At 71.7% G+C, this 113,947-nt stretch carries 106 protein-coding genes and 2 pseudogenes (1 of these 108 cut by a window edge); 56 read left to right on the top strand and 52 right to left on the bottom strand.

The genetic code is table 11. From position 1 onward, the window contains the following. Positions 1-252: 252 nt before the first annotated feature. Positions 253-1,467 (bottom strand): MFS transporter, encoded by a 1,215-nt coding sequence (locus QSK31_RS36325; RefSeq protein ID WP_285689221.1) that lies wholly within the window; start codon positions 1,465-1,467, stop codon positions 253-255. Positions 1,468-1,779: 312 nt separating this feature from the next. Between QSK31_RS36325 and QSK31_RS36330 the strand changes: the two genes are divergently transcribed. From QSK31_RS36330 to QSK31_RS36345, 4 genes are all read left to right on the top strand, one after another. Next, the gene (locus QSK31_RS36330) at positions 1,780-2,454 is read left to right on the top strand and encodes a response regulator transcription factor (RefSeq protein WP_285689222.1); all 675 of its coding nucleotides are present in this window, start codon (positions 1,780-1,782) and stop codon (positions 2,452-2,454) included. After that, a complete protein-coding gene (locus QSK31_RS36335) occupies positions 2,451-3,719 on the top strand; it encodes a sensor histidine kinase (RefSeq protein ID WP_285689223.1) in 1,269 nt (422 codons plus the stop codon). The genes QSK31_RS36330 and QSK31_RS36335 overlap by 4 nt, the downstream gene beginning before the upstream one ends. A gap of 43 nt (positions 3,720-3,762) precedes the next feature. After that, positions 3,763-4,038, top strand: a complete 276-nt coding sequence (locus QSK31_RS36340; protein ID WP_285689224.1) for a YggT family protein — start codon at positions 3,763-3,765, stop codon at positions 4,036-4,038. A 1,227-nt stretch (positions 4,039-5,265) separates the two neighbouring features. Further along, positions 5,266-7,482: a serine/threonine-protein kinase gene (locus QSK31_RS36345; protein WP_285689225.1), complete on the top strand. Its 2,217-nt coding sequence runs from the start codon at positions 5,266-5,268 to the stop codon at positions 7,480-7,482. Here the strand turns inward: QSK31_RS36345 and QSK31_RS36350 are convergent. Both QSK31_RS36350 and QSK31_RS36355 read right to left on the bottom strand, forming a co-directional pair. Next, positions 7,466-8,062, bottom strand: a complete 597-nt coding sequence (locus QSK31_RS36350; protein ID WP_285689226.1) for an NAD(P)H-binding protein — start codon at positions 8,060-8,062, stop codon at positions 7,466-7,468. The genes QSK31_RS36345 and QSK31_RS36350 overlap by 17 nt on opposite strands. Continuing rightward, positions 8,062-8,871, bottom strand: a complete 810-nt coding sequence (locus tag QSK31_RS36355; RefSeq protein WP_285689227.1) for an inositol monophosphatase family protein — start codon at positions 8,869-8,871, stop codon at positions 8,062-8,064. Before QSK31_RS36355 ends, QSK31_RS36350 begins: the two co-directional genes overlap by 1 nt. A gap of 73 nt (positions 8,872-8,944) precedes the next feature. On the opposite strand from QSK31_RS36355, the gene QSK31_RS36360 reads away from it, so the two are divergent. After that, on the top strand, positions 8,945-9,919 hold the full coding sequence (locus tag QSK31_RS36360) for a LysR family transcriptional regulator (protein WP_285689228.1): 975 nt from the start codon (positions 8,945-8,947) through the stop codon (positions 9,917-9,919). Here QSK31_RS36360 and QSK31_RS36365 read toward each other — a convergent pair. Next, positions 9,892-11,049, bottom strand: a complete 1,158-nt coding sequence (locus tag QSK31_RS36365) for a 4-hydroxybenzoate 3-monooxygenase (RefSeq protein WP_285689229.1) — start codon at positions 11,047-11,049, stop codon at positions 9,892-9,894. The genes QSK31_RS36360 and QSK31_RS36365 overlap by 28 nt on opposite strands. A 43-nt stretch (positions 11,050-11,092) precedes the next feature. Further along, a complete protein-coding gene (locus QSK31_RS36370; protein ID WP_285689230.1) occupies positions 11,093-11,851 on the bottom strand; it encodes an IclR family transcriptional regulator in 759 nt (252 codons plus the stop codon). A 70-nt stretch (positions 11,852-11,921) separates the two neighbouring features. On the opposite strand from QSK31_RS36370, the gene pcaH reads away from it, so the two are divergent. From pcaH to QSK31_RS36400, 6 genes are read left to right on the top strand one after another with little or no spacing between them, the layout of a single operon-like run. Then, entirely contained in the window at positions 11,922-12,662 is a 741-nt protein-coding gene (pcaH, locus tag QSK31_RS36375; RefSeq protein WP_285689231.1) for a protocatechuate 3,4-dioxygenase subunit beta, read from the top strand. Then, positions 12,659-13,189 carry a protocatechuate 3,4-dioxygenase subunit alpha gene (gene pcaG / locus QSK31_RS36380; protein ID WP_285689232.1) on the top strand — a complete coding sequence of 177 codons (531 nt, stop codon included), beginning with the start codon at positions 12,659-12,661 and terminating at the stop codon, positions 13,187-13,189. Before pcaH ends, pcaG begins: the two co-directional genes overlap by 4 nt. After that, positions 13,186-14,367: a lyase family protein gene (locus tag QSK31_RS36385; protein ID WP_285689233.1), complete on the top strand. Its 1,182-nt coding sequence runs from the start codon at positions 13,186-13,188 to the stop codon at positions 14,365-14,367. Before pcaG ends, QSK31_RS36385 begins: the two co-directional genes overlap by 4 nt. After that, on the top strand, positions 14,364-15,623 hold the full coding sequence (gene pcaDC / locus QSK31_RS36390; protein ID WP_285689235.1) for a bifunctional 3-oxoadipate enol-lactonase/4-carboxymuconolactone decarboxylase PcaDC: 1,260 nt from the start codon (positions 14,364-14,366) through the stop codon (positions 15,621-15,623). Before QSK31_RS36385 ends, pcaDC begins: the two co-directional genes overlap by 4 nt. Next, entirely contained in the window at positions 15,620-16,285 is a 666-nt protein-coding gene (locus QSK31_RS36395) for a 3-oxoacid CoA-transferase subunit A (RefSeq protein ID WP_285689236.1), read from the top strand. Before pcaDC ends, QSK31_RS36395 begins: the two co-directional genes overlap by 4 nt. Continuing rightward, on the top strand, positions 16,282-16,932 hold the full coding sequence (locus tag QSK31_RS36400) for a 3-oxoacid CoA-transferase subunit B (protein ID WP_285689237.1): 651 nt from the start codon (positions 16,282-16,284) through the stop codon (positions 16,930-16,932). The genes QSK31_RS36395 and QSK31_RS36400 overlap by 4 nt, the downstream gene beginning before the upstream one ends. Positions 16,933-16,947: 15 nt before the next feature. On the opposite strand, the gene QSK31_RS36405 is transcribed toward QSK31_RS36400, so the two are convergent. After that, on the bottom strand, positions 16,948-17,439 hold the full coding sequence (locus QSK31_RS36405) for an RNA polymerase sigma factor (protein WP_285689238.1): 492 nt from the start codon (positions 17,437-17,439) through the stop codon (positions 16,948-16,950). Positions 17,440-17,734: 295 nt separating this feature from the next. Here QSK31_RS36405 and QSK31_RS36410 point away from each other — a divergent pair, with 295 nt between their 5' ends. Further along, positions 17,735-18,154 (top strand): hypothetical protein, encoded by a 420-nt coding sequence (locus QSK31_RS36410; RefSeq protein ID WP_285689239.1) that lies wholly within the window; start codon positions 17,735-17,737, stop codon positions 18,152-18,154. Here the strand turns inward: QSK31_RS36410 and QSK31_RS36415 are convergent. Genes QSK31_RS36415 through QSK31_RS36425 form a run of 3 tightly spaced genes read right to left on the bottom strand, consistent with a single transcriptional unit; the run spans position 18,151 to position 21,617 of the window. Next, positions 18,151-19,413 carry a CHAT domain-containing protein gene (locus tag QSK31_RS36415; protein WP_285689240.1) on the bottom strand — a complete coding sequence of 421 codons (1,263 nt, stop codon included), beginning with the start codon at positions 19,411-19,413 and terminating at the stop codon, positions 18,151-18,153. The genes QSK31_RS36410 and QSK31_RS36415 overlap by 4 nt on opposite strands. Then, complete coding sequence (locus QSK31_RS36420; protein ID WP_285689241.1) at positions 19,410-20,930, bottom strand: hypothetical protein; 1,521 nt, start codon at positions 20,928-20,930, stop codon at positions 19,410-19,412. The genes QSK31_RS36415 and QSK31_RS36420 overlap by 4 nt, the downstream gene beginning before the upstream one ends. 51 nt (positions 20,931-20,981) lie before the next feature. Next, a complete protein-coding gene (locus tag QSK31_RS36425) occupies positions 20,982-21,617 on the bottom strand; it encodes an ATP-binding cassette domain-containing protein (RefSeq protein WP_285689242.1) in 636 nt (211 codons plus the stop codon). Between the two features lie 49 nt (positions 21,618-21,666). On the opposite strand from QSK31_RS36425, the gene QSK31_RS36430 reads away from it, so the two are divergent. The 3 genes from QSK31_RS36430 (at position 21,667) to lepB (ending at position 24,113) form a co-directional block, all read left to right on the top strand. Continuing rightward, positions 21,667-22,590, top strand: coding sequence for a diacylglycerol/lipid kinase family protein (locus QSK31_RS36430; protein ID WP_285689243.1), 924 nt, complete (start codon positions 21,667-21,669; stop codon positions 22,588-22,590). Between the two features lie 219 nt (positions 22,591-22,809). After that, positions 22,810-23,154 carry a PadR family transcriptional regulator gene (locus QSK31_RS36435; RefSeq protein ID WP_285689244.1) on the top strand — a complete coding sequence of 115 codons (345 nt, stop codon included), beginning with the start codon at positions 22,810-22,812 and terminating at the stop codon, positions 23,152-23,154. Positions 23,155-23,405: 251 nt separating this feature from the next. Continuing rightward, on the top strand, positions 23,406-24,113 hold the full coding sequence (gene lepB / locus QSK31_RS36440) for a signal peptidase I (protein ID WP_285689245.1): 708 nt from the start codon (positions 23,406-23,408) through the stop codon (positions 24,111-24,113). Between the two features lie 154 nt (positions 24,114-24,267). Here the strand turns inward: lepB and QSK31_RS36445 are convergent, their stop codons facing one another. From QSK31_RS36445 to QSK31_RS36485, 9 genes are all read right to left on the bottom strand, one after another. Continuing rightward, complete coding sequence (locus QSK31_RS36445; protein WP_285689246.1) at positions 24,268-24,729, bottom strand: SRPBCC domain-containing protein; 462 nt, start codon at positions 24,727-24,729, stop codon at positions 24,268-24,270. Then, positions 24,726-25,061, bottom strand: coding sequence for an ArsR/SmtB family transcription factor (locus tag QSK31_RS36450; RefSeq protein WP_285689247.1), 336 nt, complete (start codon positions 25,059-25,061; stop codon positions 24,726-24,728). Before QSK31_RS36450 ends, QSK31_RS36445 begins: the two co-directional genes overlap by 4 nt. Before the next feature lie 4 nt (positions 25,062-25,065). Next, positions 25,066-26,115: a WXG100-like domain-containing protein gene (locus tag QSK31_RS36455; RefSeq protein WP_285689248.1), complete on the bottom strand. Its 1,050-nt coding sequence runs from the start codon at positions 26,113-26,115 to the stop codon at positions 25,066-25,068. Between the two features lie 4 nt (positions 26,116-26,119). Continuing rightward, positions 26,120-26,443, bottom strand: coding sequence for a hypothetical protein (locus QSK31_RS36460; RefSeq protein WP_285689249.1), 324 nt, complete (start codon positions 26,441-26,443; stop codon positions 26,120-26,122). 48 nt (positions 26,444-26,491) lie between these two features. Continuing rightward, the gene (locus tag QSK31_RS36465; RefSeq protein WP_285689250.1) at positions 26,492-28,105 is read right to left on the bottom strand and encodes a PP2C family protein-serine/threonine phosphatase; all 1,614 of its coding nucleotides are present in this window, start codon (positions 28,103-28,105) and stop codon (positions 26,492-26,494) included. 218 nt (positions 28,106-28,323) lie between these two features. Further along, positions 28,324-29,361 carry a glycosyltransferase gene (locus QSK31_RS36470; RefSeq protein ID WP_285689251.1) on the bottom strand — a complete coding sequence of 346 codons (1,038 nt, stop codon included), beginning with the start codon at positions 29,359-29,361 and terminating at the stop codon, positions 28,324-28,326. Further along, positions 29,358-30,491 (bottom strand): glycosyltransferase, encoded by a 1,134-nt coding sequence (locus tag QSK31_RS36475; protein ID WP_285689252.1) that lies wholly within the window; start codon positions 30,489-30,491, stop codon positions 29,358-29,360. The genes QSK31_RS36470 and QSK31_RS36475 overlap by 4 nt, the downstream gene beginning before the upstream one ends. Positions 30,492-30,621: 130 nt before the next feature. Next, a complete protein-coding gene (locus QSK31_RS36480) occupies positions 30,622-31,620 on the bottom strand; it encodes a glycosyltransferase family 4 protein (RefSeq protein WP_285689253.1) in 999 nt (332 codons plus the stop codon). A 117-nt stretch (positions 31,621-31,737) separates the two neighbouring features. Then, entirely contained in the window at positions 31,738-32,199 is a 462-nt protein-coding gene (locus QSK31_RS36485) for a hemerythrin domain-containing protein (RefSeq protein ID WP_285689254.1), read from the bottom strand. 247 nt (positions 32,200-32,446) lie between these two features. Between QSK31_RS36485 and QSK31_RS36490 the strand changes: the two genes are divergently transcribed. The 3 genes from QSK31_RS36490 to QSK31_RS36500 all read left to right on the top strand — a co-directional run bounded on the left by QSK31_RS36490 (position 32,447) and on the right by QSK31_RS36500 (position 35,366). Further along, positions 32,447-32,626, top strand: a complete 180-nt coding sequence (locus QSK31_RS36490) for a hypothetical protein (RefSeq protein ID WP_285689255.1) — start codon at positions 32,447-32,449, stop codon at positions 32,624-32,626. Positions 32,627-32,763: 137 nt separating this feature from the next. Next, positions 32,764-33,591, top strand: a complete 828-nt coding sequence (locus tag QSK31_RS36495) for a polysaccharide deacetylase family protein (RefSeq protein WP_285689348.1) — start codon at positions 32,764-32,766, stop codon at positions 33,589-33,591. 200 nt (positions 33,592-33,791) lie between these two features. Next, a complete protein-coding gene (locus QSK31_RS36500; RefSeq protein ID WP_285689256.1) occupies positions 33,792-35,366 on the top strand; it encodes a DHA2 family efflux MFS transporter permease subunit in 1,575 nt (524 codons plus the stop codon). 54 nt (positions 35,367-35,420) lie between these two features. Here QSK31_RS36500 and QSK31_RS36505 read toward each other — a convergent pair whose 3' ends face one another. The 7 genes from QSK31_RS36505 to QSK31_RS36535 form a co-directional block, all read right to left on the bottom strand. After that, a complete protein-coding gene (locus QSK31_RS36505; RefSeq protein WP_285689257.1) occupies positions 35,421-35,708 on the bottom strand; it encodes a hypothetical protein in 288 nt (95 codons plus the stop codon). 61 nt (positions 35,709-35,769) lie between these two features. Next, positions 35,770-35,949, bottom strand: coding sequence for a hypothetical protein (locus QSK31_RS36510; protein WP_285689258.1), 180 nt, complete (start codon positions 35,947-35,949; stop codon positions 35,770-35,772). Positions 35,950-36,197: 248 nt separating this feature from the next. Beyond that, positions 36,198-37,520 carry a VCBS repeat-containing protein gene (locus QSK31_RS36515; protein WP_285689259.1) on the bottom strand — a complete coding sequence of 441 codons (1,323 nt, stop codon included), beginning with the start codon at positions 37,518-37,520 and terminating at the stop codon, positions 36,198-36,200. 57 nt (positions 37,521-37,577) lie between these two features. Beyond that, a complete protein-coding gene (locus tag QSK31_RS36520) occupies positions 37,578-38,864 on the bottom strand; it encodes an NlpC/P60 family protein (protein WP_285689260.1) in 1,287 nt (428 codons plus the stop codon). An 87-nt stretch (positions 38,865-38,951) separates the two neighbouring features. Next, positions 38,952-39,383 carry a M15 family metallopeptidase domain-containing protein gene (locus tag QSK31_RS36525; protein WP_285689261.1) on the bottom strand — a complete coding sequence of 144 codons (432 nt, stop codon included), beginning with the start codon at positions 39,381-39,383 and terminating at the stop codon, positions 38,952-38,954. 46 nt (positions 39,384-39,429) lie between these two features. Beyond that, positions 39,430-42,714, bottom strand: coding sequence for an AfsR/SARP family transcriptional regulator (locus QSK31_RS36530; RefSeq protein ID WP_285689262.1), 3,285 nt, complete (start codon positions 42,712-42,714; stop codon positions 39,430-39,432). A gap of 982 nt (positions 42,715-43,696) precedes the next feature. Continuing rightward, positions 43,697-45,049, bottom strand: coding sequence for an AAA family ATPase (locus tag QSK31_RS36535; protein WP_285689263.1), 1,353 nt, complete (start codon positions 45,047-45,049; stop codon positions 43,697-43,699). Between the two features lie 57 nt (positions 45,050-45,106). Here QSK31_RS36535 and QSK31_RS36540 point away from each other — a divergent pair, with 57 nt between their 5' ends. The 8 genes from QSK31_RS36540 (at position 45,107) to QSK31_RS36575 (ending at position 55,677) form a co-directional block, all read left to right on the top strand. After that, the gene (locus QSK31_RS36540; RefSeq protein ID WP_285689264.1) at positions 45,107-45,541 is read left to right on the top strand and encodes a hypothetical protein; all 435 of its coding nucleotides are present in this window, start codon (positions 45,107-45,109) and stop codon (positions 45,539-45,541) included. Positions 45,542-45,608: 67 nt separating this feature from the next. Further along, on the top strand, positions 45,609-46,502 hold the full coding sequence (locus tag QSK31_RS36545; RefSeq protein WP_285689265.1) for a tetratricopeptide repeat protein: 894 nt from the start codon (positions 45,609-45,611) through the stop codon (positions 46,500-46,502). A 271-nt stretch (positions 46,503-46,773) separates the two neighbouring features. Continuing rightward, entirely contained in the window at positions 46,774-47,817 is a 1,044-nt protein-coding gene (locus QSK31_RS36550) for a multicopper oxidase domain-containing protein (protein WP_285689266.1), read from the top strand. 118 nt (positions 47,818-47,935) lie between these two features. After that, positions 47,936-51,787, top strand: a complete 3,852-nt coding sequence (locus tag QSK31_RS36555; RefSeq protein WP_285689267.1) for a ThuA domain-containing protein — start codon at positions 47,936-47,938, stop codon at positions 51,785-51,787. After that, complete coding sequence (locus QSK31_RS36560) at positions 51,784-53,586, top strand: OmpL47-type beta-barrel domain-containing protein (RefSeq protein ID WP_285689268.1); 1,803 nt, start codon at positions 51,784-51,786, stop codon at positions 53,584-53,586. The genes QSK31_RS36555 and QSK31_RS36560 overlap by 4 nt, the downstream gene beginning before the upstream one ends. Positions 53,587-53,621: 35 nt before the next feature. Further along, positions 53,622-54,605, top strand: coding sequence for a hypothetical protein (locus tag QSK31_RS36565; RefSeq protein WP_285689269.1), 984 nt, complete (start codon positions 53,622-53,624; stop codon positions 54,603-54,605). A gap of 96 nt (positions 54,606-54,701) precedes the next feature. Continuing rightward, the gene (locus QSK31_RS36570; protein WP_285689270.1) at positions 54,702-55,118 is read left to right on the top strand and encodes a nitroreductase/quinone reductase family protein; all 417 of its coding nucleotides are present in this window, start codon (positions 54,702-54,704) and stop codon (positions 55,116-55,118) included. Positions 55,119-55,254: 136 nt separating this feature from the next. Beyond that, entirely contained in the window at positions 55,255-55,677 is a 423-nt protein-coding gene (locus QSK31_RS36575) for an SRPBCC family protein (RefSeq protein ID WP_285689271.1), read from the top strand. Between the two features lie 27 nt (positions 55,678-55,704). Here the strand turns inward: QSK31_RS36575 and QSK31_RS36580 are convergent, their stop codons facing one another. From QSK31_RS36580 to QSK31_RS36590, 3 genes are all read right to left on the bottom strand, one after another. Further along, positions 55,705-57,195, bottom strand: a complete 1,491-nt coding sequence (locus QSK31_RS36580) for an eCIS core domain-containing protein (RefSeq protein ID WP_285689272.1) — start codon at positions 57,193-57,195, stop codon at positions 55,705-55,707. A 236-nt stretch (positions 57,196-57,431) separates the two neighbouring features. Next, positions 57,432-58,892, bottom strand: a complete 1,461-nt coding sequence (locus QSK31_RS36585; RefSeq protein ID WP_285689273.1) for a benzaldehyde dehydrogenase — start codon at positions 58,890-58,892, stop codon at positions 57,432-57,434. Positions 58,893-58,954: 62 nt separating this feature from the next. Then, the gene (locus tag QSK31_RS36590; RefSeq protein ID WP_285689274.1) at positions 58,955-59,887 is read right to left on the bottom strand and encodes an EamA family transporter; all 933 of its coding nucleotides are present in this window, start codon (positions 59,885-59,887) and stop codon (positions 58,955-58,957) included. Between the two features lie 71 nt (positions 59,888-59,958). On the opposite strand from QSK31_RS36590, the gene QSK31_RS36595 reads away from it, so the two are divergent. The 3 genes from QSK31_RS36595 to QSK31_RS36605 are packed head-to-tail and all read left to right on the top strand — an operon-like array spanning position 59,959 to position 63,260. After that, positions 59,959-60,501, top strand: a complete 543-nt coding sequence (locus tag QSK31_RS36595; protein ID WP_285689275.1) for a CGNR zinc finger domain-containing protein — start codon at positions 59,959-59,961, stop codon at positions 60,499-60,501. Between the two features lie 18 nt (positions 60,502-60,519). Then, positions 60,520-61,701, top strand: a complete 1,182-nt coding sequence (gene fabV, locus QSK31_RS36600) for an enoyl-[acyl-carrier-protein] reductase FabV (RefSeq protein WP_285689276.1) — start codon at positions 60,520-60,522, stop codon at positions 61,699-61,701. 17 nt (positions 61,702-61,718) lie between these two features. Beyond that, a complete protein-coding gene (locus tag QSK31_RS36605) occupies positions 61,719-63,260 on the top strand; it encodes a hypothetical protein (protein WP_285689277.1) in 1,542 nt (513 codons plus the stop codon). Here the strand turns inward: QSK31_RS36605 and QSK31_RS36610 are convergent. Then, the gene (locus tag QSK31_RS36610) at positions 63,257-63,673 is read right to left on the bottom strand and encodes a GNAT family N-acetyltransferase (RefSeq protein ID WP_285689278.1); all 417 of its coding nucleotides are present in this window, start codon (positions 63,671-63,673) and stop codon (positions 63,257-63,259) included. The two genes, QSK31_RS36605 and QSK31_RS36610, sit on opposite strands and share 4 nt — an antisense overlap. 82 nt (positions 63,674-63,755) lie before the next feature. On the opposite strand from QSK31_RS36610, the gene QSK31_RS36615 reads away from it, so the two are divergent. After that, on the top strand, positions 63,756-64,748 hold the full coding sequence (locus tag QSK31_RS36615; RefSeq protein ID WP_285689279.1) for an RNA polymerase subunit sigma-70: 993 nt from the start codon (positions 63,756-63,758) through the stop codon (positions 64,746-64,748). A 34-nt stretch (positions 64,749-64,782) separates the two neighbouring features. Here the strand turns inward: QSK31_RS36615 and QSK31_RS36620 are convergent, their stop codons facing one another. Next, positions 64,783-65,463 carry an SDR family NAD(P)-dependent oxidoreductase gene (locus QSK31_RS36620; protein WP_285689280.1) on the bottom strand — a complete coding sequence of 227 codons (681 nt, stop codon included), beginning with the start codon at positions 65,461-65,463 and terminating at the stop codon, positions 64,783-64,785. Further along, on the bottom strand, positions 65,460-66,350 hold the full coding sequence (locus QSK31_RS36625; RefSeq protein ID WP_285689281.1) for an RNA polymerase sigma-70 factor: 891 nt from the start codon (positions 66,348-66,350) through the stop codon (positions 65,460-65,462). Before QSK31_RS36625 ends, QSK31_RS36620 begins: the two co-directional genes overlap by 4 nt. Before the next feature lie 46 nt (positions 66,351-66,396). Here QSK31_RS36625 and QSK31_RS36630 point away from each other — a divergent pair, with 46 nt between their 5' ends. Both QSK31_RS36630 and QSK31_RS36635 read left to right on the top strand, forming a co-directional pair. Continuing rightward, on the top strand, positions 66,397-66,933 hold the full coding sequence (locus QSK31_RS36630; RefSeq protein WP_285689282.1) for a carboxymuconolactone decarboxylase family protein: 537 nt from the start codon (positions 66,397-66,399) through the stop codon (positions 66,931-66,933). A gap of 18 nt (positions 66,934-66,951) precedes the next feature. Beyond that, on the top strand, positions 66,952-67,662 hold the full coding sequence (locus QSK31_RS36635) for a hypothetical protein (protein ID WP_285689283.1): 711 nt from the start codon (positions 66,952-66,954) through the stop codon (positions 67,660-67,662). Positions 67,663-67,718: 56 nt separating this feature from the next. On the opposite strand, the pseudogene QSK31_RS48945 reads toward QSK31_RS36635, so the two are convergent. From QSK31_RS48945 to QSK31_RS36650, 4 genes and pseudogenes are all read right to left on the bottom strand, one after another. Continuing rightward, positions 67,719-68,024: pseudogene (locus QSK31_RS48945) on the bottom strand (alpha-amylase family glycosyl hydrolase); the annotation flags it as partial. Between the two features lie 31 nt (positions 68,025-68,055). Further along, complete coding sequence (locus QSK31_RS36640) at positions 68,056-69,111, bottom strand: Gfo/Idh/MocA family protein (RefSeq protein WP_285689284.1); 1,056 nt, start codon at positions 69,109-69,111, stop codon at positions 68,056-68,058. Beyond that, entirely contained in the window at positions 69,108-69,794 is a 687-nt protein-coding gene (locus tag QSK31_RS36645; RefSeq protein WP_285689285.1) for a ThuA domain-containing protein, read from the bottom strand. The genes QSK31_RS36640 and QSK31_RS36645 overlap by 4 nt, the downstream gene beginning before the upstream one ends. Before the next feature lie 9 nt (positions 69,795-69,803). Beyond that, positions 69,804-71,171, bottom strand: coding sequence for a TrpB-like pyridoxal phosphate-dependent enzyme (locus tag QSK31_RS36650; RefSeq protein WP_285689286.1), 1,368 nt, complete (start codon positions 71,169-71,171; stop codon positions 69,804-69,806). 176 nt (positions 71,172-71,347) lie between these two features. Between QSK31_RS36650 and QSK31_RS36655 the strand changes: the two genes are divergently transcribed. Further along, positions 71,348-73,321, top strand: a complete 1,974-nt coding sequence (locus QSK31_RS36655; RefSeq protein ID WP_285689287.1) for a GDSL-type esterase/lipase family protein — start codon at positions 71,348-71,350, stop codon at positions 73,319-73,321. Positions 73,322-73,376: 55 nt separating this feature from the next. Here QSK31_RS36655 and QSK31_RS36660 read toward each other — a convergent pair whose 3' ends face one another. Beyond that, positions 73,377-73,712, bottom strand: coding sequence for a cytochrome P450 (locus tag QSK31_RS36660; protein ID WP_285689289.1), 336 nt, complete (start codon positions 73,710-73,712; stop codon positions 73,377-73,379). Positions 73,713-73,884: 172 nt separating this feature from the next. On the opposite strand from QSK31_RS36660, the gene QSK31_RS36665 reads away from it, so the two are divergent. Further along, a complete protein-coding gene (locus QSK31_RS36665; RefSeq protein WP_285689290.1) occupies positions 73,885-74,520 on the top strand; it encodes a DUF4232 domain-containing protein in 636 nt (211 codons plus the stop codon). Here QSK31_RS36665 and QSK31_RS36670 read toward each other — a convergent pair. Continuing rightward, the gene (locus QSK31_RS36670; protein WP_285689291.1) at positions 74,499-75,083 is read right to left on the bottom strand and encodes a TetR family transcriptional regulator; all 585 of its coding nucleotides are present in this window, start codon (positions 75,081-75,083) and stop codon (positions 74,499-74,501) included. The genes QSK31_RS36665 and QSK31_RS36670 overlap by 22 nt on opposite strands. Before the next feature lie 93 nt (positions 75,084-75,176). Between QSK31_RS36670 and QSK31_RS36675 the strand changes: the two genes are divergently transcribed. The 3 genes from QSK31_RS36675 to QSK31_RS36685 all read left to right on the top strand — a co-directional run bounded on the left by QSK31_RS36675 (position 75,177) and on the right by QSK31_RS36685 (position 77,318). Continuing rightward, a complete protein-coding gene (locus QSK31_RS36675) occupies positions 75,177-75,602 on the top strand; it encodes a nuclear transport factor 2 family protein (protein WP_285689292.1) in 426 nt (141 codons plus the stop codon). After that, positions 75,599-76,531, top strand: coding sequence for an NADP-dependent oxidoreductase (locus QSK31_RS36680; RefSeq protein WP_285689293.1), 933 nt, complete (start codon positions 75,599-75,601; stop codon positions 76,529-76,531). The genes QSK31_RS36675 and QSK31_RS36680 overlap by 4 nt, the downstream gene beginning before the upstream one ends. A gap of 91 nt (positions 76,532-76,622) precedes the next feature. Further along, positions 76,623-77,318, top strand: coding sequence for an alpha/beta fold hydrolase (locus QSK31_RS36685; RefSeq protein WP_285689294.1), 696 nt, complete (start codon positions 76,623-76,625; stop codon positions 77,316-77,318). On the opposite strand, the gene QSK31_RS36690 is transcribed toward QSK31_RS36685, so the two are convergent. The 8 genes from QSK31_RS36690 to QSK31_RS36725 all read right to left on the bottom strand — a co-directional run bounded on the left by QSK31_RS36690 (position 77,304) and on the right by QSK31_RS36725 (position 86,339). Continuing rightward, positions 77,304-77,639, bottom strand: a complete 336-nt coding sequence (locus QSK31_RS36690; protein ID WP_285689295.1) for a winged helix-turn-helix transcriptional regulator — start codon at positions 77,637-77,639, stop codon at positions 77,304-77,306. The two genes, QSK31_RS36685 and QSK31_RS36690, sit on opposite strands and share 15 nt — an antisense overlap. A 51-nt stretch (positions 77,640-77,690) precedes the next feature. Then, complete coding sequence (locus tag QSK31_RS36695) at positions 77,691-79,106, bottom strand: L-fucose/L-arabinose isomerase family protein (RefSeq protein ID WP_285689296.1); 1,416 nt, start codon at positions 79,104-79,106, stop codon at positions 77,691-77,693. Then, complete coding sequence (locus tag QSK31_RS36700) at positions 79,097-79,690, bottom strand: LutC/YkgG family protein (protein ID WP_285689297.1); 594 nt, start codon at positions 79,688-79,690, stop codon at positions 79,097-79,099. Before QSK31_RS36700 ends, QSK31_RS36695 begins: the two co-directional genes overlap by 10 nt. Then, positions 79,687-81,099, bottom strand: coding sequence for a lactate utilization protein B (locus tag QSK31_RS36705; protein WP_285689298.1), 1,413 nt, complete (start codon positions 81,097-81,099; stop codon positions 79,687-79,689). Before QSK31_RS36705 ends, QSK31_RS36700 begins: the two co-directional genes overlap by 4 nt. Beyond that, positions 81,096-81,824 (bottom strand): (Fe-S)-binding protein, encoded by a 729-nt coding sequence (locus tag QSK31_RS36710; protein ID WP_285689299.1) that lies wholly within the window; start codon positions 81,822-81,824, stop codon positions 81,096-81,098. Before QSK31_RS36710 ends, QSK31_RS36705 begins: the two co-directional genes overlap by 4 nt. Before the next feature lie 7 nt (positions 81,825-81,831). Then, a complete protein-coding gene (locus QSK31_RS36715) occupies positions 81,832-83,226 on the bottom strand; it encodes a rhamnulokinase (RefSeq protein ID WP_285689300.1) in 1,395 nt (464 codons plus the stop codon). Further along, a complete protein-coding gene (locus QSK31_RS36720; protein WP_285689301.1) occupies positions 83,223-85,241 on the bottom strand; it encodes a bifunctional aldolase/short-chain dehydrogenase in 2,019 nt (672 codons plus the stop codon). Before QSK31_RS36720 ends, QSK31_RS36715 begins: the two co-directional genes overlap by 4 nt. A gap of 78 nt (positions 85,242-85,319) precedes the next feature. Beyond that, complete coding sequence (locus tag QSK31_RS36725; protein ID WP_285689302.1) at positions 85,320-86,339, bottom strand: LacI family DNA-binding transcriptional regulator; 1,020 nt, start codon at positions 86,337-86,339, stop codon at positions 85,320-85,322. A gap of 131 nt (positions 86,340-86,470) precedes the next feature. Here QSK31_RS36725 and QSK31_RS36730 point away from each other — a divergent pair, with 131 nt between their 5' ends. Genes QSK31_RS36730 through rhaI form a run of 6 tightly spaced genes read left to right on the top strand, consistent with a single transcriptional unit; the run spans position 86,471 to position 92,637 of the window. Then, positions 86,471-87,979 (top strand): sugar ABC transporter ATP-binding protein, encoded by a 1,509-nt coding sequence (locus QSK31_RS36730; protein WP_285689303.1) that lies wholly within the window; start codon positions 86,471-86,473, stop codon positions 87,977-87,979. 58 nt (positions 87,980-88,037) lie between these two features. Next, complete coding sequence (locus QSK31_RS36735) at positions 88,038-89,045, top strand: ABC transporter permease (protein WP_285689304.1); 1,008 nt, start codon at positions 88,038-88,040, stop codon at positions 89,043-89,045. Next, a complete protein-coding gene (locus QSK31_RS36740) occupies positions 89,038-90,039 on the top strand; it encodes an ABC transporter permease (RefSeq protein WP_285689305.1) in 1,002 nt (333 codons plus the stop codon). The genes QSK31_RS36735 and QSK31_RS36740 overlap by 8 nt, the downstream gene beginning before the upstream one ends. A gap of 31 nt (positions 90,040-90,070) precedes the next feature. Then, entirely contained in the window at positions 90,071-91,150 is a 1,080-nt protein-coding gene (rhaS, locus tag QSK31_RS36745) for a rhamnose ABC transporter substrate-binding protein (RefSeq protein ID WP_285689306.1), read from the top strand. Positions 91,151-91,165: 15 nt separating this feature from the next. Continuing rightward, positions 91,166-91,480, top strand: coding sequence for an L-rhamnose mutarotase (locus QSK31_RS36750; RefSeq protein WP_285689307.1), 315 nt, complete (start codon positions 91,166-91,168; stop codon positions 91,478-91,480). Then, on the top strand, positions 91,480-92,637 hold the full coding sequence (gene rhaI, locus QSK31_RS36755) for an L-rhamnose isomerase (protein WP_285689308.1): 1,158 nt from the start codon (positions 91,480-91,482) through the stop codon (positions 92,635-92,637). Before QSK31_RS36750 ends, rhaI begins: the two co-directional genes overlap by 1 nt. Positions 92,638-92,671: 34 nt before the next feature. On the opposite strand, the gene QSK31_RS36760 is transcribed toward rhaI, so the two are convergent. After that, on the bottom strand, positions 92,672-93,964 hold the full coding sequence (locus QSK31_RS36760; RefSeq protein WP_285689309.1) for a methyl-accepting chemotaxis protein: 1,293 nt from the start codon (positions 93,962-93,964) through the stop codon (positions 92,672-92,674). Positions 93,965-94,072: 108 nt separating this feature from the next. Here QSK31_RS36760 and QSK31_RS36765 point away from each other — a divergent pair, with 108 nt between their 5' ends. From QSK31_RS36765 to QSK31_RS36785, 5 genes are read left to right on the top strand one after another with little or no spacing between them, the layout of a single operon-like run. Continuing rightward, on the top strand, positions 94,073-95,044 hold the full coding sequence (locus QSK31_RS36765; RefSeq protein WP_285689310.1) for an ABC transporter substrate-binding protein: 972 nt from the start codon (positions 94,073-94,075) through the stop codon (positions 95,042-95,044). Positions 95,045-95,081: 37 nt separating this feature from the next. After that, positions 95,082-95,846 carry an ABC transporter permease gene (locus QSK31_RS36770; RefSeq protein WP_285689311.1) on the top strand — a complete coding sequence of 255 codons (765 nt, stop codon included), beginning with the start codon at positions 95,082-95,084 and terminating at the stop codon, positions 95,844-95,846. Beyond that, positions 95,843-96,592, top strand: coding sequence for an ABC transporter permease (locus tag QSK31_RS36775; RefSeq protein WP_285689313.1), 750 nt, complete (start codon positions 95,843-95,845; stop codon positions 96,590-96,592). Before QSK31_RS36770 ends, QSK31_RS36775 begins: the two co-directional genes overlap by 4 nt. Then, the gene (gene mdlC / locus QSK31_RS36780; protein WP_285689314.1) at positions 96,593-98,176 is read left to right on the top strand and encodes a benzoylformate decarboxylase; all 1,584 of its coding nucleotides are present in this window, start codon (positions 96,593-96,595) and stop codon (positions 98,174-98,176) included. Further along, positions 98,169-98,891 carry an ABC transporter ATP-binding protein gene (locus QSK31_RS36785; RefSeq protein ID WP_285689315.1) on the top strand — a complete coding sequence of 241 codons (723 nt, stop codon included), beginning with the start codon at positions 98,169-98,171 and terminating at the stop codon, positions 98,889-98,891. The genes mdlC and QSK31_RS36785 overlap by 8 nt, the downstream gene beginning before the upstream one ends. 598 nt (positions 98,892-99,489) lie before the next feature. On the opposite strand, the gene QSK31_RS36790 is transcribed toward QSK31_RS36785, so the two are convergent. Next, a complete protein-coding gene (locus QSK31_RS36790) occupies positions 99,490-99,945 on the bottom strand; it encodes a MaoC family dehydratase (RefSeq protein WP_285689316.1) in 456 nt (151 codons plus the stop codon). 22 nt (positions 99,946-99,967) lie between these two features. Then, complete coding sequence (locus QSK31_RS36795; RefSeq protein WP_285689317.1) at positions 99,968-100,645, bottom strand: maleylpyruvate isomerase family mycothiol-dependent enzyme; 678 nt, start codon at positions 100,643-100,645, stop codon at positions 99,968-99,970. Positions 100,646-100,680: 35 nt separating this feature from the next. Between QSK31_RS36795 and QSK31_RS36800 the strand changes: the two genes are divergently transcribed. Then, complete coding sequence (locus tag QSK31_RS36800) at positions 100,681-101,559, top strand: alpha/beta hydrolase (RefSeq protein WP_285689318.1); 879 nt, start codon at positions 100,681-100,683, stop codon at positions 101,557-101,559. A 113-nt stretch (positions 101,560-101,672) separates the two neighbouring features. Then, entirely contained in the window at positions 101,673-103,043 is a 1,371-nt protein-coding gene (locus QSK31_RS36805; protein ID WP_285689319.1) for a serine/threonine-protein kinase, read from the top strand. 8 nt (positions 103,044-103,051) lie between these two features. On the opposite strand, the gene QSK31_RS36810 is transcribed toward QSK31_RS36805, so the two are convergent. The 3 genes and pseudogenes from QSK31_RS36810 to QSK31_RS36820 form a co-directional block, all read right to left on the bottom strand. Further along, positions 103,052-104,065 (bottom strand): LacI family DNA-binding transcriptional regulator, encoded by a 1,014-nt coding sequence (locus tag QSK31_RS36810; protein WP_285689320.1) that lies wholly within the window; start codon positions 104,063-104,065, stop codon positions 103,052-103,054. A gap of 67 nt (positions 104,066-104,132) precedes the next feature. After that, positions 104,133-105,228, bottom strand: a pseudogene (locus QSK31_RS36815) (lytic polysaccharide monooxygenase auxiliary activity family 9 protein). Between the two features lie 84 nt (positions 105,229-105,312). After that, on the bottom strand, positions 105,313-107,415 hold the full coding sequence (locus tag QSK31_RS36820; protein WP_285689322.1) for a xyloglucanase: 2,103 nt from the start codon (positions 107,413-107,415) through the stop codon (positions 105,313-105,315). Between the two features lie 303 nt (positions 107,416-107,718). Between QSK31_RS36820 and QSK31_RS48950 the strand changes: the two genes are divergently transcribed. The 6 genes from QSK31_RS48950 (at position 107,719) to QSK31_RS36850 (ending at position 113,500) form a co-directional block, all read left to right on the top strand. Further along, on the top strand, positions 107,719-108,474 hold the full coding sequence (locus tag QSK31_RS48950) for a cellulase family glycosylhydrolase (protein ID WP_352244534.1): 756 nt from the start codon (positions 107,719-107,721) through the stop codon (positions 108,472-108,474). Further along, positions 108,471-109,037 (top strand): cellulose binding domain-containing protein, encoded by a 567-nt coding sequence (locus QSK31_RS48955; protein WP_352244535.1) that lies wholly within the window; start codon positions 108,471-108,473, stop codon positions 109,035-109,037. The genes QSK31_RS48950 and QSK31_RS48955 overlap by 4 nt, the downstream gene beginning before the upstream one ends. 30 nt (positions 109,038-109,067) lie before the next feature. Next, on the top strand, positions 109,068-110,792 hold the full coding sequence (locus QSK31_RS36830) for a glycoside hydrolase family 6 protein (RefSeq protein ID WP_285689323.1): 1,725 nt from the start codon (positions 109,068-109,070) through the stop codon (positions 110,790-110,792). A gap of 90 nt (positions 110,793-110,882) precedes the next feature. Then, entirely contained in the window at positions 110,883-112,262 is a 1,380-nt protein-coding gene (locus tag QSK31_RS49290) for a cellulose binding domain-containing protein (RefSeq protein WP_502873069.1), read from the top strand. An 81-nt stretch (positions 112,263-112,343) separates the two neighbouring features. Next, positions 112,344-112,808, top strand: a complete 465-nt coding sequence (locus tag QSK31_RS36845; protein ID WP_285689324.1) for a cupin domain-containing protein — start codon at positions 112,344-112,346, stop codon at positions 112,806-112,808. 32 nt (positions 112,809-112,840) lie between these two features. After that, the gene (locus QSK31_RS36850) at positions 112,841-113,500 is read left to right on the top strand and encodes a SanA/YdcF family protein (RefSeq protein WP_285689325.1); all 660 of its coding nucleotides are present in this window, start codon (positions 112,841-112,843) and stop codon (positions 113,498-113,500) included. Here the strand turns inward: QSK31_RS36850 and QSK31_RS36855 are convergent. Further along, positions 113,487-113,947, bottom strand: partial view of a hypothetical protein gene (locus tag QSK31_RS36855; RefSeq protein WP_285689326.1) — the 3' portion only. The gene runs 79 nt beyond the window's last position; only the last 461 of its 540 coding nucleotides appear in the window; its start codon lies off the right edge, out of view; it ends in the stop codon at positions 113,487-113,489. The two genes, QSK31_RS36850 and QSK31_RS36855, sit on opposite strands and share 14 nt — an antisense overlap.

Raw genomic sequence — 113,947 nt, forward strand, 5'->3', positions numbered from 1 at the left:
TCCTACCACCAACCGCGCCCGGCCACGGCCGCGACCGGCCGCAGCAACGGTGAGCAGGCACCCGGGCGCCTGGCAAGCCGCCCCGACCCCGCACCGGGCGCAAGCAACGGCAACCAGGGCGAGCAGGTACCCCCGCACCGGGCGCGAGCGACGGCAACCAGGGTGAGCGGACACCCCGCCCCGACCCCGCACCGCACGCAAGCAACCGCAACCAAGGCGAGCGGACACCCCAGCCCGACCCCGCACCGGGCACTAGCGGGCGAGCTCGTCCTCGACGAACGCGGGCCTCGCGAGCGTGATCGCCGGGACGGCCGCCATGAGGATGACAGCGAGCAGGAACAGCAGCGGCAGGGTCCACCCGCCGCTCACGTCGTGCAGCAGCCCGACGAGCAGCGGACCGAGCGCGCCGAGCGCGTACGCGACGCCCTGGGCGAAGCCGCTCAGCGCGACCGTCCCGCCGGGAGTCCGGGTGCGATCGTTGATGAGCACGAGGCAGACCGGGAACAGGATCGACCCCGAGCCGATGAACAGCACCCAGAGCAGGGTGAGTGTCGCGGGTGCGAGCAGCAGACCGAGGTAGCCGAGCACGAAGCTCGCGATCCCGGCGGCGATCAGCCGGCCGACGTTGCGCAGCCGCGCGACGAGCAGGGGCGCGATGAGTGCCAGGGGCACGCTGATGAGGCCGGTGACGGCGAGGAGCACACCGGCCTCGGTCGGCGTCGAGCCGGCGATGTCGCCGAGGATCTCGGGCAGCCACGCGAAGGCCGCGTAGGTGCAGATCGTGCTGGTCGAGAAGACGACGGTGATCGACAGGGCCACGCGTGACCGCCACAGTCGCGTGACGAGGGCGGGCGGCGGGGACTCGGCGGCATCCGGGGGTCGCCGGCGGCGCTCCCGCGCGATGAGGACGAACCACGGAACGAGCGCGACCACCGAGGTCACCGACCAGATGCCGAGCGAGAACCGCCAGCCGAGCCGCTCGGCGACCGGCGCGGCGACCGCGGCGGGCACGGCCGTGCTCAGGCCCACGATGCAGACGTAGACGGCGGTCAGCAACGCCACCCGGTCGGGGAAGTAGCGCCGCACGATCGGCGGCAGCAGCACGTTGCCGATGCCCGTACCGGCGAGCGCGACGACACTGCCGGCGAGCAGCACCGCGAAGCCCGGGGCGAACGCGCGCACAAGGTGGCCGGCGGTCATGAGCAGCAACGCGAGCACGATGCCGCCGTCGAGGCCGAAGCCGCGGGCGACGCGCGGCGCGATGAACCCGGATGCCGCCAACAGGATCGGTGGCAGCGTGCCGAGCAGCCCGACGCCGATGTTCGATATCGGGATGTCCACCCGGATGGCGCCGAGGATCGGCGAGATCACCGCGACCGCCTGGCGCAGGGTGAGCGCTACGAGCACGATGCCTAGCAGCGCGGCGGCGCGTCCGGCCCACAGCGGTAAGGGGCGGTGCTCAGGCATCTCCTTACCTTAGTACCCCCGGCCGGGGATCCTGATCATGCCCCTGGGAAGCGACGTCCTGCCGTTCAGACCGTGGATTCGCGCCGCAGCAGCAATGCGGCCTTGTCGGGCTTGCCGGCGGCGGTGAGCGGGACCTCGTCGATGACCGTGACCGCGGCGGGGGCGGCCGCCGGCCTACGCCGTCTTCGGCGCCTTCGTGGTCGGCGCTGCTGACCTTCATCTAGCGCCGCGAGGCCCGCGTCGCACGATCCGACTACTTGAAGAGTCAAAAGTCACAGATTCAAGTGTGAAGACATATGAGATCGTCGATGGATGCTCGTCACCGCCAGGTCGCATCGGCTCCTGCTGGTCGAGGATGACGCCGAACTCAGGGACATGCTCACCGAGACGTTCGCCGACGAGGGCTACCTCGTCGACGGCGCCCCCGACGGCCAGCGCGGCCTGCACTTAGGCCTGACGAGGACATACGACGTGATGGTCGTCGACCGGATGCTGCCCGCCCTCGACGGGCTCGCCCTCGTCGCCAAGCTGCGCGCCCGGGCCTGCACCGCCCGGGCGTTGATGCTCACCGCCCTCGGCACCGTCGGCGACCGCATCGCCGGCCTCGACGGCGGCGCCGACGACTACCTGACCAAACCCTTCGAGCTGGACGAGCTGAGCGCGCGCGTCCGGGCCTTGTGCCGGCGGACCACCGAGTCGGCGGACGCCCTGCGCATCGGGCCCGGCCTGCTCGACCTGTCCCTGCGCGACGTCCAGCTGCCGGACGGCACCCGGGTCGGGCTGTCCGCCCGCGAGTTCGAACTGCTCCGCATGCTGGCCGCCCGGCCCGGCGCGGTGCACTCCCGCAACGAGCTGCGGTGCCGGGTCTTCGACGAGGCGGCGGGCTCCTCCATCGTGGACACCTACGTCTACTACCTGCGCCGCAAACTGGGCCGCGACGCGGTGAAGACGGTGCACGGCCTCGGCTACCGGCTGGGCACCCTGTGAGGCGGTTCTTCGCCCCGCACGCCGACCTCGACCCCGACGAACTGGCCATGGTCTGCCGGGCCCGGTTCCGGGTCGGCATCGTGGTCGGCCTGATCGTCTGCGCATCCGTCGGCCTGATCGGGGCGGTCGCCTACTTCGCGCTGGTCCGCTCCCAGGACGACCTGATCGACCAAGAACTCGCGACGTCCGTGGTCAGCGCCGACCCGTCCGGCCCGCCGAACTGCGTGTGGCAGTTCGTCCGCCGCGACGGCGTGGTCACCACCGGCCGGGCCTCGGCGCCGGCCGGATTCCCGCTGCTCGCCGAGATGGACGCCGTCGCCGCCACCGGCAACCACCAGGTCACCGAGGTGCCCGGCGGCGGCACCGTCTACCACGTGCGCACCCAGGTCCGCGGCGACGAGATCGTGCAGGTCGTCTTCGACTCCCGATACCAGCTCGCCGACCGGCGGCACCTGCTCCTCGCCCTCGCGCTGGCCGCCCTGGTCGGCCTCGTCGCCGCCGCGCTCGCCGCCACGGTCGTCGGACGGCAGGCCGTGCGGCCGCTCGCCGAGGCGCTCACCCGGCAGCGGCGCTTCGTCGCGGACGCCAGCCACGAACTGCGGACGCCGATCGCCCAGGTGCACACCCGCGCGCAGCTCATCGCCCGCCGGCTGAACCGTCAAGCCCCCGACGCCGACCTCGAACGCCTCGTCGGCGCCACCCGGCGGCTCGGCGAGATCGTCGAGGAGCTGCTGCTCTCCGCCCGGCTGGGCGCCACCGCGGGCGCCGGACGCGTCGGCACCGTCGACCTGGCCCAGATCGTGCAGACCGCCGTCGCCGCCGACGCCGACCGGGCCGCCGAACACGGCGTACGCCTCAGCCTGGTCCGCCCCGACGAACCCGTCCTCGTCGCCGGCGTCGAATCCGCGCTGCACCGGGTGGCCGGCGAACTGATCACCAACGCCCTGCGCCACACCCTCCCCGGCGACCGGATCACGGTGACGGTGGCCAGGGCCGCCGGCGGCCGGGCGGAGTTGCTCGTGGCGGACACCGGCGACGGCTTCCACCCGGCCGACGCCGCCCGCATGTTCGACCGCTTCCACCGCGGCGGCAGCGACGAACGCCGCTTCGGCCTCGGCCTGGCCCTGCTCCGCGAGGTGGTGACCGGCCACGGAGGCACGATCACTGCCGACGGCCGCCCCGGCGACGGCGCCACCTTCACCGTGCGCCTGCCTTTGGCCGTATCGTGGAAACCCTCAGCCGGAACTCAGCGTTCTCACAACTGAGTGACTCACAGTTGAGTGGTCACCACTCTCGTGAAGGAGTCCCATGGGCCCCGTGCTCGCCCTCGTGAGCTTCCTGTTGTTGCTGCTGCAGGTGCTGCTGATCGCCCGCGCCATCCTCGACTGGGCGGTGGTCTTCGCCGGCCCGAGCATGCCCGGCAGCTTCCGCGGCCGCGTCACCCGAGGCGTCTTCGCCGCCACCGAGCCCATCCTGGCCCCGATCCGCCGCGTCCTGCCCCCACTCCGCTTCGGCGGCGTCGGCATCGACCTGGCCTTCATCGTCGTCTTCCTGGCGATCGTGATCATCCGCAGCTTCATCTGAGTCCCGCGGGCCCGGCACCCGCTCATGGCCGTTGCCGCCTGTGGTGCCCAGCACGTGGTCGTGCCGGGTGTGCCAGGCGGCCGGCTGCCTGCTCGCCGTCATCGCCGCCGCTCGCGGCTCCGGCCGGACGCGGCTCTGCCCGGACGCGGCTCTGCCCGGACGCGGCTCTGCCCGGACGCGACTCAGCCCGGACGCGACTCAGCCCGGACGCGACTCAGCCCGGACGCGACTCAGCCCGGACGCGACTCAGCCCGGACGCGACTCAGCCCGGACGCGACTCAGCCCGGACGCGTTCGGTGGTAGGAGCTGGCGCGAGTGGTAGGGCCAGGCACGCAGTGGTGGGTCAGCACGGCATCCGGCCCGGAGTACCGCGCTCAGCTACCGCCCTCCGCGAAGGTGGTAGCCCAGTGCGGTAAGCCCGTCGCGGACGGCGCCTGGTCCTACCACCGGTCGCGGGAGTGGCTGTCGTGGACAGTCCTGGCGGACCACCCGGACCGAGACACCTGGGCAACCACTCGCTTGCCCCCACCCGCGTGCCCACCCACCAACTCGCGTGCCGCGCACCACCGCGAGCGGCGGCACCAGCCGTGAGCGGCCACCCCGCCGCCGGGAAACCTGATTGAGTCCGCTCCGAGCGAAAGTGGCCTCGGCAAGCGGGCCACAAGGTCCGGCCACGCGAGCTCCCGCCAGACCTTCACCGCTCTGTCTCCAGCAAGTGCCGGCTGCCTCCCGCGGCCGCTCGCCCGCTGTCTGACTACCGCGCCGCCGCCCGCCCCAGCCGCACCGCTCGCCTGCCCCACCACGCTGCGCCTGGCGTCGCCGCCGGCTCCGCCCGCTGCCCTTGGCGTAGCCGCCGGCTACCCGCTGCGCCTGCCGTCGCCGCCGACCCCACCCGCTGCCCTTGGCGTAGCCGCCGGCTACCCGCTGCGCCTGCCGTCGCCGCCGACCCCACCCGCTGCGCCTGGCGCCGCCGCCGACCCCACCCGCTGCGGCTGGCGCCGCCGACCCCACCGCGCGGCCCCCGGCGCCGCGCGCGGCGCCAACCCACGGCACCTGTCGCACCCACCGGGCCGCCGCACCGTCCGCCTCCCCCGCCCCAGTGGGTGGGAGGGAATGTAGCTCGTGGGTGTGACACTTTGCGGCCGTTGTCCACAAGGGTGTCCTTGACTGCGGGACGCACGCTGGCCTGAGGCGGGTGGGGCGGGAGAGGGCGGTAGATTGCGCGGCATGGCCGGGGGGACGAGGACCGTTGCGGGGCGCTACCGGCTTTTGCGGCGGCTGGGGCGTGGCGGGATGGGCGCGGTCTGGCAGGCGCACGACGAGTTGCTCGGGCGGGATGTCGCGGTCAAGGAGATCTTCTTCCCCGGCGCCGGGGACGAGGCTGTCGGTGCGGACGATCCGCTGGTCCGGCGGGCTCTGCGGGAGGCTCAGGCCGCGGCGCGGCTGCGGCATCCGGACATCATCACCGTGCATGACGTGGTCACCGACGCGGGGCGGCCGTGGATCGTCATGGAGCTCGTCGACGGGCAGTCGCTGGCCGAGCTCGTCCGGGATGCCGGGCTGGTGCCGGTCAAGCGGGCCGCGGAGATCGGGCTGCGGGTGCTCGACGCGCTTCGGGCCGCGCACCGCCAAGGGGTTCTGCACCGGGATGTGAAGCCGGCGAACATCCTGCTCGACACCGATCGGGTGGTGCTCACCGACTTCGGGATCGCGGCGCTGGACGACGCCACGGCGCTGACCGCCACCGGGCAGATGGTCGGGTCGCCGGCCTTCATGGCGCCGGAGCGGATCAACGGCACGCCTGCCACCGCCGCGGCTGACATGTGGGCGCTCGGGGTCACGCTCTACACGGCCGTGACCGGACGGTCGCCCTTCCAGCGGGACGATACGCAGGCCACGGTGGCGGCGATCCTGTCGTCGCGGCCGGAGCCGCCGCCGCACGCCGGTCAGCTCTGGGCCGTCATCAAGGGGCTGCTGGAGAAGGATCCTGAGCGCCGCCTCACCTCCGAGCAGGCGCGGCCCCTGCTGGCCAACGTCGCGAGCGCGGCCGAACCGCGTGCGGTCCCGCCGCAGCGGCGTGGCCTGTCGCGCTTCCTGCCCGCGGGCGGCCGGAAGTCCCGCTTCGACACCGACGAACGCGAGTCGACCGCGATAGCGCCCTCGCCGACCCTGGCGGCACCCACCGCGATCCGGCCACCGGACGGCCCTACCGTCGTGCCCGACCCCGCCGCCCCAGCCGCCGCCCCAGCCGCCGCCCCAGCCGCCGCCCCGCCCGTGGCCTCGCCCGCCGTCCCGCCCGCGGCCTCGCCCGCCGTCACAGTCCCGGCTACCCCGGCCGCCGTCACAGTCCCGGCTACCCCGGCCCCCGTCACAGTCCCGGCCGCCCCGGATTCCGCGACGGTCCCGTCCGCAACACCCGACGAGGCCACCGAGGCCGCCGCTGCGACCGATGACGCGGCAAAGACAGCGCCAGGGGCGGCTGCGACGGCGTCCCGGTCAGCGGAGACAGCGCCGCTAGCAGCGGAGACACCGTCGAAAAGCACCCCCGAGACCGTCGCCGCACCCGCAGCCGACGCAGAGACGGTGCCCGTCCTTCCTCCGGCTTCCGATCCTTGGGCGGAATCAGCCGCCGCTAGCGACGGCACGCCGCAGCCGACGCAAAGCGCCACGCCACGGTCTCCGAGCCCCACGACGCCGACCAACGCGACGCCAGAAAACTCGGCGCCGGGGTATACGGCGCCCGTCGTGGCGCAGCGACGCCCTGTACCGATGACCCCGGCCGATCTGACCGGCACCACCGCACCCCGCCGGTCGGTCCCGGGCAAGGTCCTGGTGGCGGTAGGCGCCGCCGTCGCCGTCGTGGTGGCCGCGCCGATCCTGTGGTTCACCTGGCCACAGTCCGACGACGAAGGTGGCGACGGCGCCAAGCCCGCCGCGGTCAAGAGCGCCGCCGCGCTGGCCGCGGCCGCTTCCCAGCCGCCGTCGGCCAAGCCCTCCCCCACCAACCCGCTGCTCGACTCCTGCCTGGTGGGCACCTGGCGGATGACCTCCATGCAGGTCATCAACGAGCCGATCAACGGCGTGGACGCCCGTTTCACCAGCGCCGGCGGCGCGACCACCCGCATCTGGCCGGACGGCAGGGCGATCGACTCGTACGCCGGCCTGAAGCCTTTGACCGCGAAGGTCCGTGGCCGCAAGTGGGAGGAGACCATCCGCGGGACGATCAAGTATCGGATCGAGACGCGGGCCGGCCGGGCTTATTTCGCCGAGCATTCCGGGCAGCTGACGTTCGTGATGCGGCGGGAGGGCAGGCGGCAGTTCGGCGGCAACCTCGGCAACGGGGACAACCAGTCCCCGTACACCTGCTCGGACACGAAGATGACCACCTACGGCGACGCGGATTCCTCGACGCAGTCGTTCGTGCGGGTCAGCCGGACGCCCTGACGGCCAGCACCCCGGTGCGCGGGGCGGCGGCGACGGCTTCGTCGAGCATCAGGCGCGCGATGGTCGCCCTGGGCGCGCCGGCGGGCCAGAAGCGGTGCGGCAGCGCGGCGAGCGGCACGAGGGTGATGCCGGGCCGGTCGACGCGGTCGGACATCACTCCGGAGTGGACGACGGTGCCGCCCGCGTTGAGGATGACGGCGTCGGCGGTCTCCTTGTCGGTGTGTTCGGCGCCGAAGCCGGCCCGGAGCAGGCGCCGGGTGAAGCCGCTGACCTTGGCCGCCGACGGTCCGGTGCCCGTCGCGCCCAGCCAGACGATGCGCCGGGGGCGTGCGGCGACGGCGGCCCGGGCGCCGGCGATGAGGGTTCCGGCGTCGGCGCGGCGGCGGAGGCCGAGGGCGGAGACGAGCACGTCGTCCGGCGCCACGGCGGCGGCGATGCTGGCGGGGTCGTGCACGTCCGCCAAGACAAAACCCGCTCCGGGGGTACGGGCGAGAGCGCGCACGTCGAGCCCGCGTTCTCCGGCGATGCGTACGAGGTGACGGCCGGTGCCGCCGCTGGCGCCGAGGATCACGACCGCCATCAGCCGGCCGCCGCGGTCGCGCGGGTGACCTCGCCGAGGCCGGTCTCGCCGTTCAGGACGTCGCGGACCGGGCCGTGCACGCCCGGCGCGGCGATCAGGACGGTGTCCGAGCCGGGGGTCCACGGGCGGCCGTCGATGGTCGTGGCGAGCCCGCCCGCCTCGTTCACCAGCAGAGCTCCGGTGGCGACGCCGGGCAGGACCGGCTGGTACTGCCAGAAGGCGTCCATGTGGCCGGCGGCGACCAGCAGCATCGGGAAGGTGGACGGGACGGTCGCGCGGACCAGGAACGCCCGGTCCAGCATTGCGGTGATCGAGCGGCCGATCCGCTCGTACGTGCGGCTCTGCCCGGCCTCGGCCTGTCCGGTACCGACCACCGCGATGTCCAGGCCCTGCTTGGTGGAGACGGCGAGCCGGCGCCCGTTGAGCCAGGCGCCGTGCCCGCGGGCCGCGGTGTAGGTGAGGTCGCCGATCGGCCGGCGGAACACCGCGAGCCGGGTCCGGCCGTCCTCGATCAGCGCGACGCTCACGCCCCACTCGGTGAGCCCGTGCACGTGGTTGACGCTGCCTTCGGCGTTGTCCACCACCCACCACGCGCCGCCGCCGGGCGGCAGGTCGTCTTCGGCGAAGCCGGCGTCGGGGCGCAAGGCGGTGAGCGCCTCCTTGAGCGGGCCGCCGGAGAGCTCTTCGTTGCGGAGGGCGGCGACCCGCATCTGCTGCCGGTCGGCGGGGCGGGCGTCGGGTGTCCAGACGGACAGCAGGCGGTCGCCCGCCTCGGTCGCGGCCCGGGTGACGTCGTCGAGAAGACTCATGCCTGCGACGCTAGGAAGTCAGCGCGGATGAGTCCAATGCATGTTCGGCAAGGCAGGCATTACGCTCGCTCATATGGATCTGAACCTGCTGGTCGGTCTGGACGCGCTGCTGGAGCATCGGAGCGTGCAGGACGCCGCGGCGCAGCTGCACCTGACCCAGCCCGCGGTGAGCCGCATCCTGGGCCGGCTGCGCGCGACGACCGGCGACGCGATCCTGGTCCGCAACGGCCGCGAGATGGTGCCGACCGCCCGGGCGCTGGAGCTGCGGGAGGAGGTGCGCGAGCTCGTCACCCGCGCCCATGACGTGCTGCGGCCGGCGGAGGAGCTCGACCTGGCGACGCTGGAGCGGACGTTCACGGTTCGCAGCCACGACGCGTTGCTCGCCGCGCTGGCCCCGGGGCTGGTCGCCGCGGTCGCCGAGCGGGCGCCGCACGTGACTCTCCGGCTGGTGGGCGAGTCGCGGGACGACGACCGCGAGCTCAGTCGCGGCGGGGTCGACATCGCGGTGGACTGCCCGTCGGCGCCGGCGGGCTCGATCGTCAGCCGGGTGGTCGGCACCGACGACATGGTGCTGGTCCTGCGCCGCGGGAACGCCGTCGACGTCGCCCGGCCGACGGCCGCGCAGGTGGCGGGGGCGCCGCACGTGGTGGTCTCCCGGCGCGGCCGGTCGGGCGGCCCGGTGGACCGGGTGCTGCAGGCGGAGGGGCTGACGAGGCGGGTGGTGGCGACCGTGCCGACCGTGGCGGCGGCCCTGGCTGTGGTCGCGACCTCGGAGGCGGTCGTGGTGCTTCCCCGCCGGTTGCGGGATCCGCTCGGGCCGCGGCTGCGGACGCGCCCGCTGCCGTGGAAGCTGTCCTCGGAGGTCGCCGCGGTGAGCTGGCACCGCAGGCACACCACCGACCCGGCCCACGCGTGGCTGCGCGACCTGGTCGCCGCCACCCTGGAGGCCGCGCTGAGTGGCGCCCACCGAGCCGTGGCGACGATGGCCGGCGAGACGGCGGCCGGACGGAGCGCGGGCGGTCAGAAACCGATCGGGAGGCCGGCGTAGTTCTCGGCCAGACCGGTCGCACCGGCCTCGGAGCTGGTCACCCAGCGGAGCTGGGAGAGCTGGAGCTCCGCGTCGAACGGGTCGTCGCCCAGGTGCAGCATCGTCGTCATCCACCACGAGAAGTGGGTGCAGCGCCAGACGCGGCGGGCCGCGTCGCCGGAATAGCGGTCGGCGAGCGTGGGATCGTTCTCCTTGACCAGGGCGATCAGCGCGGGGGCGAGCAGGGCCACGTCGGCGATCGCCAGGTTGAGGCCCTTGGCGCCGGTGGGCGGGACGATGTGCGCGGCGTCGCCGGCCAGGAGCAGGCGGCCGTGGCGCATCGGCGTCTGCACGAAACTGCGCATCGGCAGGACGCTCTTCTCGGTGATCGGGCCGGGCGTGAGCTTCCAGCCGTCCTGGCCGTGGCCGAGCCGGGTCGCCAGCGCCTCCCAGATGCGCTGGTCGGACCAGCTCCGCACGTCGGTGCCGTTGGGGACCTGCAGGTAGAGGCGGCTGACCGTGGGTGAGCGCATCGAGTGCAGCGCGAAACCCTCCGGGTGCCAGGCGTACATCACCTCGTCGGTGGAGGGCGGCACGTCGGCGAGGACCCCCAGCCAGGAGTACGGGTAGGTGCGTTCCCAGGTCTTGCCGGGAACCTCGGCGCGGCTCGGCCCGAAGGAACCGTCGCAGCCGGCGATGACCGAGGCGTCGAGCCGGCGGGCCGTGCCGGAGGCGTCCACATAGGTGACGTACGGCCGGTCGGTGGCGACCTCGTGCAGCGCGACGTCGCTCACGTCGTACTCGACAGAAGCAGTGCCCGCGGCAACCAGGTCCTTCTGCACCTCGGTCTGGCCGTAGAGCCAGACCGAACGGCCGATCAGATCGACGAAGTCGAGATGGTGCCGCTCCCCCGGCCACCGCAGATATATGCCGCGGTGCGCGAAACCCTCGGCGTGCAGCCGGTCGCCGAGGCCGGCCGACGTCAGCAGATCGACCGAGGACTGCTCGAGGATGCCGGCGCGGATGCGGGACGCCACGTACTCCTGCGACCGGGTCTCCAGGACGACCGCGTCGACGCCGGACCGGTGCAGCAGGTGGGCGAGCAGCATGCCGGCCGGGCCCGCGCCGATGATGGCGACCTGGGTACGCATGCGGCCAGCCAACGGTCGCCGGGTGCGGGCGGGCAAGGCGCGGCTACCGCTGAGCGGAAAGGCTGCGCCCGATGCCCCGGGCCGCGACCTGCAGCGCCGACACCAGCCGGCCCCTGTCGCGCTGGAAGCCGGCCACCACGATCCCGAGCGCGGCGACCACCTCGCCGTCCGGGTCGCGCACGGGAACAGCCACCGAGCACGCCCCCAGGCTCATCTCCTCGCTGGTGGTGGCGTAGCCGTCGCTGTGCACGCGGCGGATCTGGTCGAGCAGCCGGCCCGGCTGGGTCACCGTGTACGGCGTCACGCGGGTGAGATGCGCGAGGACGTCACCGCGGACGTCCTCCGGGGCGTACGCGAGAAGGACCTTGCCCACCCCCGTCGCGTGCAGCGGAAGCCGGGAACCCACCTGGCTGACCACCGGCACCGAAGCGTGCCCGGACACGCGATCGACGTAGAGCGCCGAGCTCCCGTCGCGCACCGCGAGGTGGACCGTGGCGAGCGTGGCGCCGTAGAGGTCGTGCAGGAACGGCGAGGCCGCGTGGCGCAGCCCGGTCTCCACCGGCGCGAGCAGCCCGAGGTCCCACATCCGGCGGCCGATCACGTAGTCGCCGTCCGGCCGGCGGACCAGCGCGTCGCCGCGGACCAGCTCGCCGACCAGCCGGTGCGCGGTGGCCAGCGGCATGTGCGCGCGGCGGGCCAGGGCGGTCAGGCTGAGGCTGCGGTGCTCGTCGTCGTACGCGGCCAGCAGGTCCAGCACCCGGGACGTCACGCTGACCCGGGGGTTCGCGCTGTTGCCCGCCACGGGCCCCTCCTTTCGCTGGACGGAAGGCAAGTCTCGCTCATATCCGGGCATCCTGCCTAGCGTCGCAGTCGTGAGCGAGACGCAGGCCGAGATCACCGCGGAGATCCAGAGCATCGAGGCCGCCGACGCGGGTAAGGGCCTCGAGCAGCCACGCCGGGACTACCCGCCGTACCGCAGCAGCCTCCTGCGCCACCCGACGAAGAGCCTGGTGCACGCCGATCCGGAGAGCATCGAACTGTGGGCGCCGTGCTTCGGCCACCAGGACGTGGGTGCGGCCGAGGCGGACCTGACCATCCAGCACTCCGGCGAGCCGCTGGGCGAGCGGATGGTGGTGGCCGGGCGGATCACCGACGGCGGCGGACGCCCGGTCGCCCACCAGCTGGTGGAGATCTGGCAGGCCAACGCGGGCGGACGCTACATACACAAACGCGACCAGCACCCGGCGCCTCTGGACCCGAACTTCACCGGCGCGGGCCGCTGCCTGACCGACGCGGACGGCCGCTACCGCTTCCAGACGATCAAGCCCGGACCGTATCCGTGGCGCAACCACCTCAACGCGTGGCGGCCGGCGCACATCCACTTCTCGCTGTTCGGCCGGGAGTTCACCCAGCGGCTGGTCACCCAGATGTACTTCCCGGGCGACCCGCTGTTCCCCCTGGACCCGATCTTCCAGTCGGTGACCGACCCTGCATCCCGCGAGCTCATGATCGCCACTTATGACCACGACCTGACGACGCCGGAGTACGCCACCGGCTACCGCTGGGACATCGTGCTGACCGGGTCGCACCGGACACCCATGGAGGATGTGTGACCACCCCGGGCCAGACCGTCGGGCCGTTCTTCCACTACGCCCTCCCGTACGAGGGCGGTGGCGACCTGGTGCCGCCCGGCCGCGCCGGGGCGATCCGGCTGCACGGCCACGTCTACGACGGCGCCGGCGACCCGGTGCCCGACGCGCTGCTGGAACTGTGGCAGGCCGATCCCGGCGGACAGGTGCCGCAGGTTGGTGGTTCGCTGCGGCGGGACGGCTGGACGTTCACCGGCTTCGGCCGCGCGGAGACCGACGCCGCCGGGCACTACTCGTTCACCACACTGATGCCCGGGGGGACGTCGCCGTTCTTCGCGGTCACGGTCTTCGCCCGGGGGCTGACGCACCGGCTGTTCACCCGGATCTACCCGCCTTCGGCCCGGTCGGAGGCCGACCCGTTCCTGGCCGGGCTCGAGCCGGAGCGGCGGGACACGCTGGTCGCCACGCCCGACGAGCACGGCCTGGTGTTCGACGTCCACCTGCAGGGTGACAATGAGACGGTGTTCCTGACCTTTCCCGGGCACCGGTGACCGGCCTCCTCTGGCCGGGCGACGACCGCTGCGACGGCCTGCTCACCGACGACGCCCTGCTGGCCGCGATGGCCCGGGTGGAGACCGCGTGGCTGGCGGCGCTCGTGGAGACCTCGGTGGCGCCCGCCTCGGTCGCCGTCGATCTCGTCAAGCTGCTCGAGCCGGGCGACACGGTCACGGTCGCCTCCGCTGCCGAGTCGAGCGGCACCCCGGTCCTGCCGCTCCTCGATCTGCTGCGCTCGCGCCTCGACGGTCCGGCCGCTGAGTGGCTGCACAAGGGGCTGACCAGTCAGGACACCCTGGACACCGCGCTCGTGCTGGGCCTGCGCGAGGCGTGCGACCGGATCCGCCACGACCTCGCGGCCCAGGTGGCGTCGTTGGCCGCGCTCGCCGCCGCGCATCGCGACACGCCGCGCGCCGCCCGTACGCTCACCCAACCCGCCGTGCCCATCACCTTCGGCCTCACCGTCGCGACCTGGCTCGGCGGCGTCCTCGACGCCGCGCCGCAGCTCACCGCCGCGGCCCGCCTGCCCGTCGCGATCGGCGGCGCGGCGGGCAGCCTCGCCGCGGCGACCGCGCTGTCCCCGGTCGAAGACCTCGTGTCGCACGCCGCCGACCACCTCGGCCTGCCGCCCGCGCTGCCGTGGCAGACTCGGCGCGGCGCGATCACCCGGCTCGGCGACGCGCTGACCGGCTTGACGGACGCCTGGGCCCACATCGCCAACGACGTGCTCACCGCGTCCCGCCCCGAGATCGGCGAGCTGGCCGAGGGCACCGGCGGCGCGTCCTCGACCATGCCGCAGAAGCGGAACCCGACCCTGTCCGTGCTGATCCGCCGCGCCGCCCTGGCCGCCCCCGGCCTGTCCGCGACGCTGCACACCGCGGCCGGCGAGCAACGCGACGAGCGGGCCGACGGCGCCTGGCACGTCGAAGGGGACACGGTGCGCACGCTGGCCCGCCGTACCGTGATCGCCGGATCCCAGACGGCGTCGCTGCTGCGGGACCTGACGGTCGACGTCGCCCGCATGGCCGCCAACCTCGCCGCCGCACGCCCCGGCGTCGACGCCGAGCAGACGCGCGTCACCGGCAACGCGGACGGGCCGTACCGCGGCGTCACCGACGCGATCATCGACGCCGCCCTGCGCCGCGCCGAGGTCTTCCGGGCGGCGGCGCGATGATCCCCGCCCTCGCCGGAACCGTGCTCGCGGACGCGCCGGGCCGCCCGCTGTTGCTGGTAGGGCCGTCCGTCGGCACGACGGTCGAAGCACTCTGGGGACGCTGCGTGGACCGGCTCGGCGGCCGGTTCCACGTGATCGGCTGGGACCTGCCCGGCCACGGCCGGAGCCCCTCGCCGCCGGGGCCGTTCACCGTCGAGGAGCTCGCCCGGGCGGTGCTCGATCTCGCCGGGGACGCCCCTTTCCGGTACGCCGGGGTATCGCTCGGCGGTGCCACCGGACTCGCCCTCATGCTCGCCGCGCCCGCCCAGGTCCAAGCCGCGGTGCTGCTCTGCACCGGCGCCCGGATCGGCACCCCCGCGAGCTGGCGCGAACGGGCCGGGCTGGTCCGCGGATCCGGCACGGCCGTGATGATCGAGGGGTCGGCCAAGCGCTGGTTCGCCCCCGGGTTCCTCTCCCGCGAACCGGCCGCCGGATCGGCGCTGCTGCACGCGCTGCGCGACACCGACCGCGAGGGGTACGCGCTGGCCTGCCTCGCCCTCGCCGCGCTCGACCTGCGGGACCGGCTCGCCGAGATCACCACACCGGTCCTGGCGGTCGCCGGCGCCCTCGACGAGGCGACACCGCCCGCCTCGCTGGCGTCGATCGCGTCCGGCGTGCGCTACGGCCGCCTGGTCGTGCTCGACGACACCGCGCACCAGGCGCCCGCCGAGCGCCCCGACGAGGTGGCCGCCCTGCTGCTCTCCCAGCTCTCGCAGCCCGGGATGGCCGTGCGCCGTACCGTGCTCGGAGACGCGCATGTGGACCGTGCCGCGCCCACGCCGTTCACCGCGGGTTTCCAGGACCTGATCTCGCGGTACGCCTGGGGCGAGATCTGGACGCGGCCCGGCCTGGACCGCCGCAGCCGCTCCATGATCACGTTGACGGCGCTGGTGGCTCTGGGTCACCACGAGGAGCTCGCCCTGCACGTGCGGGCGGCCCGCACCAACGGCCTGACCGACGCCGAGATCGAGGAGGTCCTGTTGCAGACAGCGATCTACTGCGGCGTACCCGCGGCGAACACTGCCTTCCGCATAGCCGCGAAGGTGCTCGCCGAGCTGAACGCCGAAGCCGGCCCTGTGGATAACTCGGCGGAAGTGTCAGCCGAAACCGCTACAGTCACGCCCACCCACAGGGGTGGGGGCGGTGGCGGTGGCCGCGATCTCGGCAAAAACGATCTTGAACCGAATGCCGGCCAGAGCTCAGGCGGCCACGCATGAGCCGCACCCGGGTCTCCACGGCCGCCGACGCCGTGGCGCAGATCCAGGACGGCGACACCGTGCTGGTCGGCGGCTTCGGCATGGCCGGCATGCCGGTCGTCCTCATCGACGCCCTGATCGACCACGGCGCCACCGATCTCACCATCGTCAGCAACAACGCCGGCAACGGCGACACCGGCCTGGCCGCCCTGCTCGCCGCCGGCCGCGTACGCAAGGTCATCTGCTCCTTCCCCCGGCAGTCGGACTCCTGGGTCTTCGACGGCCTCTACCGCGCCGGCAAGATCGAGCTGGAGGTCGTGCCGCAGGGCAACCTGGCCGAACGCATGCGGGCGGCCGGTGCCGGCATCGGCGCGTTCTACTCCCCCACGGCCGTCGGCACCCTGCTGGCCGAGGGCAAGGAGACCCGCACCATCGACGGCCGCGACTATCTTCTCGAGTTCCCGATCCGCGGCGACGTGGCGCTGATCGGCGCACACGTCGGCGACCGCGCCGGGAACCTGGTCTACCGCAGGACGGCCCGCAACTTCGGCCCGGTGATGGCGGCGGCCGCGACGACGACGGTCGCCCAGGTCACCCGGGTGGCGGAGGTCGGCGAGCTGGATCCGGAGGCGATCGTGACGCCCGGCATCTACGTCGACCACCTGGTGGAGGTGGCGTCGTGAGCGGCCCGCTGGACCGGGACGAGATGGCCCGCATCGTGGCCCGGGACATCCCGGACGGCTCGTACGTGAACCTGGGCATCGGACAGCCCACGAAGGTCGCCGACTATCTGGACCTGGCCGGCGGGGTGGTCCTGCACACCGAGAACGGCATGCTCGGCATGGGCCCGATCGCCACCGGTGACGACGTGGACCCGGATCTGACGAACGCGGGCAAGCAGCCGGTGACCGAGCTGCCAGGCGCGGCCTACTTCCATCACGCCGACTCGTTCGCGATGATGCGCGGCGGTCACCTGGACATCTGCATCATGGGCGCCTTCCAGGTGTCGGCGCGCGGCGATCTGGCCAACTGGCACACCGGGGCGCCGGACGCGATCCCGGCGGTCGGCGGCGCGATGGATCTGGCGACGGGCGCGCGGGACGTGTTCGTGATGATGTCGCTGTTCGCCAAGGACGGCACCGCCAAGCTGGTGCCCGAGTGCACGTACCCGTTGACCGGGCTGGCGTGCGTCAGCCGCGTCTACACCGAGCTGGCGATCTTCCATCTCACCGCGGACGGCGTGGTGGTGCCGGAGACGTTCGGCATCGAGTTCGACGAACTGGCCGAGCGCCTGGACGTGGAGATCAGGCGGCCACCGAACCGAGAATGAGGGCGAGGGTGGAGATCAGGCGGCCTCAGCGGTGAGGTTGGCGCGCACGGCGGCCAGGACGCGGGCGCGGGCCGCGGCGACGTCACCGAGCGGGAGGCCCAGCGTCCGGCTGATCTCCTCGTCGGACGGCCGGGGGTCGGCGCTCAGCATCTTCAGCAGGTCCTGGTCCGCGGGGGCGAGCATGCCGATCGCCACGAGCAGGCGAGACCGGCGCGTGACCTCGGTGTCCGGGCGGAACCGGACCAGTTTCTCGCACTCCTGGCGGGTGGTCTCGGCCAGCCAGTCGGGCAGCACGGCGGGGTCGTCGTTGATCTGGCCGAGGTGCTCCACCAGGCGCAGCCACACCAGCCGGCTGACGTCCTGCTCGTCCTGACCGGACAGCCGGTAGCTGCGCACGACGAACAGCACCAGACCGGCGAACCGGCACACGAGCTCGTCCCACGCCCGCTCGTCGTGCGCCATACTGGCCGCGACCAGAGCCGGCAGATCCCAGCCTTGACGTTGCATCTGTGCCTCCAGTGGATCGACCGGATCCCAGAGTGATCGAAGGATCCGTGCCGCGCCGGTCCTTTTCCACATCGGATCGGCGTTCGCGCAGGTCAACGAATTGTTCGAGGCTGTTTCGCGAACAAATGCGACCTCGGAGATTATCGCCGTATCCCGACGAGCGGGTCTAGGCGGCCTCGACGAGGATTTCCCCGGTTCCCGCGCGACCGGCCGCGGCGGCGCAGAGCTGGGAACCACCCGTACGGAACGACATCGATGCCTTCCACCGGCGGGAACGGCGGCGGACACTGAGCTCATGCCGAGGACCGTCGTCCCGCCCGTGTCCCTCCGCGGCAAGAAGGCGGTGGGTGGAGATCAGCTTCCCGAGAAGCTGGTGAAGTACGTCCCGGCGGAGACGCTCGCGTTCTTCGTGCCGGCCGCCGCGGCCCTCGGCACCGGACGGCGCGGCCTGCTCATCGTGGTGGTCGTCGCGGGCCTCGCGGGCACGGTCGGCTATCTCTGGTGGCAGGGTCAGCGCGCGAAGGGTAAACGGCCGCTGCCGCACTTCTACGTCCTGGCCGGGCTGGCCTTCCTCTGCTGGGCGGTCGGCACCTGCCCGAACGTGGCCACGTCCGTCGGGCTCGACCAGGTGGAGGCCGGCGTCGTACTCGGCGTCGCGGTCTTCCTCATCCCGCTCGCCGACGGCGTGTTCACCCGGTTGAGGATCAAGACCTAACCCGCCCGGTGTACGCCGGGCCGCGAGCGCTCCACGGTCAGGTCCGCGTCGCCGTACATCACGTAGAGGATCCCGAGTGGGCTGCGGTAGTCGCGCAGCAGGTCCCGGCGGGCCCGCACGACCGCCTCGCCGAGCGGCCGGCGTCGCTCCAGCAGGCGCCCGTAGAGGCAGGCCGCGAACGCCGCCGCGACGTCGTCGGGCACGTCCGTCTCGGTGCCGATGAACGCGCGGTGGCCCCACTCGAGGAACCAGCGCGGGAACGACGAGGCGGTGACCGGGTCGGTCCGGGACGACGCGCAGGCGTTCAGGATGATCACCGCCCGGTTGCGGGCGTCCCGCGGGTCCTCGAAGTAGGCGTCGTGGTACCACTGCCGCAGCTCGCCGAACGTGACGCTGCGCCGCCGCCCGCGCCGGGTGGACAACACGATCGTGTAGTCGTCGTCGTGCTCGGCCGAGGTGTCGCAGTGGCACGCGAAGTGCTGCACCTGCACCGGAGGCAGCGCATCACCCGGAGGCAGGAACAGCGCCGCCCCGTCGAAGAGCGCCCGCAGCAGGCCGTCCCGGACAGCGTCGTCGTCCTGCGCCTCCGGCCACGGTCCCTCGACCGAGACGTGCGGGTGCAGCGACCCCAGGAACCGTTCCTCCTCGCCGACACTGCCCAGGCGCCGGTGGCGCAGGAACTGGACCGGCAGGGCGGGCTCGTTGCGCAGCACGTGATCGTCGGGCAGGGCGTTCGCCGTCAGCCGCTGGACCACGCAGCTGAAGCCGAGCAGCCGGGCGGCGGCCCGGGCGAGGTCGAGGTCGTTGCCGGCGTCGGCCATCCGGCCGAAGCCGAACAGCGGCAGCAACTCCAGCGGGAACGTCTCGGTCGCGCAGTTGACCTGGACGACGGGTACGGGCGCGGCCGGGTCGTCCCAGTCGGCCACCTCCCATGTCGGCCACGCCACCTGGAAGGCCTCCTGGAGCCGGAGCATCCGCCGCCGGTCGCCGCCGGCCAGCAGGCTGGCCAGCTCCCGGCCGGAGTTCAGCAGCAGCCGCAGCGCCTCGCCGGCCTCGGCCCGGGTGACCGGCGTTCCCGCGACGAGCGGAACCAGCCGGGTCAGGTAGTAGCCCGCCTTGCGCCGGGCGGCGTCCAGCGGGCCGCGGCCGGGCAGCGGCAGGTCGACCGTCTCGCCGGTGGGCGGGAACTCGAAGTGCAGCGAGATCCCGGCAGTCGCGGGCGCCGGCCGCACCGACACCACCGCGATGACCGGGTTCATGCCGGGACGATCAGCAGGCTGATGCTCTGCAGCGTGCGCCGGCCCTGCGCGACCCGGATCCACAGGTTGACCGGATCATCCACGGAGACGTCGAAGCTGGCGGAGCCGGCCGACCGGGACGAGACCCGGACGGGCTCGGGTTCGCGCCGCAGGGCCGGCTGGTCGCTGTCGATCTCGGCCGAGAACTCCACGGCCGGCCGGTCCACGCCGCCGGTCACCACCAGCCGTTCCGCGAGTTCCGCCACCTGGGACGGTCCGACGGTCACCAGGACCGAGTAGGACCGGCCGCGCACCAGGGCGACCCGGCGGTCCTCGCCGACGGCGACCAGCGCGCCGTCGTGCAGGACGGCCACCGAAACCCAGCCGTCGAAGTTGACCAGCGGCGGCCCGAGGATCGCCGACCGGACCTGGTCGGTGACCACCTCCGGCACCTTCGACAGCAGGTGCTGTGCCGGTCCCTCGGTGCTCGCCGACGGCCCGAACAGGGAACGGGGCGCCGGGGTCTCCCCGCCCGGCAGCTCGTTCAGCAGGGAGATGCCGCGCGCGTCGATCAGCCGCGTCGCCAGCAGCTGGGCGAAACCGAAGACCAGGGCGTACGCCAGAATCTGCCGTTGGGAATCGAGCCCGCCGACACCGGGCAGGAAGCCGCCACCCATCAGCAGCACACCCGCGACCGCGAACAGCGCGCCGACCGGCACCTTGAACACCGCCAGCGCCACCGGGATGTTGTACGGCGTCGACGTGCCCCGGACCTTGCGGATGGCGAACAGGCTGGCGAGGACGCCGCCGACCGTGCCGATCCCGACGATGATGATGATGTCGTTGGCGGTCGGCGTGGCCGCGCCGCTGGGGCAGATCGCGCCGGCCGGCGATCCGGGCAGCTCCGCCGACGGGTAGAAGCACATCGGCAGCAGTTCCGGCTTCACGTAGACGACCACGATCAGCGCCGTCCCGAAGACCGCGATCAGCGCCGTCGCCGACAGGACGAGGTTGCGGAAGCTCCGGATCCGAGCGTGCATCTGGTCCGTCGCCGAGTAGATGATCTGCATGGCCTGGGAGATGGCCGCGCGTTTGCGTCCGCTGCCCTGATCCGCCCGGGTGGCGAACTCGCCCAGCCGCAGCCGGCGCACGTCGTCCGGCGGCAGGCAGTACGCGATCTTGGCCTGCACCTCCGGCACCAGCTCGTCGAGCTCGTCCTCGGGCACCAGCTCGGTCAGGAAGACCTTGGCCTCGTGCAGGTGCCGGTACGCCAGCTCGATCGACGTGCCGCGCCACCGGTCGGCCGGCCCGCGCTTGAGTGCCCGCCCCCGCGACCGGGCGGCCTGGCGGGCGGCGGTCAGGTGCGACTCGATCGCCTCGCGGTAGGCGGCCCGCACCGCGTCCTCGCCGCCGGCGGCCACCGCGGCGCGTACCCGATGGCTGATGCGGTCCGCCTGGGTGGCGACGTCGATCGCCCACGGCTCCGGCCACAACGGACGCGAGCCGGCGCTACCGTCCGCCGTGGACTTCTGGGCCATGACCTGATGATGTCGGCGACCGAACATCCACTCAAGGGACCGCCGGCAAACCTAGTCTCCCGTGAGATCCCGCCGGATCGCGATCACCGCGCACAGCAGGGCGGCACCCGTCCAGCCCGCGAAGATCAGCAGGTGGCTGGAGATCAGCACGGTGCCGCCGCCGTGCGCGTGCTCCCGGAGCAGGTCGCGCAGCCAGGCCATGCCCTCCGGGTCGAGGCCGTTCGCCGGCTCGTCGAGGACGAGCACGGGCGGCTCGCCGAGCAGCGCGGTCGCCACCGCGAGGCGTTGCCGCATGCCCAGCGAGTAGTCGCCCGTGCGGGTGGATCCGGCGCCGTGCAGCCCGACGTACGCGAGAAGGTCGTCGACCCGCCGCCTGCTCGCGCCGCACAGCAGAGCCTGCGTGACCAGGTGGCCGCGCCCGGTCAGGCCCGGGTGGCTGAGGCCCTGCTCGAGGACGGCGCCGATCTCGCGCTGCGGGTGCCTGAGCTTGAGGTAGCGTCGGCCGTTGATCAGCGCGGCGCCGCTGTCCGCCCGGGCCAGCGCCAGCAGGATGCGCATCGTGGTGGTCTTGCCCGACCCGTTCATACCGAGGAAGCCGGTGACCCGGCCGGGAGCGGCGTCGAACGTGACGTCCTCGATCGCCGCCACTCCCCTGTACCGCTTCGTGAGCTCCCGGATCTCGATCATGGGTGGGTATTAAACACGTTCCTTCAGGCTCGGACGGTACGGTTCCGGCGTGCGCACGAAGCAGCGGCTGACCGAGGACATCCACGAGCACCGGCGGGCCGCCCTGGTGGTCAACGCCCGATCGCGGCGGGGGCGGCGGCTCTACGAGAGCGTCCGCGCGCGGCTGCTGGCCTCCGGTGTGACGTTGCTGGCCGACCTGCCCGTGGAGGGTGACCTGGAGGACGCGCTGCACCGGGCCATCGACGCCGGCGCCGACCTGGTCATCGCGGGCGGCGGCGACGGCACGATCAGCACGGCCGGCCGGATGCTCGCCCACAAGGACATGGCGCTCGGCGTCCTTCCTCTGGGGACGACAAACAATTTCGCGCGTACGGCCAGAGTGCCGCTCGCGCTGGACGAGGCGGTGGCCACGCTCGTCGACGGGAAGGTGGTCGACGTGGACCTGGGGACCGCCGACGGTGTCTCGTTCACCAACCACGTCGGCGTGGGCCTGTCCGCCGACGTGATGCTCAAGGCGCCGCACCTGCTCAAACGGGTCTCCGGCCGGGTGGCGTACCCGATCACGGCCCTGGGTCTGCTGACCCGGCACCGTCCCATGCGCGCGGTGGTCCGGGCCGGCGGGCGCGAGCACGAGTTCCACACCCACCAGTTGTACGTGGCGAACGGCGGCTTCCACGCCGGCCGCCCGATCACGGCCGACGCGGACGCCGACGACCGCCTGCTCGTGGCGTACGCGGTGGGCGGGAGGGACAAGATGGGACTGCTCCGCGAGACGGCCCGCAACGCGGCGACCGGCCACCGCCGTTCCCTGCGCCACGACCCGTTCCTGGCGGTCGGCGAGCTCACCCTGTCGACCGACCGCCCGGCCCGCGTCGAGGTCGACGGCGAGCTCCGCGGCTCCACCCCGCTGCGCATCGGCCTGGACGCCAACGCCCTGCGCATGATGGCCCCGCCGAACACCCCCGACCGCTGACGCCCGGCCCACGCAGCGCGTCCTCGACGCCCCGCGGCCGGCGGCCCTGTTGCCGATGACCGGGGTCATCTCGACGATGAACCGGCCGGCGCCCAGCTGGTGCTGCGCCTCGGCACGACAGACCCGGCCGGCACAGCCACATCGCACACCTCTCGCCTGCCCGCGGAACAGACCATCGAACGCTGGACGCCCAAAGTCTAGTTATGTAGAGTTTGGCGCATGCCTCGGCTACCGCACACCTCGCCGCAGACGTTGCTGCTGTTCGCGGCCTTGATCGCCGACCCTCAGCGGTGGCGTTACGGCTACGACCTGAGCAAGGAGACCGCGCTGGCGTCGGGCACGCTCTACCCGATCCTGATGCGCCTCACCGAGCAGCAGCTGCTCGAGACGAGGTGGGAGCCTTCGGAGGAACCGGGCCGGCCACCCCGGCACGTCTACCGGCTGAGCGCCGACGGGTTCGCGCTCGCGCAGCAGCGCCTCGCCGCGGCGGCCGACGCCTCACCGGCCCGCACCCGGCGTGCCCGTCCCGTCGTCCAGCCGCGCCCGGCCGACGGTGTCGCATGACCGCGCCCCGCGACGGTGACAGCGGCATGACCACACCTCGCGCCGAACCTACGCCTCGCCAAGGCGACAACGGCATGACCACGCCTCGCGACGGAGACGGTGCCGAAACCGCGTCCCGCGACGGAGTCGGCGGCACGGCCGTGGCTCGCGCCGGAGACGGTGGCGAGATAGCGCCCCGCGCAGGGGACGGTGGCGAAATAGCGCCCCGCGCAGGAGACGGTGGCGAGACCGGGTCCGGGCGGGAGACGGTGGTGCGCCGGGCGGCTCGGGCCGTTCTGGTGGCGGCGGTGCGCGGTCGCCGGGAACGCGGCCACGAGTGGGGCGAGGCGGTGCTGGCCGAGTTCGGCGACACCCGGGGCGACTGGGACGCCGTCCGCTGGGCCGCCGGCGGGCTCCGCACCGTGTGGCACGCGCGGCGCGGCCGCATCCGGCGGCTCCCCCGATCCGTTCGCCTGAGCCGCCGAGTCGCGGTCCTGGCCGTGGTGGCCGTGCTCGCCGGGCTGGCGGTGAACCGCTACGTGGTGACGGTGGGCTACATGGCCAGCGGGAGCATGGAACCGACCCTGACCGTCGGCGATCGATACCTCGTGGACAAGGTGGGTTACCGCCTCACCGGCCTGCACCGGGGCGACGTCATCGTGATCCCCGGCATCAGCGCCGCGGGCGAGACGCCACCGCCGCCCGCCCGGGTCAAACGCGTGATCGGCCTGCCCGGCGACACCATCGAGTGCCGCGACGGCGCGGTCCTGCGCAACGGCGTCGCGGTCGACGAGCCGTACCTTCCGGCCGACCCCGGCGAGGCGCGCACCGACTGCCCGTCCGTAACCGTGTCGCCGCATCATCTCTACGTGCTCGGCGACCACCGCCTGGTCTCCATCGACTCCCGGCAGGACGGGCTGCTCAGCGAGGACGCCGTCCAGGCACGGATGCTGATCCGGGTGTGGCCGTTCCAGCGATGACCGCGTCTAGCCGGAGCCGCGTCTAGTAGCCGGAGCCGCGTCTAGCCAGGCGCCGAACGGGAAGCCGGCGGGATCCTCGTTGGGGCGCCGGGGGCCTGCCCGACCAGGTCCAGTGTCGCGAACAGGTCGATGTGGACGAGGCCCACGGTCACGCCTACTCGACCAGGCCGGCGAGCTGGGTGGTGACCGCGCCCCAGCCGTCGGCGAAGCCGAGCTTCTCGTGCTGCGCCCGGGCCGACGGGTCGCCGTGGCGGACCAGGACGCGGTAGTCGGTGCCGTCGGGGTGGTCGGCGAAGGTGATCTCGGCGACCATCGGGACCGGCTGCGGGTCGGTGGGGCGCCACGAGCTGTCGATGACGTTGGTGAAGACGATCCGCTCCTGGTCGTCGACGACCAGGTAGGTCGCGTCCAGGTGGGGCACGAACGCGGTGCCGTCGTCGCTCATCCGGGTCACCAGGGCACCGCCGGGGCGGACGTCGAGACGATCGACGCGGAGCCGCATGGGCGCCGGGAGGAACCACTGGGCGAAGCGGGCGGGGTCGGTCCACGCGCGCCACACCGCGGCGCGCGGGGCGCGGATGATCCGGTCGAGGGTGAGATCCAGGTCGGGGTTCATGGGGTGTCCTTGTCGGAGTCGAGGAAACGTTCCAGGCGGTCGGTGCGTTCCGTCCAGATCCGGCGCTGTTCGGCGAGCCAGTCGTCGACGACGGTTAGGCGCTCGCGGTTGAGCGCGCAGGTGCGCACCCGGCCGGACTTGGTGGTGCGGATCAGGCCGTTGGCCTCGAGGGTCCGCACGTGTTTCAGGAACGACGGCAGTGTCATCGGGAACTCGCCGGCCAGGTCGCCGACGCTGGCCGGCCCGCGGCCGAGGCGTCGCACGATGTCTCGCCTGGTCGGGTCGGCCAGGGCCACGAACACCCCGTCCAGCTGTTCCGAATACTGTGCCACGCGGCTAAGTATTGTCCACCGCGATACTTAGCGCAAGGGCTAAGTATCGCGGGCCCGGAATGATGCCGCCGACTTCGACGAGCTCGGCGTAGTGCTCCTTGATGGCCGCCTCGATGTGCTCGGGCCGCAGCTGCTCCGGCGTGTACTTCTCGCGGAGCTCGGCACCGATCTGGATGGCCAGGTCGTCGGCCTTGTCGACCTCCTGGCGGTCCCACAGGTCGGCGGCGTCGGCGCCTTGCCGCAACGTCGTCTCGTCGATGCCGACGTCGAGGCCCACGTACCCGAAGTGCAGGTTCGACCAGAAGTCGTAGCGGATGCCGCCGGACGTACCGGGGATGGGCGTCGTGTTGTTCACGCCGACGGTCATCGCCGCGATGTCGGGCTTGTGATCCCAGTCGGCGAGGGGAGCCACCTTCTCTATCCACATCGCCAGGGCAATCGTGGCATCACCGTTGGTGCCGTGGCTCATCAGCTCCCGGATCCGCATGGCCTCGGGAGACTTCGGGTTGTTCACGAGCTCGCCGTACATGAACTGCTGGACGTCCTCGAACTCGGCGTAGCCTCCCCCACCGGCCGGGTAGTCGACCGCCACCCCGGTCCTGATGCCGCCGGCCTGTTCGGCTGCCTGGTCGAGCAACCTGTTGACCTCGACGGCTGTCTGCGTGACGAAGCCATCGGCCTGGCCCTCGTTGTAGAGGCCCTCGTAGGTGAGCGATCGCCGGTGGACGTACGTGCGGATCGCCTGTTTGGTGTTCTCCACGATCTCGGCGTAGGTCAGCAGGTCGCCGCGTTGCTGCAGAGCGCCGACCTCGACCCGGCTGCTCCGGTCGATCATCAGTTCGACGCTCTGCGCGTACGACTCGCCGGTGCCGTCCGGCCAGCCGCCCCGCAGGTCGGCCACGGGAAGGTCGGAGGCGGTGGCGAAGAGACGGGACGCCCAGCTCCACTCGTCGGCGAGCTTCCGGACCGCGTCCTCGTCGGCGGCCGGCCAGCCGCTGCGGGCCTTCACCTTGTCCCAGAACAGCCTTTCGGTGTAGGGCTCCTGGACGGGCATCCGGTCACCGTCCCGCGTTCAGGCCGAGGGTGGCGTAATGCTCGGCCTCCTCGTACTCGCCGATGGCGTAGGACCCCACCGAGGCCGCCTGCGGCGCCGTGCGGGCGACCTGGTCGGCGGCCTCGACGACGGACGTGGCGGCGTCCCGGTAGTTGCGCTCGAAGACCGCCCCGATCCGGGCGTCCTTCCCGATCGCAGCCTCCAGGGCGTCGAGCTTGGCCCGGCGGTCCGGCCAGACCTCGTAGTCGTCGGCCAGGTCCCGCAGCTTCTGGACGAACTTCCTCGTCGCCTCGGTCCGCATCGCGAAGTCAGCGTCGCCTTCTCCCATGACGGCAACGATGGCCGAGGGGCGGCCCGGCGGGCGGTGCGGTGGCAGCTACCTGCCGGTGCGGATGACGGTCGGGGGGACAACACCAAAGGTGCGGATGACGGTCAGGGCGATGTCGTCCTCGGCCGTCGGGGCGAACTCGGCGAGCAGGTGGTCGCAGAGCTCCTCGGCGTCGAGGTGCTGGCGCCCGGCGAGGGCCCGGGCGAGCTCCTGCTGGCCCTCGTCGATGTCGGTGAGGCGCCGCTCGATGAGGCCGTCGGTGTAGAAGACCACGGTCGTGCCGGGTTCCAGGTACACGGTGTGGTCGCTGCGCCAGGCGGCCGCGCGGGTGCCGAGCAGAACCTCGGGGGGCGTGTCGAGGATCCGGACGGCGCCGTCCGGCAGCAGCAGGGCGGGCGGCGGGTGCCCGGCGTTCGACCAGCGCAGGACGCCGCCGGTGGTGCTCGGGGCGACCTGGGCGAGCACCACCGTCGCGAACGCGTCGACGGGCAGGCCGATCATCGCGGTGTTGAGATGTTCGAGGATCCGGGACGGCGGGGAGGTGATGGTGTACGCGATCCCGCGGAGCACGTTGCGGATCTGCGCCATCGCCGTGGCCGCCGCCCGATCGTGGCCGGACACGTCGCCGACCGCGACGGTGAGCGTGCCGTCCGGCAGCTGGAAGGCGTCGTACCAGTCGCCGCCGATGTGCGACTGCGCCACCGACGACTGGTAACGCACCGCGACCTGGAGGCTCTCGTGCTGGGCGGGGTGCGTGAGCAGGCTTTCCTGGAGGGCCTCGGACATGGCGCGTTCCAGGGACGCGATGACCCGGTCGGCGCGGCGCCGCTCGATGCGGTCCAGGGCCTGGGTGAGCGTCGCGCCGATCAGCCGGACGAAGCCGAGGTACGCGTCGTCCGCCGGCAGGTACGGGCTGAGGCGCACCATGAGCACGCCGTAGTCGCCCTCGGCGGAGGCGTCCGCGAGGCGTACGTGCACCGCCGTACCCTCGTCGTCCTTGACCACCGTGACCGACTCGCCTGCCGGGCCCGGCTCCTCGAGGGGCTCGTCGGAGGCGAGGACGAGCAGCGTGACCCCGGGGAGGTCGTCGGTGGCGGCCCGGAGCAACGGCAGCGCGCGCTCGAGCAGGTGGCCGCGGTGCTCGACGTCGGCGAGCTGGTCGGTGAGCTGGTGCAGGAGTCGCAGGCGCCGGTCGGCGAGCACCTGGGCGGTGGTCTCGGCGGCGACGTCGATCACGCCCTCGACCTTGCCGGTCGGGCCGATCACGGCCGAGTAGGAGAAGGTGAAGTACGTCTCCTCCAGGAAGCCGCGCCGGTTCATCATCAGGCGCAGGTCCTGCACCCAGGTGCCGCCGTCGCCGGCCGCGGCCGTGTCCAGCATCGGGCCGATGGTGTCCCAGATCTCCGGGAACACCTCGCGGGCGGGCGCGCCGAACGCCGCCGGATGTTTGTCGGCGATCAGCGTCACGTACGCCTCGTTGTAGATCAGCGCCTGCTCCGGCCCCCAGAACAGGGTGACCGCGAACCGGGTCTGCCACACGGTCCGCAGGATGCTCAGCAGCGTCGGGCTCCACGACGACACCGGGCCGAGCGGGGTGGCCGCCCAGTCGACGCCGGCGTACAGCTCATGTAGCGAACCGGCGTCGCTGAACAGATCGTCCACCCGCTGAATGTAGCCCTAGCCCGGACTGGAGTTCGCCGATGAGGGCGCCTGCACGACACGCTCGGCGGCCATGGCATCCTGGCGCTCCTGTGCCTCAGCGAGTGCGGCCGTGCCGAGCCGGTCCAGGGCGCGGTGGATGCGAGTGGAGCGCCATCCGCGCCGCCTGCTCGGCGGCCGGCTCAGCGTCCTGACCACCGATCAGGCCACGGCGGCCGAACTCACCCGCTGACCCGGTGCTGCAGGGTCGAGATCAGGGCAAGCGTGGACTCGGCGCCCTGGTTGAGGTTGGCGCCGTGCAGGGTCAGCCCGTCGTAGCCGCCACCGGTCGCCGGATCCCACATGACCTGGTCGACGTCGTTGTCGCCGAGGAACCAGGCGATCGACCGGGTCAGTCCCTCGTCCCAGATCCGGCCGCCGGTGATCGCGGCGGCGGTGGCGCACGCGTCGGCCAGAGCCGCCACCTCGATCGGCTGCTGGTCGTGCCGCAGCCTCGGGCCGCCGCGTTGCCAGCCCGCCGACGGGAGCACCGACAGGTGTTCGCCGCTGACCTGGATCTCCAGCAGCCACGTCAGCATCCGCAGCCCGGCGGCCAGGACCGGCGGGTCGTCGAGGAGGTCGCCGGCGACGATCAGGGCCTCGGCGAGGGCAGCGTTGGCGTAGGTGAGCCGCTCGTACGGCCACGGCCAGCCGGGATCGGGACCGGGACGCCCGATGGCGGAGGCCGCGTCGGCCAGCAGGGCCGCGGCCGGATCGTTGTCCGGATCGGCGCGAAGCAGCTCCCCGGCGCCCAGCGCGGCGAACGCCATGGCCCGCGGGGCGGTGGCCCGGCAGGACGCTCCCAGGGTGAAGGCGAGAAGGGCCTCGTCACGGATCCACGGGACCGGGCATCGGGCCGCGGCGGTCCCGAGTCCCCAGAGGGCGCGCCCCCACCAGTCCCCCAGGCCGGGCTGGTCGGTCCACTCCCGGTTGAAGGCGAGCCGGTTGCGGAAGGCGCCGTTCGCGTCCTGCGCGTGGCTGAGGAAGGTCAGATAGCGCTCCGCGAGCCGGATCACCTCGGCCGACGGATCGGCCTCGCGGCTGGTGACGACCAGGCCCCGGGCGACGTCGTCGGTGCAGTAGCCGTGCTCGCGGCGGGCGATGGCGTGCCGGGCGTGCTCGAAGAGCCCGGTGTCGTCGGTGAGCCGCCTCAGGTGCGCGAAGGTGGGCGCGGGAACGACCCGGTCGCGACCCGGCGCCTCGGTTGCCCGGACGGTCACGGGCCGGCCACGGCGACCGGGCGGGCCGCGACCAGCTTCGCGGCGAGGTCGTGGTACCGCTGGGCGACGGCGGGCCACCGCATCGCCGGCTCGGCGTGCCCGCTGCGCGTGCGGAGGGTGGCGGCCAGGGCGGGCTTGGTGAGGATCCGCCGGACGGCGGTCGCGATGGCCTTCGGGTTCTTGTGCGGCACGAGCAGGCCGGGCCCGTCGGTGAGCAGTTCCACCGCGTGCGGGAACGCGGTGGCGACGACCGGGATCCGTGCCGCCACGGCCTCCACGAGGACGCCGGACGTCACCTGTTCGGTGGAGTCGTAGGGCAGGACGACCACGTCGGCGGAGCGGACCAGGGCGCCGAGCGCCGCCTCGTCGAGGTAGTCCGACTCGTAGCGCACCCGGTGCGCGACCCCGAGGGCCGCGCCGAGCTGGTGCAGACCCGCCCGGTACGCCTCGCCGTGCAGCTCGACGACCTTGGGGTGGGTCCGGCCGGCCACGGTGTAGGTCGGCGCGGGCTCCAGATCCCGCAGCAGGGCCAGGCCGCGCAGCGCCCACTCGATGCCCTTGCCCGGTCCCAGCAGGCCCCAGGTGAGCAGGTGCGGCTGCGGGTGCGGCAGGGACGGCGGTCCACCGAAGGCGGAGGCGCCGTGCGGGATGACCGACACCTTCGAGGCGTCCACGGCATAGCCGAGAACCAGCCGGTCGTACGCGGCGCCGGTGATCGTCACGACCGCGTCGGCCTCGGCCACGATCTGCTCGAGCAGGGTCTTCTGCATCGGCGTGGGCTGGGTCAGCACGGTGTGCAGGACGACCAGGCTCGGCACGGTCAGCCGGCGCAGCACCGACAGGACGTCGCCGCCGTCGCGGCCGGGGTAGATGCCGTACTCGTGCTGGACGACGGCGACGTCGAAGGTGTTGAGCACCTCGGCGGTGTCGCGCCAGCCGGACGGCGTCGCGGGCGACCAGGTGTGCACCACGCCGGGTGCGGGCGCGGGATCGTCGCCGCTCGCGACGACCCGCACGACGCCGCCCGCGAGGCCGTCCTCGCCGAGGTGGGCGGCCAGGGCGGAGTTGAAGGTCGCCAGGCCGCAGCGGGTGGGCGGGTGAGTGCTCAGAAATCCGTACCTGATGGTCATCTTGGTGCCTTCCGGTCGTCGGCCCCGCCGCGGGTGCGATGCCGGCTGACCTCACGCGTGATGACGCCGACCGGCCAGCGTGTGTGGCGGGCGACGGGCCGGCTCCTGAACGGGCCGGCCGGATGGTTCGTCAGATGAGTCGCTCGTAGACGGCCAGGTAGTCGGCCACCATGCGGTTCGCGCTGAAGCGCCTGCGGGCCTGGGCCCGGCAACCGGCACGGTCGATCGCACCGATCGCGTCCACGGCCTCGACGGCCTGGTCGACGCCGCTCACGAGGTGACCGGTGACGCCCTCGTCGACGACCTCGGGCATGGAGCCGCGCTTGTACGCGATGACCGGCGTGCCGCAGGCCATGGACTCCACCACCGACAGGCCGAACGGCTCGTCGAAGTCGATCGGATGCAGCAGGGCCGCGGCGGCGCCGAGGACCTCGGCGCGGCGCTGTGGCCCCACCGCGCCGAGGAAGTCCACCCGGTCACCGTCGATGTGCGGCGCCACCTGCTCGGTGAAGTACCGCTCGTCCTGCACCAGACCGCAGAGGGTGAGCTTGCGCCCGGCCCGGCGAGCGATCTCGATCGCGGTGTGGGTGCCTTTGTCCGGGTGGATCCGGCCGAAGCTGACCAGTCCGGGACCACCGGACGGGGCGAACGGCAGCCCGCCGAGGTCCACGCCGTGGTACACCGTCGCTACGTAGTCGAGGTCCGGGCTGCGGTCGGCATCCGAGATGGACACGAACGACGAGTCGCTCGCCCGGTACGCCGGCAGGATCTTCGGGCTGGAGAACCCGTGCACGGTCGTGACAAGCGGCGCGCGGCAGTGCTCGGCGAAGGCGAGAGGCAGCCAGTCGAGGTGGCTGTGCACGATGTCGAACTCGCCGGACCTGGCCAGGGCGTACGAGACGTGCATCGCCTCGGCGATCCGGCCGTCGACCGACGAATCCTCCGCGTAACCACCCGGGCACACACCGTCAAGCCGGGCGGCGGTGATCGAGTCCAGGGTCGCGAAGAGCGTCACGTCGGCGCCCGCGGCCACCAGTCCGTCAGCGAGCAGACCCGTGACCTGTTCCCAGGGCCCGTAGGCGCGCGGCGGAGTGCGCCATGCGACCGGCCCCAGGAGCCCGACCCTCACGCCGGCACGACTGCGGCGACTGCTGTGCAGATATTCATGGTCCGCTCTCATCGGGGTCAGGCCGCCGGCGACGGCCTGCGGCCGCCGGAGTCTGGAGCGACAGGCGCCAGACTACGCCTACCGGTGCGCCATGATTCGTACGTCCCGCATCGAGCTGGCCATCATGTGCAGCCGCTGGGCCGGCACCCGGCGGCGCAGCAGCGGAAACTCGTCGCTCTCCTGGCGCGTGGCGTGGTCGAGCAGCGCACCGGACAGGGCCGCGAACCGGTCGTCGAACGCCGGGTGGCGGACGCCGAGCCGGCCGAGCTCGATCAGTGACCGTTCGAGCCGCTCACCCTCCGTCTGGGAGGCGAGAGCGATGCCGTCGCCGTCCGCGCCGGTGTTGCGGACGGCCGGGTGCACGATCGTGAGCTCGCCGAGCTGATGCAGGTGGACGGCTTCCCGCAGGGCGGCGAACGGACGCTGCTTCCGGCCCCCGCCGGCCTTTTGGACGGCGGCACACAGCACGCGGATCTGCTCGTGCTCCTGGCGCAGGACGTCGATGATGTCGGGCGAGATCACTGTTGTGAAAGCTTGCATGGCCGGCCTCTGGTCTGACGAAGGGCGCCGGGGTCCAGGGCGCTGACGCCACCACACTACGCGGGCCCTGTCAATCGTCTGACCAGCGACTTCCGGTTGGTTGAGCTATCGTGGCGGTGCCGGGACGGCATCTGTCCTTCGGCCCGCTGCCCCAGCCCTCGGCGGCGCACCAGTCCTGTCAGGTGCCCAGGAGCAGCCGTGATCACCGAAAATTGCCCGGCCCAGAGGTCGCCCTGACGGATCCCTTTTGACGACGTCCGACCGCGACGTGCCCGAGATGCTCTTCTCCAGTCCTCGCCCGCACGCGGAGGCGGAGCGAGCCGGTCGGGCTCCGGAGGGTTCCGCGGCCGAGGCCGAGCGACGGCTGCGGCCGTTCGAGACCGGGCCCGCCGAGGAGCCGGCGCCCAACAGCGACACTGCAATGTGATCTTAAACATTTTATGTGTGCCGCACTCAACTTTCCGCGTCTCTGAAGCGTCTCCAGCGATCTAGGGGTTTCCTCGACGCTGGGAGGCAAGCTAGATGGTTCAGTTGCGGCGAAACGCGCCATGGTCGGCGACGTTGGTGTTGCTGGCGCTGGTCGCCGGCTGTGGCGCCTCGCCCACCGTGCGCCCGGAGACCGCCGCCGCGCGGCCAGGTCCGGCGCCCGGCAGCGCCCCGCTCGACGTCCCGCCCGACGTCCCGCCGCCTTCGCCGTCCGCATCGGTGTCCCTCCCGGCCGGGTCGGTCGCGTTGACCCGCTCCGAGCTCGCGCGAGTGCCACAGTTCGGCCCGCCGCCGGTGGCGGTGCCCATGACGCTCCCCCGCGGCGCCTCCGCGCCCTGGATCAGCAGGATCGCGACCAGCCAGAAGGTCGCGTTCATCACCATCGACGACGGGTGGGAGAAGAACCCCAAGGCATTCGCCCTGCTCACCGCCGCGCATGTGCCGGTGACGCTGTTCCTGCAGGTCGACGCGATCAGGTCCGATGTGGACCACTTCAAGGCGCTGGTCGCGGCCGGCGCCACCGTCGAGGCGCACACCATCACCCATCAGCAGCTCAAGGGCCGGTCCTACGGCCTGCAGAAGCGGGAGATCTGCGGCTCCGCCGACCAGCTCGGACAGTGGTACGGGCGCCGGCCGACCCTGTTCCGGCCGCCGTTCGGCGCTAAGGACGCCACCACGCTGCGTGTAGCGCACGACTGCGGCATGAAGGCGGTGTTCTTCTGGAAGGAGGCCACCAACAAGGGCAAGGTCTACTACCAGGAGAAGCACGTCGTGCAGCCGGGCGACGTCATCCTCATGCACTTCCGGCCCGCGTTCGTCAACGACTTCCTGGCGGTCCTGAAGGCCATCCATGACGCCGGGCTCACTCCGGCGCGGTTGCAGGACTACATTCCCGGCGCCGCCTGACGTGGCCCTCGTCACGGTCAGCGGGGCGGCGAGAGGAAACAAACCCAGGTCAAGCTAGCTTTTGCTGCCGCCTCGGGTCGCGGCGTGGGCAGGGCGATCTGCGTAAACGGGCTGCCCGCGTGCTTCCGAGGTGGCAGCATGATCGCCTGCCTGGGCGGGCTCACCAGCCCAAATGTCGGACAGAGACTGGAGTTACCCCCGTGACCGATCAAGCCGCCGCGCCACCGGAAAAACTGGACGCCGCCGTGCTGAAGATCGCCGGCGTGGTGGTCCTCGGCGCGATCATGTCGATCCTCGACATCACCGTGGTCAGCGTCGCGCTGCCGACCTTCCAGACCGAGTTCGACGCGACCTACGCCCAGGTCGCCTGGACCATGACCGGCTACACGCTGGCGCTCGCGACCGTGATCCCGCTCAGCGGCTGGGCGGCTGACCGGTTCGGCACCAAGCGGCTCTACATGCTGGCGTTGCTGCTGTTCACGCTCGGTTCCGTGCTCTGCGCGACCGCCGACTCGATCGAGCAGCTCGTCGCCTACCGGGTGCTGCAGGGCCTCGGCGGCGGCATGCTCATGCCGCTCGGCATGACGATCATGACACGGGCGGCCGGGCCGCAGCGGATCGGCCGGCTGATGGCCGTGCTGGGCATCCCGATGCTGCTGGGACCGATCGGCGGCCCGATCCTCGGCGGCTGGCTGATCGAGGCGGCGAGCTGGCACTGGGTCTTCCTGATCAACCTGCCGATCGGCGTGATCGCGCTGATCTACGCCCAGTTCGCGCTGCCGAAGGACAGCCCGCAGCCGGGTGAGTCGTTCGACTTCGTCGGCATGCTGATGCTGTCGCCGGGTCTCGCGCTGTTCCTCTACGGCGTCTCGTCGCTGCCGGAGACCGGCACGATCACCGCGCCGAAGGTGTGGATCACGATGCTGGCGGGGCTGATCCTGCTGGTGAGCTTCGTCCTGTACTCGTTCAAGCCGAAGCACCCGCTGCTCGACCTGCGGCTCTTCCGCAACCGCAATCTGACCGTATCGTCGATCTCACTGTTCGTGTTCATCATCGCGTTCATGGGCGCGGGGCTGCTCTTCCCGAGCTACTTCCTGCAGGTCCGCGGCGAGTCCACGCTGCACGCCGGCCTGCTGATGGCGCCGCAGGGTCTCGGCGCGATGATCACCATGCCGATCGCCGGAACGCTGGCCGACCGCATCCCGGTCGGGCGCACCGTGCCGTTCGCGATGGCGCTCATCGCCGCCGGGTTCTTCACGTTCACCCAGGTCGGCACCGACACGTCCTACTGGCTGCTGTGCGGCTCGCTGTTCGTGATGGGTCTCGGCATGGGCGGCACGATGATGCCGATCATGACGTCGGCGCTGCGGACGCTGACCAGCAACGAGGTGGCTCGCGGCTCGACGCTGGTGAACATCCTCCAGCAGATCGGCGGCTCCATCGGCTCGGCGATCATGTCGGTGGTCCTCACCAGCCGGCTCAACCAGTCCGACCCGATCCCGGGCCTGAACAACCAGCGGACCGGCGAGCCGATCACCGAGGCGGGCGCCGCGATCGCCCACCAGCAGGGCGCGCAACTGCCGGTGCCGCCGAACATCCTCGAGAGGGGCCTGACGTTCGTCGCCGACTCGTTCGGCACCACGTTCTGGGTCGGCTTCGCGCTGGTGCTGGCGACGTTCATCCCGATCGCGTTCCTGCCGCGCAAACGGCCGGCCGCGAAACCGGACGGCACGGGCGAGGGCACCCAGCTCGAGACGCCGGTGCTGATGCACTGAGAAAGACGGTTCTAGGCCCCGTTCGAGAGAACGGGGCCTAGCGCGCACCATGGCCTAGAACGGTGACGGACCTCGACCGACGAGTGACATCAAGATCTGCGTCGCGAGCAGCTTTCGCACACTCGTCACGGTGACCTCACCGATCTGGTCATAAGGCAACTCCAGCTTCAGGCCGTCACTCGCGTCCGTCGCGTCGCGAAGCTCGGCGCTGGCCTGGTCCGGCCGGAACTTGCCGCCCCAGCCGTTGATGCCTCTGTTCTGGTTGGTGCTGAGCGAAACCATGCCGGCCACGCTCGTGCCGTCATGAAGTATCAGCCTGGCCGGCCCGGAGTAGGTCGTCATGATGACAACCGTAGCCCTCGCCGGTTTCGCCGTGCACGCGGCTGACGAACCGGCGTGGTCGTCACTGCTCGACGGTGGCCGCGGCCAGCACGTCGGCGTCGAGGCGCAGCATCCGCAGGAGCGAGGCGTTCTTGACCTGATCGATCTCATCCGGCAGCTGCCGGTCGACGAAATCGGCCCGGTCGAGCTCGCCACGCTCTCGTAGGACGGACACGATCTGGGATTTCTGGATGTGGCTCATGACGTCTCCCGGTGCGATCTTGCCGGAGCACGCAGCGACGCTCCGGGCGTAACCCAGGCCTGTCCCGAGCGAGTGACCCCCAGGGTACTCGTAGTGGCCCCCGCATGCTGCTACGCCCGGTCCGCCGATGAGCCGGCGCGGCACGAGCGGGCAGCCGAGATCCTTCGCACGCGCGTGGTCCGGATCGTGAAACAGCCGTAGCCGCCCCGGAGGGCGGCCACGGCCTTTCAGGACCTGGTGCGGGTGGGTCAGAAGACGATGCCCTGGGTGTCGGCGCCGTCGCCGTTCCAGTCGCCGGTGACCGGGATCTCGGCGCCGTTGCCGTTGCCGTACGCGATGGTGCTGGTGGTCTCGGTGGGGGACGTGATCTCACTCGTACGGAAGAAATAGGTGTTGCCCATCCGGACGCCGACGTTGTCCTTGCCGTCGTTGTTCCAGTCCCCGACCAGCGGGGCGGCGTAAGGGTTGCCGTAGAGGACGGTCACGGTGCCGCCGGCCGCGGTGCGCAGGAAGAACTGCCCGGTGCTCGGCCGGTAGACACCGATCTCGTCGGTGCCGTCGCCGTCCCAGTCACCCGCGAGGGGCACGTCGGTGGCGTCACCGAAGGCGATCGAGGTCGCCGCCTCCGCCGGGTCGCTGACATCCGTGGTGCGCAGGAAGAACGTGCCACCCATCCGGGTGCCGACCTGGTCCTTGCCGTCTCCGTTCCAGTCACCGGTGAACGGGCTGCCTTCGCCCGGGTTCCCGAACGGCACCACGTACTGCGCGTCCCCGGTCGCCGGGTCGTTGCTCACGAAGAACTTGCCCGACGCCTTGTCGAACGTCGACACCGTGTCCGACCCGTCGCCGTCCCAGTCACCCTTGATCGGGGTCATCGGGCTGTTGCCGTACGAGAAGGGTGACCTGGTCGCGGACGACGACGTGAGGCTGTCGGACAGGTGGAACTCGAAGACACCCAGGTTCGGTGCGCCGGTCCAGAGGGCGGTGACCAGGAGCTGAGCGTCGTGGACCTCCCGGGCGTAGGCGTCGGGGACGGCCGAGACCTGCACGCGCTGGCAGATGGCGCCGATGTCGCCGCTCATCCAGCTGTTGTTCGGGTACTTGCGGAGCATCGCGTTGACGAACGCGTTCGTTGCGTAGACCGGGTCGATCAGCTGAGCCGGCGTGCCCCAGCCCTGCGACGGCCGCTGCTGGAAGAGCCCGAGGCTGTCGTGGTCGACCGCCTCCGTGTAGTTGTGCAGGGTGCTCTCGGTGATCGCGGTGGTCACCGCGATCACCGCGGCTCTGCTGTCCAGCCCCCTCCCCCGGACGGTGTCGGTGATGATCCGGGCGCAGGAGACGTTGTAACCGTTGACCGCCCGGCCCATCCGCGGGCCGTTCATCTGGGGCCGGAGCTGGTTGGCGAGAGCGGTGTCGGCCGCGGTCGCGCCGCCGGACACGCACTGGTTGTAGGCGATCATCGCGGTGAACGGGATCGGGGTGTCGCCCTTGCCGGTGGCGGCAGCGGCGGGGGTCGCGGTGGCGGCGAAGGCAGCGGCGGCGGTGAGGCCGGCGATCAGGACTGTGCGCATGGTGAAGCTCCCAGCGAGAAGAACGAGAAGAACAGAGGCGAGAAGAAGAGGGGGAGATCAGAAGACGATGCCCTGGGTGTCGGTGCCGTCGCCGTTCCAGTCGCCGATGATCGGCAGCTCCGCGCCGTTGCCGTTGCCGTAGGCGACGGTCGAGGTGGTCTCGGCCGCGGAGGTCACCTCACTGGTACGGAAGAAGTACGTGTTGCCCATCCGGACGCCGACGTTGTCCTTGCCGTCGTTGTTCCAGTCACCCACCAGCGGGGCGGAGCCGGGGTTGCCGTAGAGCACGGTGACTGTGCTGCCGTCGGCCTGGCGCAGGTAGAACCGTCCCTCGCTCGGCCGGTAGACGCCGATCTCGTCCGTGCCGTTCCCGTCCCAGTCGCCGGCCAGCGGCACGTCGGTGGCGTCACCGAAAGCGATCGAGGTCGCCGCCTCCGCCGGGTCGCTGACATCCGTGGTGCGCAGGAAGAACGTGCCACCCATCCGCGTACCGACCTGGTCCTTGCCGTCTCCGTTCCAGTCACCGGTGAACGGGCTGCCTTCGCCCGGGTTCCCGAACGGCACCACGTACTGCGCGTCCCCGGTCGCCGGGTCGTTGCTCACGAAGAACTTGCCCGACGCCTTGTCGAACGTCGACACCGTGTCCGACCCGTCGCCGTCCCAGTCACCCTTGATCGGGGTCATCGGGCTGTTGCCGTACGAGAAGGGTGACCTGGTCGCGGACGACGACGTGAGGCTGTCGGACAGGTGGAACTCGAACACGCCCAGGTTCGGGGCGCCGTCGTCGATCACCTTCGTGTACCGGTAAGGCTTGTAGTTGGTACGCACCCGGCCACTGGTGTCCGACCACTTCCGGTGGATCGTGCGCGGCGGCGTCTGCTCGTACATCCAGAAGTCGCCGCCGACCGCGCCCACCCACTTGTCGAACAGCACCACGTGCGAGCCGTTGTTCGGGTTCGACACGTTGTGGTAGTTCAGGAAGTCGCCCGGCTTCAGGTCCGTGAAGGCGATCGGGGTGCCGATCTCGGCCAGGTTGCCGGTCCAGTAACTGCCGTTGGTCTTCAGCGCCATCGACACGTAACCGGAGCAGTCCGTGCGGTAACCGCCGTAGTAGGCGTCCATGCTGTACGGCACCTGCGCCGCGACCCAGGTCTGTGCCCGGGCGATGATCTCGGTCCGGGTGATCGTCGGTCCGGGGCTCACCGCGGCGAGCGTGGCGCTCTTCGCCTGGGGCGTGGCCACATCGCCACCGCCGGGCGCGGCCTGCGCCGGGACGCTCAGAGCGGCCGCGGCGGTGACGCCGGCAAGGGCTGCGATCGCGGTACGGATCAGGGTGCTGGTCATCGGTCTCCCCCAACGTTCGTGTCCCGCCGCTGATCGGCGGGCACCGATGACATTGCGGGGGGCCGCCAGAATTCCCCTGTAGTTCCGCTAGAGCCGGGCCACAGCCTCGTACCGGGCGTTCGCCGCGCCGGTGGCGGCCGCCCAGGACGAGTCGCCGTAGGACCAGTGCCACCAGCGCGCCACGTCGTTGACCAGGCCCGCGGCCGACAGGGCCTCGGTCAGCAGCAGCCTGACACGCTCCTCGAGCGGCGGAGCCGGGTCACATCGGCAGCACGGCAGGGCCGCCGGCACGTCGTCGTCGGCGCGGAACACCGTCAGGTCGGCGGCGCCGCCGGAGCCGTGACCGTCACCGGGCCGGTGACCGTCGACGACGACCAGGTGGAGGTCGCGCGGGAGCAGGCTCTGCGCCAGCACGAGGCGTTCGACGACGCCGAAGCGGAGCAGCGTCCGGCGGGCAGGCCCGGCGACCCGCAGTGGTGCCGAGGCCTGGACGTCGACCAGGGGTTCGGAGGGGGACATCGGAGACGCTCCTGAGAGATCGGTGGCAGGTAGCACCAACCGTCTGTCAGTCGCCTCCAGAATCGCTGTAACCGGATTGCAGCGCGCCCGTGAGCTCGCGATATTCGCGGGCGCCGAACGTCCGGAAGGTCTTGACCGCCTCGTCACGGGCGGCGTCCGACGCGGCGAGATCACCGCGGGCCCGCTCCAGGTCAGAGATGTCCCGCAGCGTACGGGCGCAGAACAGCGCCGCCTCCTGCCCCCGGAAGATCTCCAGCGCCGCGTTCAGCGACCGTGCCGACTCGCCCAGCCGCCCCGCCGCCAGATCCAGCTCGCCCATCGTCCGCAGCACCATCGCCTCGCCCCAGCGGTCACCCACGGCCCGATGCGCGGCGAGCGCCGCCGCCAGCGGTTCCCGGGCCTGGCCGAGACGACCCATCCGGACGTACGTCTTGGCCAGCGCCCGCCGCGAGAACGCGATGAGCTGACCGTCGCCGAGCTCCTCAAAGATGGCCAGCGCCCGGTTCAGCGCCCGCTCGGCCTCGTCGAGGCGGCCCTGCGCCCGGTACGCGAGCCCGATCGTGCGCAGCGACAGCGCCTCGCCGCGGCGGCTCCCGGCCCGGCGGTACGCGTCGACGGCGGCCCCCAGCGCCGCATCCGTCGCCGCGAAGTCACCCGTCTCCAGGTGCACCGAGCCGAGGACGCGGGCGCAGTGCCCGGCCGCGCGGTCGTCGCCGAGCTTGCGGGACAGCTCCGACGCCTGCTTGAGGAAGTGCTCCGCCTCCGGCAGGTAACCCTGCTCGCGGCACGCCAGCCCGAGGGCGCACAACGCGCTGGCCTGACCGCGCGGATCGTCCAGGTCGCGGAACCGTTCCGCCGCCTCGGCCAGGTGCCGCCGGGACTCGGAGAACTGGTCCTGCTCGTACCGCAGCTGCCCGAGCTCGGCGAGCAGGACCGCCTCGCCGTGGGTGTCGCCCGCCGCCCGGGCCGCGGTGAGCGCCGCCCGGTGTGCCCGGTCCCAGAGGTCCGGGACGTTGCCCAGGGCGTAGCGGGACGCGCACAGCACCGCCGCCACGGCCACCGCCTGCTCGGCGAGACCGAGCTCGGCCGCCTTCTCGACGGCCGTCACCAGCGAGGTCTGCTCGGCGTCGAGCCAGCCGCGCGGGTCGTCGAGCGCGTTGCCGAGCACCTCGGGGTCGACGTCCGCGCGGGGCCGGGGCGTGACCGGCAGGATCGCGCCCGACGTCACGTGGTCGACGATGTGCCCGGAAAGCTGGTCGAGCACCGACGACCAGGCGGCGACGACCCGGGCGGTGGCGGCGACCAGGTCGTCCCGCGACTCGTGCCGCTCGGCCTGCTCACGGGCGTAGATCCGGATCAGGTCGTGCAGCCGGTATCGGACCTGGCCGATGTCGTCGACGTACGTGTAGTCGACCAGATGCGCGTCGACGAGCTGCTCCAGGATCTGCTCGGCCGCGCCGATCTCGGTGTCCAGCGCGTACGCCAGGACCCAGGACCGGAAGTCGGACAGCCCGAGATGGCCGAGCCGGCAGATCGCGGTGTGGGCGGCCGGGTCCAGGCTGTCGAAGCTGAGCCCGATGCTGACCCGGATCTGCTGGTCGCCGGCGGACAGCTCGTCGAGGCGGCGGCGCTCGTCGCGCAGCCGGGTGGCCAGCAGACGCGGCGTCCACTGGCGACGGGTGGCCAGCCGCGCGCCGGCCACCCGGACGGCGAGCGGCAGGTTGCCGCAGGCGGCGACGATCTCCGCGGCGGCCTCCGGGGCCGGGCCCATCCGGTCGGCGCCGGCGATCCGGGTGAGCAGGGCGGTGGCCTCGGCGGTGGAGAGCAGGTCCAGCTCGACCAGCCGGGCGCCGGCCAGCCCGCCGAGCCGGTTGCGGGACGTCACCACAACCGAGCTCCCGCCGCTGCCCGGCAGCAGCGGCCGCACCTGCTGCTCGTTGGCGGCGTCGTCGAGCACGATCAGCATCCGGCGCCCGGCCAGCAGCGTGCGGTAGGCGTCCATCCGCTCGTCGGCGCCGTCCGGGACCTTGCCCGGGTCCGGTTGCAGGGCCCGCAGGAAGCGGCCCAGCACCTCCGCGGGCGAGGCCGGGGTGTCGGTGTTGCCACGGAGGTCCACATGCAGCTGCCCGTCCGGGTGGTCGGCCGAGACCCGATGGGCGACGTGTACGGCGAGCGCCGACTTGCCGACCCCGCCGGGCCCGAGCAGAGCCACCACCGTGGGACTGCTCCCGCCCAGCGCCTCGGCGAGTTCGTCGGCGAGCGCCTCGCGCCCGGTGAAGTCCGGCGAGTCGGGCGGCAGCTGCGCGGGCACCGGACCGCCGGACGCCGCCGGCCTGGGCGTGGGCCGCCCCACCGCCGCGGGCACGGGCCGCTCCACCCCCGCAGGCACGGCCCGCTCCACCCCCGCAGGCACGGGCCGCTCCACCCCCGCAGGCACGGCCCGCTCCACCCCCGCAGGCACGGCCCGCTCCACCCCCGCAGGCACGGCCCGCTCCACCCCCGCAGGCACGGCCCGCTCCACCCCCGCAGGCACGGCCCGCTCCACCCCCGCAGGCACGGGCCGCTCCAACGCAGCGGGCGCTGGCCGGAGCAGCGTGGCGTCGCCGCGCAGGATCTGCTCGTGCAGGCGGGTCAGCTCGACGCCCGGCTCGATGCCGAGTTCCTCGATCAGCGCCTCGCGGCCCTGCCGGAACACGGTCAGCGCGTCGGCCGTCCGGCCCGCCCGGTACAGGGCGAGCATCAGCTGCCCGCGAATCGCGCCGCGCGTCGGGTACTGCTCGACCAGGACGGTCAGCTCGCCGACCAGCTCGTCGTCGCGGCCCAGCTCCAGGTCGGCGGCGATCCGGGCCTCGGTGGCGGCGACCCGCTGCTCGTCCAGGCGGGCGGCCTCAGCGGCGAGGACACGGCTGCGCACCCCGCCCAGCGCCGGTCCGCGCCACAGCATCTCTGCCGCCCGGAACGCCGTCGCCGCCTCCCGGTGCTCGCCGGCGGCCGCGGCGGCCCGGCCCCGCGCCACGAGCCCCTCGAACCGGTGCCGGTCCAAGGCCTCGCCGGGCGCCCTGATCAGATAGCCAGGGGCGGCGGTGAGGACGATCTCCGGCGCGTCGTCGCCGATCGCCCGGCGCAGGGTCGACACATACGTCTGGATCAGCGCCCGCCCCGTGTGGGGTGGCTCGTCGTCCCAGAGGATGTCGATCAGGCGCTCGGTCGGCACGATCCGGCCCGGCTCGACGAGCAGCGCGGCCAGCAGCGTACGAATCTTGGTCCCGCCGAGGCTCAGCGGTCCGCCACCGCGCGCCACCTCGACCGGCCCGAGCAGCCGGAACTCCACCTACGCCCCCCGTCATACACCGCCGTAGATGTCTTCAGAGGCAGACTAGTACGTCGCTGCGGCCGCCCGCGCCCAGCGCGGGTACGCCGGCGACCGCCCTTAGTGCCGCCGCTTTCGCAGGGCGCGGAGTCAAGCCGGGCTGCCAGGCCCCCGAGGTGCCCACTCACCCTCGCTGCCGCCGCTTTCGCAGGGCGCGAAGTCGAGCCGGGCTGCCAGGCCCCCGGGGTGCCCACTCACCCTCGCTGCCGCCGCTCGCGGTGGTGGCCGGGGCGCGGTCGTGGTAGGAGCAGGCGCGAGTGGTGGGACCAGGCCGCAGTGGTGGGAGAGAGCGGCATCCAGGCCGAAATACCGCCCTGAGCTACCACGGTCTGCGCGAGTGGTAGCTAGGAACGGTCGTAGCGGGCCGGATTGCGCTCGGTCCTACCACCGACCGCGCCGGGCGCGGGCCAGCGCGGTCGGGCTGGCCGGTCTCGGCCGAGATGCCGCGCTGGGCCACCACTCGCCTGCCCGGCTACCACCGTGAGCGGCGGCTACCACCGCGAGCGGGCACTCGGGCGTCTGGCAGCCCGGCTCGACCGCACGCCCCGCGAAAGCGGCGGCAATAAGGGCGAGTGGGCACCCCGGGCGCCTGGCAACCCGGCCCAACCCCACGCCCCGCGAAAGCGGCGGCAATAAGGGCGAGTGGGCACCCCGGGCGCCTGGCAACCCGGCCCAACCCCACGCCCCGCGAAAGCGGCGGCAGCAAGGGCGAGTGGGCACCCCGGGCGCCTGGCAACCCGGCCCAACCCCACGCCCCGCGAAAGCGGCGGCAGCAAGGGCGAGTGGGCACCCCGGGCGCGTGGCGCGAACGGCGCAGGACGCGAGCGGCGGCAGTGACGGTGAGTGGCACCTGGGCACCCCGGGCACCCGGGCACCCGGGCACCCGGCAGACCTGGCGAGACGGCACGTCCAGCAAAGGCGGCCGAAGCGAGATGTCTCTGTACTACAGCAGCTTGTTCTTCTTCAGGTACTTGGCCAGATCGCTGTAGGCGCCGTCCTCGTTGGCGAACATGGCCACGTTGCGGGCGGTCTGCAGCCACGGGCCGGTGGACGGGCGCACCTCCGCCAGGGCGGCCTCCATGTCGCGCTGCTCGATCATCCGGACGCGGCCGCTGGTCACCGAGTCGTGCATGGCGAACTCGGCGGCAGTCTCGCAGAGGTGGGCGAGGTCGGCGCCGGAGAACTTGTCGGTGGCCGCGGCCAGGCGTTTGAGGTCGATGTTCGCGATCGGACGGTCCCGCAGGTGCACCTCGAGGATCGAGATGCGGGCCTCCGCGTCCGGCGGGATCACCAGGACCGTACGGTCGAGCCGGCCCGGGCGGCGCAGCGCGGGGTCGACGTCCCACGGCGCGTTGGTCGCCGCCAGCACGAACACCCCGTCGTTGGTGCCCTCCATGCCGTCCAACTCGGCCAGGAGCTGATTGCCGAGGGTACGCATGGACGAGCTCTGCATCTGGCTCCGCTTGTGGCCGAGGGCGTCCACCTCGTCGAGGAACAGCACGCAGGGCGCGTTGCGGCGGGCCGCCTGGAAGATCTCGTGCAGGTTGCGCTCGGACTGGCCGATCCACATGTTCAGCACGTCGACCAGGGAGACGGTGACGAAGCGGGCGCCCATCTCGCCGGCCACCGCCCGGGCCAGGAACGTCTTGCCACAGCCGGGCGGTCCGTAGAGCAGCAGGCCGCCACGCAGGCTCTTGCCGTACATCGAACGCAGTTTCTCGTTCTTGAGAGGGGCCAGGAAGGCCAGGTCGAGGCGCTTCTTGACGTCCTTCATGCCGCCGACGTCGGCGAGCTTCACGTGGGACAGCTCGATGTCGATCATGCGGTCCTGGTCGCCGTCGATCGGGTCGGGCTCGTCGTCGGCCCGGGCGAAACGGGGTGGGACGGAGCCCTCGAACTCCTGCTCGTAGGCCTTCCAGTCCAGGCCCTTCTTCTCGTCCGGCGGAGAGGAAGGTGAGGGCTCGGCTTCGGACTCGGGCTCGGGCGAGGTAGCCGGCGATGGCGAAGAGGAGAGGTCGGGCGAAGAAGAGGGCGCCGGCGAAGAAGAGGGCGCCGGCGAGGAAGAGGGCTCCGGCGCGGGAGAGGATGCGGGCGCGGGCGCACCGAGGGCCTGGGCCATCAGGGCCTGGGTCTCGGCGTGAGCGGGCTCCTGGGCGAGCGCCACGGCCAGGTGGCTGACCGCCTCGGCGCCGCGACCGGCCCCGATGAGCAGCTCGGCGAGGTGCCGGCGCAGCGGCAGGTCGTCGGGGCTGGACTTGACCGCCGCCATCATGCTCTCGATCAGCGAGTTGCTCATGGCAGGCCATTATGCTGTGCGCTCGCCGCACACCTGACCAGGAGATGAGACCGACCGATGACCGACGACCTGTTCACCCCGACTGTCCGGGAACGTCCGGTTTCCGGGAAACGGCCGTGGCGGCCCGAGTCGATCTTCTACGCGGCGTTCTTCGGCGGCCCGCTGACCGCCGGGCTGCTCGGGGTGATCAACGGCCGGCGGCTCGGCGTCCCGGCGCCGAGGGTCCTGCTGACCGCACTGGCGGGGCTCGCCGGGTTCGGGGCGTGGATCGTCAGCGCGGCCACGCTGGTGGACGCGAACAACGCCGTCCGGCTGGTCGGCTCGATCACCGGCGCGCTGGCCTGGCTGGTGGTGATCGCGTTCCAGCGGGCGCCGTTCCGGGCGTACACGTACGGCGACGGCGAACCGGCCAAGCTGTTCCTCCCGGGTCTGCTCACCGCTCTCGGCCTGGGCTTCTTCCAGGCCGCCACAATCCTCGTGGTGGCCCGGTGAGTGGCGAGAGCGGTGCCCGGTCAGTGGCGAGAACGGTGGCCCGGTCAGTGGCGAGAACGGTGGCCCGATGAGCGGCGAGAACGGTGGCCCGATGAGCGGCGAGCCGGTCTTCGCGCGGGCCCGGGCCCTGCTCGGCGCCAACCGGCCGGAGCAGGCGCTGACCGAGCTGGCCATGCTGCCGGCGAGCGACGCGATCAGCGCCCAGGCGCACCACCTGCGCTGCGTCGCGCTGGCCGGCCTGGAGCGCTGGCCGGAGGCGGCCGACGCGGCCCGGCTGGGGCTCGGCGCCGGCGGACCCGATCCCGATCTGCTGCGGCTGCTGGGCCGGGCGGAGCAGGAGCTGGGCCACCCGCAGGCGGCGGAACGCGCCCTGCTGGACGGGCTGGCGCTGGCGCCGAACGACGCGGACCTGCTCTGCGCGTACGCCCGCCTGTGCATCGCCGACAACCAGATGGACAAGGCGTCGCGGCTGGTGGAGCGGGCCGCCGCGCAGGACCCGCACGCCCCCACGGTCTATGCGAGCAGGATCCAGCTCGCGTACGCGAAGGGCGACGACCGCGAGGCGCAGCGGATCGCCCGCGAGTTTGTGGCGACGTACCCGGAGAACCCAGCCGCGCACGCCCTGCTGGGCAGCACCAGCGCGGTCCGTGGCCAGGTCGGGGACGCGTACTCCGGCCTGCGCCAGGCGGCCGCGGCGGCGCCGGGCGAGCAGGTGTACGCGGAGTCCGCGATGGACGCCAGGATCGCCAGCCACCCGCTGCTGCTGCCGATCCGCCCGGTGCTGCGCTTCGGCCCGTTGAAGACCTGGATCGCCGCCCTCGTGGTGATCTACGGCCTGCGGGCGCTCGGCCTGGGCGCGCTGTCGCTGCTCGCCGGCGGCCTGTGGCTGGTCTTCTGCGTCTACTCCTGGGTGGTCCCGCCCCTGGTCAGACGCTGGGTCAGGCGCAACTGGCACGGATGACCGCCCGGAACACAGTGGACATCCCTGACACATTGACCAGGGTTATTACGGGCCGGTAAACGCTTTTTCCCGGGAGACCTTTACTTTCGTCGATGGAGAACATAAGTTTCTCCCAACCACCGAAAGCTTAGAGTCAGCCGAGCCAAAGCCCCCGCGAGACGCCACTCGACCCCCACAAAGACGTGTGGCGTGAATTCGCCGTGCCGGTCGACGTTTCCGCCGAGCACGCGTCATTCTCGCGTGCCTTTGTTCGGCCGCGAAACGGAGAGATATGGACGACGCGTCCGGCCCGGACCGCTTACCCCGCGGCAGCCGCCTCACGTTCTCCCGCCGCACGCTGATGGCCGCCGGCGGCGTCGCCCTGGGCACACCGGCCCTGGGCCTGGCGGCGTCCACAGTGCCTGGTTCACCCGCGGCGGCGGCCACCGGCGCGACGAAGAAGATCACCATCTACGCCGAGTCCCTGGGCAACAACCAGTACGGCTACGGCCTCGCGCCCGGACAGGCCTCGATCCCCGGTCCGCTCCTCGAGATGTACGAGGGCGACACGATGGAGATCACGCTGGTCAACAACACCACCCAGCGGTTGTCCATCCACGCGCACGGCGTCGACTACGACACCGCCTCGGACGGCGCGCCGCTGAACAACTCGTTCAACAACCCGGGCGAGACGCGCACCTACATCTGGCGGTCGCACGAGATGACGGCCGCGGCCGGGCGCCGGTTCATGCCGGGCAGCGCCGGCTACTGGCACTACCATGACCACGCGATGGGGACGGACCACGGCACCGCCGGCGTCCTCCGTGGACTCTACGGCGGGCTCATCGTGCGCCGCCGCGGCGACATCCTGCCGGACAAGACATTCACGGTCGTCTTCAACGAAATGATGATCAACAACCGGCCGACGACGAACACCCCGACCTTCGAGGCCAATCTCGGCGAGCGTGTCGAGTGGGTCGCGATCGGCCACGGCAACCTGATCCACACGTTTCACCTGCACGCGCACCGGTGGGCCGACAATCGCACCGGAATGCTCGAGGGTCCGAACGACCCGAGCATTGTCACCGACAACAAGGACCTCAACCCGGGCAGCTCGTTCGGGTTCCAGGTGATCGCCGGCGAGTTCGTGGGACCGGGCGCCTGGATGTACCACTGCCACGTTCAACAGCACTCCGACACCGGCATGGCAGGGATCTTCCTGGTTCGCAACGCGGACGGCAGCATGCCGCCCGCAGCAAGTGCGGACATCGACCGGTTCCGGGGCCACATGTCGAAGATGTCCACGGCGCACGGCGCCATGGACCACACGAAGTAGGGGGCCAGCAGGGATGAGGCTTGGGCTGAGACAAGGTACGGACCGGACCGGGGGGCGGATACGCCGAATCCTCGCCGGAGCCGCGGCCGCCGTGGTCGTGGTGTCGCTCGTGCCGACGATGACAACGTTGGCACAGGCGGCGCCGAAGGCCGCGGAGGCGGCCGTCAAGGTGCTGGTCTTCCACGGACCCGCGGCCGACCAGCAGGACCCTGTCGCCGTCGCGGCGCAGACCATCGAGGATCTGGGCACGGCGGCGGGTGCCGAGGTCACCGTCACCAGCGACCCGGCCACGTTCACCGCGGCCGCGCTCGCCGAGTACCGGTCGGTGGTGTTCCTGTCGGCCAACAAGGCGACGCTGACGACCGCGCAGGAGGCCGCGCTGCAGGGCTACGTCAAGTCCGGCGGCGGCTTCCTCGGCATCGGCGACGCCGCTCAGGCGCAGCTCGACTCGTCGTGGTTCACCGGCCTGATCGGCACCCGCCCGGTCGGCGCGCTGCCGAACGCCGAGCCGGTCTCCGCGGTCACCGCGAGTGCGGAGAACCCGCCGAACGAGACCAAGGAGAAGCTCACCGACGGTGACGCCAACACCAAGTGGCTCACCTTCAACCCGACCGGCTGGGTGGCCTACGACCTGGGCAGCGCCAAGGCGGTCACCGGGTACGCGCTGACCTCGGCCAACGACTTCCCCGGCCGCGACCCCCGCGACTGGGCCCTGCAGGGCTCCACGAACGGCTCGGACTGGCAGAACGTGGAGACGCGGGCCGGCCAGACCTGGGGCGAACGCTTCCAGAACAAGCGGTTCGACCTGGCCGCCCCGGCGACCTACCGCTACTGGCGGCTGAACATCACCGCGAACAGCGGCGAGCCGCTGATCCAGCTCGCCGACTGGCGGCTGTTCACCGGCGGCACCACCGCGCCGCAGCCGCCGACCGCCGCGCAGTCGGTGGTCGACATCCTCGATCGGCAGCACCCGTCCACCAAGTCGCTGCCGCTCAAGGTCACCCGGACCGACCGCTGGTACAACTGGGATCCGAACCCGATCGGCACGGTGCACACCGTCGCGCAGGTCGAGGAGCGGCACTACAACCCGGGCCAGGGCGCGAACGGCGCGTTCCACCCGATCTCCTGGTGCCGTGACTACGACGGCGGCCGGTCCTTCTACACCGGCATGGGCCACACCTCGGGCAGCTACGGCGAGGACGCCTTCAAGAAGCACCTCACCGGCGCGCTGCAGTGGACCACCGGCATCGTCCGCGGTGACTGCCAGGCGACCATCGCCGCCAACTACAAGACCGAGCGGCTGACCGCGCGCAACCAGACCGGCCAGCTCGACCAGATCGGCGAGCCGCACGGCCTGACCATCGCGCCGGACGGCACCGTGTTCTACGTCGGCAAGGCGGCCTGCCCGTCCGGCCCGGTCGTGGACTGGAACGACCCGAACGTCGGCAAGGGCTGCGGCACCATCCACCAGTGGGATCCGGTCACCAAGACGGTCAAGCTGCTCACCACCCTCGAGGTGATGGGCAACCGGGGCGCCGGCGGCGAGCTCCAGAAGAACGAGGAGGGTCTGCTCGGCATCGTGCCGGACCCGAAGTTCGCCGAGAACCACTGGCTCTACGTCTACTGGATGCCGCACAACAGCATCGACCGGGTCAAGCGGGTCGGCCAGCGGACCATCTCGCGGTTCACCTACGACGCCGCGGCCAAGACGATCGACCAGGGCACCCGCAAGGACCTGCTGCAGTTCCCGGTGCAGATCCACAGCTGCTGCCACGCGGGCGGCGGCATGGCGTTCGACGCGAAGGGCAACCTCTACATCGGCTCCGGTGACAACAACTCGTCCGAGGGCTCCAGCGGCTACTCCGGCAACAACTGGACGCAGGAGTACCAGGGCATCTCGTTCCAGGACGCCCGGCGTACCTCGGGCAACACGAACGACCTGGCCGGCAAGATCATCCGGATCCACCCGGAGACCGACGGCACCTACACGATCCCGGAGGGCAACCTCTTCCCGCCGGGCAACGACAAGGCGCGCGCCGAGATCTACGTGATGGGCGTCCGCAACATCTCCCGTCTGCAGATCGACCCGGTGACCCAGTGGCTGACCGCCGCCTGGGTGGGTCCGGACGCCTCGTCGCCGAACCCGGAGCTGGGCCCGGCCAAGTACGAGACCGCCACGATCATCACCTCGGCGGGCAACCAGGGCTGGCCCTACTGCATGGGTAACAAGCAGCCGTACCGGGACCGCAGCAACACCGACGCGACGGTCCTGACCGGCTGGTACAACTGCGACAACCTGAAGAACAACTCGCCGCGCAACACCGGCCTGGTGGACATCCCGCCGGCCCGGAACAACATGATCTGGTACGCGCCGGACGGTGGCGGCCCGGTCTTCCCGCCGCGCGCCGACGGCAGCGGCATCCCGTCCTACATCGCGGCGCAGGCCACCTACACCCAGCCGTACCTGCGGGGTGGCGGCCAGGCCGTGATGTCCGGCCCGACCTACCACACCGAGCTGGTCGACAAGAACAGCAGCGTGGCCTGGCCGAGCTACTGGGACAAGAAGTGGTTCATCGGCGACGAGTCGAACTCGCAGAACCGCATCGCGGTGACCGTCGACCCGGCCGGCGTGCCCAGCCAGTCGCCGCCGCCGTTCGCCGAGACGCTGCGGGCGATCTTCCCGTCCGGCAGCGCCGACAACCGGGTGCAGGACTGGATGGACGCCAAGTTCGGTCCGGACGGTGCGCTCTACACGCTGGACTACGGTGGCGGCTTCTTCAGCCTCACCCCGAACCAGAAGCTCCAGCGCACCATCTACACCGGCGGCCCGGCCACCCCGGCCCCGGCGGCGACCTCGGTCGCGGTGCAGAACAGGGCCCTGACGTACCAGTTCACCGGCTCCAAGTCGGGCGGCGTGAGCTGGGCCTGGGACTTCGGCGACGGGACCACCTCGGACCAGGCCGACCCGCGGCACACGTACACCAGGACCGGGTCCTTCACGGTCAAGCTCACGGTCACCTACGCGGACGGCACCAAGGCCAACGTGCAGACGGTCGTCAACGTCGGGTGTGCGGTGCCGGACAGCCGGAGCACGGTCTTCTTCGAGGACACCGACACCGGTGTGCCGAACAAGGCGACCAGCGGCGGCTGCACGATCAACGACCTGATCGACGACGAGGCGGCGTGGGACAACCACGACGGCTTCGTCCGCCAGGTCACCGCGGTGGCCAACGCCCAGCAGGCCGCCGGGAACCTGACGGCCCGGGAAGCGGGCACGCTGACGCGGCTCGCGGCGGCCTCGCCGATCGGGCGGGCCGACCACAAGGGCACCGAGGCCATCTACGACGGCACCTCGCTGCGTGGCTGGGAGATGGCGCCGTCCGGGCAGTGGAACATCCAGCAGGACGGATCACTGCGGTCCTCCGGCGGTCTCGGGATGCTCTACTACACCAAGAACTACGCCAACTTCTCGATGAAGGCGCAGTTCAAGGACATCGCGCCGGGCACCGGCAGGGCCAACAGCGGCCTGTTCGCCCGGTTCCCCGACCCGCGGACCCCGCTGGCACAGCGTCCGGCGGGCCGATGCGACACCATCGGGTCGGCACGTGACTCGCAGGCCTGGGTCGCCATCTACTGCGGGCACGAGATCCAGATCTACGACGGTGACACGGGCGAGCCTCAGAAGACCGGGTCGATCTACAACTTCGACCCGAACAACCTGACCCAGGCACGGCCGACCGCGAAGAACGTCTGGAACGAGTACGAGCTCCGGGTGGTCGGCCAGCGCTACACGATCATCCGCAACGGCGTCGTGATCAAGCAGTTCGACAACACCCCGGGCAAGCAGTCCTCCCGGGCCGGCGACCCGCCGACCGACCTGCGGCAGTTCACCGAGGGCTTCCTCGGGCTGCAGAACCACGGCGACGCCGATCTCATCGAGTTCCGCAACATTCGCGTGAGGCCTCTGTGATTTTAAAGATCCGTGCCGCTCTCTCGGCGCTGGTTCTGCTGGTCAGCACCTTCGTCGCGGCGGGGGCTTCCCCCGCCGCGGCGGCGGTGCAGACCTTGAACTGGACCACTGACGGCGACATCACCCGTTTCAAGTCGGCGCCGTCCTCGGCGGTGGCCGGCGAGACCACGATCGTGTGGGAGAACAGCGAGGCGACCGGGAACACCATCGGGATGCCGCACACGCTGACCTTCGACACCAGCACCGAGGGTTACAACCACGACGTCACCATCAACCAGCTGGCCAGCCCGTTCGACCAGAACAACGGCCGCTGGGTCCTGCAGACCACGCTGACACCGGGGAAGTACCGCTACTTCTGCACCATCCCGGGGCACAGCACGATGGTCGGCGAGTTCACCGTCACCGGCGGGCCCGTCGAGGACACCACCCCGCCGACCGTGACCGGCTCGGTCTCCGGCAACCAGGACGACAACGGTGACTACGTCGGCTCGGCCACCGTCACGGTGTCCGCGTCCGACACCGGGTCCGGGGTGGCGGGAGTCGAGTACCAGGTCGACGACACCGGTTTCGAGCCGTACACCGCCCCGGTCGTGGTCAGCGAGCTCGGCGACCACTCGGTGCAGTTCCGCGCGACCGACAACGCCGGCAACGCCTCGGCGGTCGGCTCGGTCTCCTTCACGGTGGTCGAGCAGGGCGAGGAGGACGTCACCCCGCCGACGGCCGCTCACACCATCGCCGGTGACAAGGACGCCAACGGCAACTACATCGGTACGGCCACCGTCACGGTGACCGCCACCGACGCGGACTCCGGGGTCGCCCTGATCGAGTACAACGTCGACGGTGGCGCGTTCCAGCCGTACACGGCTCCGGTCGTGGTCACCGGCGCCGGACCGCACATGGTGCACTACCGCGCCACCGACAACGCCGGTAACCGCTCGGCGGAGCAGATGGCCTCGTTCACCATCGTCGCGCCGACGACGCCGGACACCACTCCCCCGGCGACCAACGCGACCGTGGCCGGCGACAAGGACGCCAACGGCAACTTCATCGGTACGGCCACCGTCACGGTGACCGCCACCGACGACGGTGGTTCCGGCGTCGACACGGTCGAGTACGCGCTGGACTCGGGCGCCTGGACCGCGTACACCACGCCGGTCGCGGTGACCGCCGTGGGCGCGCACACCGTCCGGTACCGGGCGACCGACAAGGCCGGCAACGTCGCGCCGGAGAAGTCGGTGGCCTTCACCGTGGTGGCGCCGCCGCAGCCGGACACCACCGCGCCGACGACGAACGCGTCCGCGGCCGGTGAACAGGACGGCGACGGCAACTTCGTCGGCGCCGCGACGGTCACCGTCACGGCGAACGACAGCGAATCGGGCGTCGCGCGCATCCAGTACGCGCTCGACAACGGCGGCTGGACCACCTACACCACCCCGGTGGTGGTGCGGACCCCCGGCGCGCACACGCTGAAGTACCGGGCCACCGACAACGCCGGCAACACCGCGCCGGAGAAGTCGGTGACCTTCACGGTGGTCTCGTCCGGCGAGGACGGCTGTCCCGCCTCGGACACCCGGCCCACCGTGATCATCGGGAACGACGACACCGGGGTGCCGAACAGGGACACCGGCGACGGCTGCACGGTCAACGACCTGATCGCCGAGTTCGATCCCTATCCCAACCACGCCGCGTTCGTCCGGCACGTCGAGACGGTCACCGCGCCGCTCGTCCCGGGCACGCTCACCCCGCGGCAGCAGGGCGCCATCGTCCGGGCGGCAGCACGATCGGGCGTCGGCTCATGACGCGCACACCAACGATTCCACTGGGGAGATATTCGATGAGCAGGCGTTTAGTCGTCCACCTGGCCACCGCCACGGCCGTCGTCACCGCCGGGGTCCTGGCCGGCGCCGCGCCCGCCAGCGCGGACCTGGTCACCTACTGCATCGGCACCGGTGGCGCCGTCACCGTGCCGAACGACCTCTACGTACCGCCGAACGAGTCGTGCGCGCTGACCGGCACCACGATCACCGGCAACGTCAGCGTCGCCGCGGGCGCCAACCTGGTCGTCGCCGGCGGCCACGTCAGCGGCAACGTGAGCGTGGCGTCGAACGGCTACCTGGACGCCAGCGACTCGGCGGTCGGCGGCACCGTGGTGGTCGCCTCCGGCGGCTACGGCGTCTACCTCAAGTCGGCGTCCACCGGCGCCATCACGGTGCGGGCCAAGGGCTCCTCCACGGTCGACTCGTTCCTGTTCGTCGAGGAGTCGACGGTCACCGGCACGGTCACGGCCAACGCCGGTGAGGTCCGCCTGGACCAGAACACCCAGGTGACCGGCTCGGTGAACAGCTCGGGCTCGTACTACACCGACGTGCACGACTCGTTCGTCGACGGCCAGCTCTCGGTGCTGAACAGCGCCACCGGCAGCGTCGTCTGCGGCAGCGCGGTGCGCGGCAAGTCGACCTTCGCCGGGAACCTCGGCGGCGTGCAGATCGGCCCGAACGGCAACCTGGACGGCTGCGCCTCCGGTGGCTACTTCGGCCGGGACGTCGCCGTGACCAACACCACGGGCGGTGTCACCGTCGACGACAACATCATCGACGGCTCGCTGACCGTGCAGTCGAACACCCCGGCGGCCGTGGTCGCGCCGAACAACCGCATCCGCGGCGGTGTGATCGGCGACCAGGGTGCTGCTGCCCTGCCCAAGGCGGCGCGGGCCAAGGCCTCCGCTGCCGAGCGGGAGCGTCAGGGTGAGGACCGGGCCGCCGAGCGGCGTACCGGCGCAGTGGCCGAGGCCACCGCGGCCGGAGCGGCCAACCTGTAACTCGTAGCGACACCACGATTGCCCGGCGGTCCCCTGATGGGCCGCCGGGTTTTCGTCTTCTTGGTGGAAATTCCCGCCGGAAACTAAGGTGGGATCATGGCTTCTTTCAACGACACGATCATCGAGCAGTTCCGGGCACAGGACGGCGTGCTCGACGGCCACTGGGACGGCAAGGAGACGATCCTGCTGCACACTCCCGGCCGCAAGACCGGCAAGGTGACCGTCAACCCGCTCGTCGCCGCGCCCTACGAGGGTTCGTACATCGTCTGCGGCAGCGCCGGCGGCGCCCCCTCCGACCCGGTGTGGGTGGCCAACCTGGAGGAGCTCGACGGCCCGGTGACCGTCGAACACCTCACCGAGACCCTCAAGGCCGAGCACCGCGTCGTCCGCCCCGGCCGGGACGCCGAGTGGGAGCAGCTGTACGCCGTGTGGCGCGCGTACTGGCCGGACGCCGCCGACTACGAGACGAAGACCGACCGCAAGTTCCCAGTCGCCGTGATCACCCTGCCCTGACCGAGTGGTCCGGGACCGCCTTCGTCAGGTGGTCCCGGAGTTCGTTCTCGTGGAAATCCAGGAACCCGTCCGGACGCATACCCGAGGGCGTTCCCCCGGCGTACGGCCGCAAACCCGCCTGCCCGATCATGGGGGAGTGCCCACCGACCACTTCAGCACCACGTTCCGCCTCGGCGCGCCACCGGCCGAGATCCTCGCCTTCCTGATGGACCCGCACAGCTACATCGGGCTGGCGCCGCTGGTGGTCGAGGTCCGCGACATCCGCACGATCGGCGACTCGGTCCGGTACGTGGCGGTCGAACGCTTCCGCTTCGGCCCGTTCCATTGGGACAACCCGATCGATGTGACGATCACGCCGGGCGTCTCCTCGGTGACCAACGTGGCCCGGTCGCCCGGCTGGGTCCGGCTGATCGCCACGGTCACCGTGACGGCCGGCTCTCAGGTGACCGAGGCGATCGAGCTGCACACGCCGTGGTTTCTGCGCGCATTCGCGCTTCGGAAGGCCCGTGAGGCGCAGGAGGGCCGCGTCGCCGGGCTGACCGCGCGCTTCCCGGGCTGACCGCCGACCTGACCGGGGCGCCTTCCGTTACGGGGTGAGGCGGGCCAGCTTCAGGTCGTCCTTCGGCGCCACGAGCACGCCGCTGAGCCACGCGAAGCTCTCCAGCGGGGTGGCCGTCAGCACGTCCGCCGAGGTGGACGGCAGATCCCAGTGGACCTCGTAGACGCCGCCGTTGACGATCAGCGCCATGTGCGTCCCGCCGCGGGCCGCGATGACGCCGAACTGCAGCTTGCGCACCAGCTCGATGCCGCTCAGGTCGGTCTGTGCGGCGGGGTCGGTGCGGCGGTAGTTGATCACCGACTCGGGGGCGTCGACTCCGTAGTACTTCCCGGTCTCGCGGACCTTCTTGGCCGCGACCGGATGCTCGGACTTGCCGTCGGCCGGATTCCGCGGGTCCGGCGACCAGAACACGCCCTCCCAGCCCGCCTCGGACTGCAGCGCCTCGAGCACCTCGGTGCCCTTCAACCCGCCACCGGCCGCGCGCGCCTTCGCCATCACGCTCGCCCAGGTCGCCGACTGACCCTTCGCCGCGAAGGTCCTGCCCAGCACGTCCAGCACGTAGGTGGTGCAGTCGGCCGCCTTCACCCCGGCCGGCGGCGGACCCAGACCGTGGTTGCCCTGTGTCGTGCCCTGGCCGGTCGCCGCGTGCTTCTCCTGGTGCGCGAGCAGCTCCTCCCGGGTGTTCGCGGCGGCCAGCGCCCCGAACGACTGCCCGGCCGGGTTCGCCAGCACCTTGGCCACGTCGGCGCGGCTCATCGTGCCGACCCGGCCACGCTCCAGCGCCGTACCCACCGCCTTCAGCTCGGCGCTGTCGAACTCGTCGCGGAAGATCTGCAGGATGGCGGTGTCGGTGGACAGCTCGGCGACCTGGTCGGGGGTCAGCGCCCGCAGCGCTCCCATGATCGCCTTCTCGTCGGTGCCCATCCCCTGCGCGGCGAGCTTGATCGCGTCCTTCGCCGCCTCGACCGCGGTCTTGTAGCGCACCGCGCCCGCCGTGCCCGCCGTTTGATGGCCGGCCGCGCCCGCATCGGACCGCGCCGCGCCTGCCTCGCTCGGCTGCCGATCACCGGAGACGCTCTCGCCGCGCACGAATCGGCCCGCCGACTCGTCGGCGTCACGCTCGCCGGTGCGCTGACCGCCGGCCAGGTGCGCGACCTCGTGGGCGATCAGGTGCTGCCCGGCGACGCTGTCCGGGTCGTACCAGTGCGGATGCACCTTGACGCCGAACCCACCGGCGGCGGCCGCGGCCGACAACCCCGGGTCGACCACCAGCGGGGTCGCACCCAGCGGGAGCCGGAACGCCCGCTCCAGGGAGCCGCCCAGCGTTCCCGGCCAGCCCGACTCGACCAGGCGGGACACGGACGCGTTCCCCGCGGTCTGCTGGAGATGCAGCATCGTCGCCGTCAGATCGTCGTGCCGCTCACCCGGCTCGCCCTCCGGCCGCCGCTCCGGCCGCAGCGCGGCGGGCTCGGTCCCTCGCCCGTCGGGCTCGGTGTGCCGCACACGTCTGCTACCCATGGCACCGATTCTGACCGTCCACATCGAATGATCGCTATCAATGCCGAGTGCCATCCCGCTGACCTGCCCATGTGGTGCGGAGGTGGAACGGGGTGGCCGGGTCGCGGGCCGTGGATCGATGGCAGAGCGAGCCGCACTGGGAATCCGTCTGAAAGACGGGTGACCACTCACGCACGTGGAGCGAAGCGACCCTCGGCGTGAGCGACGGTCTGAACCACCCACCCAGCTACGACATCTTAAAAGGGGTAGACCGGGAGATCGCCACGCAGAGTGACCCACTGGGTTTCGGTGAAGGCTTCGATGTTGGCCTGCGGACCGCCGTGCCGGGAGCCCGTCCCGGACGCGCCGACACCGCCGAAGGGCGCCACCGCCTCGTCGTTCACGGTCTGGTCGTTGATGTGGACGAGGCCGGACGGGATCCGCTCGGCCAGCTCCAGACCCGCGTAGACGTCGCGCGTCAGGATGCCCAGCGACAGGCCGTAGTCGGTGCGGGTCGCCAGCTCGACCACCTCGTCGATCGACGAGAAGGGCGTCACCGGTGCGACCGGGCCGAAGATCTCCTCGGCGTAGGCCGGCGCCGACACCGGCACGTCGCCCAGGACCGTGGGGCGGTAGAACAGGTTGTCGTAGGTGCCGCCGGTGCGCAGGGTCGCGCCGCCGGCGACGCTGGACGAGACCAGGCCGTGCACCCGGTCGCGCTGGGCCGCGTCGATCAGCGGGCCGAGCGCCACCTGGTCGCGGAACGGGTCGCCGACCGGCAGCTTCGACACACGCTCGGCCAGCTGGGCGGTGTACTCCTCGGCGATGTCGCGGTGCACCAGGTGGCGGGAGGTGGCCATGCAGATCTGGCCGGAGTGCGCGAAGGTGCCCCACGCGCCGACCGAGGTGGCGGCCGACACGTCGACGTCCGGCATGACGATCAGGGCCGAGTTGCCGCCCAGCTCCAGGTGGGCGCGCTTGAGGTGCTTGCCGGCGAGTTCGCCGACCAGGCGGCCGGCTCGGGTGGATCCGGTGAAGGCGATGACGCGTACGGCCGGCTCGGTGACCAGCGCGGCGCCGACGTCCGCGGCGCCGGGGAGCACCTGCAGCACGCCGGCGGGCAGGCCGGCCTCCTCGAAGATCCGGGCGAAGACGACGCCGCCGGAGACCGCGGTGCGCGGGTCCGGCTTGAGGATGACCGCGTTGCCCAGCGCGAGGGCGGGGGCGACCGCCCGGATCGCCAGGATCGTGGGGACGTTGAACGGCGCGATCACGCCGACCACGCCGGCCGGGATGCGGCGCGCGAAGCTGAGGCGGGGCAGTCCGGAGCGGAGCAGTTCACCGTACGGGTGTGAGGGCAGCGCCGACGCCTCGTAGCATTCGGCGGCGCTCGTGTGCACCTGGAAGTCACCGAACGGCTGGATGGCGCCGGACTCCCGGGCCAGCCACTCCTTGATCTCCCCGGCGTTGGCGGCCAGCAGATCGCCGGCCCGTCGCAGCACCGACGCCCGCTCACCGAACGGCAGGGCCGCCCAGGACCGCTGCGCCCGCTGGGCGGTCTCGGCCGCGGTGGCGACGTCGGCGGGCGTGGCCAGGCCGGCCGACGCGATCGTGTCGCCGGTGGCGGGTTCGACGACGTCGTACGCGCCGCCACCGCCGTCGGTCCACGCCCCGGTCCAGATCCTGCCGTGCCACACACCATCGCCGACGAGAGTCATGCCCGCGACGCTATGCAGGCCGTAGTGGCTGCGGGAAGATCGCCTTCCACCCAGCGGAAGATCTAGCCCGCGGTCATGGCGGGCTCGGGCGCCGGGGCCGGTCTGCGGTCCATGCCGAGGCGGACGAGCACGATGCCGCCGATGATCAGCACGCCGCCGGCGAGCTGGAGGACGGTCGGCAGCTCGGCCAGGAACAGCCACGCGAAGAGCACCGCGAACAGCACCTCGGTCAGGCCGACGAAGGACGACAGCGACGCGCCCAGCAGGCGGGCGGCGCCGATGCCGGACACGTACGCGATGGTCGCCGCCACCACCGCGAGCCCGGCGATCGGGACCAGCCAGCTCACCTGGTGCCCGGCGAGGGTCACCTCGCCGAAGGTGAACGCCATCGGCAGCACCCCGACGCCGCCCAGCGCGAACAGCAGCACCGCGCCGACGGCCATGCCGCCGGAGGCCAGCGCGATCGACGGCAGCTCCGGGTCGACGCGGGCGGAGAGCACGAAGTAGCCGGCCAGGCCGACCGCCGCGATCAGGCCCCACATGACGCCGATCGGGTCGAAGCCGGCGCCGCCGGTCAGGTCCAGCACCAGCGCCAGGCCGGCCAGTGCGGTGACCGCCCCGGCCACGGTGAGCCGGGCCGGGCGCTGCCCGTGCACGGCCCACATCCAGAGCACGACCAGCAGGATGCCGGAGTACTCCAGCAGCAGCGCCACGCCGATCGGCAGCCGCTGCACCGCGTTGAAGTAGCCGACCTGCGCGGCCGCGATGGCCAGCAGGCCGAACAGGGTGACCGCGCCCATCGACCGGCGCAGCACCGCCCAGCGCCCGCGCATCGCGACGATCGCCGGGACCGCCAGCAGCAGGGCGCCGAGCCCGACCCGGACGGCCACGGCGGAGCCTGCCGTCCAGCCCGCGTCGAGCAGTGAGCGCGCGAAGATGCCCGACGTGCCGAACGTGGCGGCCGACAGCAGAGCCAACATCAGCCCGAGGCGCATCCCGATCTCCTGTCATGAGTCATAAGGCGCTATGCTCATGACACTACGACGAGGGCGTGACAGGAGTCAACGTGATATTCGCCCATGACACCGAGGTCGCTCTGGCGGGCGCCGCGGCCCTGGTGAACACCACCGACGGCGGCGAGCAGCTGCCCGACCTGGCGGCGCTGGACGCGTTCTACAGCACCTGGCAGTGGACCGGCCGCCGCGCGGGCAGCGACGCCGAGCTGCGCGCCGTCCACGCGCTGCGGCCCCGGCTGCGTCGCATCTGGGAGACCTCCGACGTCGTCGAGGTCGTCGGCCTGGTCAACGAGCTGCTACGGGAGGGCCACGCGCTCCCCCAGCTGGTCCGGCACGACGAGTGCTCCTGGCATCTGCACGCCGCGCCGTCCGAGTCGCCGCTGGCCATCCGGATGATGGTCGAGGCGGCGATGGCCTTCGTCGACATGATCCGCGACGACGAGCTGAGCCGGCTACGCCTCTGCGCCCTCCCCGACTGCGACAACGTGCTCGTCGATCTGTCCAAGAACCGGTCCAAGCGCTACTGCGAGGCGGGCTGCGGCAACCGGTCGGCGGTCAATGCCTACCGTGCCCGCAAGGCGGCGCGGGCCTGACATGGCAGGATGATCCGGGTGACTGAACGCGTGGTGCGTCCTACCGGGCGCGGTTTCCTCCTGCTGGACTCCCACCCGACGGGCTGCTTCGAGAGCGTCGCCCGGATGCGGGTCGACCCTGTGCCGTCGACTGAGCGCCCGGCCGAGCGGCCGATCGCGCTGATCATCGGGGCGACGGCGGGCTACGGCCTGGCGGCGACGATCGCCGGGCTGGCCCGGCACGGCATCCGTGGCATCGGCATCGGCTTCGAGCGGCCGCCCGGCCGGCGCAGCGCGACCGCGGGCTGGTACCGCGCCATCGCCACCGCGAAACTCGCCGACGACTTCGTCTTCCTCAACGCGGACGCGTTCGCCGACGAGACCAAGAAGGAGACGCTCGACCTGATCGCCTCTCGCTTCGGCGGCGTCGACTACCTGATCTACAGCGTGGCGGCCCCGCGCCGGACCGATCCGGACACCGGCGTCACCTTTCAGTCGGTGATCAAGCCACTGGGCGCCGCGCACACCACCCGGACGCTGGAGTTCGACAGCGACGGCGCCCCCGCCCTGCGGGACGTCGCCGCCGACCCGGGCGACGAGACCGAGACGGCCGCGACCGTCAAGGTGATGGGCGGCGAGGACTGGTCCCGGTGGGTCGCCGCGCTCGCCGACCGCGACCTGCTCCGCGACGGCTTCCGGACCGTGGCCCTGACCTACATCGGCTCGAAACTGACGTCGGCCATCTACCGCGACGGCACGATCGGCGCCGCCAAGGCCCACCTCGAGGCCACCGCCGGCGAGCTGACCGCACGTCTGAGCTCGGTCAACGGCCGCGCCCTGACCTCGGTGAACGGCGCGGCGGTCACGCAGGCGTCCACGGCCATCCCGGGGATCGCGCTCTACGTGAGCCTGCTGCGCGGCGTGCTCGGCGACAAGCTGCAGTCCCCGATCGAGCAGTCGATCCAGCTCTGGGACCAGCTGACCGGCGCGCGCCCGCTCGACCTCGACGAGGCCGGCCGGATCCGCCTCGACCGCTGGGAGCTCGACCCCGAGGTGCAGGCCGCGGTGGCCGAGCGCTGGGCGGCGATCACCCCCGAGACGATCACCGAGTTCGCCGACGTGGACTGGTTCCGCGCCGAGTTCCGCGGCCTCTACGGCTTCGACATCCCCGGCGTCGACTACACCGTGCCTGTCGAGACCGACCTCCCCTGGCCGGCCTAGCCGCTAACGTCGGCGGCGTGGGAGCTCTCTGCGCCGCATTTCTCCTGTTCACAGCCGTTGCAATCGCACCGGCGGCCCCACTGACCCCCGGCGTCGACGATCCAGGTTGCGGGCCGGCCGCGACCACCCCGGTGCCGGACGCGCTGCCGATCCGGGTGAGCATGCCGCCGGCCGCGCCGTTCACCGTGGGGGCGATCCCCGCGGCGATGTGGCGGCGTCCGCCGGTGGCCGACCCGACGTGGCGGCTCAACTTCCAGGGCCTGATGTGGATGCGGCCCCTCGCCCGCCGCGCCGCCCTCGACGGCCAGACCGGCTCGCTGGCCGCCCTGGTGCGCCAGGCCGTCCTGTTCCATCGGCAGAACCCCGACCCCCGATCCGTCGCGTACGGGTGGGACGAGGGCACCGCCCTGCGGCGGCTGGAGGCGGAGAACTGCCTCTACGCCCTGACCCGTTCGGCCGGGCTGATCCCGGGCATGACCGCGGACGCCCGCGTGCTCACCGGCAGCCGCTACTACGGGCCGCCGTACCACCCGGTGCACAACCACGGCCTGATGGCGAACCTGCAGCTGATCCGCGCCGGCGAGCTGCTGCGGCTGCCGGCCTGGCGCCGTACCGCGATGAACCGGATCCTCACCGAGGCGCCGCTGGCCTTCTCCCGGCGCGGCTTCTCGCTGGAACAGTCCTCGATGTACCAGCTGACCAACGCCACCCTGTGGGATCAGGCCGCGGCCCGGCTGACCGGCTACCCGGCCGCGGCGGCGCGGATCCGGGCGACGGTGCGGAACGCGTACGGCATCTTCAGCTTCATGACCGAGCCGGACGGGAAGATCTCGCAGATCGGCGACTCGGACGAGATCGCCGGGCGGCCACGGGACCTGAAAGGCAACCGGGCCGTGCGCGACGACCAGGCGGGCTGGGTCATCGGGCGCTGGGGCTGGACCGACCGCGACGCGCCGCACTACACGATCCGCTACGGCCCGGCCCGCCGCGCGCACGGTCACGAGGACCGGGCCGGCGGCGTGACCTGGTCGACCCGCGGCGTGCGGGTGCTCGTCGGTCCGGGCCGGTTCAGCTACGACCGGAACAACCGGTTCTCGCTCTACCAGACCCGGCCGGACGCCCAGAACGTCGCGGTTCCGGCGGGTGGTGCGGTGCGCGGCGGGACATCGGCGATCACGAGTACGTTCGCCGCGACCAGCCACGTCTTCGTGGTGCGGGACACCGTGTACGGCAAGGTGCACACCCGCGGCGTCACGGTGAACGCGACGATCGCCCGGATGGTGGTGTCCGACTCGTTCCGCGGGGTGGGCCGCTGGCGACAGCACTGGCACCTGGACCCGGACTGGGTGCGGCTGCCCGGCGCCGCCCTGGCCTTCCGGCACCCGGCCGGGCGGCGGCTGACCGTCACCACGACCGGCCGGGTCACCGCCGTGCCGCGCGGCTCACCCGCCGGGCCGGCCGGCTGGCACTTCCCGCGGTTCCAGGTGCGCGAGGCCGCGTACCAGATCATGGTCGACAACGTCGGCGCCTGGACCACGACCACCTTCCGCGTAACCTAAGCCGGTTCCCAGAGCAGCATCTGGCGGTGCTGCCTGAACCCGTTACGCAGGTAGAAGTCGACCGCGCGGCGACCGGAGTGCACGGTCACGTGCACCAGCCCGCGGGTACGGGCCTCGGCCAGGATCGCGGCCATCAGCGCACCGCCGACGCCGCGGCCGCGGTACTCCTCGCGGACCATCACCGACTGGACGTCGCCGTAGAGCCGGTGAGGCGACCCGTTACCGGGCACCCGCTCCGCGACGTGCAGCCAGGCTGAGCCGACCACGGCGCCGCCGACCACGGCGACGAACGGCAGGTGCGTCGCCGCATGGGCGGCCACCCAGCCGGCGAACGCCGCCAGCTCGTCCGGTCCGAGCTCCCGCAGCTCCGCGAGCGCCGCGACATCCTCGACGCCGCCCCTCCGCACGATCACCCGGCGGAGTTTAGGCCAGTGATGAGTTGTCGGGGCCGCACCCGTCATACCTAGGACGGAACACGACGGGAAGGATGACGTGATGACTGCGGATACGCGGCTGACGGAGCTGGGCGCGGTGGACGAGCCGGCGTTCTCGGGGCTGGCCGAGCGGCACCGGCGGGAACTGCACGTGCACTGCTACCGGATGCTCGGGTCGTTCGAGGACGCCGAGGACACCGTGCAGGAGACGTTCCTGCGTGCCTGGCGGCGGCGGGAGACCTTCGAGGGGCGGTCGACGTTCCGGGCCTGGCTGTACCGGATCGCCACCAACGCCTGCCTGGACCTGCTCGCCAAGGTCCGCCCGGAACCCGCGACCGGCGGCGAGGCGCTGTGGCTGCAGCCCTACCCGGACCGGCTGCTCGACGAGCTGCCCGCGGGCGGCGCGGACGAGCCGGAGACGGTCGCCGTCGCGCGGGAGACGATCGAGCTGGCGTACCTGACCGCGGTCCAGCACCTGGCGCCGCGCCCCCGGGCCGTGCTGATCCTGCGGGACGTGCTCGGGTGGCCGGCCAAGGACGTCGCCGAGCTCCTCGGGGACTCGGTCAACTCGGTGAACAGCGCGCTGCAACGGGCCCGCGCCGGCATGCGGGAGCATCTGCCCGCCGAGCGGCAGGACTGGACCGGCGGCGAGGAGGATGCCGGGACGCGGGAGCTGGTGCGCCGCTACACCGACGCCAGCGTGGCCACCGACATCGACGGGCTCGCGGCCCTGCTGCGGGAAGACGTCCGCTGCTCGATGCCGCCCACACCCGGGCTGCACGTCGGCCGCGACACGGTGGTCAACGACTGGGTCGAGAGCGGCTTCGAGGGCATGCGGGAGATGCGCACCGTCCGGACCTCGGTGAACCGGCAGCCCGCCGTCGCCTTCTACCTCTGGCGGCAGGCCGAGGGCGCCTACCTGCCCCTGACGATCGACGTCCTGCGTATCACCGGCGGGGCGATCGCCGAGATCGTCACGTTCCACAACGACCAGTTCCCCCGGCTCGGTCTGCCGGAGAGCCTTCCCGCGGACAGCACGGGGCAGTCCCGGTGACGATCCCCGCCCCGGAACGGAGCCGCCGGCAAGGTCAGGTCGTGCCGCCGCCCCACATCTCGACGACCGTCCCGGGCTTGCCGGAGGCGATCAGGTCGAGGACGACGGCGACGATGTCACCGGGCGGGATCAACGGACGGGTGGCCGCCTGCTCGGCCGGGCTGAGCCGGGACCACTCGTCGTGGGCGCGGGGCAGGCCGATCCAGTCCGGGACCACGCACACGACGCGGACGCCCGGCTCGGCGCCCATCGCAGTGGTGAAGCGGATCAGGCCGGCCTTCGCGGCGCCGTAGTCGGGGGCGGCGTACGGCTCCGCGCCGACAGCGGCCGAGGAGGCGATGTTGACGACCGCGCCGCCGCCCAGCGCCCGCATCGGGTCCAGGCACAGCCGGGTCAGGAGCATGGGAGAGGTCAGGTTCAGGGTCAGCGTGGACGCCCACGACGACGTCCAGCCGCCGGCATTGTTGACCAGGATGTGCGGGCCGCCGAGGTCCCGTGCCACGGCCACGACATGCTCGGCGGCGGCCGGGTCGCTCAGGTCCGCGGGCACGGAAAGCGCCGGGACGCCGTACCCCCGGATCTGCTCGGAGGTCTGGGAAGCCGCCGCCTCGTCGACGTCGGCGACCACGACACCATGTCCGGCGCCGGCCAGCCCGAGGGCGATCTCACGGCCCAGCCCGCCGCCGCCCCCGGTCACGATCGCGATGTTCGTCATGCACCTCCCCTACCCGTCAGCGGCGGCCCCGACGCCAGGTGGGACAGCTTCGCGGGATTGCGGACGTAGTAGAGGCCGGCGATCCGCCCGCCGGACACCCGGGCCGTCAGCACGCCGTCGAGTTCGCCGTCCAGGTGGACGACCAGCGCCGGGCCGCCGTTGACGATCCTGGTGTCGACGGTCAGGACGCCGGTCACCTTGCCGAGGCCGCCGGCCATGAAGCGGGCCACCCGGTCGGCGCCGGTCATCGGTCGCACGGCCGCCTGCCGGACGCCGCCACCGTCGGCCACCAGCACGACGTCGGGCGCCAGCACGTCCAGCAGACCCTGCAGGTCACCGGTTCGCAGGGCCCGCTGGAACGACTCCAGCGCCGCCCGGGTCTCGCTCGCGGACACCCGCTCGCGCGGGCGGCGGGCGTCGACGTGCCGGCGGGCCCGGTGCGCGATCTGCCGGACCGCCGCCGGCGTCTTGCCGACCGCCTCGGCGATCTCGTCGTAGCCCACGTCGAACGCCTCGCGCAGCACGAACACGGCCCGCTCGGTGGGCGACAGCGTCTCCAGGACCAGCATCATCGCCATCGACAGGCTCTCGGCGAGCTCGACGTCCTCGGCCACGTCCGGCGTGGTCAGCAGAGGCTCCGGCAGCCACGGGCCGACGTACGCCTCCCGGCGGCGGGCCATCGTGCGCAGCCGGTTGAGCGCCAGCCGGGTGGTGATCCGGACCAGGTATGTGCGCCGGTCGCGGACCTGCTCCAGGTCCACGCAGGCCCAGCGCAGCCACGTCTCCTGCAGCACGTCCTCGGCGTCGGCGGCCGACCCGAGCATCTCGTACGCGACGGTGAAGAGCAGGTTGCGGTATCCGACGAAGGTGTCGGTGTGATCGAGCATGTCCCTCAAGACACCGCTCCCCCGGCTCGTGTGACAGGGTCGGACGGTGGCACACATCGATCTGGGCGACGCGGCCGAGCCCGGCATCCGCGGACTGTTACGGTACCGGCCGCCGACCGGGCGGGCATTGATGCGGCTCGCGGACGCGTTGCTGCGCGGGGAGAGTTCGCTGACGCCCGGCGAGCGGGAGCTGATCGCGGCGTACGTGTCGGCCCTGAACGACTGCGTCTTCTGCCGGTTGTCGCACTCGGCGGCCGCCGCGGCGCAGCTGCCCGGCGGCCGTGCTCTGGTGGACGCGGTGCTCGACGATCCGGAGACCGCGCCGATCCCGGCGAGGACGCGGGCGTTGCTGCGCGTCGCGGCGGCGGCCCGGGAGGACGGCCACGCGGTCACCGCCGAGCTGGTGGCCGGCGCCCGGGCAGAGGGCGCCACCGACCTCGAGGTCCACGACACGGTCCTGATCGCCGCGGCGTTCAGCATGTTCAACCGGTACGTCGACGGGCTGGGCACGGCCGCTCCGGACGACCCCGCCGCCTACCTGCCGGGCGCCGAGCGGATCGCCCGGCAGGGCTACTCCGGGTAGGCGACGGGGATGCGGCCGATGACGGGCGGGCTGGTGTGCGGCGGCATCACGGCGGCGACGATCGGCGGGGTGCTGGCCGCGCTGGACGACTACCAGGTGCGCGACTTCTCGGACATGGACCCGGTGATCGGGGTGGCGGGCGGGGCGTTCGCCGCGACGATCGCGGCCATGCTGATCCTGATCGTGCATCGGCGGCCGTCCGCGCACGCCGTCGTGCCGCTGCTGCTCGTGCCGCCGGTGCTGACGAGCCTGACGACCGGCCTGGAACGCGACCGGCTGGAGGCGGCCGTGCTGTGGGGCGCGGTCGCGATGGCGGTGCAGCTGCTCGTGGCGACGCGGTGGTGGCGGCGGGCGGTCCCGGCCATCCTGCTCGTCTGCCTGGCCGGCGCCGGCGCGACGTGGGCCGTGCAGGAACATTGGCGGGCGCACGCGTTCGAGGCGCTGGGCGTGCCGCTCTACGTGCCCGACGCGCCGGGGTACCGGCTGACCGGCGCGCACCCCGGGCGTTACTCGCTGATCGTGCGGCTGGAGGGCGCCGCCGGCGGTTTCGACGCGGTGGTGGAACGTGCCTGGCCGTCGTGCCCGGAGCGGGACCGCGCCCAGATCTGCCTGCCGGACGGGTATGCGATGACGCTGCACCCGGCCCAGGGCCAGGTCCGGGTGCGGAAGGCTGACGGGTCGGAACTCGCGCGCCTGCCCGGTTCGGTAACGCTCACCGAGGCCGACTGAAGATGCCGTAACCGAAGCCGGCCGTCCGGGCCCGGCCCGTCGGCGGCCAGCTCCGCCCGGAACCACGGATGCTCGATCGAGGTGTGCCCGGCGACCAGGTCGAGCAGCACCCGGATGCCGCGCTCCCGGGCCTTGGCCACCAGCTCGGCCATGTCGTCGTCGGTGCCGTACCGCGGCGCGACGGTCAGGTAGTCGGCCACGTCGTAGCCGGCGTCGGCGAACGGCGACGTGAAGCACGGGTTGAACCAGATCACGTCGACGCCGAGCGACGCGATGTCGTCCAGCCGGTCGATCACGCCCCGCAGGTCGCCGACCCCGTCACCGTTGGAGTCGGCGAACGACTGCGGGTGGATCTCGTGCATCACCGCGTCGGCGAGCCACTCGCGGCCGACGCTAGGACGGCGCCCGGTCGGGGACGGTGCACGTGGTGGTGAGCTCGGTGACCTCGCCCGAGGTGAGGGCCAGCATCACCTCGAGGACGTGCAGGGCGACGTCGGCGCCGGTGCGGTGCGGCGTACCCGTCTCGACGGCCGACGCCAGATCGACCAGGCCGGTCCCGCGTCCGCCGGGGTTGTAGCCGGCGTTCCACGACACCTTCGCCCACTCGGGCGACGACCGGGTGAAGATCTCCACGTCGCCGTCGAAGCGGTTGGGGTCGGGCACCGAGAGCGAGCCGTCGGCGCCGTACACCTCGATGTGCGGCAGCCGGGCCGCCCACGTGTCGAAGCTGAACAGCACCGTGGTGACCGCCCCGCCGGCGTGCTCCAGATAGCCCGTGGTGTGCGTGTCGATCGTGACCGGGAACCCGGCGCCCGCCTTCGGGCCGGAGCCGATCGTCCGCGTCGGGTGCGGGCGGACCGAGACGCCACTCACCCGCCGGATCGGGCCGAGCAGATGCACCAGCGTGGTCAGGTAGTACGGGCCCATGTCGAGCACCGGGCCGCCGCCGGGCTGGTAGTAGAACTCCGGGTCGGGATGCCAGCGCTCGTGGCCCGGCGTGGTCATGAACGCGGTCGCGGCGTGCGGGGCGCCGATCACGCCGGAGTCGAGCACGGCCAGCGCGGTCTGGATGCCCGCACCCAGCACGGTGTCCGGCGCGCACGCCAGGCGCACCCCCGCCTCGTCGGCCGCCGTCAGCATGGACCGGGCCTCGTCCATGGCCGGGGCGAGCGGCTTCTCGCCGTACACATGCTTGCCGCTCTTGATCGCCTGCAGCGCGACCGGCGCGTGACCGGCCGGCGTGGTCAGGTTGAGGACCACGTCGACGTCCGGCGACGCGCAGAGATCGGCCAGGTCCAGGACGCGTGCGCCGGGATGACGGTCGGCCAGGGCCGACGCCCGCGCGGGGTCCAGGTCGGCGACGGCGGTGACGGGCAGTTCCGGGTACGCGAGGAGCGTGTCGCTGTACTGGGCGCTGATCTTGCCGGCGCCGACGATGCCGACCCTCATCGGGCCGCCCACAGCAGGCCGCGCTCGACGATCGTGCGGACGTTCTCGTCCTGGAGCACCTCGACCCGGTGACCGGGCGTGCAGACGAAGACCTTGCCCTCGCCCCACTGCCTGGTCCAGATCGCCGGCGCGGTGATCGGCCGCGTCCACTGGCCCCACGGCCGGACCGCGGTGGTCGTGGTGGCGAGCACGTCGTTGTAGTCGTCGGTGAGCACCCAGTACTGCTCGGTGTGCAGGTCGAAGTCGTCCAGCCCGGCGGTGATCGGGTGTTCCCGATCGACCAGGTTGATCCGGTGGTCGACGTAGTTGTCCGACATGTCCCCGGTGCGCTTGCCGGGCTCCTCCCGGGCGGCGTGGGTGGCGAACTGCCCGCCGACCAGTTGCAGGTAGTCGGAGCTGGCGCGGTAGGAGTCGCAGATACCCCCGTGCCAGCCCGCCAGGCCGGTGCCGGCCGACACCGCCGCGATCAGGCCCTGGACCTGGTCGCGTTCGATGGTCGACATGGTCATGGACTGCACCACGAGATCCACCGACGCCATGTACGAGGCCTCGGCGTAGACCGCCGGCGACTCTTCCACGCGTACGGAGAAATCATTGTCTTTGAGAAAGGGCAGGAACAACTCGGTGGCCTCGACGGGCTGATGCCCCTCCCAGCCGCCACGGACTACCAACGCTTGACGCATGCCCCATTCCTACCTTCCGGCCGGAAGTTCCGGTAGCCCCGCGAAAGATGCGTCGAGTGCCGGTTGGGAAAGCTCGTGGTCGACCATCTCGCCTGCCAGGTAACGGCTGTAGGCCGGTAGGTCCAGGTGACCGTGGCCGCAGAGTGCGGTGAGGATCACCTTCTCCTCACCGGTCTCCTTGCACCTCAGCGCCTCCTCGACGCAGGCCGCGAGCGCGTGTGTGGGCTCCGGCGCGGGCACGATGCCCTCGGTGCGGGCGAACCGGATGCCCGCCTCGAAGCACTCCTTCTGCGTCTTGGCGACCGCCTCGATCAGCCCGAGCTCGTAGACGTGCGAGATGAGCGGGCTCATCCCGTGATAGCGCAGGCCACCGGCGTGGATCGGGTCGGGGATGAAGTCGTGGCCCAGGGTGTGCATCTTCATCAGCGGGGTCATCCCGGCCGTGTCGCCGAAGTCGTAGGCGTACCTGCCCCTGGTCAGCGACGGGCAGGCGGCCGGCTCCACCGCGCGGATCACCGGGCTCATCCGGCCGGCCAGCTTCTCCCGCAGGAACGGGAAGGCGAGCCCGCCGAAGTTCGAGCCGCCGCCGGTGCAGCCGACGATCACGTCCGGGGTGTCGCCGGCCTTCGCGAGCTGCAGCAACGCCTCCTCCCCGATGATCGTCTGGTGCAGCAGCACGTGGTTGAGCACGCTGCCCAGCGCGTAGTTGGTGTCCGGCTGCTGGGCGGCCACCTCGACGGCCTCGCTGATCGCGATGCCCAGCGACCCGGGCGAGTCCGGGTGCTCTGCGAGGATCCGGCGGCCGGCCTCGGTCAGATCGGACGGCGACGGGTGGATGGTGCCGCCGAAAGTCTCGATCATCATCCGGCGGTACGGCTTCTGGTCGTACGAGGCACGCACCTGCCACACCTCGCACTCCAGGCCGAACTGCGCCGCGGCGAAGGCCAGCGCGGTGCCCCACTGCCCGGCGCCGGTCTCGGTGGTGAGCCGGCGGATGCCCGCGGAGGCGTTGTAGTAGGCCTGCGGCACGGCCGTGTTCGGCTTGTGCGAGCCGGCCGGCGAGACGCCCTCGTACTTGTAGTAGATCCTCGCCGGGGTGCCGAGCGCCTTCTCCAGGCGGTGCGCGCGGTAGAGCGGGGACGGCCGCCACAGCCGGTACACGTCGAGGACCTCGGGCGGGATGTCGACGTACCGCTCCCGCGTGACCTCCTGCTCGATCAGGGCCATCGGGAACAGCGGCGCCAGGTCGTCCGGCCCGATCGGCTGGAGCGTGCCCGGGTGCAGCACCGGCGGCGGGGGCGACGGCAGGTCGGCCACCAGGTTGTACCAGCGGCGCGGCATCTCCGACTCGTCGAGCAGGATCTTCGTGGCGGTCATGGTCCGATCATCGGGCATCCGGCACCTTCTGCTCATATACGACACGCTCTGGCCGATGAGCGGGCACCGCCGCACGCTGGACTCCGGCCTGGTCGCCCGCGCCGACGTGGCGATATGGCGATGTGGCGATGTCCGAGTCGAAGAGAAACCGCACTCCGGCCCTCTAAGGTGTCCGCGTGGACATCGCGCGCCGCGGCGCCTACCGGCGTACCGCCTTCTTCGTGCTCGCCCTCGGCGCCCTGCTCGCGGCGGCCCGGCCCGGCATGCCCGGCTGGGTCGCCGTCGCCGTGTTCACCGTCTACATCGCCGTCGCCGCGGTGTGGATCGCCGGCCAGTACGCGCAGAGCCTCGCCGGCCGGCAGGAGGTGGTGCCCGCCTGGCTGTGGGCGCTGGCGCTGCTGGCCGCCGGCGGGCTGATCACCCTCTACTTCGTCCGCGGCTGGAGCGGCACGCTGCTCGGCGGCGCGTTCCTCGTCTATCTGCTGTTCGGCAGCGCGGTGGCGGCGTGGCGGCAACGCGAGGGTCTGCCCCGGCGGCTGGGCCTCGGCCTGGCGGTCATCGCCGTGCTGCTGACCACGGCCGGCGCGGCGCTGCTGTGGCTGACGTCGTGGCGGCTCGCCGCCGGGATCCTGCTCGGACTCGGCGTGCTGCTGTTCCTGCCGCTCGCCCTGACGATCGGCGCGTCGCAGGCCATGACCGTCCGTCGTGGCCACGGGCTGCTGCTCGGCGTGACCGGCCTGATCCTGCTCGGCGCCACCGGCTACGTGGCCGTCCGGGTCAGCCACTCCTACCTGGTCCTGTGGGTGCTCGGCGCGATCGTCGTGCTCGTCGTGGCCGTGGCGTCGGCCACCCAGGCGGACGTCGTGCTGGTGATGTCGCTGATCGCCGCGATGGGTGTGACACCCCGCCCCGCGGGCGAGCCCGACCACCTGGCGGTGGAGGGCCGGCAACGGGTGCTGGTCGCGCTGGGTGATTCGTTCATGTCCGGCGAGGGGGCGGCGGTCTACTACGAGGGTACGGACGAAGCCGACGCCGAGGACGGCAACCAGTGCCGCCGCTCCCCCACCGCCTGGCCCGTGCTCGCCTCGCGGAGTCCCGCATTCGACGGCCTCGACTTCCTGGCCTGTTCCGGCGCCCGCACCTGGAACGTCCTGCCGCAGCCGCCCGCTCCGGCGCCCGCCGACGTGACGCTCACCCGCAAGGGCGTGCCCGGCGCCGAGCCGTCCCGCTCGCCGGCGACCCAGCTGGACGCCTACCGGAAGCAGAGCGGTGTCACGCCCGCGATGGTGGTGCTGAGCGTCGGCGGCAACGACGCCGGCTTCGCCACGATCGGCCAGATGTGCCTGGCGCCGGGGTACTGCAACGAGAAGGCCGACCTGTGGACGTCGTCGCTGCCCCAGGTCGAACGCAACCTCCGCGCCACCTACGTGGCCGTCGACGACACCTTCCCCGGCGTACCCGTCGCGGTCGTGCCCTATCCCGATCCGATCCAGCTGACCGAGGGCTGTAATCAGCTCGCCCTGTCCCGCCGCGAGAAGGAGTTCCTCCACGACTACGTCAACCAGCTCAACGGCGTGATCACGCGTACGGCGTCCGAGTTCGGCTTCCACGTCGTCGACGACATGCGGCGGTCGCTGGCCTCCGAACACCTCCAGCTCTGCGACCCCGCGAACGACGGCCGCCCCGGCTTGAACTTCGTGGAGCTGCGTTCCGTGCGGGGCGGCGCCGAGGACCGCTTCAATCCCGCGAACTGGTCACACAGCAGCCTGCACCCCAACGAACGCGGCCACGCGGCGATGTCCCGTACCTTCCAGACGTGGCTGGCCCGCCAGCCGTCGCCGGTGCCGCCCCGCCTGCCGGTGAGCGCCGGCTCCCGCGACCGCCAGGAGACCGCTCTGACCACGCAGGCCGCGATGACCTCCGGCCAGGCGCTGTCCGAGGCCCGGGCCGAGGCCCCGCTGTGCCAGCTCGCCGGCGTCGACGACCGGGGAACCTGCCGTCCACAGGGCACCGACTGGACGATGCGGCAGGTCGGCCGCATGCTCCTGGCCCAGTGGGGACTCCTGGCCGCCTTCGCGACGGTCCTGGGCGCCTGGCTGCTGTCGGTGGCCTTCTTCGCCTGGCGCCGCCGTTTGGCGGACTACAGCTAGGCGACCTGTTCCAAGACGTCCGTCACGGCGCCGGTCACCTGCGGCGGTCCGGTCGTCAGCCCAGCCGCGCGTCGGTCTGCAGGTAGAAGGTCACCTCCGGATGCTGTGCGAGGTAGTAGAAGAACCACGAGATGACGATGGCAGTGGGTTCGATCGCGGTGATCAGGATCGTGGCGACCTCATCGGCGAGCTGCTGGTCGCTGTACCCCGGGCCGAGGGTGGACAGGAGGTCGTGACCGTCGCCGCCGCGGTGATGATGAGCGCTCACCACGCCGTCGACGATGGACCGCAGGCGTTTCCGGACGTCGGTGTAGCGGCGGTTGTCCGCCGTGGGCAAGCGCTCCAGCAGGTCCGACGGCGACAACGTCCGCATGGCGAAGACCTTGAACACGAACGGGGAGGTCTCACCGATCCGGGTCGCCGAGAGTGTGAAAGGGCAAATCCCGGTTCCCGCGGCGGTCAGCGCGCTCCCGCATTCGTGCCACCTCCGCCGGCCGTCGATCCATCCCGGGCGCGTTCTCGCGATGGTTGCCTGGTCCGTACAAGATCAGGAGGCAAAGACGATGATCGACCGTCGCATCCGGCTCGTGGTGATCGGCGCTCTCGGTGTGGGCCTCGCCCTGTCGCAGCAGGCCTGCGCCGGTTCACTACCCACCGAGGTGGCCGCCCCGGGACCGTCCGGCGTCGCGTCCTCGTCCATCCCCACCGAGCCCCCACTTGACGAAGACGCGGGGTCGGGCGGCTCTTCCGAGGACGGCGCCTGCCGCAACGACGACCTGGAGGTCACCGTGACGCTCCAGCCGTCCCGCGACGACGACGCCCACCGCGGCCTGGTCGCCGTGACCAACAAGGGCGATGAGCCGTGCCGCCTCGAGGGCCGCGCGTCGATCTCGCTGACCAACGCGGCCGGCGAGGCGGTGGACGTGCCCACGAAGGAGGTCCACGAGCCCGGCGCGGCCGTCCCGATCACGCTGAAGCCGGGGACGAGCGCCTTCCAGGGCATCAAGTGGACGTCGTGCGACAAGGGTTCGGCGACCTGCCCGGCCGGTAACGGGCTGCGCTTCAGCGTGCAGAGCTCGACCGACGGCCCGGCGGCGGAGCTCGACGGCTTCCCCGCGCCGGAGAAGAGCAACCTCACCATGAAGTCGCTGCGGGTCGGCACGCTCCAGCCGATCGCTCAGGGCGTCGTCGCCTGGTAGGCGGCGGGCATCATCGCGGCGAGGCGGGACATCGCCGCTTCGGTGATGGTGGCGAGGCCGGCGTCGTCGCCGGCCTCCAGCCACTCCCGGTACGCCGTTCGGAACACCTGGATCCCCACCTGGGCCGCGAGTTCCGCGACGGCCGGGTCGGCGCCACGCCGGTGGAGCGCGTCGGCGAACCCGTCCGCCATCCGCTGCTGCTTGATCAGTTCACGCTCCAGCAGGGCCGGGTTCGAGGCGATCAGCGCGTCCCGACGGCGCTGGACGTCTCGTGAGCCCAGACCCTCCCAGTCGAACCCCGCCAAGGTCCGGGTAACCGCTCGGAGCGGCTCCGCGACGTCGGCCGTTTCGGCGACCTGCCGGACGAGCGCCGCGTACAGCAGTTCCGCGTCGGCGAACAGGATCTCCTGCTTGTCCGGGAAGTAGCGGAAGAAGGTCCGGGTGGTGACCCGGGCACGGTCCGCGATCTGCACGGCGCTGGTGTCCTCGAACCCCTGCTCGTCGAACAACTCCATGGCGGCCTGTTTCAGCCGGTCTTCGCTGCCGTGTTCCCACCGAGGCATGTGACCAGCGTATCAGCGATGATGTCGCGCCGCGACATCGGTGCTATGGTGATGTCACGACGCGACATCACCATCTCGGACAGGGGAAAGCCAATGGAACTCTTGACTGCTGAGGACCGCTACGCGATCAGCGAGACGTTGTCCTTGCTCGGACACCTCGTCGATGCCGGCGAGCTGGACCGGCTCGGGGAGGTGTTCACGGCGGACGCCGTCTACGACCTCACCGATGCCGGGGTGGGCGCGATCGAGGGGCTCGACGCGATCCGCCAGGGCGCCCTGCGCCTCGGCGCACGCAATCCGGTCGCCCATCACGTGACCAACGTCGTGGTCACCGGCGAGGACGACGACGGTGTGTCCGTCCGGTCGAAGGGCCTGATCCTGATGGCGGACGGCACGATCCAGAGCCTGACGCTGTACGACACCGTGCGCCGCCACGACGGCGGCTGGCAGATCAGCCGGCACACCGTCAAGGGACAGCGCACCCCGATGAACGGAAACTTCTCCGGAGCCGCGCTGTGAGACGCGTCCAATATCACCGGTACGGCGGCCCCGAGGTCATGCGCCTGGAGAGTGTCGAGCCGCCACTGCCGGGCAGCGGCGAGGTTCTGGTCCGGGTGGTGGCGGCGGCCGCCAACGCGATGGACTGGAAGATCCGCAACGGCGAGATGCGCCTGCTGACCGGTCGCGGCTTCCCGCGGGGGATGGGCAACGACTTCGCGGGCGTCGTCGAGGCGGCCGGTGAAGGCGTAACCCGGCTGAGAGCCGGCGACGCGGTGCTCGGCGGAACGAGCATCAAGGGAGCGGGAGCGTTCGCCGACCTGGTCATCGCCGAGGAGAAGGCCGTCGTCCGGAAGCCCGCGGACCTCTCCTACGAGCAGGCCGCCACGATCCCCGTCGTCGGGATCACCGCACTCCAGGCCCTGCGCGGCAAGGAGAAGCTGGGGCCGGGACACTCCGTCTTCATCAACGGCTGTCTCGGCGGAGTCGGCCGGGCCGCCGCCCAGATCGCCCTGACGTGCGGCGCCTCGGTCGCCGGGAGCTGCCGTACACCCGCCGCCGACGAGGCACGCGGGCTCGGCATCGCCCCGCTCGTCGGATTCGGGTTCGATCCGGCCGAGCTGGAGGGCCGGTTCGACATCGTCCTCGACACCGCCGGCACGCTGCCGAACAAGGCGGCGCGGGCTCTGCTGAAACCCGGCGGCCGCATCGTCGACATCGTCCCCGCTCCCCTGAAGCTGGCGAGGAGCGCCCTGCCGGGGCCCTATCAGGTTCTGTTCGGCCGGACCAGCACGACTGATCTCGACGAGGTGACGCGCATCGCCGCCCGGGGAGAGTTGCGGATCCCGATCGCGCATACCGTGCCGCTCACCGATGCCATCCCGGCACTCACCGACCTCGAACATCGCCCCGGCCGCCGGGGCGGCAAGCTCCTCATCACCACGCGATGACCGATCGCCGGATGGCGAACAAATCTGTTCGTGTCCGGCCTCACGACATTTCGCATTGCCCGGCGCCGATGACATTTCTAGGGTTTCGCCCATGACATTCGTATTGGTTCCCGGAGCTTGGCACGGCGCCTGGGTGTGGCACGGGGTGGCGCGGCGGCTCGTCGAGGCCGGGCTGCCGGCGTTGCCGCTGACCATGCCGGGCCTGGCCTTCGGCGACGATCCGCGCGGCGTACGCCTGACGGACGCGGTCGATCACCTCGTCGCCGAGATCGAACGGCATGACCTGCGGGATGTCGTGCTGGTCGGGCACAGCTGGGGCGGCGGGCCGATCACGGCCGCCGCCCATCGCATTCCGGAACGCGTGGCGAAGGTCGTCTACTACAGCGCCTGGGTGCCGTTGCGCGGTGTTTCGATGAATGACGAACTCTCACCGGAGAATGCGGCCTACGTGCGCTCATTGGTCGATCAGGGCGGCACCGTTCCGCTGTATTTCGAGGCCGTTCAGCAATTGCTGATGCAGGACGAGCCGGAGGCCCTCCAGCGCGTCGCCTTCGACCTGATGACACCGCAGCCGGGCGCCTACATGCTGGAGGCGTTCGACGTCGGCCCGGTGACCGCGCTGGGCATCCCCGCCGCGTTCGTCCTGGCCGAGCGGGACAGGGCGCTCGCCCGCCCGGGCGAGGAGTTCGCCGCGCGGGTGGACACCAAGCCGATCATGGTGCCGGGCACGCACGAGTCACTGCTGACGCACCCCGCCGAGCTGGCCGAGGCGCTACTCGGCGCCTGAGTCGAAGGCCACCCGGCTGCCCACGATGTGTTCCTGGTGCGCGTCCGCCCACTCGACCAGCGGCGCCACCAGGGCATGCAGCGACCGCCCTGCGTCGGTCAGCCGGTAGACCTGGGCATCACGTAGGACGAGGCCGTCCCGGATGAGCTCGCGCAGGGTCAGCGACAGCATCCGCTCCGAGATCCGGCTCCCCTGATGCAGTTCCGAATACCGCTGCGGACCCTTGGCCAGCACGGTCAGCAGCAGTCCGGTCCACTTGTTCCCGACGTGCCCGAGCACGTCCCGGCGCAGCGCGCATGTCTGCTCGACGGAAGCGATCATGCCGCCCATTACACCGCAGCCGGGCCACCGCCCCGGTGAGGGGGCGGCGGTTCAGACGGCGGTGAACCCGATGCCCAGGAGGCTGGCCGCGGCCTTGTAGTCGGCCGCCCGGTGACCCAGCGACAACGACCAGTGATGGCCGACCCCGGAGGCGCTCCAGTCGTCGACCCATTCGCCGGGGTCGCGGCCGAACGACACCCGGCTGGTGGTGTTGCCGATGGCCAGCAGCGGGCCGGGGACGACCGTGCCCTCGGAGGCGATGAAGCTGAGGCTGCCGTCGCGGTCCTGGCCGAGGCCGAGCAGGGTCACCGGCCCCTCGCGTACGTCGAACTCGACGCTCACGCCCCACCCGCGCTTGCCGTGGTAGACGCCGAGCCCGCGCAGCAGCGGGTCGCGGGCCGACACCGCCAGGTGGGCGGGCCCGTCGTGGCCCATCTCGACCACGTCGTCGGAGAAGTTCAGCGCCTGGATCTCGCAGAACGACCCGCCCGCCCCGATCACCTGGGTGGCGAGCTGAGCGACCGTGGTGCGCAGCTCGTACTCGCCGGTGGTGGGGATGCCGCGGGCGGTGAGCAGGGACGCGCCGAGGATCATGCCGGCGCCGAGCCGTTCGTGCTGCTCCCCGGCGAGGCCGCGGTGGTAGTAGGCGATCGAGTCGAGCGCGAAGTCGTCGACCAGCCGGTCCAGCCCGACCGACACCTGCGCGCCCCACGCGAAGTCGTCCTCCTGGACCGTGTCGTCCAGGGTGAAGATCGACCGGGCGAGCTCCATCCGCTCCTTGACGGCGGACGGTGAGACCGCGAGCACCCGTTCGCGCAGGTCGTCGAACTCCAGCACCTCGACGTGCGAGCCGAACGTGGCGGGCAGCAGGGTCAGGTCGGTGGAGACGTCGAGCATCCCGGGGTAGAGGTGGCCCATCAGGCCGTGCCGGGCGTGCCGCAGCGCCGCCCGCACGTGCGCGGCGCGGATCCACGTGCCGATGCGCTCCCACGCCGATTCCTGGCGCAGCCAGCCGGAGACCGAACGGAACGGGATGCCGGCGCGGCGGAACGTGTTGCCCACCTCGGGAACGGGACACTGCCCGCAGTAGGCGAGCCAGGCGCCGGTGTCGAAGGACGCGTGGTCCATCTTCTCGGTCGGCTGCAGGTCGATGACGAGGACGGGCGTGTTCGACCGCTGTGCGATCGGCAGGACCATCGAGGCGGTCAGGTACGTGCTCAGGAACAGCACGATCAGGTCGCAGTCGGCCTGCCGGAGTTTCTCGGCGGCGATCGCGCCCTCCTGGGCGTCGGAGATGAAGCCGGCGTCGGTCACCTCGGCGTCCATCTCGGCGAACCGCGAGGACACGTACCGGGCGGACTCCTGGAGCTGGGGCAGCAGGGCCGGGAACTGCGGCCAGTAGGTGCCGAGCCCGCCGGCGACGAGGCCGATCCGGGTCTTCCGGCGCTTCTTCGACGTCAGCTCCACTGTTCCTCCAGGATGATCACGTGCAGGTTCCGGGGACCGTGCACCCCTTCGACGCGGTTCAACTCGATGTCGCTGGTGGCGGAGGGCCCGCTGATCCAGGTGAGCGGCCGTCCGGGCACGAGCCGCGCGACCGCGTCCGGCACCCCCTCGACGATCTGCGCCGGCCGCAGCACGCAGATGTGCAGGTCGGGCAGCAGCGAGATGATCCGCCGCCCCTGGTCCGGCGAGCCGTCCAGCACGATCGTCCCGGTCTCCGCGATGGCGACGGCCGCCGCCGTGACGACGCCGTCCGCCGCGGCGATGCGATCGGCCGGGAGATCGCCGTCGACAAGCGGAGCAGTCGGCAGCCAGGACCGATCAATTCCCGGGGGTACGACCAGAGTCCCGCTCACGATCCCGGCGACGGTCTCCGCCACCGCCGAGGACCGGTGCACGACCGCCTTGTAGTCGACCAGCCGCTCCACCAGCAGTTCCAGGGAACCCACGGCGCCGGAGGCCGGCCGGTAGTCCCGGGGAACGTCCACCGAGGAGGGCCCGGACAGGGCCGAGCGGATCCGTCCGAGCACCACATCCCGGGAGCTCATCGGTCCTCCCACCAGTCGCGGAACGTCTCGGCGGGCGGTTCGGGCAGGTCGCGCGAGGCGGTCCACCCGGACAGCGGCGGTGGCAACCGTTTCCCGGCGTACCTGCTCAGCTTGGCGGCGTGCTGTGCCGCCTCGTAGAGACGAGGATGGTCCATCGTGTACGCCGCGGCGGCCATCGCCACGCGCTCCGACCGCGGATGCGGCGCCTGGTTGCGCAGGTGCACCAGGATCGCCGGGATGTCGATGCGCACCGGGCAGGCGTCGAAGCAGGCGCCGCAGAGCGACGACGCGTACGGCAGCGAGGCGTTGTCCTCGACCCCGGTGAGCTGCGGGGACAGGATGGCGCCGATCGGGCCGGGATAGACCGACCCGTACGCGTGCCCGCCGGTCCGCTCGTACACCGGGCAGACGTTGAGGCAGGCCGAGCACCGGATGCAGTGCAGCGCCTGGCGTCCCACCTCGTCGGCGAGGACTTTGGTGCGGCCGTTGTCGAGCAGCACGAGGTGGAAGTTCTGCGGCCCGTCGCCGGGGACGACACCGGTCCACATCGAGGTGTACGGGTTCATCCGCTCCCCGGTCGACGACCGCGGCAGCAGTTGCAGGAACACCTCGAGGTCGCGCCAGGTGGGCAGCACCTTCTCGATGCCCATCACGGTGATCAGGGTGTCCGGCAGGGTCAGGCACATCCGCCCGTTGCCCTCGGACTCGACCACGGCGAGGGTGCCGGTCTCCGCGATCCCGAAGTTCGCCCCGGACACGGCCACCGACGTGCTCAGGAAGGTCTCCCGCAGGTAGCGCCGGGCGGCTGCGGCCAGCACCGGCGGGTCGTCGGTGAGCGCCGGGTCCACGCCGGGCATCTCGCGCAGGAAGATGTCCCGGATCTCGGTGCGGTTGCGGTGGATCGCCGGGACCAGGATGTGGCTGGGCTGGTCCTTGCCGAGCTGCACGATCAGTTCGGCCAGGTCGGTCTCGACCGGCTGGATCCCGGCCTCCTCGAGGGCTTCGTTGAGCCCGATCTCCTGCGTGGCCATCGACTTGATCTTGATGACGCGCGGCGATCCGGTGGCGCGGACGAGGTCGGTGACGATCGTGTTGGCCTCGTTGGCGTCCGCCGCCCAGTGCACCACCCCGCCCGCGGCGGTGACACGCGACTCCAGCTCCTCGATGAGCTCGGGCAGCCGGGCCATGGTGTCGGCCTTGATCGCCGACCCGGCAAGGCGCAACTGCTCCCAGTCCGGCAGCTCGGCGATGACCCGCCCGGACTTCCCGCGGATCGTGGTGGTCGCGTGGTTGAGGTTGCGCCGCAGCTGATCGTTCCCGAGGGCCTTCTTGGCGGCGGCCGGGAACGACTCGTCGCCGCGCAGGTGCCCCACGCCGCGCGGGGCGGGCATGCCCAGGAAAGTGGTCATGAGGTCGCCGCCAGGATCTCGGCGAGGTGCAGGGTGCGCACCCCGGACTCGAGCCGCGACAGGCCGCCGCCGATGTGCATCAGGCAGGAGGCGTCGCCGGCCGTGCAGACGGATGCGCCGGTTTCGAGGACATGCCCCATCTTGTCGGCGAGCATCGCCGTCGACGTGTCCGCGTTCTTCAGCGCGAACGTCCCCCCGAACCCGCAGCACTGCTCGGCGGCGGGCAGCTCGACCAGGTCGATGCCACGCACATTGCGCAGCAGCCGCAGCGGTTTGTCACCGACCCGCAGCACCCGCAGCGAGTGACACGTCGGGTGGTAGGTCACCCGGTGCGGGAAGTAGGCGCCGACGTCCTCGATCTTCAGGACATCGATCAAGAGCTCCGACAATTCGTACGTACGCTCGGCGACGGCCGTGGCCCGCAAGGCAAGTCGTTCGTCCCCGGCGGCGGAGGCCACCATGGCGTGCTGGTGGCGGACCGAGCCGACGCACGAGCCGGACGGCGCGACGACCACGTCGTACGGCTGAAAGGTCTTGACGTGTCGTTGAATCAGCGGCAGAGCCTGCTGCTGGTAACCGGTGTTGATGTGCATCTGGCCGCAGCAGGTCTGGCCGGGCGGGAACACCACCTCGTGGCCGAGGCGTTCGAGCAGCAGCACGGTGGCCTTGGCCGCCTGCGGAAACATGGTGTCCGCCAGGCAGGTCACGAAGAGCGCGATGCGCACCTCTCCCTCACCCCCACAACCGGTTCTCCAACGTCTGCCAGCGGTCCTGGTCGCCGCGCGGCTCATAGCGCCGGATCTGCTGAGTCTCCCGCAACACGGCCCGCAACGCCGGGAGGCCACCGTGCAGCACTCCGGCGGCGCGCGCCTGTACGAGCACGTTGCCCAGCGCGGTCGCCTCGACCGGCCCGGCGAGCACCGGCTTGCCGCACGCGTCCGCGGTCAGCTGGCACAGCAACTCGTTCCGGGCGCCGCCGCCGACGATGTGCACGACGTCGACCCGGCGGCCGGAGAGTGCGGCGGCCTCCCGCACCGCACGCCGATGCGCGAGCGCGAGGCTGTCCAGGATGCAGCGCACGATGGCGCCCCTGGCAGAACGAACGTTCCTTCCCGCTGTGAACAATGCGTCGGCGATCCGGCCGGGCATGTCGCCGGGCGGCAGGAACACCGGCTGGTCCACGTCGATCACCCCGGCGAACGGCTCGGCGTCCGCCGCCGCGGCCAGCAACCCGGCGAGATCCGAGTCGCCCCACTCGCGCTGGCACTCCTGCAGCAGCCAGAGCCCCATCACGTTGCGCAGGTAGCGGATCGTGCCGTCGACACCGCCCTCGTTGGTGAAGTTGGCCCGCCGGCTCTCCTCGGTGAGCACCGGCTCGTCGAGCTCCACGCCGACCAGGGACCAGGTGCCGCACGAGATGTAGGCGAAGTTCGGGCCGTCGGCGGGCACCCCGGCGACGGCCGAGGCGGTGTCGTGCGAGCCGACCGCGTACACCGGCGTGCCCTCGAACGACCCGATCACCGACCCCGGCTCGCGCAGCGGCGGCAGCAGCCCCGCGGCCAGGCCCAGCTCGTCGATCAGCCCGGTGGCCCACATGCCCGTGCGCACGTCGAGGAGCTGGGTGGTGGAGGCGTTGGTGAGTTCGGCGCCGACCTCACCCGTCATCCAGTACGCGATCAGGTCCGGGATGAGCAGCATCCGGTGGGCGAGCGGGGCCAGCGGCTCGGCCAGCAGCTGATAGACGGTGTTGAACGGCAGCTTCTGCAGCCCGGTCAACGCGTAGAGCTTGTCCTCCCCGATGGGCAGCGTCATGCCGTCGGTGCGCGCGTCGCGGTAGTGGACCGGGTTGCCGAGCAGCCGCCCGGCCTCGTCGATCAGCCCGTAGTCGACCGCCCAGCTGTCGATGCCGATGCCGTCCACCGGCCCCGCGGCGCGCAGGCCGTCCAGCACTCCGCGGTAGAGCCCGAGCACGTCCCAGTGCAGCGTGTCCCGCACCTTCACAGGCTCGTTCGGGAACCGGTGCGCCTCGGTCAGCACGAGTTTTTGAGAAGAGACGTCGCCGACCATGACGCGTCCCGAGGACGCGCCGAGGTCGACGGCGGCGAACCTCATCGCAAGCCGAGTCATCTCAAGAAGGCCGCTGCGACGCCGGCGTCGACCGGGATATGAAGGCCAGTGGTGTGCGACAGGTCCCCGGCGGTCAGCACGAAGACAGCGTTGGCCACATGCTCGGGCAGCACCTCGCGCTTGAGCAGGGTGCGCTGCGCGTAGTAGGCGCCCAGTTCCTCCTCGGGCACGCCGTAGACCGCCGCACGCTTGGCGCCCCAGCCGCCGGCGAAGATGCCGGAGCCGCGGACCACGCCGTCCGGGTTGATGCCGTTCACCCGGACACCATGCGCCCCGAGCTCGGCGGCCAGCAACCGGACCTGGTGCGCCTGGTCGGCCTTGGTGGCGCCGTACGCCACGTTGTTGGGCCCGGCGAACAGCGAGTTCTTGCTGGAGATGTAGACGATGTCGCCGCCCATGCCCTGGGCCACCAGCACCCGGGCGGCCTCCCGGGACACCAGGAACGAGCCCTTGGCCATCACGTCGTGCTGCAGGTCCCAGTCGGCCTCGGTGGTCTCCAGCAGCGGCTTGGAGATGGACAGCCCGGCGTTGTTGACGACCAGGTCGACGCCGCCGAACGCCAGCACCGCCTCCCGCAGCGCCGCCGCGACCGCCTCGCCCGAGGTGACGTCGGCGGTGACCGCGACCGCCTTGTCGGTGCCGCCGATCTCCTTCGCGACCGCGGCGGCCGTGTCGGCGTCCCGGTCGGCGACGACCACGCAGGCGCCCTCGGCGGCCAGCCGCAGCGCGATCGCCCGGCCGATGCCGGACCCGCCGCCGGTGACGAACGCGACGCGGGTGGCCAGCGGAGCCGGCTTGGGCATCCGCCGCAGCTTCGCTTCTTCGAGGGCCCAGTACTCGATGCGGAACTTCTCCGACTCGTCGATCGGGGCGTACGTGGAGATCGCGGTGGCGCCGGCCATCACGTTGATCGCGTTGACGTAGAACTCGCCGGCCACCCGGGCGGTCTGCTTGTCGGCGCCGAAGGAGAACATGCCGACGCCCGGCACCAGCACGATGGCAGGGTCGGCGCCGCGGATGGCGGGACTGTCCGGCGTGGCGTACCGGTCGTAGTAGGCCTGGTAGTCCTCGCGGTAGGCGGTGTGCAGCTCGCGCAGCCGGGCCTCGACCTCGTCCAGCGGCGCGTCCGGCGCGGTGTCCAGCACCAGCGGCTTGACCTTGGTCCGCAGGAAGTGGTCGGGGCAGGAGGTGCCCTTCCCGGCCAGCGCCGGCATCCCCTCGCGGCCCACGAAGTCGAGCACCACGCCGGTGTCGGTGTAGTGGCCGACCTGCGGGCGGTCCGTCGAGGCGAGGCCGCGGATCAGCGGGAAAAGGGCGGCCGCGCGTTCTCTTCTTCCTGGCAGCGGAGGATGCACCAGCGCGCCGAAGGGGTCCGGGCGGCCGTTGGCGGCGATCCACGCCGCGGCGGTGTCGATCATGAAGCGCGAGTTCGCCTCGCACTCGTCACTCGTGGCGCCCCACGCGGTGATGCCGTGGCCGCCGAGGATGACGCCGACGGCCTGCGGGTTGGCGCGCTGCACGGCGGCGATGTCCAGGCCGAGCTGGAAGCCGGGCCGGCGCCAGGGCACCCAGAGCACCCGGTCGCCGAAGATCTCCTTGGTCAGCTGCGGGCCGTCGGCGGCGGTGGCCAGCGCGATGCCCGCGTCGGGATGCAGGTGGTCCACGTGCGGGACGTCGACCAGGCCGTGCATGGCGGTGTCGATGGACGGCGCCGCGCCGCCCCGGCCGTGCAGGCAGTAGTCGAAGGCCGCCACCATCTCGTCCTCGCGGTCGATGCCCGGGTAGACCTCGGGCAGCGCGCGCAGGCGGTCGAGGCGGAGGGCGGCCAGGCCCTTCGCGGTCAGCGTGCCCAGATCGCCGCCGGAGCCCTTGACCCAGAGCAGCTCGACCGGGCCGCCGGTGACCGGATCGGTCTCCGAGCCCTTGGCCGAGGTGTTGCCGCCGGCGTAGTTCGTGGTCTTCGGGTCCGCCCCCAACCTGTTGCTGCGGGCCAGCAGATCGTCGACGACGGTCATCGATACCCCATCCGTGAAACGTTTCATGATGTTGCGCTCACGTTACGGGCGACGACAGGGACCGGTCAAGGCCCGATTTCAGTGCACGGCGGTCGACGCGCGCGCTATCAACTCGGGGGTGAAGATGGCCTGCTCGTGGACGTGCGCCGGGTTGGTCGCCTCGTCCAGGACCAGGTGCGCGGCGGCCCGGCCGAGCTCCTGCCGCGGCTGCCGCACCGAGGTCAGCGGCACCGCCGCGGCGGCCGCGAACTCGATGTCGTCGAAACCCACGATGGCCAGGTCCTCCGGCACCCGGCGGCCGGAGCCGATGGCCTGCTGGAGCAGCCCCAGCGCGACCAGGTCGTTGGCGCAGAACGCGGCGGTCGGGCGGCGGCGGACGGGCAGGCCGGCCAGCCTCTCCCCCGCCTCGCGGCCGTCCGCCACGGTGAGCGCGTCGGTCGGCAGGAACACCAGGTCCTCGGGCGGCAGACCGTTGTCGGCCCACACCTCACGGGCGCCCTGGAGACGCTCGCGCACCTGGCCGAGGGTGTCCGGCCCACCGGCGAAGGCGACCCGGGTGTGGCCGTTCTCGATCAGGTGCTCCACGGCGATCCGGCCGCCGTACACGTCGTCGACCGCGACCGAACAGAAACCGCTGTCGCGCACCCGGTCGACCACGACCACCGGGATGCCGCGCCGGCTGACCTCGCCGAGGAAGGCCGAGTCGGGGTCCACCGGGGTGATCAGGATGCCCTGCACGCGCTGCTGGAGCAGCCGGTCGAGGTGCATCTCCTCACGCGAGGCGCGGCCGTTGCTGTTGCAGATGAACAAGGAGAGCTCGGCGTCCTCGGCGGCGAGCTCGATGCCCTGCGCGACGTCATGGAAGAACGGGTTGCTGCCGTCCAGCATCACGTAGGCCAGGGTGCGACTGGTGCCGGCGCGCAGCTGGCGGGCCGACTCGTTGCGCACGAACCCCAGGTCGGCCATCGCCCGCTCGACCCGCTCGCGGGTCGCCGTCGCCACCATCTCGGGCCGGTTCATCACGTTGGACACCGTCCCGAGGGACACGCCCGCTGCGGCCGCCACGTCCTTCACCGAGGGTGCCTTGCCTACGACCACCTGTTGCTACCTCGAACTTCCTCTGCGTTTCACACAAGTTACGGGTTCGTTCTTGACACGTGTGATGGGGGCCACCTACGTTCGACCCTACGCCGACTGAAACATTTCAACAACTACCTCCGGAGGTGTCTGTGACGGCTACCCAGGCCGTGCTGGACGTCCTCGACGTCAGCAAGTCCTTCGGGGCTGTCGCGGCTGTTCAGGGCGTCAGTTTCCCCCTGTACGCGGGAGAGGTCCACGCGCTGGTCGGCGAGAACGGCGCCGGCAAGTCCACCATCGTCAAGATGCTGGCCGGCGTGCACCGGCCGGACACCGGGCAGCTCGTGGTGACCGGGGCTCCGGTCGACTTCGCCGGGCCGGGTGACGCCAAGGCGGCCGGCATCGCGGTGATCTACCAGGAGCCCACGCTCTTCCCCGACCTGTCCGTGGCCGAGAACATCGCGATGGGCAACCAGCCGCTGACCCGGCTGCGCCAGATCGACCGCAAGGCCATGCACGCCGCCGCGGCCAAGCTCTTCCAGCGGCTGGGCGTGCAGCTCGACCCGACCCGTCCGGCACGCGGCCTGAGCATCGCCGACCAGCAGATCGTCGAGATCGCCAAGGCGCTGTCCAGCGAGGCCCGGATCCTGGTGATGGACGAGCCGACCGCGGCGCTCTCCGGCGTCGAGGTGGAGCGCCTGTTCGCGGTGGTCCGGTCGCTGCGCGAGGAGGGCGCGGCGATCCTGTTCATCTCGCACCGCTTCGAGGAGATCACCCGGCTCTGCCAGCGGGTGACCATCATGCGCGACGGCAAGCACGTGTGCACCGATCTCGTCGCCGACCTCACCGTCGACGACATGATCCGCCGGATGGTCGGCCGCGACCTGAGCGCGCTCTTCCCCAAGCAGGACGTGCCGGCCGGCGACGTGGTGCTCGAGGTCGAGGGCCTGTCCCGCGAGGGCGTCTTCAAGGACGTCTCCTTCTCCGTACGCGCGGGCGAGATCGTCGCGCTCGCCGGTCTGGTCGGCGCCGGCCGTTCCGAGGTGATGCAGGCCGTGTTCGGCGTGGACCCGTACGACTCGGGCAGCGTCCGGTTCCTCGGCCGGCGGCTCAAGGCCGGCTCGCCCCGCGCCGCGATGGCCGCCGGCATGGCGCTGGTCCCCGAGGACCGCCGCCAGCAAGGCCTGGTGATGGAGCTGTCGATCGAGCGCAACGTGACGCTGCCACGGTCCCGCAAGCTCGCCCGGCTGGGGCTGCTGCTGGGCACGGCCGAGCGCGACGAGGCGTACACCTGGACCCGGAAACTGCAGACCAAGCTGGGCCGTCTCACCGACCCGGTGGGCACCCTCTCCGGCGGCAACCAGCAGAAGGTCGTCCTGGCCAAATGGCTGTCCACCGCGCCGAAGCTGCTGATCGTCGACGAGCCGACCCGCGGCATCGACGTCGGCACCAAGGCCGAGGTGCACCGGCTGATGTCGCAACTGGCCGCCGACGGGATGGCCGTCGTGATGGTCTCGTCCGAACTTCCCGAGGTGCTCGGCATGGCCGACCGCGTGGTGGTGCTCCGCGAGGGGCACGTGGCCGCCGAGCTGACCCGGGCCGAAGCCACCGAGGAGTCAGTCATGTACGCGGCCATGGGTCAGCAGGTGGCCGCGTCATGAGGGAACGAAGCGAGTTCATGATCGCTGGTTCTCGCTCATCCAACGCGGAGGGGCGGAAATGACCACGATGACCGTCAAGGCGCCGGCGATCGGGTCCTTCTTCAAGGCCCGCGAGCTCGGCATCGTGCTCGCGCTGGTCGCGCTGGTCGGGTACACCGCGATCGGCAACCCGCGCTTCCTGTCCGGGCAGAGCATCCGCGACATCCTGCTGAACACGGCCATCCTCGCGGTGATGGCGGCCGGCCAGGCGGTCGTGGTGATCACCCGGAACATCGACCTCTCGGTCGGCTCGGTGCTCGGCCTGAGCGCGTTCGCCGTGGCGACGATGATGAGCGCCAACCCGGACCTGCCGATGATCGTGGCGCTGCTGGCCGGCCTCGCGGTCGGCGCGGTCTGCGGCCTGCTCAACGGCGTGCTGGTCCGGTACGGCCGGGTGCCCGCCCTGGTGGTCACGCTGGGCACGCTGTACATCTACCGCGGCCTCGCCTACTCCTGGGCCGGCGGCTCGCAGGTCAACGCCGACGAGCTGCCCCGGCACTTCCTCAGCTTCGCCAACGACTCGCTGCTGGGCATCCCCTGGCTGGTGCTGATCGCGATCGTCGTGGTCGGCGGCGTCTCGCTGATGATGCGCAACTACCGGGTCGGCCGCGAGCTCTACGCGATGGGCTCCAGCCCGCCCGCCGCCGAACTGGCCGGCATCAAGGTGGCCCGCAACCTGCTGGGCGCGTTCCTGCTCAGCGGCGCGCTGGCCGGCCTGGCCGGGGTGCTGTTCGCGGCCCGCTTCGGCACGGTCGACGCGGCCGCCGGCACCGGCTACGAGCTGAACGTGGTGGCCGCGGTCGTGGTCGGCGGGGTGGCCGTCTTCGGCGGATCCGGCTCGGTCTGGGGCGCCGGACTGGGCGCGCTGCTGCTGACCGTGATCGGCAGCGCCCTGGCCGTGCTGGACATCAACCAGTTCTGGCAGCAGGCGATCGTCGGCGCCCTGATCGTCCTGGCCATCGGCGCCGACCGCCTGGTCGCGGTCCGCCTGGCCCGCTCGCTCCGGAAGAGGGACTCCCATGTCTGAGCTGCGCAGGCCCGGATCGAGGCGGGCACTGGGTTGGGACTCCATCATCGTCGCGCTGACGGTGGTCGTCCTGATCATCGCCTCCTTCGCCGTGGAGAACTTCGGCACCAGCCGGAACTTCACCTTCCTGGCCCTCGACCTGCTCCCGATCGCGCTGGTCGCCCTGCCGATGACGTTCATCATCGTGACCGGCGAGATCGACCTGTCGGTGGCCAGCACGCTGGGCTTCACCAGCGCGCTGATGGGCACGTTCTGGACACACGGCCTGAGCATCGAGACGATCATCCCGCTCTGCGTGGTGATCGGCGCGATCCTCGGCGCGGTGAACGGCTTCCTGGTCACCGGCCTAGGCCTGCCGTCGCTCGCGGTCACCATCGGCACGCTGGCGTTCTACCGCGGCCTGGCCCTGGTGGTGCTCGGCGACGGCGCGGTGGCCGACTTCCCGGCCGCCTACACCGGCTGGGTCACCGGGAACATCGGTGGCGGCTCGATCCCGAACGTACTCATCCTGCTCGTGATCCTGGCCCTGATCTTCGGCGTCATCCTGCACGCCACGCCGTTCGGCCGCTCGCTCTACGCTATCGGCGCGAACGCCCAGGCCGCGCACTTCTCCGGCATCCGGGTGGCCAGGACCAAATTCTGGCTGTACGTGGTCAGCGGCGCCGTGGCCGGCCTCGTCGGGGTGCTGTGGACGTTGCGGTACTCCAGTGCCCGTGCCGACAACGGCGCCGGGCTGGAACTCGCGGTCGTCGCGGCCGTCCTGCTCGGCGGCGTCTCCATCTTCGGCGGCAAGGGCACGCTGCCCGGCGTCCTGGCCGGCGTGGTGCTGCTCGCCGCCCTGCAGAACGCGCTGCGCCTGGAGGACGTCTCCGGCCAGGCGCTCAACATCGTCACCGGTGTCCTGCTGGTGGCCTCGGTCCTCCTGCCCAACATCATCACCTCGATCCGCACCACCTGGCAGCGGCGTCGTCTCCGATCCGCCGCCGCTCACTGAGAACGAATCCCCTCCAGTCAGGAGCTTGAAGATGAGCAACTCCACACGCCGCCGCGTCCTCGCCGCGGCCGCGGCCTCGGTCGCGCTGTTCAGCGCCGCCGCCTGTAGCGGCGGCACCACGCGGGACAACCAGGGCGACGCCGGCGCCGCGCCGTCGAGCGGCGCCAGCGCCGACCCGAACGCGAAGCTGAAGGAGGGCATCAAGATGGCCTTCCTGCCCAAGCAGCTGAACAACCCGTACTCCGACGTGGAGACCAGCGGCGGCAAGGTCGCCATCGACGAGCTCAAGGGCGAGTACAAGCTGGTCGGCCCGAACGACGCCAGCGCCTCCTCGCAGGTCAGCTACATCAACACGCTGATCCAGCAGCAGCAGGACGTGATCGCGATCGCGGCCAACGACCCGAACGCGGTCTGCCCGTCGCTGAAGCAGGCCAAGGCGGCCGGCATCAACATCGTCGGCTTCGACTCGGACGCCGCCAAGGAGTGCCGCGACGTCTTCATCAACCAGGCCACCACCCAGGGCATCGGCGAGAGCCTGGTGAAGATGGCCAACGAGCTGGCCGGCGGCGAGGGCGAGATCGCCATCCTGTCCGCCACGCCGAACGCCACGAACCAGAACGCCTGGATCGACGTCATGAAGACCGAGCTGGCCAAGCCGGAGAACAGCAAGCTCAAGCTGGTCAAGACCGCGTACGGCAACGACGACGACCAGAAGTCGTTCCAGGAGGCCCAGGGCCTGTTGCAGTCGTACCCGAACCTCAAGGTGATCGTCTCGCCGACCACGGTGGGCATCGCCGCGGCGAGCCGCTACGTGAGCAGCTCCAGCTTCAAGGGCAAGGTCCAGGTCACCGGCCTCGGACTGCCGAACCAGATGCGCCAGTACGTGAAGGACGGCACCGTCAAGAAGTTCGCCCTGTGGAACCCGGCGGACATCGGTTACCTGGCCGCGTTCGCGGGTGTCGCTCTCGCCTCCGGCCAGATCACCGGCGCCGAGGGTGAGAAGTTCAAGGCCGGTAAGCTCGGTGACTACACGATCGGCAAGGACGGCGAGATCGTGCTCGGCCCGCCGACCGAGTTCACTCCCGAGAACATCGACCAGTTCAAGTTCTGAGTCCCGTTCACCGCGATGCCACGATACTGCTTCGAACTCCGGGTCCGCCCCGAGCGGATGGCGGAGTACGTGGAGCGGCACCAGGCCGTGTGGCCCGAGATGCAGGACGCACTTCGGGCCACCGGCTGGCGCAACTACTCGCTCTTCCTCCGCGACGACGGGCTGCTGATCGGCTACGTCGAGGCGGACGATCTCGGGGCGTCCCAGGCGGCGATGGAGGCGCTGGACGTCAACACCCGCTGGCAGGCCGAGATGGCGGAGTTCTTCGACGGCACCACGCCGGCGGAGGGCTTTCCGCTGCTCACAGAAGTCTTTCATTTGGAGTTGTGATGACCGACGTCAAACGCGCTCTCGCCGCACAGCGCATCGAGACCCCGTCCTGGGCCTTCGGCAACTCGGGCACCCGCTTCAAGGTGTTCGCCCAGGCCGGCGTGCCCCGCTCCCCGGAGGAGAAGATCGCGGACGCGGCGGTCGTGCACAGGTTCACGGGTGTCGCACCGACGGTCGCCCTGCACATCCCGTGGGACAAGGTGGACGACTACGCGGCGCTGTCCGCGTACGCGCAGGAGCAGGGTGTCGAGCTCGGCGCCATCAACACCAACGTCTTCCAGGACGACGACTACAAGCTGGGCTCGGTCACCAACCCCGACCCGGGCATCCGCCGCAAGGCCACCGACCACCTGCTCGAGGCCGTGGACATCATGGACGCCACCGGCTCGCGGGACCTGAAGCTGTGGTTCTCCGACGGCATCAACTACCCCGGCCAGGACGACCTGCGCAACCGGCAGGACCGGCTGCACGCGGCGCTGCGCGAGGCGTACGACCGGCTCACCGGCGACCAGCGCATCCTGCTGGAGTACAAGCTGTTCGAGCCGGCCTTCTACGCCACCGACGTCCCCGACTGGGGCACGTCGTACGCGCACTGCATCGAGCTCGGCGAACGGGCCACCGTCTGCATCGACACCGGCCACCACGCGCCCGGCACGAACATCGAGTTCATCGTCGCGTTCCTGCTCCGCCAGGGAAAGCTCGGCGCCTTCGACTTCAACAGCCGGTTCTACGCCGACGACGACCTGATGGCCGGCGCCGCCGACCCGTTCCAGCTGTTCCGCATCATGTACGAGATCGTCCGCGGCGGCGCGCTCGACCCGGCGTACGGCATCAATTTCATGCTCGACCAGTGCCACAACATCGAGGCGAAGATCCCGGCGATCATCCGTTCGGTGATGAACATCCAGGAGGCCACCGCCAAGGCCCTGCTGATCGACCGGGACGCGCTGACCAAGGCACAGAACGACGGCGACGTGCTCGAGGCGAACGCGGTGCTGATGGACGCCTACAACACCGACGTGCGGCCGCTCCTCGGCGAGGTCCGCGCCGACGCCGGGCTCGACCCGAATCCGGTCGCCGCCTACAAGCGCAGCGGCTACCAGGAGAAGATCGTCGCCGAGCGCGTCGGCGGCGAGCAGGCCGGCTGGGGCGCCTGACCCGGCTCCTGGGTGATAAGTGCCCGGCCGAGGCCTAGCCGGACGTCCGCGCGTTGGCGGTGAGGCGGTCCAGGGCGGCGAGGACATCGTTGCCCGCCGCCGACGCGGTGGACAGCTGCCGGGTGATCTCGGCCAGCACGGCGGCCTGCTCCTCCACCGACGCGGCGATGGCCACCTGAACCTCGTTGATCTCGGCGACGGCCGAGGTGGTGGAGGCGAAACCGGACGCCGCCGCCTCGGTCTGGCCGGTGATCGCGTCGATGACCGCGGTCACCTTGCTCGCCGAGTCCGCGGTCTCGTTCGCCAGCTGCTTGACCTCGCTGGCCACGACGGCGAAGCCCTTGCCCAGTTCGCCGGCCCGGGCCGCCTCGATGGTGGCGTTCAGCGACAGCAGGTTGGTCTGTCCGGCCAGCTGGGCGATGAACGCGTTGACCTCGGCGATCTCGCCCACCGAGGACTGCAGGCCGACCATCCGCTCGGTGGCGCCGGCGGCGACCTCGCGCCCGGACTGACCGATCCCGGCAGCGTGGTTGGAACGTTCAGCGATGTCCCGGACGGCCGCGGACATCTGCGACAACTCCCGGTCCACCGCGGCGACCGCGTCGATGGCCTGGCGCGCGCCGGTGGCGACCTGCGCGGCGTCCTGGGCGATCCGGGCCGCGTCCTCGACCGCCTTGGCCGCCCGCACCCGCTCGGCGTCCATCTCGCGCCGCTTCGCCGCCTGGTCGAGGTCGTCGAGCTCGTGGCGGGCCCGCTCGGCCTCCGCGGTCTGGTTCTCGGCCTCCCGCTCCACCTGCTCGGCGAAGTGCCAGAAGAACAGGATCCCGACGATCTCCAGGATCAGGGCGGAGGCGTGGATGGCGACCATGCCGAGCGCGTCCCGGTGGCTGGTGTGCATGCCGAAGGCGTGCTCGGGGCTGACCAGGCCGACCACCGCGTGGTGCACGACCACGACGAGGACCGAGGCGATCAGCGGCGCCCACGACTGGTAGAGGGCGACCAGGATCAGGATGGCGTAGAGGTGCAGGTGCGCGTCGACCCGGCCGCCGGACAGCTCGATCAGCACGAACGTCGACCCGATCAGCCCGAGAGCGGCCAGGCCCGCGCGCACCGGCGGGGACGTGGCCATGGTCGCGCCGAAGGCCACCAGGGCGACGACGAGGGGCAACGCGAGCGCCTCCCAGGCCGGTTGCGGGCCGAACAGGCCGACCGCCAGCAGGAAGGGCACATGCAGCCAGAGCACCCGGGACACCACGCGGTGCCGGGCGACCCAGGACTCGGGGGACAGCCGTGCGCCGCGGGGCAGACGCTGAGCGAGGGTCGTCACACAATGAAGAATCGGCCACCGTAGGCCCGCCCTGAGAAATTTCGGGTACCTGTTCGACGGAGATCGAAGGGCTTGTGTGCGATGCCGCACAGGTATTGACTTGTTCCTATGCGATGGAACCGGGTCACCGCGGCCGTCGGCGCCTTTCTCCTGCTGTCGATCACCGCTTGCGGAAATAACCGGACCGAGGGCGGGAACGGGCTGGAGAAGAAGTCGATCACCGTTGCCGCGCTGCCGCTGCTCGACGTCGTCGCGCTGCATATCGCGCAGGAACGGAAACTGTTCGAGGCCGAGGGTCTCGACGTGACGATCGAGCCTGTCGCGCAGAGTCTGGCGGCCCTGCCCGCGCTCAAGAACGGCCAGATCGACGTGATCGCCGGCGGCAATTACGTGACCTTTCTGCAGGCACATCAGAAGGCCACGATGAAACTGCGCGTGCTGGCCCCGGCCGCCGCCGTCGCGCCGAAATTCCTGCAGCTCGTGGTGCTTCCCGATGCGCCGATCACCACGGCGGCCGACCTTTCCGGCAAGACCGTCGCGGTGAACATCCTGAACAACATCCAGTCGTTGACCTTCGCCGAGCTGCTCAAGGCGGACAACGTCGATCCGGCGAGCGTGAAATACCGCGCCGTGCAGTTCCCGCTGATGGACAAGGCGCTGGCCAACCGGGACGTGGACGCGGTGCTGACCGCCGAGCCGTTCGGCACCGTGATCACCGGCAGGCTGCCCGCCCGGATGGCCCTGGACGCGGGGACGGGCCCGGTCGCAGGCCTGCCGATCAGCGGCTACCTGTCGACCGACGAGTGGACCACGAAGAACCCGAAGTCCGCGGCCGCCTTCCAACGGGCGATCATGAAGGGCCAGGCGCTGGCCACCGGCGACCGCTCGCTGGTCGAGCGGCTGCTGCCCGGATACGCCAAGGTCGACGCGGCCACCGCCAGGAGCGCGCAGTTGCCCGGCTACCCCACCGCGAACGACGTCGCGGGGATCCAGCGCCTCGCCGACCTGATGACCGCGCAACGCCTGCTTCCCGGGCCGATCGACGTCAAGACCGTGATGTTCACCCCGCCGGCCGCATGATCACTCACTCCGCCAGGCCGCCACGCGGGCCGGTCGCATGATCACCCGCTCCGGCCGGCTGCTCCGCGGGCTGGCCGGGGTGGCGGCCGCGATCGCGCTCAGCGAGCTGCTCGCCGCGACCGGCGCGATCCCCCGCGAGTTCCTGCCGCCCGCCTCGGCCGTGCTGGCCCGGGCGGCCCGGCTGCCCGCCGAGCCGGACTTCCTCACCGACCTGGCCACCACGCTGACCGCCTGGGCCGTCGGGCTCGCCCTGGCCGTGGCGATCGGCGTGACGCTCGGCCTGCTGCTCGGCGGCGTCCCGGCGATCGGCGCCGCACTGCGACCGGTGCTCGAGTTCCTCCGGCCGATCCCGTCGGTGGCGCTGATCCCGCTGGTCAGCCTGATCCTCGGCGCCGGGATGACGACCGAGGTCACGCTGATCGTCTACGCCGCGGTGTGGCCGGTGCTGTTCAACACGATCTACGGGCTGGGCGAGGTGGATCCGGCGCCGAAGGACACGCTGCGGGTCTTCGCCTTCGGGCGGGCCCAGGTGATGTGGCGGGTGTCGCTGCCCGCCGCCGCGCCGTTCATCGCCACCGGCGTCCGCCTGGCCGCGGCGGTCGGGCTGATCCTGGCGGTCGGCAGCGAGATCCTCGCCGGGTTCGGCGACGGGCTGGGCGTGTTCATCGCGCAAGCCCAGCAGGCGGTGGCCGGAACCCTGGACGTGCTGGCCGGCACGGTGTGGGCGGGCACGATCGGCCTGCTGGTGAACGCGGCGCTGGCCGGTGGCGAGCGACGCCTCTTCGGGTGGCACGCGCGATGAAGTGGGTGGCGTCCCTGCTGATCGTGGCCGCTTGGGAGGCCGCCGCCCGGCGTACCCGGGATGTGTTCTTTCCACCGCCCTCGGCGATCGTCTCGCGGATGCACGAGCTGTGGTTCAGCGGACCTCACGTGCTGACCACCGGCGCGACGGAGAACCTGCTGCCCAGCCTGGGCCGGATGGCCGCGGGCCTGGCCCTCGCCGCCCTGGCCGGGGTCGGGCTCGGGCTCGCGCTGGGCCGTTCCGTTCGCACCATGGCCTACCTGGACCCGCTGCTCCAGTTCGCCCGGGCCATCCCGCCGCCCACCCTGGTGCCGGTCTTCATCGTGCTGATGCACCTGGGCTCGCCCATGCAGATCGCGTCGATCGCGGCCGGCGCGGTCTGGCCGATCCTGCTCAACACCGCCGACGGCGCCCGCTCGGTGGATCCGGTGCAGATCGCCACCGCGCGGGTGTTCCGGGTCGGCGCCGCCGCCCGGCTGGGCCGGATCATCCTGCCCTCGGCGCTGCCCAAGATCTTCGCCGGGCTGCGGCTGAGCCTGTCGCTGGCGCTGATCCTGATGGTCTTCTCCGAGCTGCTGCCGGGCACCGCGAACGGGATCGGGTTCCAGCTCACCGACGCGCAGAGCCGGTCCGACCTGCCCACGGTGTGGTCGGCGATCGTGCTGCTCGGCGTGCTCGGCTACCTGCTCAACACGCTGCTGCTCGTGGTGCAACGCCGCGCGCTGCGACGGCATCGGAGGTCTTGAATGGACGTACGCGACGGTGTCTTCGAATTCCTTCGCCGGCAGGGCGTCGACACGATCTTCGGCAACCCCGGGTCGACCGAGATCCGGATGCTGCGGGACTTCCCGGTGGATTTCACGTACGTGCTGGCGCTGCAGGAGTCGATCGCGGTGGCGGCCGCGGCCGGACACGCCATCGGCAGCGGGGTCGCCGGGGTGGTTCAGCTGCACTCGGCCGGCGGCGTGGGGCACGGGCTGGGCGCGGTTTTCAACGCGTACCGCGACCGGGTGCCTCTGCTCGTGATCGCCGGGCAGCAGACCCGGGCGATGCTGACTACCCGGCCGTTCCTGTCCGCCGACGAGCCGGCCACGTTCCCCCGGCCGTACGTGAAGCTGGCCGTGCAGCCCGACCGGGCCGAAGATGTGCCGGTCGCGGTGGCCGAGGCGTACCGGACGGCGATGACCCCGCCCCGCGGTCCGGTCTTCGTCTCGGTGCCGGAGGACGACTGGGACCGGCCCGCCGACCTGGTGCACGACCGCCACCTGCACACCGACTACACCGCGAGCCCGGCCGCGCTGGCCGACGTGGCGGCGGCTCTGAACGGGGCCCGCCGACCGGCGATGGTGATCGGCGCCGGCGTGGACGAGGACGACGCCCAGGAACTCGCGGTCGAGCTGGCCGAACGGGTCACCGCCGCGGTCTGGCTCACGCCCCTCTCCGCGCGGTCCGGCTTCCCCGAGGACCACCGGCTGTTCCAGGGCTTCCTGCCGCCGGTCCGCGACCAGATCACCCGGGCGCTGGACGGCCACGACGTGGTGCTGGCCGTGGGCGGGCCGATCTTCAAGTACCACGTGCACACCGACGGCCCGGTAGTGCCGCCCGCGGCGCGGCTCTTCACACTGGACTGCGACCCGGCGCAGGCGGCCTGGGCGCCCGATGGAACGAACGTTCTCTCCACTGTGAACAGCGGACTGAGCTCCCTGCTGGACCTGGTGGAGAAGCGCCTCCGGGCCGAGCCGCCACCCCGGCCCCGCCCCGAGCCGGCGCCCCGCCGCGACCCGATCGCTCCGGAACTGGCCATCGACACGCTGCGGGCACTGGTCCCCTCGGACGCCGTGGTGGTCGAGGAGATCCCGAGCCACCGCGAGGCGTTCCATGCCCGCTTCCCGATCACCCGGCCGGGCGGCTTCCTGACCACCGGCAGCGGCGCGCTCGGCTGGGGGCTGCCGCTCGCGGTCGGCCGGGCGCTCGCCGGGGACCGCGACGAACGGGTGGTCTGCGTGGTCGGCGACGGTTCCAGCATGTACTCGATCCAGGCACTGTGGACGGCGGCGCGGCACCGGGCGCCGGTCACGTTCGTGGTGCTCAACAACCGGGGGTACGAGGCGGTGAAGCAGCTGGGCCGCCGGCTGGGCACCAGCGAGCTGGTCGGCACCGACCTCCCGCACATCGACTTCGTCCAGGTCGCGGCCGGTCTGGGCTGCCCCGGGGCGCGGGTGGCCGATGCCGCCTCGCTCGCCCGCGAGCTGAACACCGCGCTGGCCGCCGAGGGCCCGTACCTGCTGGAGATCCCGGTCATCGAGGGCACCGCGTCGGCCTATGCTTGAGATCAAGGGCTTCGGTCATGCGTACGACGGGCACACCGTCCTGCACGACGTGCACCTGAGCGTGGCCGACGGCGAGCTCGTCAGCATCGTCGGCCCGTCCGGCTGCGGCAAGTCCACGCTGCTGCGCTGCGTCGCCGGGCTGATCCCGCCCGATCGGGGCACGATCCACGCCGACGGGGTGCCGGACAGCGTGGCGATCGTGCTACAGGAATACGGGCGCTCGCTGCTGCCGTGGTTGACCGTACTCGAGAATGTGGTCCTGCCTCTGCGCAAGGCGACCGATCGCCGCGCGCTCGCCCTCGACGCCCTCGAGCAGGTCGGTCTGGCGGACGCCGCGCGCAAGCACCCGTGGCAGCTCTCCGGCGGCATGCAGCAGCGGGTGTCGATCGCCCGGGCCCTCGCCTACCGGCCCCGCCTGCTGCTGATGGACGAGCCGTTCGGGTCGGTGGACGCGCAGACCCGCGAGGACCTGGAGGATCTGCTGCTCGAGGTGCGCGGCGACGCCATGACGATCCTGTTCGTCACGCACGACATCGACGAGAGCGTCTACGTCGGCGACCGCGTGGTGGTGCTCGGCGGCTCCCCCGCGACCGTGCTGGCCGACCTGCCGGTGCGCCTCGGCCCCGGCCGCGACCAGATCACCACCCGCGAGCAGCCCGAGTTCGTCAAGCTGCGCGCGGAGGTGGGCCGCCTGGTCCGCAACCGTTCCCAGTAGCGCCCCCGCCGAGTCTCCCGGGCGACCGCTCACCCTCGTTGCCGCCGCTCCCGCCCGGCGCGGGGTCGAGCCAGGGCTGCCAGGCGCCCGGGTGCCCACTCACCCTCGCTGCCGCCGCTCGCCCCCGGCGCGGGACCGAACCAGGGCCGCCACGCGCCCGGGTGCCCACTCACCCTCGCTGCCGCCGCTCCCGCCCGGCGCGGGACCGAACCAGGGCCGCCACGCGCCCGGGTGCCCACTCACCCTCGCTGCCGCCGCTCGCGGCCGTGGCCGGGCGCGGCCGGTGGTAGGAGCAGGCGCAAGTGGTGGGACCAGGCAACAGTGGTGGGACAGAGCGGCATTCGGCCCGAAATACCGCGCTGAGCTACCACGGTCCGCGAGAGTGGGAGGCAGGAGCGGTCGTGGTGGGCCGGATAGCGCCCGGTCCTACCACCGACCGCGACGATGGTCGGCCAGGGCGTTCGTGGCGGGACGTCCAGGACCGAGACCGCCTTCGGCTACCACCGTCGGACCGGGCTACCACCGTCGAACCCGGCTACCACCGTCGAGCGGGCATCCCCGGCCGCCTGGCACACCCGGCGCGAAGAGTCTTTGACGGTCAGGCGTAGAAGCGCTGGATGCTCTGGGCCACGCACACCGGCTTGGGCGAGCCCTCCGCCTCCACGGTGAAGTCGAAGACCGCCTGGACGCCGCCGTCGACCGGCTCGACGCTGACCACGGTGCCGCGCATCCGGATCCGCGAGCCGACCCGCACCGGCGCCGGGAAACGCACCCGGTTGAGGCCGTAGTTGATGCCCATCGCAATGCCCTTGACCTGCAGCAACTGCGCGAAGAGCGGGATCACCAGGGACAACGTGAGGAAGCCGTGCGCGATCGTGCCCTGGAACGGCCCGGCCGCGGCCCGCTCGGCGTCCAGGTGGATCCACTGGTGGTCGCCGGTGGCGTCGGCGAAGGTGTTCACCCGCTCCTGGTCGACTGCCATCCACTCGGTGGCGCCCAGGTCTTTGCCCGCGAGCGCGCTCACCTCGTCGAGGCCGTTGGCGACGATGGTCATGCTGTCGTCCCTTCGATAGTCCCTACAACCAGCCGGGCAGCTCCGGCCGCGCGCCGTGCAGGTCGTCGCCGGCCGTACGTCCGGTCAGCCAGGCGGCGACCGCGGCGGGCGTTCCGGACACCGTCGGTGACCCGTCACCAACGGTCCAGGTGTGCTCCCCCGCCTCGATCCGGACCGACGGGCCCGTCATGGACCCGGTCACGTCGCCGATCAGCTCGACGAGGAAGTCCGCGGGGAAGTTGCCGAACGTGATCCCGGTGCCCAGGTCGGCCTGGTGCACCCAGACCTCGCGGGACCGCATCCAGAGCACCTCGGCGCCCCGGATCAGCCGGCCCTGCCGGGTGCGGACCTCGCCCTGCCACGCCTCGGCCGGCATCTCCGCCACCCGCTTGGCGAACCGCTCGGCGGACCGCAGCAGGTCGGCGCGCAGCTCGGCGGCGGGCAGTTTCGCGCCGCGCTCGATGTCGCCGTCCCGCTGCTCCGGGCCGGAGTACATCGGGGTCTCCACCCCGGTGCGCGCCCACTCGAGCAGGTTGATCAGGGCGTCGGCGTTGCGGGCCAGGTGCGCCACCACGTGCGCCCGGGTCCAACCCGGCAGGGCCGAGGGTTCCCGGAGCTGCTCGTCTGTCAGCCCTGCGACGGCCGCCAGGAACAGTGCTGTGCCCTCCCGGGCCCATTCCTCACTCCATGCGCGAGACACACCGGGATTCTACGGGCCGACCTATTGTTGGCCGAGTGAAGATCGTCTCCACCGAGGTGCTGGACATCGCCTACCTCGAGACCGGGTCACCCGACGGGGCGCCGGTCGTGCTGCTGCACGGCTTCCCGTACGACGTCCGCGGCTACGCCGGGGTCGCGCCGCCCGGCGCCCGCGTCATCGTGCCCTTTCTGCGTGGCTTCGGCCCGACGCGGTTCCGGTCGCCGGACACGATGCGCTCCGGCCAGCAGGCGGCGCTCGGCCACGACCTGCTCCAGCTGCTCGACGCGCTCGGCATCGCCCGGGCGGTCGTCGGCGGCTATGACTGGGGCGGCCGGGCGGCCTGCGTCGTGGCGGCCCTGCACCCCGAGCGCGTGACCGGCCTGGTCACCGTGGGCGGCTACAACATCCAGGACATCGCCGCCTCGGCCGCCGAGCCCGAGTCGCCCGCCCGGGAGAAGGCGAAGTGGTACCAGCACTACTTCCGGTCCGAGCTCGGCCGGCGCGGCCTGGAGCAGCACCGGGAGGAGCTGTGCCGCACGCTGTGGCGGGACTGGTCGCCGACCTGGGAGCGGGTGGACGAGGAGTTCGCGAGGACCGCGCCCAGCCTGCACAACCCGGACTTCGTCGACGTGGTCGTCCACTCCTACCGGCATCGGTACGGCGACGTGCCGGGCGACCCGCGCTACGCCGGGATGGAGGAGCGGCTGGCCCGGCGCCCTCCGATCACGGTCCCGGCCGTCTCCCTCGCACCGGACTCCGACGGCTTCGTCGTCAACACCCCCGACGACGGGCGGGAACAGTTCACCGGCCCGTTCCGCGGTCACGTGCTGACGTCGGTCGGGCACAACCCGCCCCAGGAACAGCCGGCGTCCTTCGAGGCCGCGATCAGCTCCTTGCTGTCCGGGGGGATCTGACGAGAAAAGTGGGCATAACGGCCCGCAGCGGAGACAATGTTTCGGCGTGGTTCACAACTCGTGGCCGATCGACATCGGTTGACGGTCAACGGCTCTTGGCGGAGGGTTCCGGGGTGGACGACAACTGGCCACAGGCGGGGACACTGCTCTCCCAGCGATATCGGCTGGCGGAGCGGCTGGCCACCGGCGGCATGGCGGAGATCTGGCGTGCGGACGACGAGCTGCTCGGCCGGGCCGTCGCGCTCAAGCTGCCCACCCCGCGTGCCGCCGAGATGCTGCATCAGGCGTGGACCGAGGCGCGCACCACCGCCCGGCTCTCGCATCCGCACATCGCGGCCGTGCACGACTACGGCGAGTCGCCCCGGCCGGACGGATCCCTGGCCCCGTTCGTGGTGATGGAGCTGCTGGACGGCGAGTCGCTGGCCGCACGGCTCACCGGCGGGCCGCTGCCCTGGACGGAGGCGGCCCGGATCGGCGTGCAGGTGGCGTCTGCGCTGGCCGCCGCCCATGCGCACAGCGTCGTGCACCGTGACATCAAGCCGGGCAACGTGATGCTCACGCCGACCGGGACGAAGATCCTGGACTTCGGGATCAGCGCGGTGACGGGGGCGCCGGACGACGACGAGACCGGCGCGACGTTCGGAACGCCGGCGTACGTGGCGCCGGAACGACTGGACGGCCGTCCGGCGGAACCGGCCACCGACGTCTACGCGCTCGGCGCCGTGCTGGTCGAGATGATCACGGGCGAGCCGCCGTACCCGGTGGACACCTGGGAGGAACTCGCCGCCGCGCGCGCCGCCGGCCCGGGCGAGCTGCCGGACGACGTGCCCGGGGATCTCCGCGACCTGGTCCAGCGCTGCCTCACCGACGACCCGGCCAAGCGGCCGCCGGCCGACGAGGTCCGCGACAGCCTGACCGCTCTGGTCCGCGACGTCGAACCGGCCCCACCGCCGGAGCGTGGCCCGTTCGCGGCCGGGCGGGCGCCGGCGCACACGGTGCCGATCGTCCGGCCGGCCGGACGGTCCGCGGGCCGCATCGCCGTGGTGGTGGCGCTGCTCGCCGCGGCCGGCGTCGCCGTGGTGATCGGCTCCTGGTCGAACCCGGGGGACGACGACCGCGCGGAACCGGCGCCCGCGCCGCCGGCCACCGCGACGGCCTCGCCCGAGCCGGCCGTGACGTTCACGGTCACCGTGGAGCCCTCGGACAGCCCGCCGCCCGCGGTTGCGTCGAAGGGCCTGAACGCCGCGGTGCGCGACGTGACCGCGGCGGTCGAGGAGGGCCGTTCGGCCGGACGGATCCGCGAGGACGTGGCCGTCGACCTGCTCAATCTGCTCCAGCAGCTGAACGACGCGCCGTCCGCCGAGGTCCCCGGCCGGGTCGACGCGCTCCGGCAGAAGATCCGCCAGCGCATCGGCGAGAACGGCCTGGACGCGGCCCAGGCCGACGTCCTCCAGGCCCGCCTCGACGAGGTCAAGGACGCCTGAGCCCAGGTTCAGGCTGAGCCGCGGGGCACCAGCCGGGTGCTGAGAACCACCTGCTGCGGGTCCGGGTCGGAACCGTCGATCTTGGCGAGCAGGAGCCGGACCATCTCCTCGCCCATCTCCTCGATCGGCTGGTGCACGCTGGTCAGGCCGGGATCGGTGTGCCCGGCGATGGCCGAGTCGTCGAAGCCGATCATCGCCACGTCGGCGGGCACCCGCAGACCACGCTCGCGGAGCACGCGCATGGCGCCGGCGGCCATCAGGTCGGAGGCGGCGAAGACGGCGTCCAGGTCGGGGTGGCGTTCCAGCAGCAGTCGCATGGCCGCCTCGCCGCTCTCCTCGCTGAAGTCGCCGATCGCCACCACGCCGGGGCCGAGCACGTCGCGGTAGCCGGCCAGCCGTGCCACGCCGGGGGCCATGTCCTGCGGGCCGGCGATCGCGGCGATCCGGCGGCGGCCGCGCACCCGCAGGTACTCGATCGCGGCCCGGGCGCCGCCGCGGTTGTCCGCGTCGACGAAGGTCTGGCTGCCGACCGGGCCGGTGGGGCGTCCGGCGCGGACCGTGGCGACGCCGCGCTCCTCCAGCTTGGCGGGCAGCGCGTCGTCGCCGTGCAGGGACAGCAGCAGGGCGCCGTCCACGTGCTGGCGGGTGAGGAAGCCCTCGACCCGGTGCCGTTCCTCCGGCGACTGGGCGATCATCAGCAGCAGCTGGAGGTTGCGGCCGACCAGCGCGGAGGAGATGGACTGCACGATGCGGCCGAAGAAGGGCTCGGCGAAGAACCGCCGGCCGGACTCGAAGATAACCAGCGCGATCGAGTCGGTACGCTGGGTGACCAGCGTCCGGGCGGCGCGGTTCGGCACGTACCCCAGCTCCGCGATAGCGCTCTCCACGGCGCGGCGGGCGGCCGCGCTGACCTTGTCCGAGCCGTTCACGACCCGGGAGACCGTGCCCCGGCCCACGCCCGCGTGGCTGGCGACCTGGTCCAGTGTCGGCCGCCCCGAGGCGCGGCTGCGTTCCGTCGTCATGCTCCCCCGCCTGCCCTACCCGGTGGTTGTAGCTGCACAAGCTACAACCACCCGGGTAGGGAATGGATCACGCGGGCATGCACATCAGTTCGTTGAGCGCCGCCGGGGCGGTGCCGTTCGCGAGGAAACCGATCGTTGCCGTGCCTCTGGCGGCCAAGGAGCCGTTCCAGGTCTCGTTGGTGATGGTGACCAGTGAGCCGGCCGAGGTCTGGCGCCCGTTCCAGGCCTGGGTCACGGTCTGCGTGCCGGGCCAGGTCCAGTGCACCATCCAGCCGTTCAGCGCGGAGTCGCCGGCTCGTACCGTGATCTGGCCCTGGAAACCGCCGCCCCACGAGCTGGTGACCGCGTACGCGGCGTCGCACGAACCCGACGGGGGCTCGCCCGGCTCGGTCGGGTCCTCGCCGCCGGGCGGGGGCAGGGTGCTGTCGCCGACGCCGGTCACCTCGCCGTTACCGCCGTCGAAGACGACGTCCGAGCAGCCGTAGAAGGTCTCCTGGCTGTCCGAGCGAGACCACACCGAGTAGATCAGGTGCCGCCCGGTCTTGCCGCTGGGCAGCATCGCGTTCCACGAGTAGCGGCCCTCCGCGGTGCCCGGCCCGCCGGTCGACGACGGGTTGACCACCTGCGAGAAGGGCGTGGACTCCAGGTCGCTCCAGGCCAGCGGGCGGGTCGGGCTCCACGAGTCCTTGGTGATGTAGAGCGAGAACGTGCCCGGGTGCTTGGCCCAGTTGTTGTAGTCGAAGCGCATGCTCGCGCCGGAGGTCAGGTGGGTGACCGGCCAGTCGGTGCGGGCCAGGTTGAAGCCGGTGAAGTTGTAGGGGCCGCCGGTACCGCCGCTGCACGGCTGACCGTCCGGGATGAAGCCGCTGGTCCGGCCGCCGCCGTCGGAGCGCAGCACGGCGAACCAGTTGTACAGCGACGTGGCGCCGCTCTGCGCGACCGCGGCCGCGCAGGCGGGGTTCTTGGGATTGATCGCGCCGGTCGAGTCGAGGCCGTCCAGCCAGCAGAGGTACGTGCGGCTGCCCGGCGCCATCATCGCGCCGTGCGCCTCGGCGGGTTGGGAGGTCAGGGCGACCAGCCCGGTCGTGGCGGCGAGCACGGCCGCCGCCGCGAACGAGACCCAGCGTCCTCGTTTCATATGAGTCCTCCGTAGAAAGGAAAATCTGGCTCTGCCTTCAGTCCGGTCAGGGGTGGTGGGGGCGAGGGAGGCGGACGGGACCCGGTGGAAGGTCCCGCCCGCCCCCGCTTCAGGAGCCGGCCCGGTCGGCGTAGAGGATGCCGCGGCCGTTGGTGCCGAGGTACACGCGCCCGTAGACGCGCGGGTCGCCGGCCAGCGCCTCGCCGGCGTTGCCGTACTGGTGCTGGTCGTCGCTGATCCGGACCCAGCTCACGCCGGCGTTGTCGGAGCGGAAGACCCCGTCAAGACCAACGGCGAAGACGCTGGGGTACGCCGACCCGGGCGCCGCCTTGCCGAAGGCGACGTTGACCGCCCCGGCTACCCCGGCCACCGGCGTGAAGGTGTTGCCATAATCGGTCGATCGGGAAAGATCGTTCGTTCCACCGGCGAGCCACACCTCGCCTGCCTTGCCGGGTACCGTCCGCAGCTTCTGGGCGTCCACTGTGGCCCGTCCGGTGAAGGTGGCGCCTCCGTCCGTGCTCACGTAGAGCCGGCCGGCGGCGTACCCGTAGAAGGTCCTGGGGTTGACCCGATCCGCCTCGACTTTGGCGCCGGCGGGCAGTCCCGACGAAGGGCTCCACGAACCGCCGCGTGAGGTGGACCAGTGCACCTCGGCGCCGGCCGGGGCCCAGACGATCGAGGAGGCGTCGGCGGCGATGGCGATGGTGCCGCCGCCGGTGACCCCGGCCGGTTCCTGGCCCGCGTACCAGTTGCGGCCGCCGTCGTTGGAGATGCCGACGTTCGAGCCGTCGCCGTTGCCGGCCCGGACGAACACCGACGGGTTGAGCTCGGCGAAGTCGATGCTGGTGTTGCTGCCGAGGCTGGGCTGGTCGTGGAAGCTCGGCGGCACGGCCGTGAGGTCGGAGTGGTAGAAGCCGCCGATGTCGCCGAGCGCGCTGACCAGCGGGGCGCCGGTGGGCGGGCTGGCCAGGTCGAGCACCGCGGTCTCCTCCAGCCCGCGCGCCTGCGGCCGGATCGTGAACGTGGTGTTGCGGTCCCAGTTGGTCAGCTCGGTGGTCCCGTAGACGGTGGCGCCGGTGCCGTAGAGCATCCGGTTCGAGTCGAACGGGTCGATCTCCACGGACTCGTTCATCCAGCCGAGCTTCGGCGTGGTCTCGGGTGGCTGCGGGTTGGTGTTGAAGTCCAGCCACGGGTTCGCCGAAATGTCCATGGTGTAGCGCTTGGTCATGCTCGGATAGCTGGTGTAGTCCCAGATCCGCGACCAGGTGGCGCCGTTGTCGGTGCTGCGGAAGAAGACCGCGTCCGGCCACCAGGAGATCTGCGAGGCGACGATCAGCGTTCCGGGCTTCTGCCGGTCGAGGGTCAGGCCGGAGTAGCCGAAGTAGGTGTCGGCCAGACCGACCGGGCTGACGTCGGTCCACACGCCGGTCTGCGTGTCGAACCGCCAGACCTGGCCCTTGCCGCCGTCGTACGGGCCGCCGGTGTCGCTGGTCGCGATGTAGAGGTGGTGGCCGGCCGGGTCCACCACGCCCTTGTGGGCCAGGTACCCGGTGGGCTGCCCGGGGATGCGCGCCCAGGTCGTGCCGCCGTCGCTCGAGCGGTAGACCGGGTTGGCCTTGTCCGCCACGCCGACGAAGATGTCGCGCGTCGTCTCGTCGAACGTCACCCAGGTCAGGCCCTGGTTCTGGCTGAGGTACCCGTTCGCGTCGGAGGGGTCCTGCACGTAGTTGCCGGCGTTCGGGAAGGCGGTGACCCGGGCCCAGGTGACGCCGTAGTCCTTGCTGCGCCACAGGCCGTTGCCACCCTCGGCGGCGTAGTAGACGGTCTTGTTGTCGCGCGGGTCCACGGCCAGCCGCTCGCCCATCCCCCGGCCGGGCATGTTGCCGCCGTTCTTGAACGGGAGCGTGGTGACCTGCCAGGTGGCGCCGCGATTGCTCGAGCGCAGGATGGCGCCGCTGTTCGGATCCCAGCTGTTGGTGTACATGCCGACGGCGGCGTACACCCGGTCGGGGTCGACCGGATCGCTGGCGATGCTGACCACGCCGTTGTAGCCCCAGTTCCGCTGGCCGACCCAGTCGAGAAGCGGGATCCAGCGGCCGCCGGCCTGATCCCAGCGGTAGGCTCCGCCGATGTCCGTGCGGGCGTAGATCAGGTTGCGTTCGCGGCGGTTGAAGACGATGCCGGGCACGAAGCCGCCACCGTCGATCCGCACGTTCTTCCATGAGTAGGTCTCTGCGGCTCGACCAGGCGCGGCAGCCTGAGCGGGAACAGCTGTTCCGGCTAGCAGCAGAGCTGCGGCGAGCACGGTGAAGCCACGGCGGGGCAAGGGGGTCTCCCTCCGGACGGGGGATGTGGGAGCGCTCCCACCACCATCGACCGCCGTCACTTCCCTGTCAAGTGCCGGAAACAAATGCCGCACTTTTACTGCAACAGGTTTGACACATGTCGATGCCTGTCGGTAGACAGATGACCGTCCGTCGATGTGGGAGCGCTCCCGATCATCGATGGAGGACACATGCTCCGCATCCTCACCGCGACCCTGCTCGCGGCGGCTCACCTCGTCGCACCGCCGCCGGCCGCGCCCACGCCTTCAGCGGGCGGAACCATGGCGGCCACCGGGATCCACGTGAGCGGCACGCGCATCCTCGAGTCCACCGGCGACGCGTTCGTCTTCCGCGGCGTCAACCACGCGCACACCTGGTACCAGTCGCAGACCACGGCGCTCGCTGACATCAAGTCGCTCGGCGCCAACTCCGCCCGGGTGGTACTCGCCAGCGGCAAGCGGTGGACCAGGAACGACACCGCGGACGTCGCGGCGGTCGTCGCCGAGTGCAAGCGGGTCAGGCTGATCTGCGTCCTCGAGGTTCACGACACCACCGGGTACGGCGAGGAGCCGGCCGCCGCGACCCTGGACGAGGCGGTCACGTACTGGATCAGCGTCAAGTCGGCACTGGACGGCCAGGAGCCGTACGTGGTGCTGAACATCGGCAACGAACCGTACGGGAACACCGGCGCCTCGGCCTGGACCGCCGCGACCACCTCGGCCGTCCAGCGCCTGCGCTCTTCCGGGTTCGGTCACGCGATCATGGTGGACGCGCCGAACTGGGGCCAGGACTGGCAGTTCGTCATGCGGGACAACGCGGCCTCGGTCTTCGCCGCCGACCCGCAGAAGAACACCATCTTCTCGATCCACATGTACGGCGTCTTCGACACGGCCGCCGAGATCACCGACTCATCGGCCGGTTCCAATCGGCGAACCTGCCGCTGGTGATCGGCGAGTTCGGCAACATGCACTCCGACGGCGACCCGGACGAGGACACCGTCCTGGCCACCGCGCAGTCCCGGGGCATCGGATATCTCGGCTGGTCGTGGAGCGGCAACGGGGGCGGCGTCGAGTACCTGGACATGGTCACGAACTTCGACAAGAACGCGCTGACCACCTGGGGCGCCCGGATCTTCGACGGCGCCAACGGCATCAAGGCCACCGCGAAACAGGCAGCCGTGTACGGCGGGAGCGAACCTCCCCCTGAGCCCTCCCTCGGTTGCACCGCCTCCTATGCCGCGACGGGCGACTGGGGCAACGGCTTCCAGGGCGCGGTGACCGTCAAAGCCGGCAGCGGCGCGATCTCCGGCTGGACCGTGGCCTGGACCTGGCCCGACGGGCAGCGCTTCACCAACAGCTGGAACGCCGTCGTCTCCGGCACCGACGCGATCACCGCCAGGAACGCGGCCTACAACGGCGCGCTCCCGGCCGGCGGCACCACCACCTGGGGATTCACCGCAAGCCGGGGCAGCGCCAACCGCGCGCCCACACCGACCTGCACCGCTTCCTGATCCGTCCCACCACAGTAAGGAGCACCACGCATGCACCTCCCACGAGTGGTAGCCGCCGCGGCGACCGCCGTTCTGGCCACCGGCGTCGGCCTGGTCGCCGCCAACGAGGCCAGCGCCGCAGCCGGCTGCCGGGTCGTCTACACCGTCAACCAGTGGAGCACCGGCTTCACCGGCAGCGTCGCCCTGACCAACCTGGGCGACCCGATCACCAACGGCTGGCGGCTGGAGTGGAACTTCGCCGGCAACCAGCGCATCACCCAGGGCTGGAGCGGCACCTTTGCCCAGAGCGGGCAGCACGTCACGGTGACCAACCCGTCCTGGGGCGCGTCGCTGCCGACCAACGGGTCGGTGAACCTCGGCTTCAACGCCGACTACTCCGGCACCAACGCCACGCCGGCGTCGTTCACGCTCAACGGCACGGTGTGCACCGGATCCGCCGGGCCGACCGACCCGGGCCCGTCGCCGTCCGACCCGGGCCCGTCGCCGTCTGACCCGGGCCCGCCGCCCACGGGCAACAAGGTCGACAACCCGTACTCCGGGGTGCAGGGCTACCGCAACCCGGAGTGGCAGGCCAAGGCCAACGCCGAGCCGGGCGGCAGCCGGGTCTCCAACAACCCGACCGCGGTCTGGCTGGACCGGATCGCGGCCATCGAGGGCACCGACGGCTCCAGCTCCAACGGCTCGATGGGTGTCCGCGACCACCTCGACCAGGCGCTCGCGCAGGGCGCCGGCTACATCCAGTTCGTCATCTACAACCTGCCCGGCCGGGACTGCTCGGCGCTGGCGTCCAACGGTGAGCTGGGCGTCAACGACCTGCCCCGGTACAAGGCCGAGTACATCGACCCGATCGCCGCGATCCAGGCCGACTCCAAGTACGCGAGCCTGCGCATCATCAACATCATCGAGATCGACTCGCTGCCCAACCTGACCACCAACACCAACGTGGCCACCTGCGCCACGATGAAGGCCAACGGCGGCTATGTGCAGGGCGTCGGGTACGCATTGAACAAGCTGGGCGCGCTGGGCAACACCTACAACTACGTGGACGCCGCGCACCACGGCTGGATCGGCTGGGACTCGAACTTCAACCCGACCGCACAGGTCATGCTGGAGGCCGCGCGGGCGTCCGGCAGCGTGAACAACGTGCACGGCTTCATCACCAACACGGCCAACTACTCGGCGCTCACCGAGCCGTACTTCACCATCAGCTCGTCGGTGAACGGCACCTCGGTGCGGCAGTCGAAGTGGGTGGACTGGAACCAGTACGTCGATGAGCAGTCGTTCGCCCAGGCCTTCCGCACCCACCTGGTGTCGATCGGCTTCAACTCGGGCATCGGCATGCTGATCGACACCTCCCGCAACGGCTGGGGCGGCTCGGCTCGTCCCACCGGTCCCAGCACGGCCACGACGGTCGACGCGTTCGTCAACGGTTCCCGCATCGACCGCCGGATCCACCCCGGCAACTGGTGCAACCAGTCCGGCGCCGGCCTCGGCGAGCGGCCGCGGTCCGCACCGGCGAGCGGCATCGACGCGTACGTCTGGGTGAAGCCCCCGGGCGAGTCGGACGGATCGAGCACGCTGATCCCCAACGACGAGGGCAAGGGCTTCGACCGGATGTGCGACCCGACCTACACCGGTAACGAGCGCAACGGCAACAACCTGACCGGCGCGCTGTCCGGCGCACCGATCTCCGGGGCCTGGTTCTCCGCTCAGTTCCGCGAGCTGATGGCGAACGCGTACCCGCCGCTGTCCTGACTCCATCCGAGGCCCGGGACCGACCCCTTCGGTCCCGGGCCTCTCCTCCTCCGGAGGCTTCTCATGCTTCTTCGTCGAACACTCGCGGCCGTGCTGCTTGCGGTCACCTTCGTGATGGTGGTGCCGTCCTCGGCAGGCGCCCACGGCAGTGTGGCCGGCCCGGTCTCCCGCAACTACGGCTGCTGGCAGCGCTGGGGCAGCGACTGGCCGGCGCCCGAGATGGCCACCCAGGACCCGATGTGTCACCAGGCCTGGCAGGCCGACCCGAACGCGATGTGGAACTGGAACGGTCTCTACCGCGAGGGCGTGGCCGGCAACCACCAGGGCGCCATCCCCGACGGCCAGTTGTGCAGCGCCGGCCGCACGGGCGACGGCCGGTACGACACGATGGACGCGGTCGGCGACCGGCAGGCCGGCCACGCGGACCAGTCGTACCACGTCTGCAGCGACATCTCGTTCGGCGGCACCTCGGCAGCGCCCACCACGCCCCCGCCGACCACTCCCCCGCCCACGTCCCCGCCGCCCGCCGCCGACGGCTCGTGCACGGCCACCTACACGGTCACGTCGACCTGGCAGGGCGCCTTCCAGGCCGCGGTGACCGTGACGGCCGGGTCCTCGCCGATCACCGGCTGGACCACCCGGCTCGCCTATCCCGGGACGCAGGCCGTGCAGCAGTCCTGGAACGCGACCGTGACCGCGTCCGGGGCCGTCGTCTCGGCCACCAACGCGTCCTACAACGGCTCGCTCAACGCGGGCGCGAGCGCGACCTTCGGCTTCATCGGCACCGGCACGAGCACCACACCCACGGTCACCTGTACGGCCGCCGGCTCGTCCGGCGGCGGCGGTGGCTCGGCCGTCAAGATCATGCCGCTGGGTGACTCGATCACCGGGTCGCCCGGATGCTGGCGCGCCTCGCTGCACAACAACCTGGTCGCCGCCGGGCATGAGGTCGACATGGTCGGCACCCTGGCCGGTCAGGGCTGCGGCGTCGCGTACGACGGCGACAACGAGGGCCACGGCGGTTTCCTGGCCGTCACCATCGCCTCCGGCACCCAGCTGCCACCTTGGCTGGCCGCCACCGACCCGGACGTCGTGCTGATGCACCTCGGCACCAACGACGTGTGGAGCAACCGCTCGCCGACCGAGATCCTGGCCGCCTTCAGCACGCTGCTGCGTCAGATGCGCGCCCAGAACCCGTCCACGGTGCTGCTGGTCGCCAAGATCATCCCGATGAACCCGTCCAACTGCGCCGAATGCGGCGCCCGGGCGGCGGGCCTGAACAACGCGATCCCGGCGTGGGCGGCGCAGAACTCCACCGCGGCGTCGCCGGTGCGGGTCGTCGACCAGTGGACCGGCTTCGACACCGCCACCGACACCTACGACGGCGTCCACCCCAACGACGCCGGCAACGCCAAGATCTCCGCCAAGTGGCTCGCGGCCCTGGAGACAGTCCTCCCCCGACGCGGGTGATGTCGCGCCGCGACATCGATGGTACGGTTATGTCACGGCGCGACATCACCGTTGCGTACACCCCATCAGGGAGGCTTCTCCATGGCTCTGGTCACGATCGTCCGCCCCGGCGAAGGCGAGCTCATCACCGCCAACGGGCCGTCTCAGATCCGCATCCTCGAGGACGGCAGCAACACCGAGCATCGCCTGGGGATCGGCGAGATCACCCTTCAGCCGCACACCCCCGGCCCGATCCAGCACCGGCACGCCCAGCACGACGAAGGCTTCTACGTGCTGTCCGGCACCGTGCGATTCACCGTGGGCCAGGACGACTACGACGCCGGCCCCGGCACCTGGGTCATCGTCCCGCCGGGTGCGCCGCACACCTTCGCCAATCCCGGCGACGACCCGGCGGTCATGCTCTCCACCTTCACGCCCGACCTGTACGTGCAGTACTTCCGCGACCTCAAGAAGATGGTCGAGTCCGGCCAGCCGATGACGGCCGCGACCATGACGCCGCTCTGGCAGCGGTACGCCACCGAGATCTCCTCCGAGTACCGGTCCTGAAAGCGGTGGCGCAGGCCTGACAGGATCGCTGCGTGCGATGGCTGAGACGGCGAGTGGCGATTCCGGCGGCCGCGCTTCTGGTGCTGGCCGCCGGGCCCTGGGTGTGGACCGAGCTCGGCGCCCGCGGCCACGAGCACGATGAGGCCGGGGCGCCGGCCGCCCCGGTGACGATCGTGCTGGGCACCGGGGTCGAACCGGACGGGCGGCCCTCGCCGCGGCTGGCCGGGCGGCTGCAGACCGCGGCGGAGCTGGTGCGCAGCGGGCGGACCCGGGTGGTTCTGGTGTCCGGGGACGGCAGCGGCGAGTCGGGGGACGAGACCGGCACGATGACCGCGTACCTGGTGAATCTGGGTGTTGATCCGCGTCTGATCGTGGCCGACCCGCACGGGCTGGACACCTATGACAGCTGCGTGCGGGCGCGGGACGTCTACGGCATCGACCGCGCCCTGGTCGTCACCCAGGAATACCACCTCTCTCGTGCGGTGACGCTCTGCCGCGGCGAGGGCGTGGCGGCCGAGGGAGTCGCCGCTCGCTGCCCGGGCTGCGGCACCGCGTTCCTCGCGGGCAAGGCGGGACGGGACTTCTTCGCCAGCATGAAAGCCGCGTGGGACAGCGTCCGCGGCCGGGCGCCGGCGGTCACCTCACCGCCCGACCCGGCCGTCGCCGAGGCACTCAAGGTCAATGCCGGGTGACGATGAACCTGGACGAGTCGACGCGGTTGACGGCCGCGCACGCGGGACATCGGACCGCCGTCACCCGCTGGTAGCCGACCCCGTCGATCCAGGTGCGGGCGCAGCCGCCGCACGCGACCTCGACCAGGAAGTTGTCCTGGATGCCCTGCGCCGCCGCCTCCAGGTTGACGGTGCCGTTGATCAGCGCCTCGATGACGCCGGAGCACGTGGCCGAGCCGGCGTCGCGCTGCCAGGGACGCAGGTTCTCCAGGTAGAGCGTGAGGTGGTCGGCGCCCCACACCCCGTCGGGCGTCTCCACGACGACGTAGTAGAACTCCCGGGTGATCGGCTCCGCCCGCAGGTAGGCCTTGGCGCGCTCCGGGTCGTCGCCGCGGAGCACGACGTACGTGTTCGCGCCCTGCTCGTGGGTGCCGACGTAGGTCAGGCCCGCCTCGCGCAACCGCCCCT

The organism is Actinoplanes sp. NBRC 103695 (genome assembly GCF_030269485.1).
Classification (GTDB): domain Bacteria; phylum Actinomycetota; class Actinomycetes; order Mycobacteriales; family Micromonosporaceae; genus Actinoplanes.

Coding starts and splice junctions, on each gene's coding strand:
- QSK31_RS36685 (WP_285689294.1), top strand. CDS start 76,623: ATGACATTCGTATTGGTTCCCGGAGCTTGGCACGGCGCCTGGGTGTGG.
- QSK31_RS36770 (WP_285689311.1), top strand. CDS start 95,082: ATGATCACCCGCTCCGGCCGGCTGCTCCGCGGGCTGGCCGGGGTGGCG.
- QSK31_RS36645 (WP_285689285.1), bottom strand. CDS start 69,794: ATGCGTCAAGCGTTGGTAGTCCGTGGCGGCTGGGAGGGGCATCAGCCC.
- QSK31_RS36650 (WP_285689286.1), bottom strand. CDS start 71,171: ATGACCGCCACGAAGATCCTGCTCGACGAGTCGGAGATGCCGCGCCGC.
- QSK31_RS36460 (WP_285689249.1), bottom strand. CDS start 26,443: ATGGGAGAAGGCGACGCTGACTTCGCGATGCGGACCGAGGCGACGAGG.
- QSK31_RS36425 (WP_285689242.1), bottom strand. CDS start 21,617: ATGATCGAGATCCGGGAGCTCACGAAGCGGTACAGGGGAGTGGCGGCG.
- QSK31_RS36785 (WP_285689315.1), top strand. CDS start 98,169: ATGCTTGAGATCAAGGGCTTCGGTCATGCGTACGACGGGCACACCGTC.
- QSK31_RS36395 (WP_285689236.1), top strand. CDS start 15,620: ATGAGCCGCACCCGGGTCTCCACGGCCGCCGACGCCGTGGCGCAGATC.
- QSK31_RS36670 (WP_285689291.1), bottom strand. CDS start 75,083: ATGCCTCGGTGGGAACACGGCAGCGAAGACCGGCTGAAACAGGCCGCC.
- QSK31_RS36545 (WP_285689265.1), top strand. CDS start 45,609: ATGAGCGGCGAGAACGGTGGCCCGATGAGCGGCGAGCCGGTCTTCGCG.
- QSK31_RS36585 (WP_285689273.1), bottom strand. CDS start 58,892: ATGACTCTCGTCGGCGATGGTGTGTGGCACGGCAGGATCTGGACCGGG.
- QSK31_RS36340 (WP_285689224.1), top strand. CDS start 3,763: ATGGGCCCCGTGCTCGCCCTCGTGAGCTTCCTGTTGTTGCTGCTGCAG.
- QSK31_RS36625 (WP_285689281.1), bottom strand. CDS start 66,350: ATGCTCGATCACACCGACACCTTCGTCGGATACCGCAACCTGCTCTTC.
- QSK31_RS36520 (WP_285689260.1), bottom strand. CDS start 38,864: ATGACCAGCACCCTGATCCGTACCGCGATCGCAGCCCTTGCCGGCGTC.
- QSK31_RS36330 (WP_285689222.1), top strand. CDS start 1,780: ATGCTCGTCACCGCCAGGTCGCATCGGCTCCTGCTGGTCGAGGATGAC.
- QSK31_RS36360 (WP_285689228.1), top strand. CDS start 8,945: ATGGATCTGAACCTGCTGGTCGGTCTGGACGCGCTGCTGGAGCATCGG.
- QSK31_RS36525 (WP_285689261.1), bottom strand. CDS start 39,383: ATGTCCCCCTCCGAACCCCTGGTCGACGTCCAGGCCTCGGCACCACTG.
- QSK31_RS36420 (WP_285689241.1), bottom strand. CDS start 20,930: ATGGCCCAGAAGTCCACGGCGGACGGTAGCGCCGGCTCGCGTCCGTTG.
- QSK31_RS36775 (WP_285689313.1), top strand. CDS start 95,843: ATGAAGTGGGTGGCGTCCCTGCTGATCGTGGCCGCTTGGGAGGCCGCC.
- QSK31_RS36675 (WP_285689292.1), top strand. CDS start 75,177: ATGGAACTCTTGACTGCTGAGGACCGCTACGCGATCAGCGAGACGTTG.
- QSK31_RS36365 (WP_285689229.1), bottom strand. CDS start 11,049: ATGCGTACCCAGGTCGCCATCATCGGCGCGGGCCCGGCCGGCATGCTG.
- QSK31_RS36350 (WP_285689226.1), bottom strand. CDS start 8,062: ATGGCGGTCGTGATCCTCGGCGCCAGCGGCGGCACCGGCCGTCACCTC.
- QSK31_RS36715 (WP_285689300.1), bottom strand. CDS start 83,226: ATGACTCGGCTTGCGATGAGGTTCGCCGCCGTCGACCTCGGCGCGTCC.
- QSK31_RS36750 (WP_285689307.1), top strand. CDS start 91,166: ATGCCACGATACTGCTTCGAACTCCGGGTCCGCCCCGAGCGGATGGCG.
- QSK31_RS36790 (WP_285689316.1), bottom strand. CDS start 99,945: ATGACCATCGTCGCCAACGGCCTCGACGAGGTGAGCGCGCTCGCGGGC.
- QSK31_RS36535 (WP_285689263.1), bottom strand. CDS start 45,049: ATGAGCAACTCGCTGATCGAGAGCATGATGGCGGCGGTCAAGTCCAGC.
- QSK31_RS48950 (WP_352244534.1), top strand. CDS start 107,719: ATGCTCCGCATCCTCACCGCGACCCTGCTCGCGGCGGCTCACCTCGTC.
- QSK31_RS36550 (WP_285689266.1), top strand. CDS start 46,774: ATGGACGACGCGTCCGGCCCGGACCGCTTACCCCGCGGCAGCCGCCTC.
- QSK31_RS36505 (WP_285689257.1), bottom strand. CDS start 35,708: ATGACGACCTACTCCGGGCCGGCCAGGCTGATACTTCATGACGGCACG.
- QSK31_RS36830 (WP_285689323.1), top strand. CDS start 109,068: ATGCACCTCCCACGAGTGGTAGCCGCCGCGGCGACCGCCGTTCTGGCC.
- rhaI (WP_285689308.1), top strand. CDS start 91,480: ATGACCGACGTCAAACGCGCTCTCGCCGCACAGCGCATCGAGACCCCG.
- QSK31_RS36405 (WP_285689238.1), bottom strand. CDS start 17,439: ATGCAACGTCAAGGCTGGGATCTGCCGGCTCTGGTCGCGGCCAGTATG.
- QSK31_RS36475 (WP_285689252.1), bottom strand. CDS start 30,491: ATGACCATCAGGTACGGATTTCTGAGCACTCACCCGCCCACCCGCTGC.
- QSK31_RS36665 (WP_285689290.1), top strand. CDS start 73,885: ATGATCGACCGTCGCATCCGGCTCGTGGTGATCGGCGCTCTCGGTGTG.
- QSK31_RS36765 (WP_285689310.1), top strand. CDS start 94,073: ATGCGATGGAACCGGGTCACCGCGGCCGTCGGCGCCTTTCTCCTGCTG.
- QSK31_RS36735 (WP_285689304.1), top strand. CDS start 88,038: ATGACCACGATGACCGTCAAGGCGCCGGCGATCGGGTCCTTCTTCAAG.
- QSK31_RS36485 (WP_285689254.1), bottom strand. CDS start 32,199: ATGCAAGCTTTCACAACAGTGATCTCGCCCGACATCATCGACGTCCTG.
- QSK31_RS36635 (WP_285689283.1), top strand. CDS start 66,952: ATGACGGGCGGGCTGGTGTGCGGCGGCATCACGGCGGCGACGATCGGC.
- QSK31_RS36720 (WP_285689301.1), bottom strand. CDS start 85,241: ATGACCGTCGTCGACGATCTGCTGGCCCGCAGCAACAGGTTGGGGGCG.
- QSK31_RS36565 (WP_285689269.1), top strand. CDS start 53,622: ATGAGCAGGCGTTTAGTCGTCCACCTGGCCACCGCCACGGCCGTCGTC.
- QSK31_RS36410 (WP_285689239.1), top strand. CDS start 17,735: ATGCCGAGGACCGTCGTCCCGCCCGTGTCCCTCCGCGGCAAGAAGGCG.
- QSK31_RS36690 (WP_285689295.1), bottom strand. CDS start 77,639: ATGATCGCTTCCGTCGAGCAGACATGCGCGCTGCGCCGGGACGTGCTC.
- QSK31_RS36555 (WP_285689267.1), top strand. CDS start 47,936: ATGACAACGTTGGCACAGGCGGCGCCGAAGGCCGCGGAGGCGGCCGTC.
- QSK31_RS36455 (WP_285689248.1), bottom strand. CDS start 26,115: ATGCCCGTCCAGGAGCCCTACACCGAAAGGCTGTTCTGGGACAAGGTG.
- QSK31_RS36325 (WP_285689221.1), bottom strand. CDS start 1,467: ATGCCTGAGCACCGCCCCTTACCGCTGTGGGCCGGACGCGCCGCCGCG.
- QSK31_RS36540 (WP_285689264.1), top strand. CDS start 45,107: ATGACCGACGACCTGTTCACCCCGACTGTCCGGGAACGTCCGGTTTCC.
- QSK31_RS36740 (WP_285689305.1), top strand. CDS start 89,038: ATGTCTGAGCTGCGCAGGCCCGGATCGAGGCGGGCACTGGGTTGGGAC.
- QSK31_RS36445 (WP_285689246.1), bottom strand. CDS start 24,729: ATGAACCCCGACCTGGATCTCACCCTCGACCGGATCATCCGCGCCCCG.
- rhaS (WP_285689306.1), top strand. CDS start 90,071: ATGAGCAACTCCACACGCCGCCGCGTCCTCGCCGCGGCCGCGGCCTCG.
- QSK31_RS36640 (WP_285689284.1), bottom strand. CDS start 69,111: ATGAGGGTCGGCATCGTCGGCGCCGGCAAGATCAGCGCCCAGTACAGC.
- QSK31_RS36570 (WP_285689270.1), top strand. CDS start 54,702: ATGGCTTCTTTCAACGACACGATCATCGAGCAGTTCCGGGCACAGGAC.
- QSK31_RS36705 (WP_285689298.1), bottom strand. CDS start 81,099: ATGACCACTTTCCTGGGCATGCCCGCCCCGCGCGGCGTGGGGCACCTG.
- QSK31_RS36615 (WP_285689279.1), top strand. CDS start 63,756: ATGACTGCGGATACGCGGCTGACGGAGCTGGGCGCGGTGGACGAGCCG.
- QSK31_RS36580 (WP_285689272.1), bottom strand. CDS start 57,195: ATGGGTAGCAGACGTGTGCGGCACACCGAGCCCGACGGGCGAGGGACC.
- QSK31_RS36510 (WP_285689258.1), bottom strand. CDS start 35,949: ATGAGCCACATCCAGAAATCCCAGATCGTGTCCGTCCTACGAGAGCGT.
- QSK31_RS36845 (WP_285689324.1), top strand. CDS start 112,344: ATGGCTCTGGTCACGATCGTCCGCCCCGGCGAAGGCGAGCTCATCACC.
- QSK31_RS36415 (WP_285689240.1), bottom strand. CDS start 19,413: ATGAACCCGGTCATCGCGGTGGTGTCGGTGCGGCCGGCGCCCGCGACT.
- QSK31_RS36620 (WP_285689280.1), bottom strand. CDS start 65,463: ATGACGAACATCGCGATCGTGACCGGGGGCGGCGGCGGGCTGGGCCGT.
- QSK31_RS36345 (WP_285689225.1), top strand. CDS start 5,266: ATGGCCGGGGGGACGAGGACCGTTGCGGGGCGCTACCGGCTTTTGCGG.
- QSK31_RS36590 (WP_285689274.1), bottom strand. CDS start 59,887: ATGCGCCTCGGGCTGATGTTGGCTCTGCTGTCGGCCGCCACGTTCGGC.
- QSK31_RS36515 (WP_285689259.1), bottom strand. CDS start 37,520: ATGCGCACAGTCCTGATCGCCGGCCTCACCGCCGCCGCTGCCTTCGCC.
- QSK31_RS36435 (WP_285689244.1), top strand. CDS start 22,810: ATGCCTCGGCTACCGCACACCTCGCCGCAGACGTTGCTGCTGTTCGCG.
- QSK31_RS36810 (WP_285689320.1), bottom strand. CDS start 104,065: ATGACGACGGAACGCAGCCGCGCCTCGGGGCGGCCGACACTGGACCAG.
- mdlC (WP_285689314.1), top strand. CDS start 96,593: ATGGACGTACGCGACGGTGTCTTCGAATTCCTTCGCCGGCAGGGCGTC.
- QSK31_RS36700 (WP_285689297.1), bottom strand. CDS start 79,690: ATGAGCTCCCGGGATGTGGTGCTCGGACGGATCCGCTCGGCCCTGTCC.
- QSK31_RS36355 (WP_285689227.1), bottom strand. CDS start 8,871: ATGAGTCTTCTCGACGACGTCACCCGGGCCGCGACCGAGGCGGGCGAC.
- pcaDC (WP_285689235.1), top strand. CDS start 14,364: ATGATCCCCGCCCTCGCCGGAACCGTGCTCGCGGACGCGCCGGGCCGC.